The following is a 115,343-nucleotide window of genomic DNA, read 5'->3' as shown; positions in this document are numbered from 1 at the left end:
GGGTGTTACTGGCGATGATTCAATTGCCTGCAACGTGGCTGACCTTAGGCGTACTGGGGAAAAAATTTGCGATGGAAGCCAGACGCCACAATGCGGTAACCCTCAATGATATTTTATTTGCCCGTTTTCAGAACCGTACCGTCGTCATTATTGCTTCACTGACACTGCTGCTCGCCTTCTTCGGTACAATGGTGGTGCAGTTTGTCGGAGGGGCAAGATTACTGCAAACCGTCACCGGGCTGTCTTATCATCAGGGGCTATTGTTGTTCGCCTGCACGGTCGGCCTCTATACCACGATCGGCGGCTTCCGGGCGGTGGTCCTGACCGATACCGTTCAGGGAATTATGATGCTGATCGGAACCTTTGTGTTACTTTGGGGCGTCATCCATGCCGGTCACGGTGTTGGTGAACTGGTCACCCGGCTGCATCAGATCGATCCCGCGTTAGTCACCCCATACGGGCCGGATCATTTTCTCAGCCAGCCGTTTATTCTGAGTTTCTGGGTGTTAGTCTGTTTCGGAGTGATCGGCCTGCCTCATGCAGCGGTTCGCTGTATGTCCTATAAAGACAGTGCTTCGTTACATAAAGGGATTGTTATCAGCACAGTGATGATGGCTTTACTGATGTTCGGTACCCATCTGGCCGGTGCGCTTGGCCGGGGAATTATTCCGGAAGTTGCCAGCCCGGATCTGATTATGCCGACATTGATGATGACAGTGTTACCTCCGATGGTAGCGGGTATCTTTCTCGCCGGCCCAATGGCGGCGATCATGTCCACTATCGATTCGCAACTGATTCAGGCTTCGGCAACCCTGCTCAAAGACCTCTATCTCAACTATATCAATCCCCGGATGCTGCAAGAAGATCAGGGTGAACGTAAGCTGAGCCGTCTTTCTGTTTGGGTCACAGGTATTTTTGCCCTGCTGGTCTTTTTAGCAGCCACTCATCCGCCGGATATGATTATCTGGCTCAATCTGATGGCTTTAGGTGGTTTACAGGCAGTCTTCCTCTGGCCGCTGGTGTTGGGTTTGTACTGGTCCAAAGCCTCGGCAACCGGAGCATTGAGCAGTATGGTGGTTGGTTTGAGCAGCTATATTTCGCTGGTAGCCTGCAAGCCTGATCTCGGTGGGATTCATCCGATTGTACCGACACTGGCACTCGGGTTGGTCGCCTTTATCATCGGCAGCTATCTCAGACCCGCAGCACCGACAGCTATAGCAGCTGAATGATGTTATTTACAGGTAGCTACGGCTACCTGTGGCCTACGTACTGTTGTATGATTTTTTACTGAACGTGATGGAACTTTGAGCCTGCTAATGTTTGGTATTTTTGCACGGTGTCACCACTTTCTTCTGCTGGCCTTTGGCAGAGGTGGATATCGACTTCATCTTCATAAAAATCGGGGTTATCAATGTCGCACAGCTCTAATGCCTGTTGGAGTCTAACGAGTTTTTCTTCTTTATTCAGATCTTTGATATATAGTATTGAAGCCGCTCTACACCAGACGATCCCTTCATTCACTAAATTTTTCATAAATATAAACAACATAAGATATCAAACACATTGACATTAATTGACTATATTATTATTCTTGACACTTCCATTAATCATTATAAATTATAAGGATATATATGAAAAAGTTACTCTCCGCGACTCTGTTATTATCTCTTTTCTCTTTTCAGGCTTTTGCTACGGATGATGTTTCATTTACAACACCAAAAGTAAACACACTATTCCAAAATGAAAATGTAAAAAGTTATTCTTATTCTGGTATCTATAGCGATTATGGAAGTGTAAATGGAAATGATATTATTTTCGTTACCAACGATGGCGAATTAAAGCTACTAGAAAAAGATGGTGAAACCTATAAGACACCTGTCACCCTTGTTTCTGGTGAATCAATTCGCAGTGCTAAAACCGTCAATATTGATGAAGTTAAATATATTGAATATATCACTGAAGATGGGCAAGTTAAATATATTCAAAGAAACGATAATAGACCCTCAGAGACAAATTCAGGCTTATGGGATTTGACATTTAATAGTGACAACTCTCAAATGAGAGTAAAGATAATCTATCAAGAATATAGATTAAATGATGGAACAACTGGTTACATATCTGACGACTTCGATATTAACTATGATAGCAGAACATATCGTGAATTCACTGGAAAATATAAAGGCAAAGAATTTATTGCAACCCGAGTTTATGAATAAAAATTTCAATATATCATAGAGTAAATCATGACATTTAATTTACTTTAGTAACAGTTGCAAATTAAATGCTCAAATCAAGAAACCTCTGAATATAACTTCAGAGGTTTTTATCTTTTATGATTTAAACAAAGATGAGATTGTTATGCGTATAACGACGATTCTATTGCAATCAAAGAAACTCACTGAATTTCATATTCCGTGGCCCACCGATAAAAACAAGGTTCTATTCGGTGATGACATAAGATCATTGATAGTATCCAGTAATGCTGTTATCAGATCATCGCCATCAGCAATCAATAGCCCAGGCCAGACAATCGATCACCAGACTGATAGACAACATTTAGATCGTATCAACCCGACCCGAGGTGTGAAAGTTCACATCTGTTTATCTTCATGTCACTGTTGGGAGTCAGCCATACACAACAGTGACCATGATTCAGAAAAATGAAACACCGTTTCTTAATTGATCGATCTTATTAATCAATCCAGATATTTTATCTATGAAACCAATAACACATGGATCAATTATGAAATTCAAAATCATTGCTTTATCGATGCTGATCACTGTCAGCCATATGGGGTTCGCGAAAAACCTATATATTGCCCCGAATGGTTCAGATAACAACGCAGGGACCCTCTCATCACCATTAAAAACCATGATGGCGGCTCAGTCAGCGGCTTCGGCCGGTGATACCGTCTATATCCGCGGGGGAACTTACTATCTCAATGATTCGAATATCACGCAGTATCAGGATATTCGCGCCATCGTCAACAATATCACCAAAGACAACATCAGCTATATTAACTATGGCACCGAGCGTCCCGTGTTTGATTTTTCGAATGTCAAACCAGCCAACTATCGCAACACCGCATTCATGGTACGGGCGGATAACTGCGTGTTTAAAGGCTTTGACGTGGTCGGCGTACAGGTCACCATCGCTGATCACCGCACACAATCTGAAGCGTTTATGATCAACAAAGGCAACGGCAACCTGTTCGAAAACTTAGCCATTCATGATGGTATGGGCATCGGCTGGTACTTAGTCGCCGGCAGTAACAACCATGTTCTCAATGTCGATGCTTACAACAACCGTGGTTTAAACCACTATTCAGACGGTAATGTCGATGGCTTTGGGGCTCATCCGACTTCAGCGTCTTACACCGGGAATGTCATCAGCCATTCACGCGCTTGGTTTAACAGTGACGACGGATTTGACTTAATCAACGCAGACGCTGCCGTCACCATCGAATATAGCTGGGCTTTTTACAATGGCTACGGTCAGGACTTCACGAAACTGGGCGATGGCAATGGTTTTAAAGCCGGTGGCTATGGTCGCAACGGCAGTGCAACGCCAAGTGTCATTCCGCGCCATACGGTGCGCTACAATTTGGCAGTCCGTAACCGCTCTGCCGGTTTCTACGCGAATCACCATATCGGCGGTCAGAACTGGATCAATAACACCGCCATCCGTAACCAAAGTGCGAACTACAACATGTTATCGACACTTGATGACAACCGCACCGATGTCAAAGGCTACGGTCATTATATGCGTAATAACTTAGGCTTCGACGGTCACAACGAAGTGATCAATCTGGGAAACAGCACCGAGAATGACATCAGCTATAACTATTTCAACTTGCCTGTCACCATCACCTCAAAAGACTTTCTCCGTCTTGATGAACGTGAGTTGATGTACCCTCGCCAAGCCGATGGTTCACTGCCAAAAATCAAATACGCGCGCCTGAAAAAAGGCAGTGATTTGATTGATGCAGGCACCTATGTCGGCGATGACTACCACGGCGTCGCCCCCGATTTAGGCGCCTTTGAATCAGATTATTAATGATTTTGCTGACCACGAAACATGCAGCCTGAGGGCTGCATTGTTTGGGTTCCTGCCACCATATTCTTACGAGGACACACACCACCATTGATAGGCAAATCCTATTGATTTAATTCATACAATGTAATTTATTTATTAAAATAAATTCTTGATAATCGCTCTCATCATCAGTCTATGGGGGAGAAATAGACATGTTATCAAGAATATCAATCGCCAGAGCGATGCAATGGGGCTTTGGCATCGCCATCACGATGGTCTTTGCTTTGGGGATCTACCTGATTGTCGTCATCAGTAATGTACGCGAGCACTTCAATACCCTTGTGACCCACAATTTACAAGTGCAATCCGTCCTTTCGGATTTGCGTTTCTATACGGTGACCTACCGTCGTTTTGCCTTGGATTACGGCCTGACCACCAGCGTCAGTGCCCATCAAGACATTCAGAAAACTATCGATGAAAACGACAAAAAAGTCGCAGCATCACTGCAACGTTTCCGTGGCGTAGCCGATACCGCAGAGATGAAAAGCTTTATGGAAACCGTGCAAACTCGGATTAATGCCTATCGTGATATGCAAAACCACTACCTCACCTTGATTGACCAAGGTGAAATCGATAAAGCACGCGTGGAGATGTTAGGGCCGATGCTCGCACCTTTTAATACCATCGTTGATTCTCTGAGTGACTTGCAAGAAACATTATTAAAGCAAGGTATCACCATGAAAAATCAAGAATCGAGCGCAATGGAGCGTGCCATGGTAATTGAAGCGATTGTTGGCGTAGTCTTACTGCTGTTTTTGATCATTTTCGGTGTCTTACTGACCCGCAAAGTCAACAAGCCCTTGAGTGTACTGATTGAGCAAATGAATGCGGTAGAAAAAGGAGACTTGCGCACTCGTTTAGCATTAACCCAGTTTGCTGACGATGAATTAGGACGCGCCGCACATTCATTTGATCAGATGCAACAAGGGATCTATCGCTTGGCCGAAGGCGTGCAGCGAAACACTCAGATTGTCGAGAATGCCAGTCAGACCATGTTGGAAAGAATGGCCAATACCACACAGCGCCTCGATCAGCAGAAAAGCGAAATCAGCACAGTGGCATCAGCGATGTCGCAATTGCAAGCGAGCTTTGCCGATGTCGCTCAGCATACGGTAACAGCCGCCCAAAGCGCAGCGGATGTCAAAGGCCATGCAACCAACAGCCAAAACGTTATCCAAGCATCGCTCAACCAGACTGAATCACTTTCCGGGGCGATTGCTGAAGCCTCAACCGTGACTCAAGCGCTGAAAAATGACAGTGCGGGCATTGAAATGATTTCGCAGGTTATTCGCAACATCACAGAGCAGACTAATTTACTGGCGCTCAATGCTGCTATTGAGGCTGCCAGAGCCGGAGAAGCAGGCCGAGGTTTCGCAGTGGTTGCCAACGAAATTCGCTCCTTAGCACAAAAAACGCAAGACTCTATTGATGAAATCAATCAGACCATCAATGTCATTCAAAATCATGCAGCACAAGCCGTAAACACCATGGCTAACAGCCAGACGCAGATGCAATCAGGCCTCGAAAAAGCCCGCAGCAGCCAAGAAAGTATCGGGCATGTCATGACCTCGGCGACAACCATTGATGGCATGAGTCACATGATTGCCGCAGCAACCGAGCAACAACTGGATGTGGCGAAAGAGCTGGCGCACAGTATCCATGAAATTCACCAAATGTCTCAGGATATTCACCGCAGTGTACACGACACAGAAAAACTCAGTGAGGAACTCAAATCCACGAGCCGAAGCCTAAGCGAGGTGTCTGCACGCTTTCAGCTTGCATAAAGGCGTTCAATGCCGAGCTTATCGGGACACACACCCTAAATCCATCGCGACACCACTTTGAATCACACTCTGATGACGCTTGCATCTCTGCAAGCGTCTCTTCTATTGATGCGTCACAAACGCGCAGAGCCCCCAATAGTCAGTCGCTATTGAAAGATATGGTTAAAAAATAGTTACAAAATTATAAAAAGAGTATGTTATTTAGTGAATTCAGTTTATAAAACAAAAGACTCTCTCTTGATTGGAGCGCTATATGCCCAGTGATCATTTTATCGACCTGCTTAAACTGCTGATTCGTGCCCCAAGCGTTGTGGGTGCAGAGCATTCTTTTTTTCGTGTTCTACAACGTGAGCTGGAAGAGCGCGGCGCAAAAGTGACTTGGTATGAGGGGCTATTGGTCGCTCAGGGCAGTGACCCGTTCAGCACCATGTTTTCTGCCCATATTGACCGGCATGGTTTGGTCTGTACCGGCCCCAATGAGTTCCAGTACGCCGCGTTTGTATCGGCGAACCGCACAGATTTGCTGAACAACTCGGTGTCGGAAGAACTCATGACAAAGGTGACAGAGCGCTTCAACCATGAAGAAGTCTACGCCTACGAACCTTGGTCAGGCATGTACTGTGGCAAAGGCATCATCAATAGCGCTTACGTGTGTGAATTCCGTAACAACTTAATTTTTGAGACCAAAGGATTAGAGAGCGTCGTGGCCGGTACCCCGATTGCATTCAATGACCAATTACATCAGGTCGATAATCGCTTAGAAGGCCAGCTCGATAATGTCATTTCAGCCGCAGCGCTGGTCCACCTTTTTGAGCATGGCTTTAAAGGCACCGCCTTCTTCACCGCCCAAGAGGAATCCGGTAAAAGCTGGCGCTACTTACTGGAGTGGTTCCGGCGTTTTGGCGGCTCCACGAACCGCTTATTTGTGGTCGATACCAGCCCATTCCCGAACATTGAAGCCGCCAATCAGCAACTACTGGTTTTAAGAGAAAAAGACGCCAACGCAACATTTAATCAAGAAAGTACCCAGCTGCTTGAAAGCCTATGTGTGGAAAACAAGATTAGCTACCAGTATAAAAACCGCTATGTCGCAGAAGAAAATGCCAAGCGCGCCGAACAAGGATTACCACCGACATCATTAGGCAGTACCGAGCTTGGCCGGATTATTGCCGCATCCAATGGCTTGGTGGACGGCACCACGATCCAGATACCGACGATTGGTTACCACACCATGCATGAGTCTGCCTCCGTAGCGTCCGTCGATGCTTTTATCCGTATGCTAAAAGTAGTCGCCAATATTGAAGCAATGACGACATGAAACAATAAGAAATGGATTCGCATCCTATTCAAGTTTTTTGTTAGGGAATCGCTGATTGTGCGGCATATTTGGGAGCCGGAGGCTAAGAAGATAAAATTATAATGCGGGTGTTTGGTGCGCAATGACTTCCCTGATCACATTACCATCTCCGCCTGCGCCCCAGGTACTTTTTCACAGCAGAAAAAGTACCCCAAAATGCTTAGGGTTTGAGTTTAGTGCACATAATCAGGGTCGGATTGATTCGCATCCTGCTCAAGCAATCCTGAAAATTCGTCCTGAATTTTCCCCCTGAGATCATCGGTCAATTTGGCTTCGCTTTTAAAATGTTTCACTCCATTCAAATCAACCGCCAAACGAGGAAAACCATTCACGGATGAATGGTTAGGCTTTTCCGGGCAGGACGCCCGTAAAAGCCAGTTCTGGAAAACACACGCCCAAGCCAAACAAAAAAGATTTTCTGGTTCGTCTTTCATCTCTGAAAGATGAACTGGCGCACTGAGCACCGATGTCACTGAAATTGAACAACGCAATTGTGCGTCAAATCTGGAAGCCGGAGGCTAAGAAGAGAAAACTTGTAATGCAAGTGTTTAGGGGGAGAAATGGGGGCTCTGTGGTTTGGTGCGCAATGACTTCTCCGATCTCATTGCCATCTCCGCCTGCGCCCCAGGTACTTTTTCACAGCAGAAAAAGTACCCCAAAATGCTTAGGGTTTGAGTTTAGTGCACATAATCAGGGTCGGATTGATTCGCATCCTGCTCAGGCAATCCTGAAAATTCGTCCTGAATTTTCCCCCTGAGATCATCGGTCAATTTGGCTTCGCTTTTAAAATGTTTCACTCCATTCAAATCAACCGCCAAACGAGGAAAACCATTCACGGATGAATGGTTAGGCTTTTCCGGGCAGGACGCCCGTAAAAGCCGGTTCTGGACAACATGCACCCAAGCCAAACAAAAAAGATTTTCTGGTTACGCTTGCATCTCTGCAAGAGTAACTGGCGCACAGAGCACCGATGCCTCTGAAATAGAACAACGCAATTGTGCGTCAAATCTGGGAGCCTGAGGCTGGAAAGATAAAATTGTAATGCAGGTGTTTAGGACGCAATGACTTCTCCGATCTCATTGCCATCTCCGCCTGCGCCCCAGGTACTTTTTCACAGCAGAAAAAGTACCCCAAAATGCTTAGGGTTTGAGTTTAGTGCATATAATCAGGGTCGGATTGATTCGCATCCTGCTCAAGCAATCCTGAAAATTCGTCCTGAATTTTCCCCCTGAGATCATCGGTCAATTTGGCTTCGCTTTTAAAATGTTTCACTCCATTCAAATCAACCGCCAAACGAGGAAAACCATTCACGGATGAATGGTTAGGCTTTTCCGGGCAGGACGCCCGTAAAAGCCGGTTCTGGACAACATGCACCCAAGCCAAACAAAAAAGATTTTCTGGTTCGTCTTTCATCTCTGAAAGATGAACTGGCGCACTGAGCACCGATGTTACTGAAATTGAACAACGCAATTGTGCGTCAAATCTGGAAGCCGGAGGCTGGGCGGTGAAATGTTGAGGTTGAGGTTTGGGAAGCAATCAATTTCTCAATTTCACAACCACTACACGTTCAAGTGCGAAAGTCCTATCGCGGCCAATCAGCACAAAATTGATACTAAAATCCTGCATGTTTTTTATAGACTACAATGATAAATGCAACCAGTTGCATTTCGTAATCAAATAAGGAAACGGAAAGAATGAAAAAACAATTACAACTCATGATGGCAGGTACAATTCTTAGCATGTCGATGAACACATTTGCAGGCGAGAGTCAGGAAGGTTATGAAGATTTCCCCAGTACAGTGGACTATTTTTCTTCTCCTTCTATCGACAGTAAATCTGGCCAAAAAACATCTTCATCTTGGAAACAAATGAATGGCAAAGGAACCGGTTGGTATGGGGTAAACGGTGGTATTAATGCCGTATACGGCGCTGGAGACACTGACCGGAGTATCGAAAAATTTCATTATGAAACACCAAGCTGGGGATGGGCAACGTATAAAACTACAACAAAACAAATGGATGGCAAAGGCTCAAAAGACTATTTTTGCCCCAACAATAGTATTATCACTGAATTATATTACGAAGATTCAGGTGATGACAGTATCGAGGCTTTTCGCTGCCTAGAAGTCGCTCAACATACCGTGGAAGGTGTTGGCTGGAAACATGTAAAATATACAGGGGAAACCTATTGTCCGAAAGGAAGCTACCTATCCGGGATGAGCTATAAAGATTATGGCGATGATTATGTAGAACAAATCTATTGCTCGAAACTGGTTAAAAAAAATGATAACTAGATTTTTAATAACCACCGCTAAAGTGCGGTGGTTTGAAGAAGGCGTTCAGAATTCTGTGTCAGCTAATTTTGGCTAAATATCTAAGTGTAATAAAGCATTAGGCAAGGCAAGGCAAGGCAAGTAAAAGTCTCTTTAACAAAATACAAAAGTTTACTTTTTAGAATTAGAATTGATCCGCTACCACTCTTATCTAAAGCCAGGAATCGCGATCCCACCATCAACTAAAATCGACTGGCCTGTAATAAACCGAGCATCGTCTGAACAAAGCCACAATACAGCATCAGCAATATCTTCTGGTTCTCCAAGTCGCTTTAATGCTGAGTGATTCGCTAACGCCGTTTGAAACTCTTGAGGAAGATCAGAAGACATTGGTGTTTTGATAACTCCAGGGGCAATGTTATTAACGCGGATATTTGAGCCTCCCACTTCAAGTGCTACTGCTTGGATCATTGCATCTAAAGCAGCTTTACTTGCAGCATAGACGGAACCGCCAGCGTTAGGAGCACGAGCAACAAAGGAAGAAGTATTCACAATCACTCCTGATGTTTTCGTTTTTAGCATTGCCTGTAATTCCGCTCTAATACAAAGCCAAACTCCTTTTGTATTTACCGCCATAGTTTTGTCAAAGTCTGAAGATTCTAATTCAGTGATCGGCTTCATCTCCCCAAGCATACCAGCGTTATTAAATGCCACGTCTAAACGACCCCATTTATCAACGACTTGTTGGATTGATTTTTCTACATCTGACTCAATTGAAACATCTGCTTGAATGGCGAGCGCTTCCGACCCATTTTTTTCAATTTCATTGACGACAATATTTAATTCTTCTTCACGTCTTCCCAAAATAGCAACATGGGCACCTTCTCTTGCAAATTTGAGTGCTGTTGCTTTTCCTAAACCTGTTCCACCACCAGTAATAACTACTACTTTATTTTTAAATTTCATATTAACCTCTCTTGTTTTTGCCTTTACAATTTATCATTTTTTGTTAAAATGTAAAGAACAAGTTTAAACTAAGGCAAAAGGTGTCCCTTGAAAACAAATAAAGAAGTAATCATTGAAGAAGCTGAAAGTTTATTTATTAAATTTGGTTTCAAGAAAGTCACTATGGGAGATATTGCCAAATCGAGTCAAATTTCTCGGCCTACGCTGTATTCTGTGTTTTCAGATAAACAGACTGTATTTTCCGCATGTGTATTAGAAGTAGTTAAAGAGTTTCAATTAGAAGCTCAGTCGAAATTAAATATTGAAAATAGCATTGAAGATAAATTATGGGCACTACTTTCCATTTTCGTCATTGAACCATTTAACCAATTCTCTAAGTCTGAGGAAAGTTACGACATTCTATTAAATGCAGAGACTTATGCTCCCGAAGAGATGAAAACATACTGGAGGACATTTGAAAAACTTGTGCAAAAAGTTTTAGAAACTGCATCTAATGAAAAAGCGATTGCGCCAAAAGATGCTGCAAAGGTTATTGTCTGTTTTAGCCGTGATGCTCGTAAAAGCTGCAAAAGCCTCCTCGAAATTAAAAAGTTAACCAGAGGGATCATTCAAATGGCCGTGAAAAATGTTTGATGTGGCACATACTACCTTGGAAGTAATCTAGTAAAAAAATGCGCTTATCAGGACACACACCTTAAAGTGCTCGGTATCATCGCTGTTGTGTGTCCTCGATACTCACCTTCAAAAACTGACCTGCCCCGCGAATTTCATCGCATTCAAATATGTACAGTGACACACACTTTATGCATTTCTTGCTACATATATGCAACATCTTTGCTATGTTTGCCTTAGCTGTTGTACATTTTTTAACCAAAGGTATTTTCATACCTGTGTCAATAGCGTGAAAAATGACTCTTTTAAAAAAGTCAAAACTCAGTTGGTTTACCAAAAAATTGTTTACTTGGAATAAGAAACAATAAGGAGACACCATGAAAGACAATCATAAAATCAAAGTCACCTCCATCATGTATATGATAGTACTGATGCTAATGACTTTCGTTGTCAAAGGGGCCTTTGCTGAAAATGCTATTATCAACGGCACGTATTCTTTGATCGTTACCCAAAGTGGCAAGGCGCTGGACACCTCGCAGTGGGGCACCATAGACGGTACGAACATTACTCTGAATGACTATTGGGGCGGTGAATCCCAGAAATTCATCATTACTCCCGTCGACGGAATCTGGCACCGGATCACACCAGTTATCGCGCCAGACCAAGCGTTCGACGTATCCAAATGCAGTCCGAATGTTGGTGCCAATATCCAGACATGGCGCTATGAGGGTGGCGCCTGTCAACAGTTCCGATTTGCTGAAACTGGAAACGGCAATTATCAGATTATTACCCGCGGCACAGACATGAGCCTGAATGTTAATAATTTATCCGAAGAAAACGATACCAACGTCATGCAATCGACCAGCACTGGCAATGAAAATCAGATATTTACACTGCGCCGTCACGCCGAGAACCACATTAGTGGCAGTTGTCCGGATGGAGCCATCTGTCGTGATGAAGAAGCCCCCGGCCTATACGACGAAAAAGGCCCCTATGATGTCAGCTCATACGAGCTTCCCGGTGCCTATGTCAACTTACCGGCAAGAGCCAGGGTATATTATCCCGCCAATGCAGAACCACCATATTCAGGCATTGTGTTCTGCCCACCGTTTATGTCCAAACAGATCGCTTTTGCAGCCTGGGGGCCTTGGTTTGCATCTCACGGTATAGTTCTTGTCACGATGGATACCACCACCATTTTTGACCAAGTGACAGCCCGAGACAATCAGCAATGGCGAGTCGTTAAGGCCCTTAGAAGCGAAAACACCCGTTTGGGCAGCCCTCTCAGAGGTAAGCTGGATACAGACAAAGTCGGAATCATGGGATGGTCTATGGGCGGAGGAGCCTCTTGGATTAATGCGGGCAAACACAGAGACGAACTCGCAACAGTTCTAAGTCTTGCTGGCCACAACATGACCGCCTGGTATAACACTGACATCTATTCCTGGTATTCACCGAAGGAGCTTCTTGATGCCGCTTATGCCAGTGGCCGGTTAATCAAAATTCCAGCCTTGTTACTTAACGGTGCTCTGGATACCACCGTTCTCGGCGGCCTCGGTCAATCAGATGGCGTTTACCGATCAATTTCAAACACCCCCAAAATTCTAGCCGTATTAGGTCTTGGTGGTCATTTTGACTGGGCTTATCCTACTCAGGCAGGTCGAGGTGTGGCAGCGCTCGTGCTCGCGTTTGAAAAAACCTTTTTGGACGGTGATACACGGTGGGCACCTTATATACAAAAACCCTCAGCCCTCATGGCAAAATGGCAAACATCGGATCTGCCATAATGTCTACTGTTAAACCAAAGCATAACAATCAAGACTATCAGGCCATCATGCCAAATGGTGGCTCTGTTGTTTGGGACGCAATGACTTCTCCGATCTCATTACCACCTCCGCCTGCGCCCCAGATACTTTTTCAAGGCCGAAAAAGTACCCCAAAATGCTTAGGGTTTGAGTTCAGTGCACTGAATCAGGGTCACTTTTATTCGCTCCTGCTCACAAAAAGCTTAAAATTCATCCATGAATTTTACCCTGAGATCATCGATCAATTTGGCTTCATTGATTCAATGTTTCACCCAACTAGAATCAACCACTCAACAAAGAAAACCATTCAAGGATGAATGGTTAGGCTTTTCCGGGCAGGATGCCCGTAAAAGTCGGTTCTGGAAAGCACACGGCCACGCCAACAAAAAAGATCTTCTGGTTCGTCTTTCATCTTTGAAAGATGAACTGGCGCACGGAGCACTGATGCCTCTGAAACCGAAAAACGCAATTGTGCGTCAAATCTGGGAGCCGGAGGCCAAGAAGATAAAATTGTAATGCGGGTGTTTGGTGCGCAATGACTTCTCCGAGCTCATTGCCATCTCCGAATGCGCCCCAGATACTTTTTCAAGGCCGAAAAAGTACCCCAAAAGGCCTAAAGTTTAAGTTCAGCGCACTGAATCAGGGTCACTTTTATTCGCTCCTGCTCACAAAAAGCTTAAAATTCATCCATGAATTTTACCCTGAGATCATCGATCAATTTGGCTTCATTGATTCAATGTTTCACCCAACTAGAATCAACCACTCAACAAAGAAAACCATTCAAGGATGAATGGTTAGGCTTTTCCGGGCAGGACGCCCGTAAAAGCCGGTTCTGGAAAGCACACGCCCAAGCCAACAAAAAAGATTTTCTGGTTCGTCTTTCATCTTTGAAAGATGAACTGGCGCACGGAGCACTGATGCCTCTGAAACCGAAAAACGCAATTGTGCGTCAAATCTGGGAGCCGGAGGCCAAGAAGATAAAATTGTAATGCGGGTGTTTGGTGCGCAATGACTTCTCCGATCTCATTACCACCTCCGCCTGCGCCCCAGGTACTTTTTCACAGCAGAAAAAGTACCCCAAAATGCTTAGGGTTTGAGTTCAGTGCACATAATCAGGGTCACTTTTATTCGCTCCTGCTCACAAAAAGCTTAAAATTCATCCATGAATTTTACCCTGAGATCATCGATCAATTTGGCTTCGTTGATTCAATGTTTCACCCAACTAGAATCAACCACTCAACAAAGAAAACCATTCAAGGATGAATGGTTAGGCTTTTCCGGGCAGGACGCCCGTAAAAGTCGTTTCTGGACAACGTGCGACACCGCCAAACAAAAAAGATTTTCTGGTTCGTCTTTCATCTTTGAAAGATGAACTGGCGCACGGAGCACTGATGCCTCTGAAACCGAAAAACGCAATTGTGCGTCAAATCTGGGAGCCGGAGGCTACAATAAGACAAATCAATAAAACCGAACCCCGTCGCATTTCCCTAGACAACACCACTAAAACCATGACAAACAGTGTTTTTTGCCGCTCGCTTCTTTTATCCTATGAACCATTCAATCCACACCGACCAAATATCGCTTTATGAAAACATCTCTCGACCATTTGCCCGAATCCAAACAGCAGGAGCTTGCCACCATATCGACCATTCTGCGCGATACGCTGGAAGACTATCTTCAAGGCAAAACAGCGAGTAAAAGCGAGTTTCGGATTGTGAAAATCATCCTGTTCGGCAGCCATGCCAAAGGCACATGGGTCAACGATCCGGTCAATGGCTATATCAGTGATTATGATATTCTGGTGATTGTGAATAAAGCCGCGCTGGTTGAAGAAGATGTCGTCTGGCAACGCGCCAAAGAGCAGATCGACCGTAAAGTCACTTCGGCACCGCTGGGATTGATTGTCCATGATTTGCAGGAAGTCAACGAGCGGCTACAACAGGGGCATTATTTCTTCAAAGATATCCGCGAAGAAGGGATTGAACTGTTTGCCGCCACCCCAAAACCGCTGGCAGAGCCGGGGGATCTAACCGAAGCAGAAAAGCAGGAAATTGCCCGTAAGCATTATGAACAGTGGTTTGAAAGTGCAGTTCAGTTTATTGCTTTACACCAAGTAACGATGCAAAACCATTGGTTGAAAAAAGCTGCGTTTTTACTCCATCAAGCAAGTGAACATTTATTCGCCTGCACGCTACTCACCTGCACCAATTATTTACCTAAATCCCACAATATCGAAAAACTGGGGAAACTATGCGCCCAAATCGATGCTGAATTTGCAACGATTTTCCCGCTCGACAACAAGTTCCACCGCCGCTGCTTCCGCCGTCTGCAACGGGCATATATCGAGGCCCGATATTCGGAGCATTATGAAATTACGGTTGAGGAGTTGGAATTTCTGGAAAGTGAAGTGCAGCGGTTGAAAAGATTGGTGGAACGGGTTTGTTTGGAGCGGACGCAGAGCTGAAGGCTGGCCCTATCTGGATTTATAAACATGGGTGAGGTACAGAATAATGAACAGTCTCCAGAATGGCTGTTTGTTAAATTCATCATCTCTATCTCTGGTTTATTTTTCTCTCTAAGGAATTAAGCATCATTCTAGTAACATGGCTATCTAACACATCGACTCCGTCAATCACATCTTTCAGCCCATCAAGATCACTATCACTTATATAGTCAAATAGGGAATTTATTGAATCCAGAGCAGCAATCTTCACTTCTAGATTATCATTAATGGCGATTTTCATAAGGATGTTAAATGCTATGGAACTCTCGTTTTCACCTAAAACCTCTGCACATTTAACTAACCATTTTGAGTCACGAAAACCCACAGAATCTTTAAGCATATCCCAGTCCGTATTAGAAAATTTCGACAACATATTTTCTGCGATACTGATCCCTTCATCTGCCCAATAATCAGATGAGAAAAGGGAATTCAAATAATTATCAAACTCTTGAAACATTATATCTCCTTAAAACGTGGAAACATCTGTACAGTTATTTCCACATGGATAACCAGCAGTTACTTTATTACCAACTTTAATAACTTCAATTTTAACCCCATTAACTTCAGACTGATATAAAGTAGCGCCATCTGAAGCTCTTGTAGCTAAAGGTTGACTACGACCCGTTTGCTGCACAGCCGACAATATTTCCCCATCACTCCAGCTTTCAGGAAATAGTGTACTGTTTTTAATTTTTGAAACATTTCCATCATCAAATTGAGTGATAAGTTTCACATTCCTTGTTCCATCACTATTTATCGAAATAGTTTCCACTGCAAAGTTAGGGGTTTCATCACTAATATTCCCACTATGAGCACCAATTAAACGATTTGTTGGATTACCCTTGCTGTTTGTAGCTCGTTGTCCATAAAGGATTTTAGACTCCATTTCAGGAGAAATAACTGTATCCAGCTTACCACTCGCCTGCGCATACTCCTGATACAACCCATCCATTTCTTGCTTCGACGCTTGAGTGATATCCACATCCCAAGCTTTTGCCGTGGCAATAAACTCATCTTTGCTTAATAGTGCGACGCCTTTCTTACCCAACAACTGGGCGATATCCGCTCCTAAACTTGCAAGCCCAATACCAGCTGAAGGGACTCCTGCCGCTGTAAATGCATTATCCCAGACTGCCTGAATTGCCCGCACTCGTTCACTGGTTGACGGATCCCGAATCATATCTGCCACGCCCATTGTCGTGACATTGATCAATGCTCTCCCTAACGCATGATATTGTTCACGATCTGGACCGATGATATCTGACATTCTGGATGTATTATCTTTCAGGAATTGAATCACTTTCGGATCCGTTCCCTGCTGTTTCAGCTTCTCAAGGACATAAGCCATTTTCTCAGAAGCCGCTGCTGGTGAGTTGGCAACACCATCACCGTAAGTCATCAGATAAGTGACATTATCAAGCAATGCATTCATCTGCCCTAATGTCATCTCATTCAAGCGAGGCTCGGACTGCACTAACTGAGAGAAATTTTTGTAGCCGCCATCTCTGACAATCTCAAAATCTAACTGACTCACCGGAACATCTTTAATGGTATTCCAGTTGTTCTGTGTCAGAACCGTACCATTGCCAATATGGTTGTTCACATCTCCCGTATTCAGGTCACCCAACCCAGCATGCTCCAGCGCAAAAGCAAAGTTATCCTCAGCATAGCCACCAATCAGATCGGAATATTCCTCATTCAGTGCCGAGCTTCCTTTGTCAGAGACGGCACCCTGTGCAGTCAACCCATGTGTCACCTCATGGGCTAGAGTTCGCATATAAGCCTGAGCATTTTTCATAGCTGCATCGTTAATCACGATATTGCTGCCGTTTTGCCCCATGTAATGCGCACCACCCATCGATTTATCGACTGCAATCACAAGTGCACTTTCTATACTGATACCGAAGACCTGTGCGTACGCCACCGCGTAATCATTAATGGCCTGCTGTTTCTGGGCTGCCGTTGCCATATTCAGATTGTTCAGACTGACTGTAGATTTACCATTACGGCTGGCAACCAGCATCTCAACATCCAGCTCTTTCTGCACAACGTCAACATGCTCAAGTGCATTACTTAGGCTAACCGAATCTTCCAGTGCGATATCAACCAGAGATTTTCCTGCCAGTTTGTTTCTTTGTATATCCTCAGCAATCTCCTTCCACCCGGCCTCACTCAGCAACCGGTGGTCAACCGTGACATCAAAGTTGCCCTGCTGACGATCCACTGAGTACAGGTCTTTGGTCGTGCTGGTGATATCCCGGTTCAGACGCTCGGTATCATCGCTGTTGTGTGTGTCCTCGATACGCAGCTCGCCCTGTCCGACCGTCGCCAGCGTTTTACTCTTGTGATAACCACTTTGATTGGTGTACTGATATCTCGATGAATTACGGGACGCGTCTATTTGAGTCGCACCATCCTTATCCGGGCCGATACTGACACTCGAGCTGACACCTGCATTGCGGCTGCTGGTATCACGCGTGTTACTCAGGTCGGTATAACTCAGCGTGCCGGTTTCGAGGTGAAGCCGACCGGCGTCGCTGCCGTCTTCGTTAACCGTCGCAATCGTCGCGCCTTTGATATCGGTATTGCCACCCACGGTGATATTGGCATCACTACCGGAAGTGATACGGGTCAGCATGGTTTCCCGGCTATGTGAACGCCCGTTTGAGAAGTTCACTCCGCTATTCACGCCCTGTAAGTTCCCGGCATGGTCAAAACCGCTCACAGCACCACCTTTGCCGACATCCCCACCGGAGAGGCCCACCCCGCCACTGACAGAGCCACCGTGATTGGTGCTGCTGTAACGGTTCTGTACCGAAGCCACATTCAGGTCACCGCCAACGGATATATCCAGTTGCTCATTCGCCGCAACGTCGGCACCGTTCACATCGGCTTATCAGGACACACACCTTAAAGTACGTCATATTTCGGTGCCGGAGGCTACAATAAGACAAATCAATAAAACCGAACCCCGTCGCATTTCCCTAGACAACACCACTAAAACCATGACAAACAGTGTTTTTTGCTGCCCGCTTCTTTTATCCTATGAGCCATTCAATCCACACCGACCGAATATCGCTTTATGAAAACATCTCTCGACCATTTGCCCGAATCCAAACAGCAGGAGCTTGCCACCATATCGATCATTCTGCGCGATACGCTGGAAGACTATCTTCAGGGTAAAACGGCGAGTAAAAGCGAGTTTCGGATTGTGAAAATCATCCTGTTCGGCAGCCATGCCAAAGGCACTTGGGTCAACGATCCGGTCAATGGCTATATCAGCGATTACGATATTCTGGTGATTGTAAATAAAGCTGCGCTGGTTGAAGAAGATGTGGTCTGGCAACGTGCCAAAGAGCAGATCGACCGTAAAGTTACTTCGGCACCGCTGGGATTGATTGTCCATGATTTGCAGGAAGTCAACGAGCGGCTACAACAGGGGCATTATTTCTTCAAAGATATCCGCGAAGAAGGGATTGAACTGTTTGCCGCCACCCCAAAACCGCTGGCAGAGCCGGGAGATCTAACCGAAGCAGAAAAGCAGGAAATTGCCCGTAAGCATTATGAACAGTGGTTCAAAAGTGCCAATGGTTTCTTTGATCATTTCCAGTTCAGTTTAGAAAAAGGGGATGAGAAAATTTCTGCATTCATGCTTCATCAAGTCACAGAAAGGCTCTTTGCCTGTACCCTACTCACCTGCACCAACTACTTACCTAAATCCCACAATATTGAAAAACTGGGGAAACTATGCGCCCAAATCGATGCTGAATTTGCAACCATTTTCCCGCTCGACAACAAATTCCACCGCCGCTGCTTCCGCCGCCTACAACGCGCCTATATCGAGGCCCGATATTCGGAGCATTATGAGATTACAGTTGAGGAGTTGGAATTTCTGGAAAGTGAAGTGCAACGGTTGAAAAGATTGGTGGAAAGGGTTTGTTTGGGGTAGCCTGGAACCGAAGTTCCAGATTACCCAGTAATTACTCACTTGAAAAAAATTCAGGTTCCCACTCTAAAATTAAATTTCTTATCGCATCAATATTCCATTGTTTATTTAGATCATCATCGGATTGTTTATCCAGATACAAAAAACATTTTTTTAAAGTCGGTAGATATTCTTTCCACCCTTCATGACTAACCAACTGTATAAAGAATGTCACATCCAACGTTACTTCACAAAGCAGTAACAATATTTTTGTCGTCAGTGGAAATATTCTTTTTCTCGCATACTCTCCTTGGCTGAAAGAAGTATCAGCACATCTTGCATAATAATGACGAACACTAGATATAAAACCCTCATATGTCGTATCGTAAAATGCATGCAGGCGATGTGGTTCTAAATTACCTAATTTATCAATACGATAATCAACACAATATTCATAATAGTCAATAGCTCGTTCACTTCCCCAAGCCGCGAGAAATCTACATGCTTCAAGAGGGATTAATGAGTCTTTCGGGTCATGGATCGGCTTTAGTAAAGCCTCTAACTTCGGAATGCGCTCTTGAGGGATCTCTTCATTCTCACAATAGAAAATATCATCCATGTCATCAACTAGACAGCCATCTCTATCATAGTGAGTGTATAAAAGATCATAAATCTCTTGTCCCATTAATTCTTGCAAACTACTCATCTACTACGCCTTTTTTAATGTAATCACGAGGAACACAGCCAGAAATTAAACACTCATTATCCCTCACAGCGTTAGACAAATCCCTCTTCGCGTTATCAAGCCTATCAAAATTTGCTTGACTAGGATTAGCATCATAGCGCTCTTGTGCCTTCTCAATCTTTTGTTGAAGTGCGGCTTGTACCTGCTGAGGGGTAATAATTTTAACATGTTCAATTTTACCTGAATCAATATCCTGCTGTAAGCGAGCGGTATAAATTTCTATTTCTTCAGAACCATAATTTTTCTTAGTTTTGGCAGTGTTACCATCGACTGCGGTTGCCGAGATATACTGACTATTACTTTTTGCTGGATCAGAACCACGGATATGTTGTTGAATAGTAACATTTCCATCTGGGTTAGCTGGGATCAAATTGCCATTCTCATCTATATACGCTTTTTTCTGATTTCTATAATTGGTTGTTGCATAAAAATCACTGTCTCGTCGAATGACAGAAGTAGGGACACCACTACTAGAGCTATAAGTCGTAGACAATTTCCCTTCAACTGACTCTGAACTAACCGAATTAGCTTTCTCCCCTATCCCCTTGAGTGCCTTATATGCTGCCGCATCCTCCGCAGTCGCTGCGCCAACATATTTGCCTCCTTTCGCCGCACCGAATCCAGCGGCAAGACCACTCAAGAAACCAACCCCTGACTCAAACTGCTCTTTAGTGATATTGGTTCCGTAGGCCTCATTGAATGCTTTCAGACTATTCTCAGTCCCTTGATCCATACCCGCTTGATACCGATCCGTCCGCACATCGCTGTCGGTGTAGCCAAATAATTTGTCCACCACCGTTGCCATATTCATATTGTCGGCAACTTTCAGGAAGCTATATTTCAACAACACTTCCTGTGCTTCCGGATTGCTGGCCCCTGCCTCTTCAAGGGCTTTCATTTCATTATATTTTTCTGTGCCGACTGCATATTCCGCAGAGCAATGCGTCAAGGCACAGGCGGCCTCTTTCAGCTCTTGCTGACGGCGCTTATCATTCCCGGCAAGTGCCAGAATCGCAGTTCGCTCATCAGCGTTCGGCTGACGATAATCAATCGTCGGGTCTCGTAATAATGGTGCTGCCGTTTGTGTATTTTCTCGAACTAAATCACTGTGATTTGTGCCTCGCTGTAAATTCCAGCCACCGAAATCGCCACGCCCTGTATTGGCGAAGTTGAAACCAACATAATCTTCAGTTGCTTCACCCATCGTGTCGGCATACTCTTCCCGGTTCGCCTTATAGGCATCATTATGTGTACCGGTACTTTGAGCATCATCCAGATAATGTTGGGTTTCATGGCCGATGGTGTTGACAATATCTTCAAGACGGTAATGTGCAGCATCATTAATGAGCACCTTCCCTGCCGCATATGCGCCTTTCGCGGGCTGATCATTCGCTGTGTTGACCAGCGCTGTCATCACTTGTGCAGGGTTCAAACCAAACTGCTCAGCAACGGATGCTGACAGTGCCTGATAAGCCGCCTCCTTTTGCGCCGGAGTTGCAGTCGGGTTATTGAGTGTCTCGACATACGCCTGATTGTCATCGCTTGTCACAAATGTTTTTGCTGCGGTAAAGAACCCTTGCTTCTGTCCCACATGCTCCCGCAGGCTGCTGACACCACTGTCGTCATCACTCAATAAGCCTACGCTCTTTTTCGTTACCGCATCGGCAATCGCAGTGCCAGTGATTGCATTGCGTTTAAAGTCTTCCTTGATTTGTCCACGCCCGGTCTCACTCAACCACCGATGGTCCACCGTGACATCAAAGTTGCCCTGCTGACGATCCACTGAGTACAGGTCTTTAGTCGTGCTGGTGACATCCCGGTTCAGACGCTCGGTATCATCACTGTTGCGTGTGTCCTCGATACGCAGCACGCCCTGTCCGACCGTCGCCAGCGTTTTACTCTTGTGATAACCACTTTGATTGGTGTACTGATATCTCGATGAATTACGGGACGCATCTATTTGAGTCGCACCATCCTTATCCGGGCCGATACTGACACTCGAGCTGACACCTGCATTGCGGCTGCTGGTATCACGCGTGTTACTCAGGTCGGTATAACTCAGCGTGCCGGTTTCGAGGTGAAGCCGACCGGTGTCGCTGCCGTCTTCGTTAACCGTCGCAATCGTCGCGCCTTTGATATCGGTATTGCCACCCACGGTGATATTGGCATCACCACCGGAAGTGATACGGGTCAGCATGGTTTCCCGGCTATGTGAACGCCCGTTTGAGAGGTTCACTCCGCTATTCACGCCCTGTAAGTTCCCGGCATGGTCAAAACCGCTCACAGCACCACCTTTGCCGACATCCCCACCGGAGAGACCCACCCCGCCACTGACAGAGCCACCGTGGTTGGTGCTGCTGTAACGGTTCTGTACCGAAGCCACATTCAGGTCACCGCCAACGGACATATCCAGTTGCTCATTCGCCGCAACGTCGGCACCGTTCACATCGGTATCCCCGTCTGAGGTGATTCGGATATGATCGGCACTCAGCACACTGTTGGTATGAGTCTGGCTTTGGGAGACGCTTTCATTACGGCTATAGCTGGCATCGAGATTGACCCCGCTGTTCGCCCCGAATAACGTCACCGAAGCACCGACATGCGCGGACTCGCTGCCATTGGTGTTGCTGCTTTGCTCATCCGACGCCAGCAGGTTTACCTGATTGCCACTCACAGCAAGGGTGTCATCCGCATGAATGACTGAGCCCTGAACCGTCGCTGACTGGCCGGTTTGATGGCCTGCCTCAATGGTGACGTTCTGCCCCGACAATTGGGAGCCGACCGACGTCACCCGCTGTGACTGACTGTTTTGTTTATCGGCATCAATATCCAGATGCAGCCCGGCATCAAAACCAAACGCACCGGAAGTGATACTGTTTACCGCAGCATCACTTTGTTTTGCCAACAACGTGGTTTTTGAGGTGACATTCTCCGCAGCCAGCGCAATGCCAGCGGCATACCACGCTTCATCCCCCTTGAGGTCTGAGACGAGGTCTTGTAACTCCTCGATATCCTCAAACATGACGCCCGGCTTTTTCGCTGCATAGTCTGCTTGCAACGTCTCCAGCGTACCCTTCAGTGACGCCAGTTGTTTTTTGTACTGTTGATAATCCTGCTTGGCCTGTTTCAGGGCTTGGGTTGCCTGTTGCAATCCTTTCACGGCTTTTGCCACTTCCACGGCTTGGTGCTGAACCACCAGACTCGCTTCAGCTTTACCGTGAACTTCCTGACTCTGCGTCTGCTCGGTCTCTTTGGCTTCCTGAATCAGGATATTCTCTGCCGCCAGACTCAAATCACCCGCACCGCTGCCATCTTGGTCTGCCGCGATCCGGCTGCCCGTCACCGTCAGATCGCCGGTGGCACTGAGTGAAACATCATTGTTGGCGAGAATCGTCGAACCGGTCTGCGTCGTGGCAGTCGTCTGATTCTCCACCTGATCATACGTCGCTTTACCAATGCGGAAGCGTACTTGACCATCGGTAATTTGCAGTGCTGATTCAGGGTGGCTTAACAGCTCAAACGTCGGAAAATCCACGCTCACTTGCTTGTGCTGTGACGTTTTACGGAGGCTGTTTTGTGCCGAGCGGATATCCAGATGACCGGTATCGGCTTTGAGCACCGTGTTTTCACCGGCCCCCACATCGGAGCCGACCAGTGCCACACTGCCGCCCTGAATGTTGACATTGCCGTGTGAGGCAATTTGGCTGCCCTGCGCGGTACTGCTTTGCATTCCTTCGCGGTCTGATGACATCTCCATCAGATGTCCGCCACTGAGGAAGCTGCTCTTTTCATCCCACTGCTGAGTTTGGCGCAGGATGTTATCTGCGGTTACCAGCACTTCATCCAGCGCCTGCATATTGACATCACCACCGGCACTGACGGTACTGGCAATCACGCCAATATTTTTGCCGGAGTTGATATTGATATGGCTGGCCGCGATGGTATTGGCACCTTCGAGCAACGTCGCGTCGTCCAGATTACCGCGGTTACTGCCACTCAGGCCGCCGAAGCCTTTTTTGATGGTCTGGTTGTATTGATACTCGCGGTACTGCTGCGCTGACAGAATCACATCCCCGTCAGCGCTGAGGTTGATTGCATCACCGGCATTGAGGTTCGAGCCGACCACCTGAATATCGCTATGCCCGTTGGCTAACTTGGCGTTGCTATACTTTTGCGCCTTGATGGTGATGTCACCACCGGCTGCAATCGAGCTACCACGGACGGTTTCTTTCAGGCTTTCATGAATGGTGGTTTTCGAACGGCCGAACGATTTTTTGTGGGTTGATTTACTGTATTCATAGCGGCTGTCATTAGCGGCCAGAATATTGACATCACCTTTGGCATTCAGGGCAACATTACCAGATGCCTGAATTCCACCATTAACCAGTGTGGTATCGTTGCCGGATTGCAGCAAGACATCACGACCCGACAGGTTGCTGCCTTGGTTGGTCGTGGTGCTCAGTTGACGCGTATGCCCGCCGCCGTCACTGTAACGGTAAGCCGTATCAACTGCGGTATCCAACGTAATATCATGACCTGCGGCCAATATCAGAGTGCCCTGCGCCGAGAGATCGGAAGCGGTGGCATGGAAGTTGTTACCAGCCTGAATGGTTAAATCTCCGCCGGAACTCACCGTTGAGCCTAAATGAACAATGTCTTTGATGACCTGACGAGTCCCTCCATCAAGAAATGACTGTTGGGTTTCACGCTCAACCGCGCCAAAAGTCACATCACCACCGGCAAGCAGAACGGTCCCTTCACCCGCCCGAATTGTTGCCCCTTTACTGACGATGTCTTTACCAGCAGAAACTCCTAATGTTGTCCGGGATTGAATTAAACTCTCCGGGCCCACCTCTGTGTGAACAAAACCATTACCATAATCCGTTTTATTGACGAGAGTCTCGTTGACCACGTTACCGGAAGTCGTTTTGAGCTGGACATTCCCCCCTGAAATCACCCCACTCCGGTTGACAATATCCCCGGTGGCGATCAGCGCCAGATCATCATTGGCACTGAGCGTGCCGTGGGTGTTGCTGATCCCATTGCGGCTGGCAATACTCAAATCTTCCCGGGCGGCCACCGCACCGCTATTGGCGAAGTCACCCGTCGTGACATTGACGTTGCGGCCGGCAAGTAATGCACCGTTTGAAATATTGTCTTGCGAGGCAGAAGACAGGTACAGTTTCGGTGCCATCACCGTCTGACCATTCACTTCAATCGGTTCATACCAAATGATGTCGTGACTCAGACGGGCAATTTGCTCATCGGTTAACGCCACACCATTTTTCAGGTTTAAGGCGGTTTTTTCCTGTGCTGCCGAATCAATCAGCTGCTTCATCTGCGCAAGATCGCTGCCGATATCCTCATTCAGGTAGCGTTTACCGGTCTGCTCAAAAATTTCCTGCGAGATAGTTCTGGTATCGTAATACGCATCACCGAGGAACTTCTCCTTCCGCTCCGGATCGTAATTTAACTGGTCTTTGAAATAATCCGAACCGAGGAAATCATTCAGATTGGTCACCGCAGGATTGGTGGCAATCAGATAATCACTTTGCGGCCCGTCAGAGAAAACAAACAAGCCATGCGGACTGGTCGGCAACCGATAATCGGGGAACGGAATACGATTCTGATTGGGTAAGTTGACCGTCGGTGCCGTGACAGTGCTGCTGTTACTGAGCGTTACCGTCGTAGCCGATTTCCCTTGAGGGGTAGTCCGGGCGACCGAGGTTAGATTCGGTGCCGACTGCGCGGCCAAACCTGAACCGGTCGACGTCTGCCCGGCCTGAACGGCCGCGCCCGAATCACTGCCCTGCGAGGTCAGCTCGATGCTGTGTGTTGTCGCTGACTGCGCTGAATCAGATGCATTTTGTATGGATGCACTCCCCTGACCTGCATCCGGTATATTTTGGGTTACGTGAACACCCGCTTGTGTCCCTGACGGCCCTTGTGTAGCACGGGCAGTACGGGCTGACTGGGTTGGCTGCGCGCCAGCCGCGTTAATCCCAATCACCGAGTTATTGGTGCGATTTTGGACGTTGAGGGTTAGATTATCGCGGGCGGTGATAGAAGATTGTAAGGTACCTATAATACCTGAATCAACTCGACGAACTTGGCGCAAATCATAGGGATAAATATCTCTAATATGAAGGTTACGTATTTGATAATCAAAGTAAGTGACATAACTTTGAAACTCGTAGCCTTTATTTGTTAGTGTATCAGCAGTAATAAATATATTCTTACCAGATATTTGGCTGGTATTATTTTGTAAACTGTTTGTATCAATTACAATATCCGATGCAGACAAAATACGAGAGACATTACTTGCATTTTGTAATATTTGTTGATCTCGATATGCTTCGAATGTCCAATTCGTACCACCTACTATGCGATAGAAGGTCCAATTTGTGCGATCATTATGAGATGAGTGAATCTCAACAATTGGAGCATATTTACTGCCCTCTCTAATATAAATTGTTTGTCCACCACCGCCAGGAATCGCCCCTCTCAAATCCTGAGTCTGGTTAACAATATTCAACACGGTCCGCTTATTCAGTACGGTATCCGCGTAAATACCAATATTCCCGCCCAGTGACTCGATACTCCCTGAACTATTCGTCAGGTCACGGCTGCGGGTTTTATTGCTATCTCTGGCAATCAGCAGATCGTTACCCACCACAATATCGCTGTAGTTGGTCAAGCTATCAGAGAACAGATTGCCGTCATGGCCGGCGTAGAACAAACTGTGGTTATCAACATGCCCCGTCGCATTGAGCGTCATATCATGCAGCGCAACCAATGAACCGCTGTTGGTCAGAGAGCCGGTGGTCAGGTTCAAATCATTGAGTGCCTGCAACTGCCCCTGATTGGTGGTCGCTCCGGCACGCAGCACGGTATTCTGACCGGAAATAATCCCGGCGGTATGATTGGTGAGTGTCCCGTCAACGCCGATAGTGGTTATGCCTTGTGAAGACAGTTCACCGTCATTGGTCAGTGCGTCTGCCACAAGAGTCAGGTCTTTCCCGGCAGAGAGATGCTGCCCGGCACCAACCGTGAAATCACCGTGAGTCGCAATCGAAATACTGCCGTGTTTGGCATCAATCTGACCGCTGTTGGTCAGTGAGCTGCTTCGGGTTTGCGTGCTGTCTTTGGCGATCAGCACACTGTTTCTGGCATAAATTTTATTCTGGTTATTCACCTGATCGGCCAACAGACTGGCATTATTACCAGCCGAAATATTGCCGTTACTGGTCAGCGTGTGAATGATATTGAACACTGCATTATTCCCGGCACCCAGAGTCCCTGAGTTTGCTAACACATCAGCGTTCAATCCCAAATCAGTGAGCGCCTGCATCTGACCAGTATTATTCACAGACTGCGCTGTCACCGTCGTCCCCTGACCGGAGACTAATCCGTGGTTGGTCAGGGTGTTGTCGAGTATCAGCGCGGTCTTGCCTTGTGCAGATACTTCCGCGTCATTGGTCAGGCTGCTGGCTTGCAGAGTTACATTCTGTCCGGCAGTCAGATGCTGCCCGGTACTGACAACCACATCACCATGGGTTGCAATGGTAAGATGACCCGCTTTCGCCGTGAGGCTGCCGTCGGTATTGTTGAACGTGGTGGTGCGAGTCTGCTCGCTATCTTTGGCAATCAGCAGGTTATTCCCGGCAAACACCTTGCCGGTATTGGTCAGATTGTCGGTCAACAGACTGACATCATGGTCAGCTGACACTGCTCCAGTGTTACTCAGCTGGTGCGCGACATTCAGCGTCATATCGCTGAGTGCCGCCAGTGTGCCGCTGTTATTCAGTGCATCTGCGGTTAAACCGAGATCGGTCAGGGACTGAAGCTGACCGGCATTGGTCACCACAGGAGCATTGACGGTGGTGATTTGACCGGAAATCAAGCCGTCCGTTTGGTTAGTCAGCTGCGTATTCAGCGTCAATTGATTACTGCCTTGAGCCAGCAATTCACCGCTGTTGGTCAGTGTGATCGCGGATACGCTGAGACTGGCATCCGTCCGACCGGCGGCTTGCTGATCCGCTGTCATCAAGGCCTGATCACCTGCCGAAACACGGCCTCGGTTCTCCATCTTCGTGGCATTCAGATGAATGTTGCTGCCAGCGAGAACCGCTCCGGTGTTGCTCAGTTGGTGTGCGACGTTCAGCGTCATATCGCTGAGTGCCGCCAGTGTGCCGCTGTTATCCAGTGCATCTGCGGTTAAACCGAGATCGGTCAGCGACTGAAGCTGACCAGTGTTGGTGACCGACTGCGCTGCAAGTGTCGTCTGCTGACCGGAGACTAAACCGTGGTTGGTCAGGGCGTTGTCGAGTGTCAGCGCGGTCTTGCCTTGTGCAGATACTTCTCCGTCATTGGTCAGGCTGCTGGCTTGCAGAGTTACATTCTGCCCGGCAGTCAGATGCTGCCCGGCACTGACAACCACATCACCATGCGTCGCAATCGTAAGATGACCCGCTTTCGCCGTGAGGCTGCCGTCGGTATTGTTGAACGTGGTGGTGCGAGTCTGCCCACTATCTTTAGCGATCAGCAGGTTATTGCCGGCAAACACCTTCCCAGAATTGGTCAGATTGTCGGTCAACAGGCTGACATCATGACTGGCTGACACCGCTCCGCTGTTACTCAGCTGGTGTGCGACTTTCAGCGTCATATCGCTGAGTGCGGCCAGTGTGCCGCTGTTTGCCAGTGCATCTGCGGTTAAGCCGAGATCAGTCAGAGACTGAAGCTGACCGTGATTGGTCACTGACTGCGCGTTAACGGTAGTGGTTTGACCGGAAATCAAACCATCCGTTTGGTTGGTCAGCTGCATATTCAGCGTCAGCTGGTTGCGACCTCGTGCCAGCAGTTCACCGCTGTTGGTCAGTGTATCTGCGGTCACGATCAGACTGTCATCTTGTCCGGTTGCCGGTGTTGCAATCGCAGCATCTCCGGCCGAGATACGTCCCCGGTTATCAAGCTGCTCAGCATTCAATACGATCTGATGACCCGCGAGAATCGAACCGCTGCTGGTCAGATCGTGGCTAATATGGAGCGAAGTGTTATCCAGCGCGGCCAGTACCCCACTGTTGCCGAAAGACTCAGCGGTTAGACCGAGATCGCTCAGAGACTGAAGCTGTCCTTGGTTATTCACCGACTGAGCCGTAATGGCCGTCACCTGACCGGAAATGAGACCAGATTGCTGATTCAACAGTTGCTGATGTAGCAGGAGATCGGTCTTACCGGTTGCCGCCAGTTCCCCGCCATTGTCCAGTTGATTGCCATCGAGCCGGAAATCATGTCCGGCAATCATATGACCGCTTGATTGTTGGGTCATGGCATCGGTAACAATCTCAATATCACCATTGCGGGTTTCAACCCGACCGGCATTATTCAGGCTGTCGCTGCGCTTGTTGTCCTGATCGGCGGCGATCAACAAATGAGTACCGGCAGAGACCCGGCCCTGATTATCTACCTGATCGGCCAGCAAGCTGATATTCTCGACAGCGGAGACGGTTCCCGTATTCAAGAGATGATCGTGGACGGCCAACGTGGTGTTCAGCGCGGTTAAGGTGCCGCTGTTCGCCAGCGATGTTGCCGTCAGCCCTAAATCGCCCAGTGCCTGAAGTTGCCCGTGGTTAGCAACCGACTGTGCGTCAATGCTGGTGCTCTGACCGGAAATCAGCCCGCCCGTTTGATTGGTCAGTACAGGCTGGCCGGTTGTGACACCGTCCAGAGTCAGGCGGGTCTTGTTCTGAGCAGCGATTTCCCCACTATTGTTCAGCGTTGCGGCAGTAACGGTGAGATCCTTACCGGCAAAGAGATGCTGACCGGCACTGACCTGTAGATCGCCTTGGGTTGCGATCGTCAGACTGCCGGATCCGGCATCCAGACTCCCACCGGTATTATTCAATGACGTGTTCCGGGTCTGATTGAGATCTTTGGCAATCAACAGATTATCGTTGGCAATCACTTGACCGCTGTTGGTCAGGTTATCCGTCAGTAAACGGACATCATGCCCTGCCGAAACCGCGCCGCGATTGGTTAAATCATGGGTAACATTCAGCGTTGTATCACTGAGTGCCGCGAGTGTCCCGCTATTATTCAGCGCATCTGCGGTCAGCCCTAAATCTGTCAGCGACTGTAACTGCCCGGCATTATTCACCGAGCCTGCCTGTACGGTGGTCACCTGTCCGGAGATCAGACCGTTGGTTTGATTATCCAGTTGACCGGCAACAGTCATGGCAACCTTCTGCTGAGCCGACAACTCACCGCTGCTGGTCACCGCACCGGCATTCGTGGTGAGCTGCTGCCCGGATGTCACGGTGCCACGGTTGGTCAATTGTGCCTGTGCCGTCAGATGAGTATTGCCGACTGCTGAAACGAGCCCCTCGTTCTTGAGCGTGTGTCCCGTTAACGTGACATCCTCACCGGACTGCATCTTGCCACGCTGAGTCAGCGTCCCGACCGTCGCCTGTAATGAGCCTTGCGTGACCAACTGACTTTGCTCACGGGTCTGCATGTCGTTGACGACGGTCAGATGGGTATCCCCACCGGACTGGAGTGTCCCGTTCAGGGTCAATTGCCCGGCATCAATCCCGACACTGTTTTTACCGGCACTGCCACCCGACAGCGTCACCGTATCACCGGTGATATGCAGCGTCTGTCCTGCTTGTAACGTGCCGCTTTCCTGAGTCAGATGTTGTGCTTTTACTTGTATATCTTGTGCAGCCACGTCCCCTTTTAAGATTGCATCCGCAGCATTGATATCCATGTCTCCGCGGGTTGTCAGCTGACCTTGCTGGTTGAGCGTCCCGGCCGTCACCGTCAGTTTATCGGTGGCGCTCACCTCACTCTGCTCACCGGTGGTCAGATTCTGACTCGCCTGTACCGCCAGTGTTTGAGCGGTAATGTGGGTATCCAGAGTCAGACGGTCACTATCCATCGTAATCTCTGAGGCGGTCATATTGCCATGACCGACCAGACTCGCGTCTGTCCCCTTTACGCTCAGTTGATCTTTGGCCGCAACCGTACCGCTGTTATCAAGTTTGCTGAGCTGATTGAGCGCCATCTTCTGACCGTAGATCAGGCTGTTTTGATCTGCGGTGATATGATCCACTGCTGTCGTCAGTTGCTGACCGGCAATCAGGTTACCGGCATTCAGGGTCAGGTTATTCGCCTGCACATCGACAACCCCGCCCGCCTGTTGCTTGCCGTCGGCATCCACACCGGCTTCAACCAGACTCTGGTTGAGTGTCACCGTATCGGTGGCAGTCAGTGAGACGTTTTGACCGGCAGCAAGCGTATTGCTATCGGCATGGATACGATGTCCTGATAGCGAAGCCGTCTGTCCCGCATACTGACTCCCCTTGAGAGTCACGCCGGACTGGCTGCTGACCGTCAGGTTGTTCTGCGCACTGGATTTACCCAGTGTGATCTGTCCGTCTGCGCTGATGCGGATGTCACCCTGACTCGCCGACAGGTTACCGACATTGACTCCCACTCCGGCATCGGTTGCCACCAAGGCAATCCGCCCGGCATACATGCCGCCTAAATTGGAAGAATCAATCGCCAGCTCCGGGGCGGCTTCTTTATCGTCGGCAGTGGTGGCCGTGACTTGATTACTCTGATAACTGACCCGGTTTTTCCCCGTCACGATGCTGAGGTCATTGGCATGAATATCGGCATTGAGCTGCGCGGTGCGGGTGATGATGTCAAAATAGCTCTGATGCGTGGCATCAAGCCCGAGCCCTTCAATGCTGACACTGCCCTGAGACACATCAAACCCGGTGACATTGCCATTTTCAATCAATGGGTTACCGGTCGATAAGGTCACCCGTGGCGTGTTGATAAAACCACAGCCATTACAGGTAATCCCGTACGGGTTGGTCAGGATCACCGGAGCCCCCTGACCGAAGACTTCGGTATACCCCTGTAACTGACTGCGGCTCGCTCCCGTGACTTCGTTGAGGATCACCGTTGCGGCCTGACCATGCAGGTTGGGGTTATTTTGCAAGTAGCCGCCCAGTTGTGACTGAGCCACCTGCGCGGTCGAGTTGTTGAGAATTAAGCCTGACGGGTCAACATTAAACTGTTGGTACTGGTTATGAGATAAACCATTGGCGTTGGGTGTGGCGATATTGACCACTTCAACCCCGTTCCCGGCACGGTTCACCGAAGTGTTGTGCTGGCTGTTGTCCACAATCACATTGGCCAGCAACGGCTGAATATTGAATGTCCAGCAGATAAAGTAGACCAACGCACGCTGCCAGAAAGTCACGGGTTTTATCATGTTTTCATCCCTTCACTGCTGATTAAATTGCAATATTCACACGGTAATTGACGATGTAGTGATCCGCATCCAGCGCACCGGGAGAATCCAGTGGTACACCGATGGCAAGACTGCTGCTGACCCGGCGGCTGCGGGTCTGGATCCCGAGACTGCTACCCATCAGCGATCCGCGCTCCAGCTCATCATTTTTATCCCGGACAATTGACCCGGTATCCACGGCCCACTGGGCACTGATCTGACCGATATACGGAAGTGTGCCGAGCGGATAACTGAGATCATTGCGCCAGTAGTACCCTTGATCACCGCTGATCGAGACATCTTTAAACCCGCGCACCGAATACTCACCACCGATACTGACGCGCTGGCTACCGTAGAGCGTGTCATTACTCCACTGGGCAAACAGGGTACTGGTGAACATCAGGCCGGACTGAAACGGCTGGGTATAACTGGCGGTGAGTGTCCCTTTACGGAACTGCGCTTTGGGAAACCCCGCTTGATTGCGCTCCCCGCCGAACAGGTCTGAGCCCAGAGTCAGCCGTGGTGACACGCTCATAAAACCCGAGCCTAGCCGGGCGCTGTAATCCAGCCCGACATAAGCCGAGGACAGATTGCGTGAGCTGGAAATGATGAGGCTGTCCATCAGATAATTTTTTTCGCGGCGGTGACTGAGCCCGACCGTGACAAAAGACTTACTTTCAGCATCGCGTGCCAGCAGCCGTTTCAGCGTTACATCATGGCTGTTGGTTTTGCCCGAAGTGCCGAACACAAACCCATTACTGACAAAGCCACTTTCATAATGGCTGTAGGTGGTGCGGTAATTGGTATTCCAGCGTCCGTAGGGAACGTCCAGACTCAGGCTCAGACTTTCCGAAGCATGACCGGTCGGCGGATCAAGGCTCCGGCTGCCGGATAAAGACCACTGATCGAGTGCATCAATTATATTTTCAGCATTGAGAGCGTAACGAAATTGGGTTTCACCCGTTGATTTCTGACCGGAGTTTTCAACACCGACAGAGGTATTCCCCCAAAATCGCGTCTCACTCTGAATATCAACAATACTGTATCCCTGTTTGGTACCCGGTCTGATTTTAATTTGGGCATTATAGCGGGACAGGCGGTTTATTTGGTCGAGACCCTGCTCGATTTCACGCAGGTTAAATAAATGATCAATTAACCCCGGAAAAGCATTATTCAGAAACCCTTCCACCCGACCATTAAATTTCAGTGCTTCCAGTTTACCTTCAAGAATAACAATCTTTAATTGACCGCTGCTGAGATCCTGAGGGACTAAATAAGCCCGCGAGGTGACATATCCGGCCCCGATATATTGATTGGTAATCACACGCAGGTATTCATTGATTTGTGGCAGTCCCTGACAGCTTGGTTTGAAATCAATCCACGCCAAGATTTGCTGATCAGAAAAGACTGTATTACCAGAAAAAACAACCTGTTGCACAGGGAAACACTGCTGAGTCTGGCTGGCTTCAGGTGCCGGTAACGTCGGCAACACATTGAGTTGCTGTACGGATTGTTTGGCTCGTTCTATCTCTTGTAAACGCTCCCGCTGCTCCTGCTCAATACTCGCCTGCGTCGCAGGAGAAATAGCAACATTGCCATTATTGCTATAGGCAGCAAAAGAAACAAAATAAATACAACAGGCAAGGAATAAATATTGAGACAGCACGAATTGCTGAAAATTACGTCTTCGCATTCAGGGAACAACCTAGCATGAATATAATCCCGACAAGGGAGATTTTTATTATTTTTTATTGGGAGCAGATTTTAGGTTACAAAAAAATCAATAGCAATATTGTTCTCAATATTGATACATTATTTTTGATAAAAAAATTTGTTTTTTATCCGCGATCAATATTTAGCAATACAAACATATCAACCAATTTCATATTGATAACCAATAAAGCATTGGCGAACAATCAAGGCGACATAAATAAAACATCACTCGCTTCACTCTATTTTCTGATGAACGGTTCTTATACACGTTGATTCACCGCTCCCTTTCTGCTTTCTCATCTTTTATTTCGAGCCCTGTTTATTCACCAAAGTTGATGCCATATGTTTGATCAAACATAGTGAGACGTACCTCACTCAAATCATGTACCATGACCCACATGTGATGCTCTCATCAATATGTATAACCGAGTGGTAAAGGATAATTCTGTGAAGAAAAAACAAAGCACATTTATGGCATGGGTGACGCGCATGCCGCTGATCAAACGTTGGGCACTGATGCATTGCTTTCAGGAAGAGAATGTCTCGGAACACTCACATCAAGTCGCTGTGATCGCCCACTTGCTGACCGTGATTAAAAATAAACGCTTCGGCGGCACTCTGAACCCGGAAAGAGCGGCAGTGATTGCAATTTATCATGAAATATCAGAAACCAAACTGCAGGATATCAACTCTAAAACCAAGTACCACAGCCCGGAATTTACCGCGGCTTTTAAAAAATTAGAGGATATTGCCGAGCAGGAATGTCTGGATACCCTGCCGGAAGATCTGCGTGACGAGTTCACCGGTCTGCTGGTGCAGAAACATGTCGATGCCGAGTATAAAACCATTGTTAAAGCCGCGGATATTCTGGCTGCCTATATCAAGACCTTGAATGAGTTACGCTTTCACAATGATGAGTTTGTGCATGTTAAAGAAGGGCTCGATGAAACGATTGAAAAACTGACCGCGACCATGCCCGAGGTCGCGGTGTTTATGGATGTGTTCTGCGAGAGCTGTACCACCACTTTTGATAAGATTTCCGGCTGAATTGTCACACCGGCACCGATGCCCCCGACGATCACCAAGCGCTGCAATTGCAGCGCTGATTGTTAACAGTGAGCCTGTCGTCGGTAAATAGGCGCATCTCAGCGCAGGCTATGATTGTTCCGGCTGTTATTTCACGACCGCATTCAACAGCGCGTCATCGGCCTGCTCCGGCAGGGTTACTTTGAGCCGTGGCTCAAGCGCCATCGCCCGTTGAATCGCAAACATCGCCCCTTCATTTCTGGCCCAGCAGCGCCGCGAAATCCCATTATTCACATCCCAGTGGAGCATCGATTTCAATCGGGTATCACATGCCTCAGAACCGTCTAAGACCATGCCGAAACCACCATTGATCACTTCCCCCCAACCGACGCCACCACCATTATGGATGCTGACCCACGTTGCACCACGGAACGCATCACCGATAACATTGTGAATCGCCATATCGGCAGTAAAGCGTGACCCGTCATAAATATTGGCCGTTTCCCGATACGGTGAGTCGGTGCCGGACACATCGTGATGATCGCGTCCGAGAATTACCGGCGCAGAGATTTTGCCGCTGTTAACCGCCTGATTAAAAGCCGCTGCAATACGCATCCGCCCTTCGGCATCGGCATATAAAATCCGCGCTTGTGAGCCGACAACGAGATTGTTCTGTTCTGCCTGCCGAATCCATGACAGGTTATCGGCAATCTGCTGACGAATCTCTGCCGGCGCCTGTTGATGCATGTCTTCCAGAATCTCTGCGGCAATCTGGTCGGTGACCGCCAAGTCGTGCGGATCCGATGATGAACACACCCAGCGGAAAGGCCCGAAACCGTAATCAAAGCACATCGGCCCCATAATATCTTCCACATAAGAGGGGTACTTAAATGAGCCATCGGCCTTGAGAATATCAGCCCCTGCCCGGCTTGCTTCCAACAGAAACGCATTGCCGTAATCAAAGAAATACATCCCTTTGGCGGTCAATTGATTAATCGCTGCCACATGGCGCTTCAAGGTTGCCTGTACCGCCGCACGGAACTGTTCCGGCTCGTTGGCCATCATGGCATTGGATTGTTCAAAGCTATAACCGACCGGATAATAGCCCCCCGCCCATGGATTGTGCAGTGAGGTCTGGTCTGAACCTAAATCGATGTGAAGATCTTCTGCGGCCAGTCGTTCCCACAGGTCAACAATATTGCCCAGATAGGCCAGAGAAACCGGTCGATTATCGATTTGCGCCTGCTTGATCCGTGCGATCAGTGCGTCGAGCTCAGGGTGAACTTCATCGACCCATCCCTGTTCGTGACGTTTATAGGCGGCTTTGGGATTAATTTCAGCCACCACGCCGATGGTTTGCGCAATCACCGCCGCCTTGGGTTGCGCGCCACTCATGCCACCCAGCCCGGAGGTAACAAACAGCGGTAACTTACTTGGGTCCCGATCGCGCTTCATCCGCACCGCATTCATCACCGTAATCGTCGTGCCATGCACAATACCTTGCGGGCCGATATACATGAACGAGCCAGCCGTCATCTGACCGTATTGGGTCACCCCTAATGCATTAAATTTTTCCCAGTCATCCGGTTTTGAGTAGTTGGGAATCATCATGCCGTTGGTCACCACCACCCGCGGCGCATCGGGATGTGACGGATACAGCCCCATCGGATGACCGGAATAGAGCACCAGTGTCTGTTCATCGGTCATTTCTGCCAGATATTTCATGGTGAGACGATACTGTGCCCAGTTGGAGAACACCGCGCCATTACCACCATAGGTAATCAGTTCCTGCGGGTGCTGCGCCACCGCTGCGTCAAGGTTATTACTGAGCATCAGCATAATCGCGGCAGCCTGCTTTGACTGATGCGGAAATGCATCAATCGAGCGCGCCGTGATGGGATAATCCGGCATCAGACGATACATATAAATCCGGCCATAGGTTTCCAGCTCTTCGTAAAATTCCGGTGCTAATTCCGCATGATGCCGTTGCTCGAAATAGCGCAGCGCATTTCTGACCGCGAGGATTTTCTCTTCCCGGCTCAGAATTGCCTTTCGCTTCGGTGCATGACTAAGATTTTCATTACGCTCACGCTTGGGCGGCAGGATATCCGGGATCCCGGCTAAGATCTTGGCTTTGAATGTCATATCATTGTCCTTCATGTTTCCCCTGCTTCAATCCTTATTGTGCTTCATCCGAGGGATGACCATGTGCCAACAGTGATTGAATCAACTGTTGCAGAACGGGCCGAACCCGTTGCAGTTTCGCCGGATCCAGTTGATAGTCTGATGCAGTTGTCTGAGTCTCATCGGCGAGGTAAGTGGCTTGAGAAAGCTCCAGTTGCAGCGCATGAATTTGCGCCGAGGGCTGGCCGTAATGGCGGGTGATGTATCCCCCTTTGAACCGCCCGTTGCATACATGGCTATACGGACTTTGCTCAACCCGTTGAGCCATCTGATGCAGTAAGGTCGGAGAGCAAGCAAGCCCGGCATTGTTCCCGAGATTAAAATCCGGCAGCGTACCGTCAAACAACATCGGCACCCGGGCGGCAATACTGTGCGCGTCAAACAGGATCGCGTAACCATGTTGCTCCCGAATCTGTGCGAGTGTTGCTGCGATTTTTTGATGATAAGGCTGCCAGACTTCTGCTTTGATCCGGGCTTGAGTCACGTCATCAAAGCCGCCGCCATCAACAAATACTGGCTCACCAGAGAATAAGATCTCAGGGAACAGGCCTGTGGTTTTACTGGTATATAGTGGCTGGTCATCAATCGGACGATTGAGATCGACCACATAACGAGAATAGTGAGCTTGAATGACACTGACATCCATCGCTGCTAAAAAATCATACAGTTCCGGTAAGTACCAGTCGGTATCCGGCAGCGCCTGAGCCTCAGGGGTCAGTTGATTTGCCATCCCCGGCAGCAGCGCTGTCCCACAGTGCGGCATACTGACCAACAGCGGGCTCTGCCCCTGACGAAAATGAAATGGTTGCTCAATGGGTATCGACATGACTGCTCTCTCCCTTTTTAACGCGTGTTTTCAACAGGTCGCCGCCCAGCCAGTAACTCAGTTCTCCGGGGCTTGCCACATCCCAGCACACAAAATCGGCGACCTTGCCCACGCTCAGTTGCCCGTGAGTTTCGGCTAACCCCAGTGCGCGTGCCGCATGAATCGTGGTTGCGGCTAACGCCTCTTCCGGGGTCAGGCCGAACAGCGTACACGCCATATTCATCATCAGACGTAAAGAAAGCACCGGAGATGTGCCGGGATTGATATCCGTGGCCACCGCCATCGGCACCTGATAGCGACGCAGCAAATCGACGGGCGGACGCTGAGTCTCTTTCAAGGTGAAATAAGCCCCCGGTAACAACACTGCCACCGTGCCGGACTCACGCATCGCAGCGACATCATTTTCGGTAATGAATTCCAGATGATCCGCAGACAGCGCTTGAAAACGGGCCGCCAGTGTCGTCCCCCCCAACGACGATAATTGCTCCGCATGGAGCTTCACTGGCATCCCGAAAGCTTGGGCTGCGCGAAAATAGCGTTCAACCTGCTCCGGGCTGAAGGCGATGGTTTCACAAAAAGCATCGACGGCATCGGCCAGCCCTCGCTGAGCGATTGTCGGTAACACTTCCTCACACAGATAATCGATATAGGCATCGGTGCGGCCCTGATATTCCGGTGGTACAGCATGGGCTGCCAGACAGGTGGTACAAATATCAACCGGATGTTGTTCGGCCAGACGCTGCGCCACTGTCAGCATTTTTGCTTCATGTTCGGTCGAAAGACCATAACCGGATTTGATTTCCACAGTCGTCACGCCATCGCGCATCAGCGAGATCAGCCGCCGGGAGGCTGAAGACAGCAGCTGCTCGGGGGTCTCTTGGCGAGTCGCGTTGACCGATGCAGCAATCCCGCCGCCGCTCTGAGCGATCGCCTGATAGCTGACCCCATTGAGTCGCTGTTCGAACTCATGCGCCCGGTTGCCCCCGAAAACTAAATGGGTGTGGCAATCAATCAAGCCGGGGGTCACCCAACCGCCATGCAGGTGGTGTTCTTGCCCGGCATGATAGGCAGGTAATTGATCTTGAGCACCAATCCAGACGATTTGTCCGTCCCGCACACCAATCGCAGCGTGTTCAATCGGACTGTATTGACCATTCACCATGGTCGCAGCATGAAAGCCGTACCAAAGCGAATCAAATTTCAGCGGATTACTCATCATGTGCTCCCGAGAAACTGGGCAATAATCCTGCGGGCATCAATTCATTGTGTATTGCCTCTGCGAGTAACCCGTTGGCTTTCTCGATATCCGCTGCGAAATAGCGGTCTTTATCGTAAAACGGCACGCGGGCACGGAGATCGGCGCGGGCTTGCTCCAGTCGTTCTGTTGATTTCAACGGTGCGCGGAAATCCAGCCCCTGCACCGCCGCCAGTATTTCAACAGCCAGAATACCGCGGGTATTCTCTGCCATATCTTTGAGCCGCCGTGCAGCAAAAGTAGCCATAGAGACATGATCTTCTTGATTGGCCGACGTCGGCAGACTATCGACCGATGCCGGGTGGGCAAAGGTTTTATTTTCACTGGCAAGTGCCGCCGAAGTGACCTGCGCAATCATAAAGCCGGAATTGACTCCGCCGTTCTCGACCAAAAATGGCGGCAGCTTACTCAGATGGCTATCGATAAGCAGCGCCATCCGCCGTTCAGACAGGCTGCCGATTTCAGCAATGGCAAGCGCCAGATTATCCGCCGCAAATGCCACCGGTTCGGCATGAAAATTTCCCCCGGAGACAATATCCCCTTGTTCAGCAAAGACCAGCGGGTTATCTGACACCGCGTTGGCCTCCACCAGCAGCGTATTCGCAGCATGGCGAATTTGGCTGAGACAGGCCCCCATCACTTGGGGCTGACAACGCAGTGAATACGGATCTTGCACTTTTTCACAATTGGCATGTGATTCACCCAGTTCACTTTGCTCCGTCAGCAGATGCCGGTAGGCCGCAGCCGCATCCATCTGCCCCTGATGGCCACGCACAGCATGAATCCGGGCATCGAACGGTCGCCGGCTCCCCAGAGCCGCTTCGACGGACAACGCCCCACAGACAATCGCGGAAGCATAAAGATCTTCTGCGGCAAACAGCCCTTCGAGCGCAAATGCAGTGGATGCCTGAGTACCATTGAGCAAGGCAAGCCCTTCTTTCGGGGCTAATTTGATCGGTTCCATCCCTGCAATCGCCAATGCAGCCCGGCCGGAAATAATCTCGCCTTTATAACGCGCCTGTCCTTCACCGAGCAGCACCGCACTCATATGAGCCAACGGCGCTAAATCACCCGATGCACCGACCGAGCCTTTTTGCGGGACACACGGATAAATTTCTTTGTTAATCAGCGTGATCATCGCTTCAATCACACTCAGGCGGATGCCGGAATAGCCGCGGGCAAGACTGTTAACTTTCAGTACCATCATCAACCGGACGGTCGCATCCTCCATGAATGTCCCGATCCCGGCGGCATGAGACACCACAATACTGCGCTGCAATTCATCTAAATCTTCGGTGGCAATTCGAGTATTGGCTAATAACCCAAATCCGGTATTGATGCCGTACACGGCCTGGTCTTCGGCAATCACCCGATTGACAACTTCCGTGCTGGCATGAATCGCCGTAATGGCCTGTTTGTCGAGTGATATTTTAACGGGGTTCCGGCTGATTTGACGTAGCTCACTGAGTGTGAGCTTGCCGGGATGTAAGGTTAATTCTGGCATGAGCTGCTGTTCTCCATCACGTACGCTTCAGATTGACACTGACCAACGTCATCATGACATTACATGTCTATACAAGTTAACCAAACAATAAAAGTAAACACTCGCAAGCGCAAGTGTTTGATCACCGAAGTCATCACAAAAAAGGCATAAAAAAAGCAAGGAGGAATTCCCTTGCTTCAATCAGTCAGACAATCATTACCCGCTTTTTAAATCCTGTTCATGTGTCAAAACCCGCTCGGTATGCTCATTGCTCGAAGTGACCGAATAACTGGAACCTTGACCCCGGCGAAATCAGACGAGCGTTTGTGACAAGCTGCTCACGGCACCAGGTACGACGTTTGATCTGCAAGCATGGTTCCGCAGCATCAATTTGCAGTAAAGCACATTCTGCCGGCGAGGCCTGCACCGCTTCGACCAGATGTTCTCCTTCGGTCATCGGTGCGACTTTCATCAGATAATGGTAGGCACCGTTGTGCTGAAAATCCTGCTGATCATAATCCGGGGCCAGCTCGGCATTGACCACGCGATACTCGATTTGAATCGGCAGATCATTCTCAAAATGCAAAATGGTGGCCCGGAAAATCCGGTGATTAGTCCGCACACCAAGGTTCATCGCTTCTTCCATCGTCGCCTTCGCCAGCGTAATTTCAATCAGCTTTGCGTGGTGGCGATGCCCCCGGCTGGCGATCTCATCGGCAATGTTATGCACTTCAAACAGGGCTGAATGGGCTTTTTTTCTTGCGACAAAAGTGCCGACCCCCTGCTGGCGAATCAGAACCCCTTCATCGGTCAGCTCCCGCAGTGCACGGTTAACCGTCATCCGGCTGACATTTAAGACTTTCACCATCTCTGACTCAGACGGGACTCTTTGATCCGGTTGCCATTCTCCGGTATCAATCTGACGACAAATCGCCTGCTTAACTTTGGCATAGATCGGACCGGGCGCATCATCGATCAATTGAGACAAGTGGTACATCATCTGGGTGGTTGAATTTTCCATCTATCTACAGCAATCCACTGGCATCATAAAAACCGGATTATAGCGGAAAAATGAATCGCTTAACAGGACAGGCATAGACAAGAACACAACTTGTATAGACAAGAAGAATTCTGCTAGACTCCCGAACATCGGTAACGAGGACACACACGCTCAGTCACACACAATCCGTCAGTAGTCAGTGATCATGAATGAACATCAATCAGTAACGAGGACACACGCGATGGCGAACCAGCAAGGTATCGTGAAGGACACACCCACAACCCTGTCTGACAGCACCTTCCTTTTTGCCGAACAGGCATGGCTCCCGAACGGCTGGCAGCGTGATGTGCTGTTTGAGATTGTTGAAGGCCACTTTGCTCAAATCACGGCCAATACCACACCAGTCGATGGCGCGCAGCACCTGCAAGGCCCGGTACTGCCGACTCTGGCCAATGTTCATTCCCACGCCTTTCAGCGTGTCATGGCCGGGATGGCAGAAGTCAGTCTCAATCCGGATGACAGCTTCTGGAGCTGGCGTGATTTAATGTACAAAGTCGTCGGACGACTCTCCCCGCAACAAGTTCACGTCATCGCGACTCAGTTATATATTGATATGCTCAAAGCCGGTTATACTCAGGTTGGTGAATTCCACTATCTTCATCATGATCCGTCCGGCAAACCCTACCGCAATCCGGCTGAAATAGCGCATCAACTGCTGCATGCCGCCGACCGCACTGGGATCGGCATGACCCTGCTACCGGCGCTGTACAGCTATGCCGGTTTTGGAGGACAGGCACCCCATCAAGGACAGGCGCGCTTTATCCATTCATCAGACAGCTATCTGCAACTACAACAGCAGCTCGCCCGTGAGCTGAAAGGGGCAGCGCTTACGGGGACACACACCCATAACCGTCATCGGCTGGGGATCTGCTTTCATTCGCTGCGGGCCGTCAGTCAAATACAAATCCAAGAGGTGCTCGCCGCGCTTGACCACGGGCAGCCTATCCATATCCACATTGCAGAGCAGCAGAAAGAAGTGACGGATTGCCTGAACCGGAGCCAGCAGCGGCCAGTCGAGTGGCTGCATAATCACATTGGTCTGAACGAACATTGGTGCCTGATTCATGCTACCCATCTCAACCATAACGAAGTTCAGATGATCGCTGACAGCGGTGCCGTGGTTGGCTTGTGTCCGACCACAGAAGCTAATCTGGGGGATGGCATCTTCCCCGGGGTAGCATTGACTCAGGCTGGCGGCCGCTGGGGGATCGGCTCCGACAGTCATGTCTGCTTATCTGCCACCGAGGAATTACGTCAGCTGGAATATAGTCAGCGATTACGTGACCAGCAACGCAACCGCCTCTATAGTCAGTCACAGAATTACGTCGGTGATTATCTCTACACACAGGCATTAAACGGTGGCAATCAGGCTTGCGGTATTCAGTTAGGGCTCGCGGTCGGTTGTCGGGCCGACTTGATGGTGCTGAACACAACCCATCCCCTGTTAATGGCAAGTCAAACTCCCGATCTGATCAACCGCTGGCTCTTTGCCTGTCATGAGAATCAAATCAAAGATGTATTTGTTGCCGGCAAACAGTGTATTCAAGATGGACACCACGCTTTAGAAGCGCACAGTTGCCGCCAGTTTGCTGACGTACTCAAGCAGGTGACGGGTTAAAAATTACGGGGACACACGCCTTAAGATAAATAAAAAGATAAAGGACACACACCTAAATTAGGAGGACAGACACCGTTCTATTTTGTATTCAATCGCTGGCACTGATGAGAAAAATACTGATGAGGACACACGCGAAAATGAGTGGTGAAAATTAATGAGACAGGCACCTGTATCGGGGCTTTATTCAATAAACGTGGGTGCCTAAAGAATAAATAAAGGAATAGGTAAAAGGAATAGATAAAGGGGACACACGCCCTGACAGGCACACCAAAGTCCCCTGAGACCACACGTGTTCTCTTGGATGAAATTGCATAAACAGCTGAAATTATTTCTCAAAAAATAGCGTAATGCGCCCGACTTCCAGACCGAACTTTCGAATGCTGGTGACATTAAACAGACGTTTTTCATCCTGACGGAATAGCCAATCATCGAAGGATACTGTGATTTCACTGTCGTCCGTCTTCAGCAAAAAGTCATATTGCCACTGTAATGCGTTGCCGACCTCCTGCCCTGTTGCGACGCCAATGATATCGTCGGCCCGCCCCTGATAGTGTCCGTCGGCACTGCGGGTGATAGTCCAGATACGCTGATTTTTTTCACCATCATGAAAAACAAAATCTTCCGCCAACGTCAGTGTATTACCGGTGACTGTCCCTTTAATGTGGACTTTAAAGCGGCGCGTTTGTTTCCCGCTATAATCTTGCACCATCCCCCATGCATGGGTTTCTCCCTGAAAGTAACCGAACAAATCAAAAGTCGGCTGGCTGGCCTGATATTCCTTTAAATCCGCAGAGCAACCGGTAATCAATATCAACATCACCAGTGACACCACTGTCAGCATATGTTTCATGGTTTCATTCCTATCAATTGACGACGAAGTTTCGGATACTCAGCCCGGGGTGACAGCCAAATCGACAAAAAGGCATCATTCATCTGCTGATTGTCGAATTTGCCGAGCAGACGAGGTTGCTCTTGCCGGGAAAAATAATACAACTGTCCTGTACGACCATCGGAAACATAGGCCAGACGTTCCCCGGTTTTAACACTGGGCATCACCCCGGCCAGCACCGTCAGCCATGCATCTGTCTGAGTCGTGTCATAGCCCAGCCTGTTCCACTGTGCCTGAGTTTCTTCAAGTAACTCTTTACTGCTGATATTGCGTAAGTAACGGATCTCTAAGGCTAAAGGATGTGGTGAAACATCATCTTTTACCTGATGATAGTCACCATCGGGTGTACGTAACTGTGATGAATAAATATCAAACCACAGCCAAGATAAGGTTGCCTGACCGACAACCGGCCAGTCAGTCCACGGTTTAGATGACGGCTCCTGAATATCCGCCCCGTTAGCAGTCGCGGTCCAGAGAGTTACGCTCAGAAAGAGTATCGCGCTGAAACGTGGCATGAGCATGCCTCCATACCTTCATCAGTAATAGTGATAATCCGAACCATTCCACAAACAGGACACACACCGTTCCCGGAACAGACCATTCAAAATGCACGGCCCCAAAACGATAGCCAGCCCAATAACTCAGCGCACCGCCGAACGCGGTCCCACAGCAAATCAATAAGAACGGCAAATGGCTGAAAAACGGTATGGCAAAGCTGGCAAACCATGCAAACACAAACCACAACCCGATCAGCCAGATCGGCAGTTCGGGGGTAGGAAAGGTCAACAGCCCAACCTGTAGATTGATGTAATCCAATGTCATACCGAGGGCTGCCACACCAATGATACGTCCGAGTCCCAAGGGATAACGGAATGCGGTGTACGCCATAGTAACCGTTACCAGGCCAATTGTGACCCACTGCAAACGCGCCTGTCCCAATACGGCAATCAGCCAAATAGCTTCAAACCATAATGAAATCAGCAGGAAGCGATGCATCATTGTCCCCGTTGTAATGTCATGTGAATCGTGCTGATGGTACGCGCTTTGAATCCCCCTTCGCAGTAGCACAGGTAATAACGCCACATGCGGACAAATCGTTCGTCGTAACCCAATGACCGAACTTTGTCTAACGACACTTCAAAGCGCTGACGCCAGTCAGCCAGTGTCTGGGCGTAATCAAACCCCAAATCGAAGATATCGCGCACAATCAAATCGCTATGGCGCGTTGCCGTTTGGGTCAGAACCGTGATCGAGGGTAAAAATCCACCGGGGAAAATATATTTCTGAATAAAATCAACGTTATTGCTGTATTCATCAAAACGTTGATCGGCAATCGTAATGGCCTGAATCGCCATCAGCCCACCGGGTTTGAGCAGTGACTGACATTTGGCGATGTAAGACGGCAGATAGGATTTGCCCACCGCTTCAATCATCTCAATCGAGACCAGTTTATCAAACCGGCCCTCAAGTAAACGGTAGTCTTGCTTGAGCAAGGTAATCTGCTCAGTGAGTCCCAAACGCTCAATTTCGGCCTGCGCATAGGCATGTTGCTGCTCCGAAATGGTGGTGGTCGTGACATGGCATCCATAATGCTGTGCCATATAAATCGCCATCGCGCCCCATCCTGTCCCGATTTCAATCACATGGTCACCGGCGGTCAGTTGCAATTGCTGGCACAACCGCTCCATCTTCTGAATTTGCGCCTGTTCCAATGAATCATTGGTATTGAGATAGAGTGCGCTGGAGTACAGCATCCGTTGGTCGAGGAACGTCTGATACAGATCATTTCCCAGATCATAGTGCGCTTCAATATTTTGCTTGGCACGCCCGATCGAGTTACGTTTGAGCCAGTGGCCGACTTTGTGTATTGCCCGGACAACCGCGCTACTCTGGGCTTCTAACTGATCCAAAGCACTTAGATTACGAGCCATCAGTTCGGTCACTGCGGTCAGATTCGGGCTGTCCCACCAACCATCCATATAAGCTTCCGCAGCAGCAATACTACCGCCTTTCAGGACCCGGGCATAAAAATCAGGGTGCGTCACCCGAATATGGGCCTGTGGCTGGTCATCATGCGCAAACCCAAATTGTTCTGCGGTACTCTGCTGAGAAACTTCGTCAGAAATACGCGCCTGTCCTGCAAAATTCTCTTCTAATGTCAGGCTACCCACTTTGATGAGGTGCAGTGACTTTAACACCATGGCACGCGATCCTTTCTGCCACGATGTCAACGCATAAGGCATTTCTAATGAAGGCGAATTGAACATTGTGCATTCTCCTAACTATTTTTATGGGTCTCATGTCAGCGGGACTTGGGATGAGAGTAAAACGGTGCACCTTTGAGCCAGAGCTTCAACGCATGCCAATAAATCCCAGTCAATACCTTCACCGTCATGATTGGTGTCCGAATCAACAACTTAAGCAATTTTCTTGAGGTAAACGGCTGTGCCTTTAATGCCAGTGTGGCATCAAATTCTTTGGTTTCCCGGTGACATGCCAGATGCACCATCAGAGCATCTGTCAACGGTTTCAGCCGCCATTGATACTGCTGCTCAACGGGATTGAAGGGCGAAACATGAAAGGCTTTGTCGTGTGTCCAGTTTTCGCTCTGTTCACCTCGTTCAGCCGGCACTGCGTAGTAGTGCCGCTCATTCCAGGGAGTATTACTGACCTCGGCCAGCAAATAACGCCACTCACCCTGCTGATCATAAAGATAGTAGAAATTCACCGGGCTGAAATAGAGACCGAAATAACGTAGGTGTACCAGCGCGAAAACTTTGCCGCGCACTTGCTCACCGGTGAGCTGTAGCACTTTATCCTGCACAGCTGTTTTCAAGTCTCCTTCCCCCAGATAATCAGCCCGGTGAAAACGTGCCCAGTGCCACCAGCGCTCCCCCAGCCCCCATACTTGTTGCCGGAGGATCGGCCACTCATCCAGATCGATACAGGGCATAAATAACGAGGCATGAATTGAATGAGTCACCGGCGTAAAACGACGGTGACGTATATGGCCGACCATTAATGTACTGCGTGTCACGTGCGCTTGATCGGTCATCATGCAACGCCCTTGTCGGTATTGACCGCTTGCGATTGCAATTGCGTAATGACATCAAGCGCACTTTTTACGCCGTCTTCATGGAAACCGTTGTGCCAGTATGCCCCACAAAACCAAGTATGATTGACACCACTGATTTCTGATTTACGCTGCTGCGCGCGCACCGAAGATTCGGTAAAGACCGGATGATGATAGACAAACCGTCGGAGAATTTTATTCGGGTCAATATGCTCCGTGCTGTTGAGCGTGACACAAAACGTTACGTCACTCTCAATGTGCTGCAAGATGTTCATGTTGTAGGTCAGCGACGGCAGTTTACTCTCTTCGCCATCGTGACCATGTAACCAGTAATTCCACGATGCCCAGGCCGATTGACGCTTGGGAAGCAGACTCGTGTCCGTATGCAGAACCACTTCATTCGCTTGATAAGTCATTGCCGATAATATATCGGTTTCGCTTTGACTGGCATCTGCGAGCATGGCAAACGCCTGATCGCTGTGACAGGCAAAAATCACCTCATCAAATGTTTCAACACCGCCTTCAGTTTCAACGTCAACGCCAAACGAGCTGCGTTTCACCCGCTTGACCGGAGTGTTGAGATGAATTCGGTCCGCATACCCCTGAGTTAACGGGTCAATATACGCCCGCGATCCTCCTTCAATCACATACCACTGCGGTCTGTCCGTCACATCCAATAAGCCGTGATTGAGGAAAAAACGCAGAAAGAACATCAGCGGAAATGCGCGCATGTCCGCTAAAGTCGATGACCAAATGGCAGCGCCCATCGGTAAGATGTAGTTTTGACAAAAGTAATCAGAAAAACGGTGATGGGCCAGAAACTGCCCGAGGGTTTGCAACGGCTGATCAGGGTCGTCTGCTGCCGCTTTAGCGAGCTTATTAAAACGTAGGATTTCAGCGATGAAACGATAAAAACGGGGTTTCAACAGATTGCGTTTCTGTGCAAATAAGGTCGCTAATGTATGACCGTTATACTCAAGTCCGTTGGCGTCATTGCGTACACTAAAACTCATCTGCGTGGGAATGCCCTTGCTGCCGATGTCATTCATCATGCGCATAAAATGGGGATAGGTTCGGTCGTTATAGACGATAAATCCGGTATCGACAACATAATCCTGACCGGCCACCTGTACATCCACCGTTGCGGTGTGTCCCCCAATATAATCATTCGCCTCAAATAACGTGATGTCATGCTGCTCATGCAAATAATAACCACACGTCAGCCCTGAAACGCCGGTGCCTATAATCGCAATCTTCATGATTTAGTCCTTTTTGGTGCGAAAAAACGGCTCATCAGCCGATATTGCCAACCATATGGCAACATACCCAATAATCGGATGATCCAAGTAAAACGAGTCGGAAAATAAAGATTTGCGACACCTTTCTCTAATCCCTTACGAATAGACTGAGAAGCACGTTCTACCGAAATCATCATGGGCATATCAAAGGTATTTTTATCGGTCAGTGGTGTGGCAACAAATCCCGGGAAAATACAAGTGACCTCAATACCTTTGCTCGTCCAAGCCAACCGTAATGCTCTCGCCAGATACCCGACCGCCGCTTTAGATGCACCGTAGGCTTCTGCACGAGGAAGTGCTAACTCACTGGCAATCGAACCAACCAGCGCAACGCGATGACCCGACTGGAGATGTGGCTGAATCGCTTCAATGGCATTGGTCATCCCAATCACGTTAATTTGCATCACCCGCGCCATCAGTTTGGTATCCATCACACCATCATCAATGTATTCACAACTGCCGGCATTTAAAATCCACAAGCTGGGTGTAAATGGCAGTTCACGTAACATCACAAGTGTGTGCTCAAAATCCGTCAAATCAAACTGCAATGGTGTAATCGAAGCATGCTTGTTCTGCAGTTCATTGAGTACATCTTCATTCCTGCCGCAAGCGATCACTTGCCACCCCTGCCGTGCATAATCTTGGGCTAACTGTTTGCCGATCCCGGACGTCGCACCCGTGATCAAGACACCACTCATTGTCCTAACCCCCGCTTAATCCAACGGATGACACGACCAAGGAGCGGCAATTGTTCATAAAGCATTTCACCCAAATCAAAGTAGTCACGCTGGTAAATGACTTTATTATCTTGAAAGCGCAGATGGCTTATCCCCTGTACATTCACTAACTGACCGCGGTCAAGCTTCGGATGTTGCAGATGCATCGTCCAAGTCAGGAATCCACCGTTGTCCGTCGGATGCTGCTCATGAATCGTGAAATTACAACGTTCAACGTTTTGATAGAGATTCGTGAAATAGTCAGACAGGGCTGACAGGCCCTTCATACGATGAGCTGCATCTTCAAATACAATTTCGTCATGATAGATATCGTGCAGTGTATTTAGGTTATGTTTGTTGAGCTGAGCATAGAACAGCGCAACGGTTTGGACATCCATGAGCTGACCTCATTTTGTTGTACAAGAAAAATTTCCGTATAACTTATTAATTTAAGATAGTGCAATTTAAAAAGTTGTACAAATTTTTTTTTGTACAACTTTTGTAAGAAATGTTTGCATATGGGAACTACCGGGGATCGGGCTTACCGGGGGGCTTACAGGGACACACGCCTACCGAGGCTGAAGAGCTCAAGCTTACAAGGTGCTCTTAAGAGATACTGAGGATAAAAGATACTGAGGAGGACAGACGCTTTAAGCTGACGGAAATCGAATTGATGAGGGATTGATGAGGACACACACCCAAATCCATATCTCCATTTTTGTGAAATGTTTCATACCGAATCAGAAATAAATTTGTATTCACTCGAAATCGCTCGAATCACGGCTTTGCTTTACTGATTCATTCCGACACGATGAGTCCATCAACCATCATTTAGATTGAGTTCATGACAACTGCCCGTTCACAACTGATCTGTCCTGAAGTGACACCTTATTACCATTGCGTCTCTCGCTGTGTCCGTCGCTCATTTTTATGTGGATACGATAGCTATAGCGGTCAATCATATGAACATCGTCGTGAATTGGTTGAATCCCGCATTCTGGCACTGGCTTCCATCTATTGCATTCGTATCTGTGCCTATGCTGTGATGAGTAATCACTATCATCTAGTCGCTTTTATTGATAAAAAAGCAGCGCTGTCTCTTTCTCCGTGTCAAGTGATTGAACGATGGTGTTCATCACACCAGATGCCATTGTTGATCCAGCGTTTTCTTTCCGGTCATTTGACTTCGAAAGCAGAACACGAAGCGTGCAATAAAATCATAGAAACTTGGCGACAACGCCTCTATTCACTGAGTTGGTTTATGAAAGAAATCAATTACGAGATTGCATTGCTCGCCAATCAGGAAGATCTGTGTACCGGACGATTTTGGGAGGGACGATTCAAATCTCAGGCTTTGCTTGATGATAAAGCTTTGCTGGCTGCAATGGCTTATGTTGACCTCAATCCGGTTCGGGCTGGCATCGCTGAAACCCCAGAACAATCAGAGTACACATCGATTAGAAAACGTCTCACGGCACTAGAGCGAGGACAAACTCAAACGCCGGAATTGGCTGACTTTACAGCAGATATACCTCAGGAAAAGAGACACACAATCCCGTTTCGACTCATCGATTATCTCGAATTAGTAGATTGGCTCGGACGGCAAATCAGTACAAATAAATACGGTTATATTTCACCTCAATTGCCCAATATTTTAACGCGGTTATCACTGTCTCGAAAAACATGTCTCACCTTGTGTACTGCGCTGGAAAAGAAACCGAGACTCTGGATCGGTTCATCTGAGCGGTTGCGCTTCGCTAAACATTACCTCAAACGAAAACGCATGATCGGCATTCATATTTCTTAATCGATATGAAACGCTCAGTTTCCGGTCCCTCTTTTATTCTCAAATTTTCTCCATACTCCAAAATCGCAACTTCACAGAGCATTTTCCCAGTCCTTTATCTGAGCCGCATTCTGCCTGAATCTATTTAAAAACTTAGAATAATGATGAGATGAAGAACAACATTCTCTCATTTATTGACTGAGGTGTGTGTCCTGTTCATCCTGAATTTACGGGGACACACGCCGAGTCTCACTTCCCAAAGTACTATCTTCTACTTATCCTGTGTGTCCCGTATCCATCCCGTATCCACCTATCCATAAGAAGTTATGGTGTGTGTCCTGAAAAAATGCATGGGTGTGTGTCCCTCATAAAAAACACGTCAAACAATCAATACCGTCCCCTGACGTCAGGGGGCATCTGTGCGAGCTGGAACTGAATCATCTGTTCGAAACTCTGTAATAGCGGGCTAAAGTCCTGATGCGGTTGCCAGTTCGACAACAAATGATATCCGGCTTCAACGGTCGAGAGGCAATTATCTCGCGGGGCTTTGCGTATCCGGTAGCGACTCTGAAGAGATTCAGGCAGGTGTAATCTGGGAAGGTTATGTAGATTTGTCGATAATTGCCACATTTTATACGCTTTCTTCCACGTGCCGTCGAGCAGAATAACGCGATAGCGCTGTGGCGGCGAAGGCGGCTGGATCTCATTGACACACGTAGAACCACCACCGGGGAACAGCACAAAATGAGTAACATCCGCGTCATTCAATAAGGCATTCAATGTTTCATCTTGGGTAAAGTTTTCTCCGACCAGACACAGAGCACGGTCTAATGATAACGTCAGAATGCTTGCCGTACCGGTCGGCTTGCGCACTTCTGTCGGATGCTGAAGAATGATAAGCTCAATCGCTGATGACAACGGGACAATCGTGGAGCACAGACAGGCCCTATGCGCTTTTTGACATTGAATACAATAACGCGATCCCATCTCTATCTCACTCTTAGTCTGATTAGTATCATGTGTGTCCTCGCCCAATGGCCTCCGCTGGCCGATCTGTTGGTCTGGGACAGACAGGCTATCATGCAGGGTCAATGGTGGCGAATCGTAACAGGAAACTTCACCCATACCAATATTGCCCACTTATCGATGAATTTGATTGCTCTTTGGCTCATCAGCTTGATTTTTCGTCCCGCAGCCCGTGGGCTCTGGCAACAGCTACTGCTATTGAGTCTGTTGATTGGCATCGGGCTTTTCTGGAGCGACCTTTATTTCTATGTCGGACTGTCCGGTATATTACATGGCCTGTTTGCCAGCTTCGCACTGGGGGAAGCCTTACAAGGCAGAAAGAGCAGTTGGCTACTCGTTGTGGGTGTATGTGGCAAAGTCATCTGGGAGCAATGTTTCGGCGCTTCCGAGGCAACTCAGGCGCTGATTGAAGCGCCGGTTGCGATTCAGGCGCATTTGCTCGGTCTGGCGGGAGGATTGTTCCTCGGATGCAGCACTCGAATCAAGACTTATTGGTTGGATTCTGTCGGATAATTCAGGATGTGGTCCTCCCAGTCAACCACATCAATTTCGTAAACGACTTTGTTGCGGACACTCTCTCCGGCAGCATGCATGGCTGATTTAGAACCCGTGATTAACGGATGCCATTCGGGGAGTGGCTGATGCTGCGCTAACAAGCGATAAGCGCAGGTTTCCGGTAGCCAGTGGAACTCGTCGATATTCTCACGAGTCAGTTTGAGGCACTCCTCGCCGGATTGAAAACGGTTGGGATAATCCTTGCAGGCACATGTTTTGCTGTTCAGCCAACTACAAGCTACATTCGTGTAGTAAACCGCTTCTGTGTCTTCGTCCATCAGCTTATGTAAGCAACATTTGCCACAGCCGTCACACAGCGATTCCCACTCGCTTTCGCTCATTTCATCTAATGCTTTGGTTTGCCAGAATGGTTTCGTCATGCTTGTACTACTGTGGTTATGGATCCGGATACGGGTTATACCTGCCCTCAAACAAGAGTTCAAGTATAAACGTCTATCAATTAAGATTCAGTCTGCTATGATCCGCAGCTTTGAATCATGATGACGCCAGAGGATTTATGGAATGTCGTTTAGGCTGTGGCGCCTGCTGCATCGCACCGAGTATTTCGTCTCCCATTCCGGGTATGCCGGAGGGCAAACCCGCGGGTGTTCGCTGTATCCAGCTAGATGAAAACAATCTCTGTAAACTGTTCGGCTCGGATGATCGCCCGCAAGTATGCAGTGATTTTAAAAGTGACGAGGCGGTTTGTGGTACCAGCGTTCAAGAAGCACTGACAATTATCAATGAGCTGGAAGACACCACTTTTTCATCATTCAAGCAGATGCGCTGATCTGAATACAGCGCATAAAATGCAACATGCGAGATATTCTTAATCTGAACACCTCGCATGATAAATAATGGTTGAAAACACACGATATCATCAGGAGAGTCGCTGACGTCCCATAATCGAGTGAGACAGTGTCGTCCCATCAACCAGCTCCAGTTCTCCGCCAACCGGTACGCCATGTGCGATACGACTTGCCGAAACCTGATGAGCCAGACACAAGTCGGCAATGTAGTGTGCTGTTGCCTCACCTTCGACCGTTGGATTGGTCGCCAGAATCACTTCGGTGATATCGCCTTGTTGCAAGCGAAAATCGAGCAAATCCAAACCGATATCGGCTGGGCCGATACCATCCAGCGGGGATAAATGCCCCATCAGCACAAAGTAACGGCCTGAAAATTGCCCCGTTGCTTCAACGGCAGCAATGTCTGCCGGGCTTTCCACCACGCAAAGTTGACCATTTTCCTGCCGTTTGGGATTTTTGCAAATATGACAAACATCCTCTTCGGTAAAAGTCCGGCACGACTGGCAATGACCAATTTCTGTCATAGCCTGACTCAGCGCATCCGCTAAGCGGAGCCCCCCCTGACGATCACGCTGTAACAAATGAAAAGCCATGCGTTGTGCAGATTTGGGGCCGACCCCGGGCAGACAACGCAAGGCTTCCATCAGGTGTTCCAGCATTTGACTGGTACGCATGAATTTACTGAACCATTAAAATGGCATCTTCATACCAGGAGGAAGTTGCATTCCACCCGTTACGGATGACATTTTCTCTTTTTGGGTTTCTTCAACACGGCGGGCAGCATCATTAAAAGCAGCAGCAACCAGATCTTCAACCATCTCTTTGTCGTCTTCCATCAGACTTTCATCAATTTCGACACGACGGACACTGTGGCTGCCAGTCATAGTCACTTTCACCAGACCAGCCCCCGCTTCACCGGTAACTTCCATATTTGCAATTTCTTCTTGAAGCTTCTGCATCCGCTCTTGCATTTGCTGGGCTTGCTTCATCAGGTTGCCCATTCCGCCTTTACCACCAAACATGTTTATCTCTCTGTCATTGATATATTACACATACTGTGGGGGTTCCCTGATAGGAATTCAACCCCCGCTCTTAGACCTACGTTTTATACCCGATTTTGACGCTCATTTTTACGTCAACACAGAAGCAAAGTGAACCGAATTAAACCGGGCGAACACTCTCTTGATCTAACTGTGCCTGAAAACGTTGTTGAATGAATTGAACATTGGGATCATCGTGTAAACTGACGAACGCCTGTTCTAATTTTGCCTGATAACGCAGCTCGCGACCTTCCAAAGGCGTTACACCATCATCGCCAATCCGAATCTCTAAGGCACAAGTCATGCCCAGCACATATTCTAACGCTTCTTTCAAAATAGCTTGCGCTTTGTCAGTATTCAAATGCGCTTGATGCTCACGCAATGACAAATGCACTGTATTGCCTTCCAATTGATAGGATGCATTCAAAGCCAGCTGCTCGATCAGTTTCGGTAAATTCAATTGTGGAATAATAGCCGCCCACTCATCCTCCTGAATGACTTCCTCGGTCAGCCGAGCAGTCATTTCCGGCGTTTTTTCGTGGGCGAGTGCCTGTTTCAGTGCTGCCGGCGTGACAGTTTTATCCACCGGTTGTTCCGGCACATCCATGGTAGGCCGCCATTGATAAGGCTCATCTGTATCAACGCTGTCCTCAGCATCTAACAGAGAATCCACGGCCGACGGCATCAGCAGATCATCATTACGCTTTTGCATGAGTCGATCAAAGACCGAATCTGATTGCGTGGATGCCGTTTCAGACTTTTTTGTCGAAGGCCCTTTTGTAGACGGCCCTGAAGATTGGACAGATTGCCGTTGAGAACGAAGCTGATGTCTCAGACCCACACGCGGCGCAGCGGGCGCATCGTGATGTACAGGCTGATCCGCAGATGTGTCACTCGCCACTGCCGTAGATGAATCGGTGTCAGCATGCGGCTGAGCAACATCATGGGCCACCGAATGTGGTGCAACCGGGTTCGTGGTCGCCGACTCAGGCTGAGACGTCGGCGCTACAGCTGGTGGTACAGCGGCAGTTTCAACGGCTGGCGGCGTCGGACGATTGGGCGTCGGGGCGGTGTTTTGCACCGATACCGCAACATCGGTCTGCGTCTCAGCACGGGAAACGTCGGTACTGATGCCATGTACAGGAGAAACTGCCACCGGCCGGAAGGCCAGCATGCGCAGAAGGATCATCTCCAGCCCAATCCGCGGTGTCGGTGAAAGTGGTAAATCTTCCCGCCCTTTCAATGCAATTTGATAAAACAGCTGGACATCTTCTGCACTCAGTTCCTGCGCCAGTTGTTTAATTTTCTCGGCGTCCGGCTGCAACGGATCAAGCGTCGATGGCAACATCTGATACATCGCCACACGGTGAATTTGCGTTGCAAGCGACTGCAACAATGCATCCCATGCAATTCCGTTGGCGGCAATCTGTTCAACATAAGCCATCACTGTCTGAGGTTGCTTATGACTTAATGCTTGTAAAAGATGGAGCGCTTGATCGGTATCAATGGTGCCCAGCATGTGAGACACCAAATTAGCCTGAATCGAACCATCTCCCAGTGCAATGGCCTGATCCGTCAGACTCAGCGCATCCCGCATACTGCCATCGGCTGCATGAGCAATCATACCCAACGCACGCGCCTCAGCGGTCACTTGCTCTTGATTGAGAATCAATGCGAGCTGCTGCTCGATATGATCAATACCGATGGGTTTTAAGTGAAACTGTAAACAGCGGGACAGAATCGTCACCGGTAATTTCTGAGGATCCGTCGTTGCCAGTAAGAATTTGACGTACTCTGGCGGTTCTTCCAGTGTTTTCAACAGTGCATTGAAACTGTGACGGGACAACATATGGACTTCATCGATGAGATAGACCTTAAACCGTCCCCGCGCTGGCTTATACTGCACATTATCCAGCAGCTCACGCGTGTCTTCGACTTTCGTGCGCGATGCAGCATCAATTTCCAGCAGGTCGACAAACCGGCCCTGTTCAATTTCCTGACAAGCGGCACACTGTCCGCAAGGGTGAGCGGTTATACCGGTTTCGCAGTTCAGTCCTTTGGCAAATAACCGTCCGATTGTGGTTTTCCCTACCCCCCTTGTACCGCTAAAAAGGTAGGCATGATGCAGTCGGTTCTGTGCCAATGCATTTTCCAAAGCAGTCAATACATGTGCCTGCCCGACAACTTCAGAAAACTGCGTTGGTCGCCACTTTCTTGCTAATGCTAGATAACTCATCGATTATTCCGTTTACACTTTCTGTTCATCATTCAGACCTGTGCTGATCGTGAATGACCGTCACCCTTAGTGACCTTCGAAATCACAGATACTGAAAACCTCTAAGCCTAACGCAGCCAAGCGCTGATCCCCGCCCAATTCCGGCAAGTTAATCACAAAACCCGCATGCTCGGCCTGACCACCTAACTGTCGAATCAGTTTGGTGGTCGCTTCAATCGTGCCACCGGTAGCCAGCAAATCATCAATGATCAACACCTGATCATTATCCTGAATTGCGTCGGCATGAATCTCAAGCGTATCGACACCGTACTCCAGTTCATAAGACTCAGCCAGTGTCTTTCTCGGGAGTTTTCCCGGTTTACGGACGGGCACAAATCCGATCCCCAGCTCAATCGCTAACGGTGCACCAAAAAGAAACCCTCGCGCTTCCGTTCCGACGACTTTGGTAAATCCCATATCTTTATATCGTTCGACCAGCAGTTGGATCGTTGCCCGATATGCTTGTGCATCTTCCATCAGGCTGGTGACATCACGAAACAAAATACCTGGTTTCGGATAATCTGGGATACTCTTAATGCTGGATTTAATCAGTGAAATTGTGTCTGTAGTCATCATCTATGTCTATTTGTCTGGATACCCGCTTCAAACTGGCTTGTTGATTGAAGTTCGCGCGGTTTCAGTAAAAAACAAGCATACCACCTCAAAATGGGTGGTGCCTAAAAAACAAACGCCCACTCGAAGGGTGGGCACACTTCCCGCTCATGCTAGTGATTTTCTTCGAACTTCGCAACAGGGTCTTCAACCGGAATGCAGCGAAAAGTGCATCATGCAATGATGAGAAACAACATTAATGTTGTTTATGATTCGGTTTTTTGGCTGATATTCAGTGAGAATGAACTCACTCCAAGACGGCTGACTGAGATCTCCGAACTCTCGCGCAATGGTAAATTCTGTGTGATGAAGTTTTTCCGGCAGTTGTCGCCCAAAGAAACACCACCGGCAATATGCTGACTATTTTGGCCGTTATTCCAGAAGCAATCCATGCCCGCTGGCAAAACCGATAAGGTTCCATCACTGAGATCTGCAATCCCAATCATGGCTGAAATCGAACAGGCGCACTCAGTACAGTTGATACCCTTCTCTAAAATATCAGCGAGATCTTTCAAATCTGCGCCCATCGATTTCAGGCCTCGCAGATAATCATGGAATAAAGCACGGATCAATAACGTCGTCGCAATGCCATCACACGACTGAGACCCTGAATCGACAATATAGAACGCATATTGACCATTCATGAGCCAGGCATGATCGAATACTAAAGGCATGGTTTCGGCAGACTGAAGTAAACGATAACTACATCGCCATATACCTTGACTGGTATCGTTTTCCGGCAATAATGCATTGAGCAGTTCTCGGGCCGCACTCAAATTCTGCTGTAAATACTCCAGATGCCAATATAATTCTTGTTCTTCCGGAATATCCCCACCATCTTCGACTTGAAACCACTGACTGGAAAAATCACGTTGATCTGAAACATGACTATGTGTGTCACTCAAGGCGTTGGCAATCGCTTGCCCTAAATGAGAATAATCATTGATCGGTTTAGAAAGGAAATCTTTAATACCATGCTTCAACGCACGGGCAACATCGGACATATCATCCGTTGCGGAGATGACAATTAAGGGTAAACAGGGATAAGCCAGACTCACTTCTTCAACAAATTCCAAGCCATCCAAAACCGGCATCGAAATATCACAGATCACCAGATCAGGACGTTGCTCTCTCAACTGCCTTAACCCGACCAAACCGTCTTCAGCTTCATGAACGGTACATCCTTGAGACTGGAGATAGCCGCTGGCAATCCGCCGGAACACAGGGTCGTCATCAACAATGAGGATCGCTTTATTACTTAACGGTGTTTGCCCAGAACATGTCTCTGAGTCAGGAAATTCGGGTTTAAACATACTAACCGCCTCACAAACGCAAAATGTGGAGAAAGTGAGTTCAAAAGCTTCGCTCGGTCAAACACCTCATCACGAATTTATTATTGAGAATTATAATAGCTTTTACTAAAAGTAGCCTCTTCGGGCTATTAGTACAAACGTTTCACTTTCGTTTTGCATCTTATACTATACATTAAAACACCGGTTCAAATAGTTATGCACCACAACAATATTATTTTTAAACGCAAAAATGAGCTTCAAATTCTATGTTTCACTGTCATTCTTACGGATATACACTATGTTTGGAAAATGAGTTTTCGATAAACATGTTGATATGCCTCAAACTTTGACAATTCAGTTCCGTGTATATAGGTGAAACCCGTTAATTAACCGTTATGTCAGGAAACTATGAAACTAGACGATTTAAACCTATTCCGCTTGGTAGTCGAGAATGGGAGTTACACAGCGACATCACGGAGAACCCTGATACCGGTGGCAACCATCACCCGACGTATTCAGGCACTTGAAGATTCGCTGAATTTAAGACTACTCAATCGCCATGCCCGCAAATTATCGCTGACTGAAGCGGGTGAACGTTTCTTCAAAGAGTGTTCTCCTCTTTTACAACGCTTATCAATGGCCGCTGAAGAGATCAGTGACGAATGCCGGGGCGCATCAGGTAAGATAAGAATATCGGCCCCCTCAAACCTGACGAAACGAATGATGATGCCGATGTTTACGGCGTTCATGCAAAACTACCCAGAGATCAATCTTGAGCTCACGATGAGTAATCATGCTGACCAGCTTGATCCCACCGAATGGGATGTGATTTTTCGGGTCGGCCCGCAACGTGATTCTTCGCTCATTGCCCGCAAGATCAATGAAGTCAAAGATATTCTGGTTGCCAGTCCGGCCTATCTGGCGAAGCATCCTGCACCACATCACGCAGAAGAACTCTCTCACCATTCACTGCTGAAAGGCAATCCGCTGTTGAAATGGCAACTCACGAATACCAAAGGCGAGCATGTCACGAATAATGATCGGGGGCGGTTTCAGGCGAACACACTGGATGTCGTCCGTATGGCCTGTTCTGAAGGGTTAGGCATTACGCTGATGCCGGATGTGATGATCAAAGAATATCTTGAGCTCGGTGAATTGGTTCAGATTCTGGAAGACTGGAGCGCTAACTCCCGGGATATCTACATGCTTTATAATCACAAAGATCATCTGCCTGAGAAAGTCAGACTCTTTATTGATTTCATCATGTCATACCATATAGATTAGCAACGACATCTGGTCAGTACAGAAATCGGTGAATCACCCCGACATACAACTCTCAGGATGATTCACGCTCGTCAAGACGTTTGGTCAATCAATGATATATAGCTGCGGACTGAACTTATCTTGCAAGTATTCAACTCTTACAAGTATTCCACAAAATGGGACAAATTTCGTTCAGGAACTTTCATTGGTGCAATCAACGGCGTGCCCAAATAAAGAAAGCCGACAATCTCATCATCGCCTTCCAGACCAAAAGCCTGACGAACCAGTGAATGAAACATCCATTTACCGGAACGCCACACCCCTTGAAATCCCTGAGCCTGCGCGGCCATCTGCATCGCCTGAACAGCACATCCGGCCGATAGGTGCTGCTCGAGTGCCGGGACTTTCTCATGAGGTGTGACTTTAGCGATCACAGTAATCACCATCGGGGCCCGGAATGGCGCATGTTTAACTTTATCAAGCTGCGCTTCATCGCCATTATCGGCAAGCACTGCTTGCACTAAAATATCCGACAATTTCTTTAATCCGTGCTCTTGGGCAATCACAAAGCGCCAAGGCGTTAAACCGCCATGATCCGGTGCCCGAAGCCCCGCACGGATAATATTCTCCAGAACTTTCCCTTCTGGCGCCGGTGCGCCTAATTTTGCAACGGAACGGCGATTCAGTAGTAACTCTAGTGCATCCATTTTTCGTCCTTTTGGCCGACAGTTTGACAGTCCGAATTAGCATACACTAGCTTTATCGAGTCTCCAATGATTCTCCGGCCAAGCCGCATTTTCACCCGAATCGCGTCTCATTGATCAGTCAAGCGGTGATGTTTGATCGGGACGTCCCTCTGAATCACTGTCATTTGAATCACTGCTATTTGAATCCATGTCTTCTGAATAAAATGACTGCTGATTCTCCAAGCGTGCCATTAACGCCGGACACGGTTGGCAGAGATCGCCAGACAGGCGCTGCATCTGCTCAACAATCTGCTTGAGTCCGACCTGATCCATATACCGGAAAGGCCCGCCTAAAAACGGAGGGAAACCGATCCCGAATATGGCACCAATATCCCCGTCACGAGCCTGACGAATCACCCCTTGGTCAAGACACATCACCGCTTCATTCAAAAGTGGTAAGACACAACGCAATGCAATATCGTGATGACTCAGTGACACTTGTTCCCGGATTTTTAGCTGACGGTAGATTGAACGGTCCGGCTGTTTTTTCTTGCCTTTGTAGCGATAGAATCCCAATCCGGACTTCCGCCCTTTCCTGCGGCCATCACTGATGAGCTGTTGCAATGCTGACGGGATGAGGAAGCGCTCACCAAGCGCCTGAACAAGTATCGGTGAGATCTTAAAGGCGACATCAAACCCAACTTCATCCAGTAACGTCATCGGACCGACCGGAAAGCCGAAATCGACCAACGCCTGATCAATTTTCTCAATCGGCTCACCATCAAGCAAACATTGTACGGCACCATTAATATAGAGGGCGAGAATACGATTGACATAAAATCCGGCACTGTCCTGAACAATAATCGGGGTTTTCCCTTGTTGGTAAGCTAAGCGGACAACCGTTGCAACGGTTTCAGGCGAAGTCCCCTGATGAGGAATCACTTCAACCAACGGCATTTTTTCGACCGGACTGAAATAGTGTAAACCGACGATATTTTCCGGCCGGGCAGCGTGAGCCGCAATGTCATGAATCGGCAGAGACGAGGTATTGGACGCAAAAATCGTGTGCTCCCCGGTATGTGATTCGATCGAAGCCACCATTTCTTGTTTCAGTTTTAAATCTTCAAACACCGCTTCAATCACCACATCGGTTTCACCGAAGCCGGAAAAATCGATGCCACCGGACACCATCGCCATTGCTGCCCGCACATCGGCTTCAGAGATATATTTCCGCTGACATTTTTTATTCAAACGCTGATAAATATACTGAAATGCATGCAGCACGCCCTGATGACTGACATCCTTGATTCTGAGTCTTTTGTTCGCTTTCTCGACCGTGACATAGCCGATACCGGCCCCCATCAATCCGCCGCCTAAGACCGAAACATGTTGAACTGCTTTGCCCCGGTCATCCGTTTTCATTTCCCGTTTGAGCGCCGTTGTAGCGAGGAAAATAGAGCGTAATGCCTGAGATTCGCGGGTCATCGCCAGACGACCGAACGCCTGAGACTCTTTGCTCAACCCGATACTGATACCGTCATCGAGCCCTTGTTGAATCACATCCAAAATAGCATCGATCGCTGGATAATGATGCTTCGCCTTAGCCTGTGCTTTCTTACGCGCTTGTTCGATCACCCAGTGACGAACTGTTTTTAACGCCAGCACACTGCTCGTCAGTCGCTTTTTCCAGCTCGAACGACGCTTAAAGTCCGTTGGTTTTTCGATGATCATTCGCGCCGCATTCAAGAGTCCGTCTTTCGCCACACAAGCGTTAACCAGACCCAGTTTCAATGCTTTTTTACTCCGGACTTTTTTACCCGTCAGAATCAGATCCAGTGCTGGCATTAATCCGATCAAACGCGGCAGCCGTTGTGTACCGCCTGAGCCGGGTAATAGTCCTAACTGGACTTCTGGTAACCCCAAAACTGTCGCAGGGTCATCACTACAGACCCGGTAATCACACGCTAATGCCAGCTCAAGCCCGCCACCCAGACACGTGCCATGGATTGCAGCAACCACCGGAAAGGGTAATGCTTCAATTTTGTGAAAAATATCCTGTCCCATTTTTGCCAGACTGGCAGCATCCTCAGCTGATTGACACTGCCCGAACATGGTGATGTCTGCACCGGCAATAAAATTATCCGGTTTACGGGAATAAATCACCAAACCTTTCACTCGTTGCTTCGCCTGTGATAACTCAGTAAGAATCGCGTCAATCTCATCACTAAATGATGCCTTCAGCGTATTCATGCTTTCCGCTGGCACATCCAGCGCCAGCCAGGCAAAATCGTCTTCAATCGTCAGATGAAAACTGCCCTGCTCAGAATGATGCAACTCAGTCATGATCAACCTCCAGTACCAACGCAGACCCTAAACCACCTGCAGCACATGCCGTCACCAAACCAAAACCACCATGTCTACGCTTCAGCTCATGCAGTAATTGTGTCACCAGTCTGGCACCTGTTGCCGCAAATGGATGACCATACGCAATCGAGCCGCCAGAAACATTAAACCGGGTCATATCGACTTCTCCGAGAGGATGACTACGGCCAATCTGCTTGGCAAAACCGGGGCTGGCAAACATTTTCAGATTTGCCAGCACCTGAGATGCAAACGCCTCATGCATTTCGACCAATGATATATCCGCTAATGTCAATCCTGCCCGTTCTAAGGCAAGCGGTGTCGCATATGCCGGCCCCATCAGCATATCCTGTTTGACCGGGATGGCTTGATAAGCATAAGACCGTAAGAAGCCTAAAATTGGCAGACCTAATTCTTTCGCACGCTGCTCACGCATAATCAACAGCGCTGCAGCACCATCGGTTAAAGGGGTGCTGTTGGCTGCAGTCACCGTGCCGAACCGGCGATCAAATGCTGGTCGTAATTTGCGGTATGCATCCCGGGCGGTATCCGCCCGCAAGTTATTATCCCGCTCCAGCACCGTCTGATAAGGCTTCGGATATGCAGTCATCACTTCAGCACTCAATTGGCCGGATTCCCAGGCTGCGGCAGCTTTCTGATGCGACTGAAAAGCCAGTTCATCCTGATCCTCCCGGCTGATCTGATAGGTCTTCGCCATTTGCTCAGCCGTATCGCCCATCGACAACCCCGTAGAATATTCAGCAATCGCAGGAGGAACCGGTAATAAATCACGGAATTTCACGCGCTTAAAAGCCTGCATTTTTTTCGTCAGGGTTTTCGCTTTCGAACTGGCCAGCAATGCAGACGCCAATGTTTTAGACACTCCGATTGGCAGGACAGACGAGGAATCCGCACCACCGACAATGGCAATATCCGTGTGGCCACACAGAATGCTTTCTGATGCAGCAGTCAATGCTTGTAAGCTGGTCGCACAGGCGCGTGTTACGCTGTAAGCATCGGTATGAACATCCAGCCCGGCATTCAGCACAATCTCCCGGGCAATATTGGGCGCTTCCGGCATTTGGATGACTTGCCCGAAGACCACTTGATCGATGAGCTGCTTATCAATCCCCGTGCGTTGTAGTAACTCATTCACCACCATGGTGCCTAACTCAATCGCGGTGACCTGACGGAACTCGGTCCACTGACGGGCAAAAGGGGTGCGAATACCGCTCACTATCGCGACCCTCTCCCCTGCGTGTGTCCGGCATAATTTTGTCGCCATATGATGTCCTTCTAGAGTAGAGGTCTGACCTGTTGAGATTGTAGCTAAATTGTTAACGGATGCCAAACTGCTACTTTATTTTCTTTTGTAAAAAGAGCGACTAAGCACATTTTAAACAGGGTTTGCTGCTGAAGTGAAATTGGGGGATGCATGACATCACGCATAAAAGCAGCTCAACGAATAGAAAAAGGAATGAATGGCGCTCAAGCAGAAGCAGATATAGCAACCAAAAAAAAACCACACAAAACTTGTGTGGTTGGAATGTATAAAGCAATTAACTTACGCCAATTGAAAAATCAGTTTCCTGATTAGGAGAAAGTAAAGTCAGCCTTCAAAAGGAAGTGTCATCTTGCTCAACATGTTAACCTGACGGCTAACCAGATGACATGAGTTACTATAATGACTTTCTATGATTAATTTTTGAAATAGATCAATTTTGTTTTGATTTACAGAAAAATAGCCCAAGTTCTTTCCGAAGCACGCAAAAACCCCAGAAAATGTATGAAAGTTTACCACATATTCAAATGACTCAAGGTCTTGGTTCGGTATGATATATCTATCAGTATAACCTTATCATTCGACACTAGAAATATGACAAATTGATGATTCAATTCCTTGAATTTGATAGAGCATATACTCTAAAAAATGACATTTTTGCCCAAAATCATGCTATATAGCTACCAGATCAGTAATTTTACATCATGAATTTAAACTGGTCGGATTTCTATGCCCTACACTAGTCACTAGTATCAGCCGCCAACTAAGTAAATACTCTAATAATAATAGGGATATTTACTGGACAAGGTCCATTTAGAGACCGTTAAAAAAGGAAATTTATCTATGAACAACACGCGCCTGTTTCAGAAAACCCTGATCGCAGTGGCAATCTCAGTGACCGCTCAGCAGTCCTTTGCCGCAGGTTTCCAACTCAATGCACAGTCAGCTACCGGACTTGGTCGTGCCTTTGCCGGTGATGCCGTGATTGCAGACAATGCTTCTGTCATCGCGAAAAACCCGGCAGCCATGGCTCTGTTTGATGACGTTTCCCTTTCACTTGGTGTTGAAAGTATCACCACGCTGATTGATGTGGACGATGCAACCTATACCAATAAGCTCGCCAAAACACAAACGAGTGCCAACGCCTCAAATGCAGGCGACACATCACTCGTCCCGAATATCTACCTTATTGTTCCGGTCAATGAAAAATTTGCCTGGGGACTCAACGCCTATTCTAACTTCGGGACCAAAACTGAATTTGATAACGGCTATGCCGGCTATGAATTCGGTGGTAAAACCGACGTGAAAAGTTTCAACTTCGGTGTCGTCGGCTCTTACCGAATCAATCAACAATGGAGTCTTGGTGCCGGTTTGGATCTGATCTACGGGCAAGGGAAATTCAAACGCCCGTTAAGCCCTCAGGCACAAGCTGTGGTGAAAGCACGAAAATTGAGCACAGGTGTCGGCACTGACCTTGATGCGGACGGCTGGGCTGTCGGCTATAACTTGGGTGCAGTATACGAATATAATGAGGACAACCGTTTCGGTGTCGATTATCACTACAGCCCCGACATCAAGGCGGATGGCGATGTTGAATCGGCAACTTACGCCAAAGCCAGTGGCAGTATCTCAGATACAGTCGTGATGCCATTGCCTGATTTTGCTGAATTCTCCGGTTATCATCGTCTGAATAACGATTACGCAGTTCACTATAGTATTCAGTGGATTAAATGGTCTGAATTCGATGTGCTTGCAGCCGATACCAGTGGCACAATTAACCAATATCAGTGGAAAGATGGCTGGCATTATTCACTGGGGGGAACTTACTTCCTGAATCAGACTTGGACGCTACGTGCAGGTTATATGTACGACACCAGCGCTCAAGACAATGTCCGCTCGATCTCTGTACCTGACTCAGATCGTCAGTGGCTTTCTGCTGGTTTCACTTATCATCTGGACGAAAAATCGAACATCGATTTTGGCTTCACCTACTTAATCGGTGAAGATGTGTCCGTTACTGAAGATAAAACATTTGGTAAGATCACCGGAACCACGCACGCAGATGCGGTGCTGCTCGGGCTTCAATACAGCCGAAGCTTCTAAGGCCGACGGCCCGGATATGAGCTCCAACGTAAAAATCCGCCTACGGGCGGATTTTTTAGTCAAGGACGACTCATAATTTTTTTAACACTGCTTCGGCTGACTCTTCCAATAAATCTAACACACGTTCAAAACCATCAGCTCCCCCGTAATAAGGGTCTGGAATTTCGGCTTCGGCTGACTGACCATGACTGAGAAACAACGACAATTTATGCTGATACTCGGCCGGACATCTGGCCTGTAAATCAGCGAGATTGTCACGGTCGGCTGCGAGAATCAGGTCAAAATGTGCAAAGTCACGACTTGTCACAGGCCGGGCGGCCATCCCGGCAAAACTGTAGCCGCGTTTTTCACCGGCCATTCTGGCCCGTCTATCCGGAGGATTCCCCTGATGATAGGCAATGGTACCGGCAGAATCGACTTCGACATCGATCCCCATTTGCGCCGCTTTTGCTTTGAGCACCGCTTCTCCGGTCGGAGAACGACAAATGTTCCCCATACAGACCACCAGAATCGAGGGTTGACGTTGACTCATAGACTGTCCTTATTCTGTATTGCTTGTGATGATTGAATCGTATTTGGGCTGAATGGTACTTTTATTGAATGGTCCTGTTATTGAATAGTATTGCCATCCAGTCCACAGGATTTAAATTAACAGGTTTTAAACCCATTCCCAAATTTGCGAGTGATTCATCGGTTCGCACTGACCATACTGAACCTATGGTTTTTGCAACCGCATCATTACGCTATGATACCGTCATTGCGCCCATGAAATAGGAATCTGACACCATGTCAAATGAAGATAACCCATCTGATCGTTATCAGGCTCGCCAACAAAGAATCAAAGAAAAAGTGGATGCGAAAATTGCATCAGCTACCGAAGAACGCGGGATTGTGATCGTCATTACCGGTAATGGCAAAGGCAAATCAACCTCAGGGTTCGGCACGGTTGCCAGAGCCGTCGGACATGGGCTGAAGTGCGGCGTTGCGCAGTTTATTAAAGGCACATGGGATAACGGAGAACGCAACCTACTGGAAAAACTGGGGGTGACATTCCATGTGATGGCCACCGGGTTTACGTGGGAGACGCAGAATAAAGCTACCGATACCGCTGCTGCACAGGCCGTGTGGCAGAAGTGCCAGCAGATGTTACAAGATGAGACGCTCAACGTCGTCCTGTTCGATGAACTCACATATATGGTCAGTTATGGCTACGTGGCATTGGAAGAGGTTCTCACTGCGCTGCAACAACGTCCGCCGATGCAAACCGTTATTATCACGGGCCGTGGTGCCCATCGGGAACTGCTTGACTTGGCGGATACCGTTTCAGAAGTTAAAAATGTCAAACATGCTTTTCAGGCTGGCGTGAAAGCGCAACAAGGGATCGACTGGTAAATCACCGAACATCCCCTTCAAGAACAACGCAAGAGGGACAGGCTTTCACCTGTCCCTCTTTTCAATCATCCAACGGTCATCATCGTGCCGGACCTATACTAGAAAAGCCCCTTGAGCAGCTTGTTCAGTGCTTTCTTCGTCCGTTCATCTTTGATCTTGTCATCCAGTTTGTCCAAACCTCTATCAAGTTCTTTCTGGACTTTCTGTTTCGCAACATCATCGAATACCAGCTTATATTTAGGCTGTGTCCAGTTTCCCTTCACCTGGATTGGAATCGTGACATCTTTCAGCTCATTGATATCTTTGCCGCCCTGTCCTTTCAACGTTCCGACAATCGAAGCCCGCACGACCACATCCACAGTTTGTGCTATATAATTCACATCGCCCTTGGTATGGACACGTAATAGCGGTGACTGCAAGGAACTCTCTTTAATCGTTGCCACACCTTGATTTAAGTGCAATGTCGCACTGGCAGCACTAAAGTCGGTTTTCTGCACCCCTTCGGTGTCATCCAACGGTTTTCCTTTTAATTTTGCATAGCCCTGGCGGATCATCTGGGCAATATTGATACCGTTGATCGCCCCATCCTGCAACTGAACGTTCACCGTCCCGCCGATGTTCTCTTTAAGACGTTTTTCACTCAACCCTTGCCCGCGCAGGTCTAGTTCGACAGATCCTTTCCCTTCGAGGCGATCATTATCAGCCAGCGCTTTGAGCACAGGTTGAATCTGAATCCCTTGCAGGGATTGCTGCATCTGATAAGTCGCCGGTGTCACGCTGGCGTTGAGCACCCCTTTACCTTGCAAATGACCTTGATATAAATCGGCTTGTAGCTCAGACAGTGTCAGAACACCACGCCGTAGACTGACTTTGATCCCTAAGTTATTGAGCATTAGTTTCTGTGCTTTCAGCCCGGCAATATTTAATGTGCCATCGAGATCAAATCCTTTCAGCGCGGTCAGATCGGGCTCTTGAGCCGATGCACTTGGTGCTGACGAGGTTGAGTTATCAGCCATGACTGGCGCTTGAGCTGCCGTTGCCGCAGGGGTTGAATTGGCAGCGTCTGGGGCCGGTGGTAAAAATGGGCTAAGGTCAATCTGATCGCCTTTCAGCCGGAAACGAATCGCAGGCCGGGCCCCCAAATGAAGCGATGTTTTACCTTGTAGCGCAACATCGGCCACTTTGAATGTTAAATCGTTGAGGTCCAACTGACTGGCGGGAAGGTTCATCTCAACATTCCCCTGTAAAGTAACCGGTAGCGGACTTATCGGCAGTTGTGCTCCGGTCAACTTCAATTGAGTATCCAACCCGCTGACCCGGATATGCTGATATTGTTCATCCAGATTCAATGTACCTTTCCCGGTGAAATCAACCTCATTCTCGGCAAGTTTACCGGCAACAGCCACCTCAAACGGCGCATCCTGACCGATGTCGAACTTCGGCAAAGAGAGTGTCAGAGAACGCACATCGTTAGTTTTATCCTGATAACTGCCCTTCACAGTAATCTGGCGTAGCGCATAGTGGCGATAATCATCGGATAAGCGAAATTCTCCTTCTCCCGCAACCGAGAAATGTTGCACCGCCCGTTTCCCCTGAATCGACCAAGAAAACGTTGTCCACTGATTCGGCGCAAAAGCACTGATGGTCAGATTCACATCATTCAGCGTCAGTTGATTTTCAGGCTGGGCCTCATTGAGCACAGAGACGCGAGCCGCACGAATATCCACACCAGCAACACGAACTTGCCATGATTGCTTTGCCGGAGCAGCATCAGTCTGCGCCTGTGTATCGGCGGTGGTGTCAACCGTCTGTGCAGCATCTGATGGCTGGTTGGCTGGTTGTTGACTCAATAAGCTATCTAAATTGGTGGTGCCGTCGCGCAATGTTTCAATCTGAATATCAGCGCCATCCAGATTGATACTCCCGATATCCAGTTCTTTATCCAGTAACGGCATGACTGCCACATCAATGGAAAGGTGTGACACATGCAGTAAGTTTTGTCGCTGAAAGCCTGCCGGATTCTTGAGAGATACATCATCGATCTGAAAACCAATCGCAGGAAAAAACTGCCAGCTGATATCACCGCCAATCACAACATCCATCCCCGTTGCTTTTTTTGTTTGCTCGACAATCAGCGGTTTGAACTGATTCGGATCAACGACCGTAACTAATGTGATGATGCCGGCAGCAATCACAGCAACAATTATCACAATCACAAGGAGTAATTTTTTCATTGGCGATTTTCCTGATCACTAAGTGAGAACTAAGACCATTGAGGACAAAGAATGTTTCTTAAAATAGGGATTTTATAATCAAATGACAACTATATGCACTTTGTGTCTCCCCGATCAACGTCAGCTTCATGTCAGAAAGTGACAATCCACTATGACGTATCACAATGAACTGTTTTACATCGGTGAGGGACATAATATAGCGGGGGAAAACGGCACACGATCCGGTGCCATTTATGATCCGATAAGGGATGAACCAATAAGGGACTATCCAATAGGGAAGTCCGTCGTAATTCTGGACTTAGGATTTAAGTAACTTAGCGATGTGTGCTTTCAACACGTCAATCGCAATTCGGTTTTTACCACCACGCGGGACAATGATGTCAGCGTATTGTTTCGAGGGCTCGATAAACTGTAAAAACATCGGTCTGACGGTTTCCTGATACTGTTTCAAGACCGAATCCAACGTTCTTCCACGCTCTTCCACATCGCGTTTTACACGCCGCAGCAGACAAATGTCTAAGGGGGTATCCATAAAAATAGTGGCGTGCATTAATTGTCTCAGACGTGGCTCGGTCAGCAACAGAATGCCTTCCAGAATAATCACCTTTTTAGGGTTCATATGATGGGTATTTTCGGTCCGGGTATGCTCAGTATAACTATATTCAGGCACATCAACGGACTCCCCCCGAACTAGCTGTTGCAAATGCTCACAGAGTAAATCATGGTCCAGCGCACTAGGATGGTCGTAGTTGGTTTTGACCCGTTGCTCCATACTCAGATGACTTTGATCCTTGTAGTAGCGATCCTCGGTAATCACCCCAATCTGGTGATCGCCGACTTTGGCTCGCAATTCACGATAGATGGTACTCGCGATAAGACTTTTCCCTGAAGCAGAAGCGCCAGCAATTCCTATAATGACGCATTGATTGTGATCAGACATGATTGTTCACTCGATACATTTGACAAAGAAACCAGATAAGCCGGCGTGATTATAGAGACAAGCTTTACCGGATACCAGATTGACAGGGGCAAAAAAGTATAATTTATCTTGTCTTTCATCAAAGTAGCATCCATCCCGGACAATCCTTGTCTGATCGATACAAAACTTATTTTATATGCGTGAAGGGGATCGCATCAGGAACCACTTGACCACGCCAATACAAATGGCTGGCAACCCGTTCAGCCATGGCCAGATAAAGCCGGGCATGCTCACTTTCTGGCCGGGCAACCATCGTCGGACATCCTGTATCAATATCCTCACGAACTTGGCGATGCAACGGGATTTGTGCCAATAGACTCAATCCATATTCCTGCGCCATTTTTTCAGCACCGCCGGTCCCGAACAGGTCTTCACGGTGGCCACACTGACTACAGATGTGATAACTCATGTTTTCCACCAGCCCGATCACCGGGACATTGACCTTTTCAAACATCGCAACACCTTTACGGGCATCCGCAAGCGCGAGATCTTGCGGCGTGGTCACCACCACGGCACCCGTCAGTGGCATCTGTTGGGACAAGGTCAGTTGAATGTCTCCGGTGCCCGGCGGCATGTCCACGACCAAATAATCCAGCGATGGCCATTCGGTCTCATTGAGCAACTGCTGGAACGCTTTAGAAGCCATCGGGCCACGCCAGACCGCCGCATCATCCTGACTCATCAGATAACCGATCGAATGCGAGTAAAGGCCGTGTGCCTGCACCGGTTGCATCCAGCGCTCATCCCGAACCGCCAGTTCAGCATGAACTGTCCCCAGCATCATCGGAACTGATGGTCCATAAATATCCGCATCCAGAATCCCCACGCGGGCATGGGAGGCCGCCAGCCCCAAAGCCAGATTCACCGCCGTGGTTGATTTACCGACCCCGCCTTTTCCGGAGGTCACTGCGATCATATTTTTGACCCCTTTCACGGGAGAAGCGACCTGAGTTTGCAAGGTTTTCGGCACCACATGTACCTCAATGTCACCTGCAACCGGTCGATCAGCTTGGGCTGTCATCCATTGTCGTAGCTCGTCTGCCAGGGTATTGGCCGCAAAAGGTAATTCAATATGATAGCGATCATCTTCATGGGTATAAACCAGTCCCGGTTGAGATGCCCAGTCGGCGCGTAGACAAGGGTGAGAAAATTGATTCAACCAGATACAAAGTGATTGGGGAGGTGTAAGCTGCCGCATAGATTACCTTCTTTACCGGATATGATTTCAATCGACGCGCTCACCAGTGATGACCCGTTCATCAGGCAGCGCCAAAAGCCTATGCTAACACCACAATAAAGCAGACAGAACCCCTGCAAGATAAAGGAATAACGCCTTGGCGTTATTCCTGTCATCAGGTAGTATTAGCAGTCACAAATTTTGATACACCACTCCGGCAACCTCAAAATCACATACCAAGCTTTCATCCGACGATATTTTGAGGCCATCCGAGTATAACAGACAGAGCGAAAGATAAGTTATGGCAACTGAACCAAGAAAAATTCTGGTAACTTGTGCCCTGCCGTATGCAAACGGTTCTATCCACTTGGGTCATATGCTGGAGCATATTCAAGCGGATATTTGGGTACGCTACCAACGCCTGCGCGGCAATGTCATCCACTTTATCTGTGCAGATGACGCACACGGTACACCGATCATGCTGAAAGCACAGCAGATGGGGATCACACCAGAAGAAATGATTGCTTCAGTCAGCCAAGAGCACCAGAAAGATTTTGCCGGTTTTGATATTAGCTTTGATAACTATCACAGCACGCACAGCGAAGAAAACCGTGAATTATCTTCGCTGATTTACCAACAACTCAAAGCCAACGGATTTATTTCAAGCCGGACGATTTCACAACTGTTCGATCCGGAGAAAGAAATGTTTTTGCCGGATCGTTTCGTGAAAGGCACCTGCCCGAAATGTCATTCCGAAGACCAATACGGCGACAACTGCGATGCTTGTGGCGAAACCTATAGCCCAACCGATCTGATCAATCCTAAATCTGCTGTGTCCGGCGCGACACCGGTAATGAAAGATTCAGAGCATTTCTTCTTTGATTTGCCCCAGTTTGAAGACATGTTGAAAGCATGGACCCGTTCCGGTTCTTTACAAACCGAAATGGCAAACAAAATGCAAGAATGGTTTGAGTCCGGCTTGCAACAGTGGGACATCTCACGCGATGCGCCTTATTTCGGATTCGAAATTCCGGGCGAAACCGGTAAGTATTTTTACGTCTGGCTCGATGCGCCGATCGGTTACATGGGTTCATTTAAGAATTTGTGTGATCGCCGTGATGATCTGGATTTCGACGAATACTGGCACCAAGACAGTCAGGCCGAGCTTTATCACTTTATCGGTAAAGACATTGTTTACTTCCACAGCCTGTTCTGGCCAGCGATGCTCGACGGCGCAGGTTTCCGCAAACCGAACAACGTCTATGTCCACGGTTATGTCACCGTCAATGGTGCCAAGATGTCTAAGTCTAAAGGAACATTCATCAAAGCCAGCACCTATCTGGATCACTTGGATCCAGAATGCCTGCGTTACTATTATGCAGCCAAACTCAATAGCCGGATTGATGACCTTGACTTGAATCTGGAAGATTTCACCCAACGCGTGAATTCAGATATCGTCAATAAAATCGTGAACCTTGCATCACGCAACGCCGGCTTTATCAACAAACGCTTTGCAGGCCGATTAGCCACAACGTGTGTTGAACCAGCGCTATATCAGACTTTTATTGATGCGGCTGAACAGATCGGCGCACTCTACGAAAGCCGGGAATATGGCCGGGCGATCCGCGAAATCACGGCACTGGCAGATAAAGCCAACCAATATGTAGATGAAAAAGCACCGTGGGTCATTGCCAAACAAGAAGGCAAAGAACAGGAACTGCAAGAAATCTGCTCCATGGGACTGAACCTGTTCCGTGTACTGATGACTTACCTTAAACCCGTCATGCCAGCGTTGGCAGCCCGAAGTGAAGCCTTTCTCAATCAAGAACTGAGCTGGGATACCATTCAGCAACCGTTGGTTGATCATGAGATTGCCACCTTCAAAGCTCTCTTCAGCCGAATCGACCCAAAACAGATTGAAGCAATGATCGAGGATTCGAAAGAAGCCGTTGAAGCCGAGAGAGCGATTATTCAGTCGGCCTCTCAGGAAGAGACGGAACTGAGCAAAGAGCCCATCGCCCCGGAAATCGAATTTGATGATTTTGCCAAAGTGGATTTACGCATTGCGAAAATCCTGTCTTGTGAAGCGGTGCCTAAAGCCGATAAGCTGCTTAAATTCCAGCTAGATATTGGTGGTGAAGTCCGTCAGGTCTTTTCCGGTATCAAAGCTGCCTACCAACCCGAAGAGCTGGTTGGGAAATATACAGTCATGGTTGCCAACCTGAAACCACGAAAAATGAAGTTTGGCATGTCTGAAGGCATGATTCTCGCGGCCGGACCGGGGGGGAAAGAGCTTTGGATCCTTGAACCGCATGAAGGTGCCCAGCCGGGTATGCGTGTCATGTAAATCTATATCATGATCAATTGGTTAGAGGCCTTAGCGAATATCGTTAAGGCCTCTTTTTTATCCATACGCATCGACACACTCAAAAAATCTCTCCCCAAGATCATCATTTGCGCACAATAACAGTGCAATACAATTGTGAATAAAAGGTTAAAGTGATGATTTTGAAGATAAAATAATCTGGCACCAATTCTGCTTATTTTTAACTATAAGGATACAAGGTACCTTGACCTTTGTGAGTTGGGCTTGTTTACTTTCAATTGTACTGGCGGATGTCTTTCGCACATACAACGCTATTCTGCATCAGGCTCAATAACCATAAAAATCAAGGCATCTCTACATAGACAAGGAGTTGGTTATGTTCGTCATTATTTCTATGCTGGTTTCCGTCGGCATACTCGGATTCATGTTTTATCTTGCCAAACAACGTGAATCGACCTTGCAACGTAAGTATGAACTGCTTGTTGATTTACGTCAGGTGCTTTATCTGTGTCGCCAACACCGAAGTGCGACGCATCATGTTCTCATGTTTGGTGAGCACCGAGATATTGAAATTGAGCATCTTGCCGAGCTGCTGACTGAAAAAACAACCCACCTGATTTCCATTGCTCATTTTGATAATAAGCCGATGTATCGTGTGCTGCAGCTCAAACTGAAAGCATTGATGCAGGACTGGTCAGAACGAACCATTTCTCGTAATCAAATGATCCACGGCAAAGCGATCCGTCACTGTATGTTTCTCATGGATGAAGTCATGCTGGCTTGGTTAGTGGAAGTGAACCGGGAAGATTTGAGTGATGAATATCATATGAACTGGCAGCAAGTGATTGATGCGATGGATGCTTTGACACAATTCAGAATCTGTATTGAAGAGATGAATACCCCCGAAGGACAAACACGTTTACAACACTGTGCAGATATACTTGCAAGAAAAGTGAATCAGTTAACCATGGTGAGCCCTTTATCCATCTCATCCCCGACGTGTACCAAAGCACTGGTGATTCTGGCTGATGTGAGTAAACATCCCGATTACAATATCAGTGCCGAAGCCATGTATCAGATGACCGCTGATATTTCGCTGAGTATTGCGCACGTTTACGATCATATGCTGGGAGAGCTCATTGAGACACTATACATGCCGCTCCCAAAGTTACTTACCGCCTAGACGAATAAATAAAGGCGTCATGAAACATAATCTCATGACGCCCAGAATGTTTAGGTGAGGATTAAGCCAGCAAAAGTGCTGCAGCTTTGACGACTACGCGGATGGATTTTGCTTCGACTTCTTTCACAACGGCATGATCCGGGATCTCTTTGAGTGTCCGGTTGATAATCACCCCGCCGACACAGCCTGCCTGTAAACCGGCACTGGCACACATGGTAAACAACGTGGCGGATTCCATCTCAAAGTTCAGCACGCCCATTGACTGCCACTCTTCAACAGAGCCTTGAAAACGACGCGTAACTCGTCCCGAATACGTATCATAACGCTCTTGCCCCGGATAGAAGGTGTCACTTGAAGCGGTAATCCCCGTATGAACCGGAATGCCTTCGTCATCGGCAGCCTGTTTCAGTGCTGTCATTGCGGCAAAATCAGACACCGCCGGAAATTCCATGGGTGCAAAATGCAAGCTTGCCCCATCTAACCGGACCGCCGCAGTCGTCACGATGATATCTCCAATCTGAATATTGGGCTGAATGGCCCCGGTGGTTCCAACACGTAAGAAACTGCGAACCCCTAACTGAGCTAATTCCTCAACGGCAATTGACGTTGATGGACCGCCAATACCCGTTGAACAAACAATGACAGGCTTCCCATCAACTTTTGCCCGATATAACGTAAATTCGCGATGACTCGCCAAAAACTCTGGGGAGTCCATCTGATCAGCAATTTTCTTCACGCGTTCAGGGTCACCGGGCAATATCGCCAGTGTCGCACCATTCAGATCTGCTTGCGTGACACCGAGATGAAAAACTTGATCTGACATGATTGTCTCCTTCATTGTAATCTTGGTTGAAATACTCAAACTTCAGTATCATGAAATGCTACGAGCACTTTAACCAAGATTAAGCCCATAAGTGTCAACATAGATCACACATAGAGAATCTATATAACATCATATTTCATTAATATGTGACACACTTCATCAAAAGCCCCAAAAAAAGCCTGCGAAATGACATTTCGAGGCTTATGAAACGCAAGTGAGTGCTATCCGAACGACTAAATTCAGACCTGACGTTTAAAGCAACTATGTAGGTTTTTATTAATCGCTTTGAGCACTGCACGCCGGTTAATCACGCCGACTAACCGACCGTCTTCAACAACAGGATAAGTTGATCGGCCATCACGCATATAATCCGCTAATTCGATAATCGGCAAGTCTGGGCTGATGGTGTCGACGATTTGTGTCATACAGTCACCCACCGTATGCGAGTCTTGACAGAAATAGCTGACTTTCACCAGCTTATCGAGTAGATCATGCTCCGACAGAAAGCCAATCACTCTGCCATGATCATCGATCACCGGTCCACTAAAAAAATCATTAAACTCAATGACTCTTTCCAATGCGGCAGATAACGACATATCAGCTTTAAAAGTAATCGAATGCTGTGTCATATAATGTCTAACTTTGAGTGATTCCATCGTTCTCTCCTTCAAGCCTTTCATCTGGCCTTTAGGGTAAGTGTTGACTAATTTCAGCTAATTGCTAAATAGAATCACTCAATTTCATTCATCACTGTTAACAGTGAAACAAAAAATATCCAGAGACCGATAAAATGCCGTGTACCTGAGGAGAGTCACCAACATAATGAGACATTATTGCCATTTTTCAGCAGCCAATTGATCGGATTCCCGGCTATCAAGCCAGCGATCCCCATGTTCGGTTGTCTCTTTCTTCCAGAAAGGAGCCTGAGTCTTCAAGGTATCCATGATAAAAGCACAAGCAGCAAAGGCGGCATCCCGATGGTGACTACTCACTCCGACAAAAACAATCTGCGCACCAATCGCCAAATCACCGATGCGATGAATCACTCGGACGGCAAGCAAAGGCCAGCGTTGTAGTGCTTGCTCACAGATCGTATGCAATGCTTTTTCCGTCATTCCCGGATAGTGTTCGAGGTGTAGCCCGGTGACCTGACTACCCAGATTCATATCCCGGACTTTCCCGACAAAGGTCACCACCGCCCCGGCATCTTCTCCCTCAGACAGTGCCTGATATTCATCTTCAACACAAAAATCATCCTGTTGAACAGCTACGGCGTATTTCATATCAACGATCAACCTCCGGTTACCGGTGGAAAAAATGCAATTTCATCACCGTCATGAATCGCCGTATCCATCGACACGATAGTTTGATTCACCGCAGCCAACAAGCGATCCGCATCCATTGCCAACGCCCACTTTTCGGAGCGCTGCGCCAGATCGCGCCTCAGCGCATCAAGCGTTGCAAAGGCAGGAGATAATTCAAGTTCCGCCTGTCCGGTGAGTTCTCGTGTTTGAGCAAAAAATAGAACTTTAATCATGCTTGCACCTTAAAATGGCCAGACTTCCCGCCTGATTTCTCCAGTAATCGAACCGGGCCAATCACCATATCTTTCTGGACGGCTTTGCACATATCGTAAACCGTCAGTGCTGCCACAGATGCAGCCATCAATGCTTCCATTTCAACCCCGGTTTTCCCCCTCAACCGACATAAAGATTCGATTCTGACACACGATTCAGCCTCGATGGCTTCCAAACGAACTTCTACTTTCGATAACAACAAATGATGACACAGCGGGATCAGCTCCCAAGTACGTTTCGCGGCTTGAATCCCGGCAATCCGCGCTGTGGCAAACACATCCCCTTTATGATGCTGACCGGAAAGGATTAATTGCAATGTCTCTTCCGCCATGTAAACCAATGCTTCGGCCCGGGCTTCACGCACCGAATCCGCTTTTTCGGAAACATCCACCATATTGGCTTCACCGGCGGCATTAATATGGGTGAGTTGACTCATGTTTGGCTCCGATTCGACTTATAAATGCGGCATAAAATTACAAGGACGGTGCGATGCATCCAACTGCTGACAAATAATTTTTGTCCATGCAGTCTTACAGGCACCCGTTGATCCGGGCATGGCAAAAATGACCGTATGGTTGGCAAAACCGGCAATGGCCCGCGACTGAATCGTCGAAGTGCCAATCTCTTCATAAGAGACCATGCGGAATAATTCACCAAATCCTTCGACTTGTTTATCAAACAGAGGAATCAATGCTTCGGGGGTACTATCCCGTTCAGTAAAGCCGGTTCCCCCGGTAATCAAAACAACCTGCACCTCTTCATCAGCAATCCACTGTGAAACAATCGCCCGAATTTTATAGCGATCATCAATCACAATCCGTTTATCGACGAGCTGATGCCCGACTTGCTGAAGTTGTTCGGCTAGGTAACCGCCGGATGTATCATTTTCTTCTGTTCTCGTATCAGAAACAGTTAAAACCGCAATGTTTGCCGGTCTGAATTCAGTTTGTGCATGTCCCATAAAAATTTTACCTATTTTGATCATTGATTATCGACATGGTTCATTCTGATGCGCCATATTCGTCACTTTCATTACACGTGAGTTCAGGTGACATCCATGAAATATCTTGCTCTCTGCTCAATTCGCTTGGATGAATTGACGAGTGACTGAAAAAACGGGCTAACCACCAATCGATGCTAAGTGAGGTGTCATCCCCGGGTCTCCGTCATGCAGAAAATGGCTGACAGCCTTCTCACCCAAAGCTTGCTGAATCCGCTCTATTAGCGCTGCCTGCTGTTCATCTTGCTGGAGTAAATCACGCAATTCCACCCCGGATTCACCAAACAGACACAGGTGTAACTTCCCTTTCGCGGAGATACGCAGGCGATTGCAGCTCGCACAAAAGTTCTTTTCATAAGGCATGATGAATCCCAGTTCTCCCTGATAGTCGGGATGCGACAGCACTTTGGCGGGACCATCATGGCAAGCACGAACCTTTGGGATCCATCCTTCGCCGAGTAGTTGCTGATAAACAGCCTGTCCCGAAACATGATGCCGGTCGAAAAACGCATCCATGGTTCCGGTCTGCATCAACTCAATAAAGCGGAGCTGGATGGGCAAGTCACGGATCCAATTGAGGAACGCCGGTAACTGACGGTCATTCAATCCCTTCAGAAGAACCACATTGACCTTGATTTGCTTAAAACCAACGGCTAAAGCTTGTTCAATCCCATCCATCACTTGTCGATATTTATTCTCACCGGTGATCTGATGGAATATTCGCGGATCGAGGCTATCCACACTGACATTGATATTCGTCAGTCCGGCCTGACGCCACTCCGCGGCTGATTTGGCCAGACGAAACCCATTGGTGGTCATGGCGACTTGTTCAATGCCGGGGGTTGAGGAAACGAGATGGATAATATCGGAGAAATCCCGACGTAGCGTCGGCTCACCACCCGTTAGACGAACTTTAGAAGTCCCGCAACGGGCGAATGCAGTGACCACCCGCTGAATTTCCGGCAGCGATAAAAACTGAGGCCGCTGAGCCTCGGTCTGATATCCGTCCGGTAAACAGTAGGTACATTTAAAATTGCATACGTCCGTCAGCGACAGACGTAAATAGTAGAATTTACGCTGAAAGTTATCTTCAAATTGAGCCATGCAACACCTTTCCAAACACGGGAGGCAAGATCATTTCCAATCCCACCCTCGGGTCATCAACATCGACCACAGGTTTAACAAGCCTATTCCATCCGAAACTTAGCCCGTCAAACTCGGAGCTATGGCAACTATGAGACATGTGTCATCACAATTAACATGTTTTTCAGTTTACAAATTTTTTTGAATAGATCCTACTTTCTTATCAAAAAAATTGAGTATCCCAGCCAAATTTTCACAGAAGAAGTATTCTGGATCAAAAAATTCAACTACTCTTAACCGCGATTAATTTCTCAATAATGACCACCATGCATACTTATCAGAAAAAACTTTATCAAGAGAAAAAAATTGTTGCGATTGGCGGAGGACACGGACTCGGGCGAGTTTTGGCTGCCATTGGTGATTTTGGCCCCAATGCAACGGGTATTGTTGCGACCACGGACAATGGCGGGTCAACAGGTCGGATTCGTCACTGTCAGGGAGGTATCGCCTGGGGGGACATGCGTAATTGCATCAATCAGTTGATTACCGAACCCTCGACCGCCTCAATGATGTTCGAGTATCGGTTCCGGGGACAAGGTGAACTTGACGGGCATAATCTGGGGAATCTGATGTTAACTGCGTTGGGGAATCTGTCCGTCCGGCCACTTGAAGCGATTAATTTGATTCGCACCCTGCTGAATGTATCGATCAACATTCTGCCGATGTCAGAACATCCGGCCGATCTCACCGCTCATGCGATTGATGGTAACGTTGTCACTGGAGAAACCAATGTCGATGAAATGACCGAAGAACTCATCCGGCTAGAGCTTTCCCCGCAAGTACCGGCAACGCATGAAGCGATTGAAGCCATTACTCACGCCGATGCAATTTTGCTGGGGCCGGGGAGCTTTTTGACCAGTATTATGCCACCGCTGTTACTCCCTGAATTGGGGAAAGCCATCGCGAAAAATCAGCGGGCTGTGCTCATGTATATTGACAACCTCGCCCCGGAATATGGTCCGGCTCAGAAAATGGATCTCAATCGCAAACTGATTTGGTGTCAGCGAGCCTGTGGCGGACGACGGGTTGATTTGGTGTTATGTGAAACAGCGCCGGAAGTCCCGCCCAGCGATTGTCGAATCATTACCCGGAATATGGCTTCTCCGGATAAAGGCTGGCGTCACGAGCGGGAAAAACTCAGACAGGTGATTGAAGAGCAGCTCATCAACGAGCTGTATGAAAATGCATAAAATCAGGTGAACGCAATGATGAGGTATCTCCCCATCATTGCTCATGGTGATTTTATATCCTCGAGGTTGAAATCCACATAAGAGGTATAGGTTTCGCGGAGCTGTTTGATCAGGCTTTGTGTCTCCTGTTTGGTATTGAGCAGCAACCCTTGTTTCCCCCTCGTATCAATATCAATCGCCATGGCACATAAGCGATCCGCACCAAAACTCGCAGCACTGCTTTTGAGTGCATGGCTGATCTCTTTCAAAAGCTCATGCTGTGCAGAGCCTTCACTTTCCGATAACGTCGCCTGATAGTTTTCTAATTCACCGAGGAAAATATCCAGTAGCACAGGAATATTTTCCTCTCCTATTTCTTTTGATAGTGACGAAATCGTTTGTTGATTCATGATTTCACTCATATCTATGCGTTCTCTTCTGCATTCCAAGATTGTAATTTACGGTAAATGGTCGAAGGACTCACCTCGAGATAACCCGCGGCTTTCGGAATATTTCCTTCACAGGCATCAATCGCATTTTCGATTGCCATTTTTTCCGTCATCCATAAAGGAAATATTTCATGCACTGAAGGTTTCCTTTCTTCCATCATCGGCTGAACCAAACGCAGATAACTTTCTTTCGGTTGATTCAGTGGCGGTGGTAACATACTCAGTGTGATTTCTTTGCCTTGATTCAAGACCACGACATTGCGCAAAACATTCTGCAACTGGCGGACATTCCCCGGCCATTCGTACTGTCTGAACCGTTCTACGACTTCAGCAGCAAGGCGGACAAAATCTTTCTCTTCTTCTTTGGACATATAACCGAGCAAAGAGTAAGCAATTTCGATGACATCGTCACCACGTTCCCGCAGTGGCGGTAGGTGAAGTGGAATCACATATAAACGATAGTACAAATCTTCCCGAAAGCGACCTTCCTGAACTTCTTTCCACGGATCGCGGTTGGTCGCACACACAAAGCGGACATCCACACTTTTCATTTTCGATGAACCGACTTTCTGGAATGTGCCAGTTTGGATAAACCGCAACAATTTTGTCTGTAAATCCAAATCCATCTCACACAGCTCATCCAGAAATAGTGTCCCGCCATCGGCAAGCTCAGCAGCACCCTGCCGGTCTGTTGCTGCGCCGGTAAAAGCGCCTTTGACATGGCCGAACAATTCACTTTCAATCAGATCTTTCGGGATCGCAGCACAGTTAATAGCAATAAAAGGTTTGTCACCTCGCCGACTCGCTTCATGAATCGCTTCAGCACACACCTCTTTCCCGGTACCGCTTTCTCCGGTAATAAAGATACTGGCTTTACTTGCTGCCGCAGAGTCGATCGTTCGATAAACCGCCTGCATGGTTTGACTACTGCCGATGAATCCCTGATAGTTTTGGCTGCGCGGGTCATCGGAATCACTCTTAATCTTCGAAGCTTTACGAATCGCATTATTGACCGTAACTCGTAATCGGTCAGCTTCGCATGGTTTAATTAAAAAATCCTGAGCACCATAACGCATGGCTTCGACAGCGGTATCAATTGAACCATGAGCAGTCATGAAAATGACAGGAACATCCGGGTATTTCCGTTTCACCTCATGCAAAACATCCATCCCGGTCATATCTGGAAGACGTAAATCGAGCAGAATCAGATCAGGTTCTCTTTTTTCAAGACTCTCTAATGCCTCTCTCCCCGTACCAACAATGTTGATGTCAATATCGAGAGGTTCAAGGTAGGTCCGATACAACACGGCAACCGATGCTGTATCTTCAACCATCAGCAGATATCTACTTTTTTGGGGTAACTGTTCAGATTGCATAACTTAGCCAACTTAAATTGCATTTTGCACAATGTTCGCATTGAGAATTGCATATTGCAAATATTTTTTCAAAAAACTCTGAAACAACCTCTCAAAACGAGCATTTTGCCAGTTTATAGTTGGCACAGTATATGCTTTTAGTATGTTTGACCCTCATGGGTCACCTAGCCAACTGACGTTGTTAGTGAATAAAGTTATTCACATTCTGACGGCCAATAGAGTAGTTTCTATTGGCTATTTTTTTATCTCTACTGTCAGTTTAGCTGTTGATGATAAATTGTTCGCGAAGTTTCTCGATTTCATCCCGTTTTTGCGCTGCCTGTTCAAATTCAAGATTCTGCGCGTACTGATACATTTGTGATTCCAGCTTACTAATCTCTTTTTCAAGCTGTTGCGGGGTGAGCGAACCATATTCAGCATCCGGCTCAGCCACTTGAGACAATGCCCGCTGTGGTGCTTTACGTTTTTGTCTCGATTTAGTGATATCCCCGATTTCCAGAATATCTTTGACATCTTTCCGCAATGCCTGCGGCTCAACGCCCATCTCTTCGTTATAACGCTGCTGTTTTTCACGACGGCGATGAGTCTCATCGATCGCTCGCTGCATAGAACCGGTAACCCGATCAGCATACAGAATCGCTTTACCGCGCAGATTTCGGGCAGCACGCCCGATGGTTTGGATCAAAGAGCGTTCAGAACGTAAGAATCCTTCTTTATCTGCGTCGAGAATTGCCACCAGAGACACCTCTGGCATATCGAGCCCTTCCCGCAACAAGTTAATTCCCACCAGCACATCAAATTCACCCAAACGAAGGTCACGAATAATCTCGACCCGCTCCACCGTATCAATATCGGAATGCAGATAACGCACTCGGACGTGATGTTCCTGCAGATATTCGGTTAAATCTTCAGCCATCCGCTTGGTTAAAGTCGTGACCAGCACCCGTTCATTTTGAGCACTGCGCAGTCGTATTTCAGATAATAAATCATCCACCTGCGTGGCAACCGGGCGGATTTCCAGTTCCGGATCCAACAATCCGGTGGGGCGAACCACCTGTTCTGCAATCTCTCCGCCAGATTTATCCACTTCGTAAGCACTGGGCGTAGCAGAGACAAAAATCGTCTGTGGGGCTAACGCCTCAAACTCATCAAATTTCAACGGCCGGTTATCTAAAGCCGAAGGTAACCGAAAACCAAATTCAACCAACGTCTCTTTTCTGGATCGGTCTCCCTTATACATCGCACCGATTTGCGGCACCGTGACATGCGATTCATCAATAATAAGAATGCCATCGTGAGGTAAATAATCGAATAAGGTCGGCGGCGGCTCGCCTTCATTTCTGCCACTCAGATAGCGAGAGTAGTTTTCAATGCCTGAGCAGAACCCCAGCTCATTCATCATTTCGATATCAAATTGCGTACGTTGGGAAATGCGTTGTTCTTCCAGCAGTTTATTATGCTCAATAAAATAGGCCTGACGGGTTTTCAGCTCGGCTTTAATCTGTTCAATCGCATCAAGAATCCGCTCTCTTGGTGTGACATAGTGGGTTTTCGGATACACGGTATAACGGGGCAAATCCTTTTGGATAACAGCCCCGGTCAGTGGGTCAAACAAGCTGATTTGTTCAATTTCATCATCAAACATCTCTACTCGCACCGCTTCACTTTCCGATTCTGCCGGGAAAATATCGATCACTTCACCACGTACCCGGAACTGACCCCGCTCAAACCCAACGTCATTCCGTGAATACTGTAATTCAGCTAAGCGTCTGAGCATCGCCCGCTGATCCACCACGTCTCCCCGACGTAAATGAAGCATCATTTTTAAATAGGAGTCCGGATCACCCAGACCATAGATCGCTGAAACCGAAGCCACAATGATCGCATCTTTCCTTTCCAGTAATGCCTTGGTGGCGGATAGCCGCATTTGTTCAATATGGGCGTTTACAGATGCATCTTTCTCAATAAATGTGTCGGTTGTCGGTACATAGGCTTCCGGTTGGTAATAGTCATAATAAGAGACGAAATACTCGACCGCATTGTGAGGGAAAAACGCTTTCATCTCACCAAACAACTGAGCAGCCAGTGTTTTATTGGGTGCCAGAACAATCGTCGGACGCTGCGCCTGCGCAATCACATTCGCCAATGTGAATGTTTTTCCCGAGCCCGTCACACCAAGCAAGGTTTGATGCGCCAGACCGGCATCCAACCCTTCTAATAATTGCTGAATCGCTGCCGGCTGATCCCCGGAAGGTTGATACGCAGAAACCAGTTCAAATGCTTTACTCATCTTTCCCTCTGCATCATCTTATTGAGTCATGACCTGTACCTTCCACTGTAGATAATCGGTATGTGGAAAGAAATATGACTTATTGTCGCTGTCTTTTCGACGAAGTAGCAAGCAGTTATTTTACAAAACGAATCACACTATTCTAAAATGATCTGGCTATCCGAAAAATGTTTTGATATATTGCCTACCCTCGCACGAAATCCTATCTTTTTGCTAAAAAAATAATCCACTAGTTTTCCCCAATCTTGGCCCATAAATTAACATTTCATACATTTGATTATCATTCTCATTACATTTATAAATGCTGTGAATAAACCAAAAAATACATTAATTACAGTAAGATAAACTCAAAAACAACCTAAATTCTCACGAGAATTCACCCAATAAAAATACAGTTTTAGATTTAATCAAGTTTCATTAACACACTTATCCACAATTTTGGTGGATAAGTAAATAAAGCCTTAGAGCCGCAAGGGCTACAAAAAAGTAAAGTATTTTTTCTGCTGTTTTCTGAACTTTTTTTGCGGTACAGACATTGACACATTCAGTCAGGATAAGTACCATCCCACCCGTTTTTACAATTCCCCCTTAGTTCAGTTGGTAGAACGGCGGACTGTTAATCCGTATGTCGCAGGTTCGAGTCCCGCAGGGGGAGCCAAATTCATAAAAAAGACGCCTTATGGCGTCTTTTTTTGTCTCTGAATCTCGGACTGTCAAATCACCGGCAGCACATCCCTCTTGCCCGCTTTCTGATCATCTCTCATCTGGCTGGCTGATCTGAGTCACCACCTTGAGCACTTGTTTATTAAGATTAGATGCTTCCCAAGCGACAACGATCCGGCTAGTTAATTTTATATCCGCAATACTCGCAACCACGGCGGCGGCATTATCCAGATGCTCTGCCAGTGAATACGGCACGATCGCAATGCCCAGTCCGGCCTGCGCCATCGCAATCGTCGTACGCAGTTGCGGCGCAGCAAAATGGGGTTCAAGCCGGATCCCGGCATCCGAAAAAAGTGCATTCATACCATCAAACAAGGCCGGGCCGGTTTCCCGAGGAAACAGTAACACTTTTTGATCCCGGAGCTGCTTCATCTGGATCTGCTTAAACTTTGCTAATGCATGATGGGTCGGGATCACGGCCACAAACGGATCATCAAACAACAACCGGCGTTCAAACGACTCACTGGCGTAACAAGGTAAGCGCATAATCGCAATATCGAGCTGTTTGTTTGTCAACTGAGCCGCCAGCTCCGACATCGGGAGCTCGGCGGTCTTCAGATAAATCCCCTCACTCTGAAGGCGGCCCATTTTTTCCAGCACCGGAATGCAGGTTGATGTTGATGTGGCAAAACCAATTTTGACTTCTGTATTTTCACCCCGGGCAATCTGCCTGACTTTCGCTTTTGCCCGTTCCACATCAGAGAGAATATTCACCGCATCAGCGTAAAACACTTCCCCGGCCTGCGTCAGTTCCACCCCTCGGGATAAACGCTTAAACAGGTCGATGCCCAGTTCATGCTCCAGCTTTTTAATCTGCTGACTCAGTGGGGGCTGAGCAATCCCAAGCTGTTCAGCCGCCCTTGTAAAATGACGCGTCTGAGCAACAGCAACAAAATACTTGAGGTAACGGAATTCCATATTTTTTCCATATCAAAATAAATCTTTTTTATATTGGATTTAGTACGGTAAAGAAGTCAATCTAAATATACACTTGATTGCACAACTGGATTAACTCATGCGCGAATTCTATAACCCTCACTGTGACTGTTCACTCGATATCGCGAAAGAATTTGCTGAATATCATCACGTAACCAGTGATGGTGAAATTTTTCAGACTTCGTTGATGAGCGCCCTGATTGCCGGCGTTTACGAAGGCTCGACAACCGTAGAACAGTTACTGAAACATGGCGATTTTGGTTTGGGAACATTCAACCAACTGGATGGAGAACTCATTGCATTTGATAAAAACGTTTTCCAACTCAAGTCCGATGGTTCAGCCAATCCGGCTGATATGGCACAAAGAACGCCTTTTGCAGTAATGACATTTTTCAAAGCAAATATCGAGCTTCCCCTGACATCACGAATGTCCCGCGAAGCCGTTCATCAACTGATCGATGACCTGATTCCAAGTGACAATATATTCTGTGCAATACGCATGGATGGGGTCTTCGATTTTGTCCGCACCCGTACGGTGCCCAAACAAAACCGGCCTTACCGGCCAATGCTTGAGGTTGTCAAAGAGCAACCCACATTCCGTTTTACCCAAAAACATGGCGTCATCGCTGGATTTCGCAGCCCCAAATACACCACAGGTATCAATGTTCCCGGCTACCACGAACATTTCATTACCGATGACCGCCAAGGCGGCGGTCACATTCAGGATTACCGGATTTCATCCGGATTCCTCCAGATTGGCAAAGTATCACGCCTAGTCATCGATACACCGGTGTCTGCGGAGTTCCTCGACGCCAATCTGGCCCCGGAAGATATTCGTACCGCCATCGATAAGGCGGAAAAATAACAATGTCAGGCAAAATAATAAGGACAAAACCATGCAATCCAAACCTTCAAACAGAAACGGCGCACAGCTGATTGCTCAACAACTGGAATCCCTTGGTATCCGCTATATCTTCGGGATTCCCGGCGCCAAAATTGACCGATTATTTGATGCGATTGAAGACACCCGTATTCAGATGATTCCGGTTCGTCATGAAGCCAACGGTGCCTTTATGGCGGGTGTCGTCGGTCGACTCACCGGCAAGGCTGGTGTCACGCTGGCAACCTCCGGCCCCGGCTGTGGTAACTTAGTCACCGGTGTTGCCACCGCCAATTCAGAGGGCGACCCGTTGATTGCCATTGGCGGTGCCGTCAAACGCGCGGACCAACAGAAACAAACCCACCAAAGTATGGATACCGTCAGCATTTTTCGTTCGATTACGAAGTTCAGTGCTGAAGTCCAACATGTTGATGCGGCCAGTGAAATCCTGGCTAACGCATTTCGCATTGCCGAGTCAGGCCGCCCGGGAGCTTGTTTTCTCAGCCTGCCTCAGGATGTTTTGGCCGAACAGACTCAGACTGACATCATCGTTCCTGCCGGGCGCATTCAACCCGGTTGTGCAGACATCACGGCGATTGAAGAAGCCGTGAACAGAATCGGTGCCGCTCAGCGCGGTGTCGTTTTGCTCGGCTTGCATGCCAGCCGGAGTGAAAACGCAGCCGCGATTGCTCGTTTTCTGCAAAAAACGCATCTCCCGGTTGTCGGCACCTATCAGGCTGCGGGAACCGTTGATGTCAACTATTATCATAACTTTGCCGGTCGGGTCGGTTTGTTCAACAATCAGCCCGGTGACGTCCTGCTGCGCGATGCCGATTTGATCCTCACCATCGGGTTTAGTCCGATCGAATACGATCCTGAGTTATGGAACAGTCAACGCTGTCCGGTCATTCATCTTGACATTGAACCGGCCGAGTATCAGCTCAATTATCAGCCATGCGTAGAAATCATCGGCGACATTGCCCAGTCATTGGATCAGATGAGTCATCGTATCCCGGACTATTCCCGTCTCTCCCCGATGGCGATGTCCGTCTTAGAAGAGGTGTCTCATCAACGCCAGATCATCAGAACTTATCCCAATATATACAGTCAGCAGGGCTTCCACCCTCTGACACTGATCAAAGCCATGCAATCGATCATTGCGCCGGACACCACACTCTGTCTCGACATGGGCAGTTTCCACATCTGGATTGCCCGGTATCTGGGCTGTTTTCGCGCCCGTCAGATGCTGGTGTCCAACGGACAACAGACCATGGGCGTCGCACTGCCATGGGCAATTGGTGCCAGCCTGTTAAAACCCGGCAGTAAAGTCGTTTCCGTATCCGGAGACGGCGGCTTCATGCAGTCGAGCATGGAGCTGGAAACCGCAGTCAGACTAAAATGCAATATTATGCACATTGTATGGGTCGACAACGCCTACAATATGGTTGAAATGCAGGAAGTAAAAAAATATCAGCGCTTCTCTGGCGTGAAATTTGGTCCGATTGATTTCAAGGCCTATGCCGAATCATTCGGAGCCAAAGGGTTTGCGGTTACCAGCCAATATGAACTGGCGGATACCCTGAAAAAGGCGATGGACTTTGAAGGCCCGTCGGTCGTCGCCATCCCTGTCGATTACAGCGATAACTATAAACTGATGCTGCCACGCACAGCAAAAAATCAGGATCCCGTTTTTATTCAAAACCTTGAAGGAGAACTCGTATGAGAGGCTTAAACAATAAAGTTGCTTTGGTCACCGGTGCCGCCAATGGTATTGGTCTGGCTATCGCCAAAAGACTCTACGCAGAAGGGGTAAACATTGCTCTGGCGGACTGGAACGAAGAACAACTTGCAAAAGCGATTGAAGGCTTTGATAAACAGCGCGTTTCTGCGCATACCATTGATGTGTCCGACCCGGACAAAGTAGAAGCGTTGATTGCCAACGTCGTCGCCCGTTTCGGAAAATTGGATATTCTGGTGAACAATGCCGGTGTGCACGTGCCGGGGTCAGTGATTGAAGGCAGCGTTGATGACTGGAAAAAGATTTCTTCAGTCAATATTGACGGTGTGGTCTATTGTGCCAAATTTGCCTTGCCCGAATTGCTGAAAACCAAAGGCTGCATGGTGAATACCGCCTCTGTTTCCGGTTTAGGCGGTGACTGGGGTGCAGCATTTTACTGCGCCAGCAAAGGTGCCGTCGTGAATCTGACCCGGGCGATGGCACTGGATCATGGTGCTGACGGGGTGCGCATCAATGCAGTCTGCCCGAGTTTAGTGAAAACCAATATGACCAATGGCTGGGCACAGGATATTCGCGATAAATTCAATGAACGAATTGCGTTAGGCCGTGCTGCGGAACCGGAAGAAATTGCCTCGGTGGTTACTTTTCTGGCGAGCGACGACGCCTCATTTATTAATGGCGTGAATCTGCCGGTAGACGGCGGTGCCACCGCATCTGACGGTCAGCCCAAAATCGTATAACCCCCAAACGACAGTTCAGTGAGAGACATGACGTCTCAATCTGAACTGTCGTCATCTTGTCTTATCTCACGTTACCCGGCGCAGTATCACCCGGTAAATCGCCCTGATCTGGGCATGATTTCTCTCTATCAGACCAATCCCATCTGAACACCAGTTTCGGAAACAACCCCCTTCATGAACAGTACGACGTAATGACCAACAGGCCGGGTGCCGAAAAACCATAGACTTCCTTGGTTGTTATTCCCTATATAAAACTGGATAATAGGAGGATCATTAAAATCACAAGCGGCAAATTATGACCGAATACCTTTTGTTGCTCATCGGCACGGTTCTGGTAAATAACTTTGTATTGGTTAAGTTTTTGGGCCTATGCCCATTTATGGGCGTGTCGAAAAAACTGGAAACCGCAATCGGCATGGGCTTGGCAACGACCTTTGTGTTGACGCTGGCATCGGTTTGTTCTTATCTGGTCGAAAGTTATATTCTCACACCGCTGGGAATTGATTACCTGCGCACGATGAGTTTTATTCTGGTAATTGCTGTGGTCGTGCAGTTCACGGAGCTGGTTGTCCATAAAACCAGTCCGACACTTTATCGTCTGTTAGGTATCTTTTTACCCTTAATTACGACGAACTGTGCGGTACTGGGCGTTGCTTTACTCAACATCAACGAAAATCATAACTTTATCGAATCGGTCATTTATGGATTCGGTGCTGCGGTCGGCTTTTCTCTGGTCTTGATTCTGTTTGCCTCGATGCGTGAGCGAATCAATGTCTCTGATGTCCCGACACCATTTAAAGGAGCGTCCATCGCAATGATTACCGCAGGACTGATGTCGCTTGCTTTCATGGGCTTTACTGGACTGGTTAAACTGTAATGAATGTCATTCTTATTGCCATCATTGCACTGGCTATGCTTGCTGCAATTTTTGGTGCAATTCTCGGCTATGCATCGATTCGCTTTAAAGTGGAAAGCGATCCGATCGTTGATCAAATTGACTCGATTCTACCGCAAACCCAATGCGGTCAATGCGGATATCCGGGCTGTCGACCTTACGCAGAAGCGATCGCCAACGGCGATGAAATCAATAAATGTCCGCCGGGAGGACAAGCCACTATCGAAAAGCTGGCTGACTTGATGGGTGTGGATGTCCCTGAGCCGGCTCACGATTTGAGTGATGCAGTCAAGCGAGTGGCTTTTATTCATGAAGATATGTGTATCGGCTGTACCAAATGTATTCAGGCCTGTCCGGTAGATGCGATTGTCGGGGGGACCAAAGCACTCCACACCGTGATTAAAGACGAGTGCACCGGCTGCGATCTTTGTGTAGCCCCCTGCCCGACCGATTGTATTGAAATGATCCCGGTTCAGCCGACCCCTGAAACATGGAAATGGCAAATGAATGCAATTCCAGTCGTCAATGTGACCGAAACAAAGACACCTGAAAACGCTTCCTTATCTAACCATAATCACAACTAGAGACTGATATGCTGTCATTAATCGAACAAATTAAATCAGGCCGGTTATGGGATTTCCCGGGAGGTGTCCATCCGCCGGAAAATAAACATCAATCCAATCAAATGCCACCAGCCGCTGCAACACTTCCGGCAGAATTGGTCCTGCCACTGAAACAGCATATCGGTAAACCGGGCGATTTACTGGTGTCCGTCGGTGATTCTGTCTTAAAAGGGCAACCACTGACTCAGTCGACGTCCGTGTTTCATCTGCCCGTTCACGCGCCGACTTCCGGTACCATCACCGCGATTGAACCGCGAACAACCGCTCATCCTTCCGGTTTACCGGAACTGGCAGTTATCATCCAGCCGGATGGTCAAGACACATGGAACCAACACCCCGCCTGTCCTGATTACCATTTGCATGCCCCGGAAGCTTTGATCGATATGATTCGTCAGGCCGGTATCTCTGGAATGGGAGGCGCCGGTTTTCCGACGGCAAAAAAAATACTTTCCGGACTGGCCCGCACGGAAATATTGATCATTAATGCCGCGGAATGTGAACCCTATATCACCGCGGATGATGTGCTGATGCAGCATTATGCGCGGGAGATTATTCAGGGCATAGAGATCCTTGCGCACATTTTATCCCCGAAGCTGATTATTATTGGTATCGAAGACAATAAACCAGAAGCAATTCACGCCCTGGAAACCGCAGCAATCGGCAAAAGTATTGTGATTCGGGTCATCCCGACCAAATATCCTTCCGGGGGTGAAAAACAGCTCATTAAGATACTGACCAATCTTGAAGTCCCGGCAGATAAACTGCCAGCCGATATCGGGCTGATGGTACAAAATATTGGTTCGGTTTATGCGATTCAACGCGCCATTATTCACGGAGAGCCCCTGATTCAACGACTCGTGACGCTGACAGGAGCCACATTTGAACAACCCCGAAATGTTTGGGCATTGATAGGCACCCCCATCCGCCATCTGTTGGAAACCTATCATTATCATCCTGATAAGCGCCTGCCTCGTCTGATTATGGGCGGCCCCATGATGGGCTTTACGCTCCCGCATGCCGATGTACCGCTCACCAAAACCACCAACTGTATTCTTGCACCGACCCGCAAAGAAATTACACCGATTCAGCAAGAAATTGCCTGTATCCGCTGTGGTCAGTGTGCAGAGGTTTGTCCGGCATCTCTGCTGCCTCAGCAGCTCCAATGGCATGCAAAAGCCGAAGAATATGACAAGTGCGAAACGCTCAACCTAAAAGACTGCATCGAATGTGGCGCATGTGCTTATGTCTGCCCGAGTGAGATTCCACTCGTCCAGTATTATCGGCAGGCCAAGGCTGAGATCCGCACACGCAGACAAGAATCTGAGGCTGCCGAACGGGCCAGAATCCGCTTTGAAGAGAAAAAAGCCCGGATGGAGCGGGAGAAGCAAGAAAGAGAAAACCGCTTCAAACAAGCTGCGGATAACCGTCGTCAGGCAATGGTTCAGGAAAATGGCGGACAAGATGCAGTCGCTGCAGCCATTGAACGGGTGAAGGCTAAAAATACACCGACGCAATCCGAGGCTAAGCCAGCGGTTGCGGCAGCCATTGCCAGAGCAAAAGCGAAACAAGAAGCGGCTCGTCAATCCGGAGCCGATGAGCCGGATAATCGTGAAATGATGCAACTACGCGAGGCGCGCAAGCAGCAGGCCAGAGCCCGTAAAGCAGAAAAAGAAGCCAGCCTCACCCCGGATACGGATCAAGACAGCGGCGGCTCACAGAAGGCAGCCGTCGCTGCGGCAGTGGCCCGTGCCAAAGCCAGAAAAGCCCAGCAACAGGCCCAGTCGCAATCCGCACCGGACGCAGATGACACCTCGTCCGCTGCCGCTCAGCCCGCAGTTGAAGCGCCGGATACCGCGCCGCAGGATCCCCAAAAAGCCGCCGTCGCTGCCGCAGTGGCCCGCGCCAAAGCCAGAAAAGCCCAGCAACAGGCCCAGTCGCAATCCGCACCGGATGCAGATGACACCTCGTCCGCTGCCGCTCAGCCCGCAGTTGAAGCGCCGGATACCGCGCCGCAGGATCCCAAAAAGGCCGCGGTCGCTGCCGCAGTGGCCCGTGCCAAAGCCAGAAAAGCCCAGCAACAGGCCCAGTCGCAATCCGCACCGGACGCAGATGACACCTCGTCCGCTGCCGCTCAGTCCGCAGTTGAAGCGCCGGACACCGCGCCACAGGATCCCAAAAAGGCCGCGGTTGCTGCCGCAGTGGCCCGTGCCAAAGCCAGAAAAGCGCAGCAACAGGCCCAACAATCATCATCATCGTCGTCTGAGACGGAGGAAAAATAGTCGTGGCATTCTTTATTGCAAGTTCTCCGCATACGCATCAAAAACGCAGCACTTCAGACTTGATGAAGTGGGTTGCGATTGCCGCTTGTCCCGGTCTCATCGCCCAAATCTATTTCTTTGGCTGGGGCACACTCATTCAGCTCATTTTCGGTATCGCCGTCGCCGTCGGGCTGGAAAGTGTGATCATGAAAATCCGTCAGCGCTCCCCGGTTACAGCTCTCAGAGATTATAGTGCTGTCGTGACCGCTTGGTTGCTCGCCGTTGCGATTCCCCCGTTAGCACCATGGTGGATTACAGTCATCGGCTTAATTTTTGCCATTGTCATTGCCAAACAACTCTATGGAGGCCTCGGACAAAATCCATTTAATCCCGCAATGATTGGCTATGTGGTGCTATTAATCTCTTTTCCGGTCCAGATGACCAGTTGGCTTCCCCCACACTCGCTGGCAGCAGAAAACGCTTCATTCTCTGATGCACTGTCGGTCATTTTTAGCGGCTTTAATGACCATGGCCTATCCCTGCAACAGTTGCGGCTCAGTGTCGATGGCGTCACCATGGCAACCCCGCTCGATGCCATCAAAAACGGCTTTCGGACCGGTCATTCGGTGGCTGAAGTGTTAACCCATCAACAGTTCGGTACCATCGCCGGCATTGGTTGGGAATGGGTCAACGCCGCTTACCTGCTCGGGGGGCTGTTGCTGATTCGGGCCCGCGTGATTCAATGGCATATTCCGGTTGCTTATCTCACGGGCCTGATTGTAATCAGTAGTCTGTGTCAACTGTCCGGGGTCGCCACAACCACATCACCACTGATTCATCTGTTCTCCGGTGCCACCATGCTCGGAGCATTCTTCATCGCAACTGATCCGGTGACGGCTTCAACAACGGTCAGAGGCCGCTTGTTCTATGGCGCATTCATCGGGGTAATGATCTTTATTATTCGCAGCTGGGGGGGATATCCTGACGGAATTGCTTTCGCTGTCATTCTCGCCAATATGTGTGTACCGTTGATCGACTATTACACACAACCAAGAACCTACGGACACTGAGGGGCACGATGTTAACTGCAATACGAAAAAATGGCGTGATCCTCGCAGTTTTTGCCTGTGTATCAACAGGCGTGGTTGCGATCACCCATTACTTCACCCAAAACAGAATTGAACAGCAGGAGCAACAGCAACTCCTCACAATCTTGGCACAAGTTGTTCCACCCCAGACGCATGACAACGTCCTTTCCGGGGCATGTACCGTGGTGGATATTCCCTATTTAAACAAGCAACCGCCCCTTCATGCTTACATCGCCAAGCAAAATAATATTCCGACGGGGCTGGCCATTGAAACCATTGCACCTGATGGCTACAACGGTGCGATTAAACTGATTGTCGGGGTAAATAATCAGGGGGTCATTACCGGAACACGCGTTCTGGTTCACCATGAAACGCCCGGGCTCGGAGATAGAATTGATCGCCGTATCAGTGACTGGATTCTGTCATTCACCGGCCAACAAGTGACGGCTGAAAACGAAGGGCAGTGGAAAGTACGTAAAGATGGCGGGCAGTTCGATCAGTTCACCGGCGCAACTATCACGCCCAGAGCGGTGGTGAAAGCTGTCAAGAAAATCACCGAATTTGTTGATCAAAATCGAGAGCAGCTTTATCGTCAACCTTACAATTGTCATGGAGGCCAGTCATGAGTCAATCAAAGGTATTGATGAAAAATGGTTTGTGGAATAACAACCCAGCCTTAGTCCAGTTGCTCGGGCTATGCCCGCTGCTTGCGGTCTCTTCAACCATCACGAATGCCCTCGGTCTGGGTATTGCCACCCTCGTCGTGCTGGTCAGTTCCAATGTCACCGTTTCTCTGGTCAGAAACCATGTACCGAAAGAAGTCCGGATTCCGGTCTTCGTGATGATCATCGCCGCACTCGTCACCTGTGTACAACTGCTGATGAATGCATTTGCCTTTGGTTTGTACTTATCATTAGGCATTTTTATTCCGCTGATCGTCACTAACTGTATTATTATCGGCCGCGCTGAAGCATTCGCATCTAAAAATGATGTCCTACCTTCCGCATTAGATGGGTTCTGGATGGGAACGGGCATGACCAGCGTACTGGTGGTCTTAGGGGCCATTCGAGAGCTTCTTGGCAACGGGACACTGTTCGACGGTGCTGACCTTTTATTGGGCGAATGGGCCAAGGTGCTACGAATTGACGTATTACATCTGGACAATAGCTTTTTGCTCGCACTCCTCCCACCGGGCGCATTTATCTGTGTTGGTTTTTTGATTGCACTCAAAAGCTGTATAGATAAATATCTGGCGGCTCGTCAGCCCAAACAAACCAAACCACAGATTGAGAGAGCCCGGGTCACAAAAGTGACCCAATAACCACAGTTACGGCATAATAACCATGACTCCTCAGTCATACTGATTTCAACCGGAAGCAACAGCGTCATGAATAAGCAAAAGCGGATCGAGATTCTCGAACGATTACGGGAAAATAATCCTCACCCACAAACTGAACTGAATTGGAACACACCCTTTGAACTCCTGATTGCGGTGTTGCTTTCAGCGCAGGCGACCGATGTCAGCGTCAATAAAGCGACCGATAAGCTATATCCAGTCGCCAATACACCGCAAGCGATTCTGGCACTGGGCGTTGACGGACTGAAAGACTATATCAAAACCATTGGTCTGTTTAACTCCAAAGCTGAAAACGTGATTAAAACCTGCCGAATTTTGCTCGAAAAATATCAAGGAGAAGTACCGGAAGACCGAGATGCCCTCGAATCTCTGCCCGGTGTCGGACGAAAAACAGCGAATGTGGTCCTTAACACGGCTTTTGGCTGGCCAACCATTGCCGTTGATACCCATATCTTTCGTGTTTCCAACCGGACCAAATTTGCCCCGGGGAAAAATGTGGACGAAGTCGAGCAGAAGTTGCTGAAAGTTGTGCCGAAGGAATTCAAAATCGATGTGCACCATTGGCTGATTCTGCATGGTCGCTATACCTGCGTCGCCAGAAAACCACGCTGTGGCAGTTGTATGATTGAAGACCTGTGTGAGTTTAAAGATAAAGTAGAATAACGACGGTTTAAACGTATGATTTGTCAACGCGGTTCTCAATTGGATCCTACTGTTAACACTTTAGGATCCAATCATTAAACTAACGAGATAAATATATAGGCAGGTACGACAATATCGATTAAATACAATGACACTTTATTGACAACAACCATATTAAATGTATGATTCACCCGCCATACAATTTAATGACCCATTTTAATTCCTATGATTAATTTGTATGCAATAATTTTAATTATTAAATAAAGTGAATGTTGTATGAAAAAACTATTATTTGCAATGACGCTCTTATTACCAGCAACTGTTTGGGCTGAGGGAGCCGGAATATCGGTGGGTATCGATTATGCCGTCAGTCATAATACATTTAAACTTGAAAGCGATCACCTCAACACAGAGATCGACGACAATAGTTCATCAGTGGGTTTGAATCTGGGGATTCTGCAAGGCCAAGCAGGAAAGTGGTTCTTTTCTTATCAGCATGAATCATTTGATAAACCGACATATGATGCGACAAGTGATACATTAAATTATTTCAGCCTGGGCTACCAAAGAAATTTTTTCGTGAATAATCCTCTATCTCCTTATATTAAAGGTAGCTTAGGTTATGGAAATATAGATGTAAATGGTTATGATCGGAGTTCTGCGACTATCACTGGCTTCCGAATTGGCGGCGGAATATCTTACCCAATGAGACCTGATTTATTCTTATTAGTCGGTATCGATTATCAATATCGCTCTTGGGATTCTCTCTATTTAGGTCGAGGAAATGTATTAGACATTTCAGACACCGCCTTTATTGGTAATGTCGGTATAGAGTATCATTTTTGATAATCATGAATTCGGCATATCGTTCTAATTCAGGTAGTCAACAGACTGCCTGAATTTATTAAAGTCAGTTTGTTCATCAGCAGATTAAAACCGATATCGTGAATATATCGCCGGCAAACCCCGAGAGTTCAAAATCCCATCATCATTGCAACTCCCCATTTCAGAGAAACATACCGGGTCAATACATCATAACAATTGATAAAATGGGTTAACCACTCAATTGACCTATAAGATGTCAATGGTAGTATGTCTGACCACATCCCCCAGCAAGACAAACTTATGAACACTTCGATGACACCCCCGAAACGTCTTTATCAGGAAATCGGCCTGATTCTGCAACAACGGATCCTTTCCGGGGAATTTAATCTCGGTGATCGTTTGCCGCCGGAAAGAGACATTGCCGAAGAGATGCAGGTCAGTCGCTCCGTAGTCAGAGAAGCGATTATCATGCTTGAACTGCAAGGATTGGTAGAAGTACGCAAAGGCTCCGGGGTTTACGTGATTGCCCTATCGATTCAATCCCAACAACATCCATCGGCATCCCAACCCAAAACACGCTCGGATATCGGACCATTTGAGCTGTTACAAGCCCGCCAGATCATTGAGAGCGAGATTGCCAGTTTTGCAGCCACGAACCTGACCAAGAATGATTTTTCGAAACTTCGTGAAGCCTTAGATATAGAACGAAAGCAGCTGGAAACCGGCCATGGCGATTATGATGGTGATGAACAGTTTCATTTAGCTGTTGCACATGCCTCACAAAATAGCGTGTTATGCGATATCGTCCGGGATCTCTGGCAACGGCGAGATGAAAGCCCGATGTGGCGCCAACTGCATGTCCGTATTACCAATGAAAATTATCGAAGTGCCTGGCTGGAAGACCATGAGAAAATTCTGTTTGCCCTACAAAGACGTTCGCCAGAAGCCGCAAGAGAAGCAATGTGGCAACATCTTGAGCACGTCAAACAGACTTTATTTAATTTATCGGATGCCGACGATCCACAATTCGACGGTTTCCTCTTCCGGTAAGTCAATGTATTCACTTGTTCACCAGCATGCTGAGTGCTCATCATGACCGGCATAGCAATGCCATCAGTGCCATTTGCGCTTATCTGCCATGTTCTTTAAACTGATGCAACGACTTATCATCCGGTGAGTCATTCAAACATAATATCCAGTCATTTCAGGAGTAAGCAATGTCTAACAATCGAATTTTACACACCATGTTACGTGTCGGAGATTTAGAGCGCTCGATCAAATTTTATACCGACATCATGGGAATGAAATTGCTCCGTAAAAATGAAAATGCGGAATACAAGTACACACTCGCGTTTGTCGGCTACAGCGATGAATCAGAAGGAGCAGTCATCGAACTGACCTACAACTGGGGCGTTGAAGAATATGATTTAGGGAATGCCTACGGCCATATTGCTATCGGTGTTGATGATATCTATCAGACGTGTCAGGCCATCAAAGATGCTGGCGGAGATGTCACTCGAGAACCCGGTCCTGTGAAAGGCGGCACAACCCATATTGCATTTATCAAAGACCCGGATGGCTACATGGTGGAATTAATTCAGAATAAACAAGCTACAGCTGGTCTTCAGGGATAATTCCCCCGCAGGATATAGCTCACCCAGCCGAGCGAATCCAGCATTCAACGGGCAGCCAATTGGCTGCCTGTTTTTGTACAATTTATTTTTCATCTCGGCGGTAATATCAACCAAGAGATGCCGGGATACACAGAACTCACACTTGTGTCCGGCCTAAAGAAATCACAACACGTCGGTTCTTTTCTTTACCAATCGGAGTCATGTCATTGGCAATCGCCCGACGCTTCCCATAGCCTTCAACCTGAATCCGGTTTTCCGGGAGTCCCAGCGATTTGAAATAGTCACGCAATACTTCTGCACGTTTTTCAGACAAACTCTGACTTTCATTCTTCGAACGCGAGCCATCGGTATAAGTAGAAACTAACACCAAGTCAATATCCTGATTATAACGAATATATTCAGCAATCTGCGCCAAACGCTTCTGTGACGCTTTATTCACCTGCACACTATCTCGGTCATAATGCAAAATCGTAAACGAAATATCTTCAAAACTGTACGGCAGCAAGCGACTGAGACAGAGACTGAAATCATTGAACTTGCTGTGGAATAACACCGAAGACAATGAGACCTCAATTAAACGATCCCGATCTTGCCACTCCTCATAGCTGAAGGTCGGATTTCGCCCCTTTTCCAGCTCACTGAGTAAATTCCAGGCTAACTGACCACCGATATAGCCATCAAACTGTTTAAAAAACTTCAAATGCGAAACAGATTCTGCCCGGTCTCCCGGACGCCATGCCGGCGGCATCGACACCAAAGACACATTACGGGTTTCTCCCATCGGACGCAGCATCTTCAGTTCAAAATCGAGATTCAACTTTTTACTTGCCCGGGAAGAAAACTCAGCATTACCGTAAGATGGGATTGGATGGACAAGCCGGCACTCAAGCGGCGTATCGGACACCATTTCCCATTTTGACTGTTGAGGTGTTGCCACATAATGCTTTTGCATCGCATATCCGGCACTTCCCCAGAGACTCAGGATCGCCCCTAAACTGACAATCAACCCATACTTTATCGACATGCTATTCTCTCAAACATCTGGTTCCCGAACCAACAACCGCAGTGGCAACCTCTTGCCACTTCACGTTAGAACATGAAAGGAAATGCAAAAACCTAGCCACAGTTGCGTGGTTATCCATAACTCTCAACATTTTAATCAATATCTGCGGTTTTTATCAGGCGTATAATCTGCAATAATGCGAGCCCTGATATATAGGTTATGGTCAATATGACGGAAGTAAACAACATCCCACGTTTAAAAAATCGCTTTCGGGGCTATCTACCCGTTGTTATCGATGTCGAGACAGCCGGTTTTAATGCTGAGACAGATGCACTGCTTGAGATTTGTGCCATCACACTCAAAATGGATGCCGAAGGACAACTTCAGCCAGCAACCACGCTTCATTTTCACATCGAACCATTCGAAGGGGCCAATCTGGAAAAAGAAGCGCTGGAATTTAATGGTATTTATGACCCATTCAGCCCGCTGAGAGGAGCGGTCAGTGAAATGGAAGCCCTGAAAGAAATCTATCGGCAGGTTCGTAAAGAACAAAAGGAAGCCGAATGCAGCCGGGCCATCATTGTGGCACATAATGCAACATTCGATCATCGCTTTGTCATGGCAGCCAGTGAACGCTGCCACCTCAAACGGGTTCCTTTTCATCCCTTCGCAACGTTTGATACCGCAACTTTAAGCGGCCTGGCCTACGGACAAACCGTCCTTGCAAAAGCCTGCCGTGCTGCTGGGATTTCATTTGATAATAAAGAAGCACATTCAGCACTTTATGACACCCGGAAAACAGCGGATCTGTTCTGTGGGATTGTTAATCAATGGCAGGCATTAGGCGGCTGGCCGCTATCCGATGCCACATCAGAAGAAAACTAACCCTAATTCAAAATACTACAACACGAGAATTGTATGAACCCTGTCGTTATTTCAGTCTGTATCATGCTGATACTTGCACTGCTTCGTGTCAACGTTGTCGTCGCACTGACATTTAGTGCGATTGTTGGCGGGCTTGTTTCCGGCATGAGCCTGAATGAATCCGTCGCAGCATTTGAAAGTGGCCTTGGCGGCGGTGCGACGATCGCTCTCAGTTATGCCATGCTCGGTGCATTTGCTGTCGCTATCTCTAAATCCGGTCTCACCGATTTAGTTGCTCATCTGGTCATTCGCAAAATTCATGGCAAAGAGCAGCAGGAAACACAGACCGGTTTGAAATATGCGGTGTTAATCGCACTCATTCTGGTGACGATGTCGTCTCAGAATATTATTCCGGTCCATATTGCGTTTATTCCCATTTTGATTCCGCCACTGCTGGGTGTTTTTGCCAAACTCAAATTAGATCGGCGTCTGATTGCCTGTATTCTCACATTTGGCCTCATTACCCCTTACATGGTTCTGCCAATTGGTTTCGGTGGCATTTTCTTAAAAGATATTCTGCTGAAAAACCTTCAGGGAAATGGCTTAGTCAATGTCACAGCGAGCCAAATTCCAACTGCAATGTTGCTGCCAGGCGCCGGCATGGTGGTTGGGCTTTTGATTGCCGTGTTCTTTAGTTATCGCAAACCCAGAGAATACCGGAAAACGGAATTGACCGAAGTTCATCATAATCAGGGACATCACATTAATGGTCGATATATTCTGACGGCAGCGATCGGGATTGTTGCAGCCCTCAGCGTGCAGTTATTGACAGGTTCAATGATTATCGGTGCACTCACTGGATTTATGGTATTTACCTTTGGTGGGGTTATCGCTTGGAAAGAGACCCACGATGTCTTTACCAAAGGGGTACATATGATGGCGATGATCGGCTTTATTATGATTGCGGCCGCAGGCTTTGCTGCGGTGATGAAACAGACCGGCGGGGTCGAATCGCTGGTCACATCACTCTCTCATAGTATTGGGGACAATAAGCCATTGGCGGCTCTGCTCATGCTGGTTGTCGGCCTCTTAGTCACCATGGGAATCGGCTCTTCATTTTCGACGATTCCGATTATTGCAACTATTTACGTCCCGCTCGCGGCCGCTTTCGGTTTCTCACCAATGGCAACAATCGCATTGGTTGGTACCGCCGCAGCATTAGGTGATGCGGGCTCTCCGGCATCGGATTCAACACTCGGCCCCACTTCCGGGCTCAACGCAGACGGACAGCATGAACACGTCTGGGAAACCGTTGTGCCAACGTTTATTCACTATAATATCCCGTTGATTATCTTTGGCTGGATAGCGGCAATGGTTCTGTAGCGACTCCCCTGTCGCGTGCTGAAAACCGACCATAAAAAAGGCTTCCACATGGAAGCCTTATTCATATCAGTGAGTAACGATTGATTCCGAGTATTATTCAACCCGACACTCAGTTTTCTTCATTATAGAGTTCGAGACTCGCTAATTCTTGCTGAATCTCTTTCTGCTCTTTCGCATCATCGTTTCTCATCGCTTCCAGATAGTCCAGATAGTCCTGATCAATATCACCGGTCACGTACTCACCGTTAAAGACCGAGGTTTCAAAGCGACTGATACTCGGATTGCCGATACCCACGGCACTAACCAGATCTTCAATGGTCTGGAAGATCAAAGCATCGGCACCGATTTGACGGCAGATAGATTCATTGTCCCGCCCATGAGCAATCAGCTCATTCGCACTTGGCATATCGATCCCGTAAACATTGGGGAAACGAATCTCCGGTGCGGCAGAAACCATATAGACTTTTTTCGCCCCGGAATCGCGAGCCATTTCGATAATCTGCTCTGATGTGGTTCCCCGAACAATTGAATCATCCACCAGCAGAACATTTTTATCTTTAAACTCAGAACGAATCGCGTTGAGCTTTCTGCGTACAGACTTACGGCGCTGCTGCTGACCCGGCATAATGAAAGTCCGGCCAACATAGCGGTTTTTGACAAATCCCTGCCGATACGGTTTATCGAGCGCCTGTGCAATTTGCAGGGCAATATCACATGAAGTTTCAGGGATTGGGATCACGACGTCAATATCGAGGTCAGCATAATCCTGCTGAATGCGCTCTCCCAGCTTTTTACCCATTTCAACCCGGGCGCTATAGACAGAAATTTGATCGATGAAAGAGTCAGGACGCGCAAAATAAACAAACTCAAAAATACACGGATTCAGTTGAGGATTATCCGCACATTGATGTGTATAGAGCTCACCTTCAAAGGTGACATAAATTGCTTCACCCGGCGCAATATCACGCATCACTTCAAATCCGACAGCATCCAATGCAACGGACTCAGAAGCGACCATATACTCGGTTTTTCCATCAACACTGCGCTTACCCAAGCACAAAGGACGAATACCATTTGGATCCCGGAAGGCGATCATGCCATGACCGATAATCATCGCCACAACGGCATAAGCCCCCTTAATCGTGCGATGAACATTGGTTACAGCGCGAAATACATCTTCCGCAGTAACATTGCCTTTGACCGTATCAATTTCATGCGCCAGTACATTCAACAACACCTCAGAATCAGAAGTCGTATTGACATGACGGCGATCTTTTTCAAATAGTTTATCCCGAACATGCTGGGCATTGGTTAAATTACCATTATGAGCCAGTGTGATACCAAACGGTGAGTTAACATAAAAAGGTTGCGCCTCAGATGCGCTTGAACTCCCCGCTGTCGGATAACGGACATGTCCGATACCAACCGTTCCTTGTAGGCGTTGCATATGCTTTGCAGCAAATACATCTTTCACCAATCCATTTGCTTTACGCAGACGAAAACGATTGCTATCTATGGTACAAATACCCGCAGCATCTTGGCCGCGATGCTGTAACACAGTCAAAGCATCATAGATAGACTGGTTGACAAGCGTTGAACCAACAATTCCAACAATACCACACATGTCTTAATCCTCGATTTGCGACATTATACCGGTCGATTTATACCGCACCGGTCAGAAAACTAGATGATGTTTTCAAATGTTCGAAAAACTGCACAATGATCCACCGGAATTGTGGCACTAATTGTGAATTTTCCCACCATTTTGAACTTGGAAACGCAGTAAACGCATCCATAAAAAACAGAACCGCAGCAATGATCAGAACGCCCCGGAGTCCGCCAAATACGACGCCAAGAACCCGATCCGTACCTGAAAGCCCTGTTTTTTGTACCAGCTGGGCAATCACATAATTCACTAACGCACCAACAATTAATGTTGCAATAAACAACGTCGCAATCGCGGCACCGTTGCGGAACATGTCATCCTGAATATTTGTATAATAAACAGCCAGCTTTGGGTAATAATGACTTGCAATAAAAAATGCAAGTAGCCAAGTGCCCAGTGACAATGCCTCTTTCGCAAAACCACGAATCAGGCTGATCACTGCTGACAGGCCAATCACACTTAAAATGACAATATCTAACCAGTTCATACATTCTCTCATTCTAAGATGGCGCGCATTCTAACAGAAAAAATGGCGACGCAAACGTTTTCTTACGGATTTAACGGTTTAAATTTGAGCAATTGACCCTTTGCGCCGGTTATTTTTTCTAATTCAGCCAATTGTCTTTCCATTTTGCTTTTTGAAACATCGGGTCCGATAATCACACGCGTGTAGCCATTTTCCTGTTTGGTATGCGCCTGATAACCCCGCTTTTGCAAATCTGCGACCAATTTCTGCGCATTATCACTATTTTTGAGTGCCATCAATTGAATGATCCAACCACTACTCTGAAAATCATCCGCCTCCGACGACGTTTGTACCTGAACAGAAACAGCATCATCCGAGGCTTTCTCATCGGTATTTTCTTTAACTGTCACTGGGGAATCCGGGAGAGAGAGCTGATCGGTCTCAGGCTCTAATATTTGATATTGTTCCGTTTCTTGATCAACGTCGGGTTTCAGAGGAATACTGGCAACCTCTTCTTTGTAATGTGATTTTTGTCCGTCCAGAATATCCGGAAGAATAATGACACCCAGTGCAACCAATACAACGGTTCCAACTAAACGACTTTGGAATCGACTTGCCATCTCTGTTTACACTCCTCGTTTATTCCAAAAATCCAAAACTTCTCCAACCGTATGAAACGAACCCGCAACGATAATGGCATCATTTTCATTTGCTCGTGTCATCGCAGCTTTAAAAGCCTGAACCGGTGATTCATAGGTTTGACTAGGAACAGGAATATAACGATTCAACTCGCTGGCAAAAGCCGCACGAGGCCCGGTTAAAGACGCCGGATACCAGTGGTCAACCACCGCTGATAACGCAGAGATGGTTTCCTGAATATCTTTGTCATGTAACATGCCGATAACCAGATGGATCTTCTTATTTGAGAAACGCTGCTTTATTTGTGAGGCCAGATAAGAGGCTGAATGAGGATTGTGCGCCACATCAAGCAGAATCACCGGCTGCTGGCTGATCTGCTGCATTCTGCCGGGCAACATGGCACACTTTAAGCCCTCAACAATATTGATATCGCTGATATCTAAACCGGCACATCCAAGCGCCATCAAAGCAGTTGCGGCATTGGGTAACGGCAATTGCGGCTTCGGTAAATCACGGAGATCAAAAGCGCCATGCTGCCAATGCCACCCATCGTCTGCACCCTGATAATCAAATTGAATCCCAACCTGAAAGAATTCAGCGCCGATTTCATCAGCATAGGCAGCAACGGTTGCCGGTGGATGAGGTTCACCACATATAGCGGGGCGACCGGCACGGAAAATCCCCGCTTTTTCATACCCAATCTGTCCCAAGTCACTCCCCAGCCAATCAACATGGTCAATCGCCAGACTCGTGATGACTGATACATCGTGATCAACGACATTGGTCGCATCTAACCGACCACCTAAACCGACTTCAAGGATTGCGACATCAACTTGCTCTTCTTGCAATAACCGCAATGCAGCCAGCGTTCCGAACTCAAAAAAGCTCAGACTTGTCGTTCCGCGGTGTTTTTCAATCCAGTCAAATGCACGCGTGTGGTATTCGTCAGCTAATACTTTGCCATTGATCCGGACGCGTTCGTTGTAGCAAATAAGATGAGGGGAGCTGTAGACCCCCACGGAGTAGCCCGCAGCAAGCAGGATCGCTTCAAGAATCGCACAGGTAGAACCTTTACCATTTGTCCCGGCAACCGTAATAATGGTTGGTGCAGGTTTGGTAAGGTTGGCTCTCTGGGCCACAACCTGAACACGATCAAGACCTAAATCTATGGATGAATGATGGATACTGGATAAGTAATCAAGCCACATCGATAATGAGGATGTGGCTTGTGGTATAGCGTTCTGACTCATTAAACAAGCATACTATTAAAATATGGGAGAACTACTTTACTCTTTTTTTTCAGCTTCGGGTACCGTATAAGCGCTATCATTTCCGGATTCTGTCGCCGGAGCCGGGTAATTCATCATTTTACCCAACAGGCTTGCAATCTGAGCACGCATTTCGCGACGGTCAACAATCATATCAATCGCGCCATGCTCCAGAAGAAATTCACTACGCTGGAAACCTTCAGGAAGATCTTCACGGACGGTCTGTTCAATAACACGACGGCCAGCAAACCCAATCACGGCTTTTGGCTCACCAATGTTAATATCCCCGAGCATTGCCAAACTCGCAGAAACGCCCCCCATAGTCGGGTCAGTCATCACCGAGATAAACGGTAAGCCATTTTGCGATAAACGTTCCAGTGCGGCACTGGTTTTTGCCATTTGCATCAGTGACATGAGCGCTTCTTGCATCCGGGCACCGCCACTGGCAGAAAAACAGATCAAACCACACTTGGCTTCAATTGCAGCTTCAACCGCTTTTACAAAACGCGCGCCAACAACAGACCCCATCGAACCCGCCATAAAGGAGAACTCAAATGCACAAGCAACCAGTGGATAACCGAGAAGTTCTCCTTTCATGACGACGAGGGCATCTTTCTCGCCACTCGTTTTCTGTGCCGCAGCAAGCCGCTCTTTATAACGTTTTGAGTCTTTAAATTTTAACTTGTCCTGTGGCTCTAATGCCTCACCGATCTCGGTGCGGTTGCCTTCATCAAGAAATTTTTCCAGACGACGACGCGCACTCATCCGCATATGGTGATTACACTTTGGACAAACTTCTAAATTACGCTCAAGCTCAGCATAATAAAGGACTTGTTCACAAGACGTACATTTTGTCCAAACACCTTCAGGAATTGATGCTTTTCGCGAACTGACAATATTGCTTTTCTCTAAAATCTTTTCAAGCCAACTCATGTGGAAGACCCTTACTCCTCTCCCTTGCAACGGCAAGAGAAAATTATTCGACAATAAACACCCAGAGGATTAAATCACATAAACCTCGGTATGTTGATAAAAAACTGGTTGTACCTTCGTGAAACGAAGTTGCAACACGCTGAATCATCATTTGAACCAGACTAACGCAACTCGTTCAACGTATCAGGTAAAAATAACGGACCAACGGGTTGTTCCGGTAAATTAAATGTTTGCGGATACTCGACTTCAACCAAATAAAGCCCCTCGGCTTTTGCAGTTGCAGCCGCAAGCTTCCGATCTTTTGCGTCCAATAGCCATTGGATCCATTCAGGCTCTTGCTCACCTCTGCCGACAGCAATTAAGCTCCCGGCAATATTTCTGACCATATGGTGGACAAATGCATTTGCCTTAATATCAATCACAACATAACGATTGTGACGCGTCACTTGCAAATGCATGACATTCCGCCACGGACTACGTGACTGGCAATGCACGGCTCTGAACGAGGTAAAATCATTTTCCCCCAATAAGAACTGCCCGGCTTGGTGCATCCTTTCTACGCATAAATCACCATGATAATGACTGACCCCTGCGGATAAAATCGCAGGTCGCAAGTTATCATTATATATCACGTAGCGATAACGCCTCGCTGTTGCTGAAAAACGGGCGTGAAAGGTATCAGGAACTTCCTGTGCCCACCGAACAGCAATGTCTTGAGGTAAATTCGCATTCACACCCATGGTCCATGCTGCGGTTTTTCGCTGCACCTCGGTATCAAAATGAACCACTTGCCCCGTGCCGTGAACCCCCGCATCCGTTCGGCCAGCACACTGAACCTCTATCGGATGATTCGCAACTTGGCTTAACGCTTTCTCCAACGCTTCCTGAACACTCGGGACTTCCCGTTGTCGCTGCCAGCCATAATAATGAGCGCCATGATACTCAACACCTAAAGCGATTCTCATCATCTACATCTCTTATCAAACAGGCCCGGCAGTATAATCGCAAATTGAAAAAATTTCTAATGGACTACAAGCAATGTCCCTTGAGTCTCCATAGATAGCAGCGCTTTGTGGGTCATTCGAGTCTCTTCACCCGTTAATGTCTCCGGTTCAGCTCATCAATCAAACGTTTGGCAGCCTGACGAATCTCATCATTGCCATCAACAATCGCTTCTTCCAGCAATTTCACCGCACCGGCTTCATCATTCATTTCGATGTAAATCTTCGCCAAATCAAGCTTTCCTGCGGCTTCTGCATTGCTGTCAACGTCAACATTAGTGATATCCCCGATCACATCCGGGAACTCATTTAACCCGACATCTAACTTAAGATCGACTTCTTCAAATGGCTGGTCATGCCCTTCAACCTGAGACATCAGCTCATCAATGGTTAAATGACGTTTCTGTCCAGAATCGTTATCGAATAAGTCATCCTGAACTTCCCAGTCTTCCGAGTCGGCCTGAGGTTCATGTGTTTGGTTTTCAGTACGCCAGACATCCAGCTCTTCTTCCGGCACTTCATCAGGAATCGACGCTTGTTGTTCCGGAGAAAGCTTGAACCCATTCCAGTCTTCTCCTCCCATACTCAGCATCGAATCAAAATCCATCCCTGCACTGGCGATCCGTTCTTCATCTAAGTTGGGTTCAAAAACATACTGCTCTGGCTCAGCGTTTTCATCTAACAGCGCACCTAAAGTCTCTTCATCAAGAGAAGTTCTCGGGAAAGGTTCAGGAGCAGCTTCTTCATCCATAAAATCAGATAAATCATCGTGCTCTGGCTGATCATCAACCGCCGCCTCGGCCTGAGTCGCCTCCGGCGCGATGGCTTGCTCAGCAGACGGCTCATCATCGAGATCCGCCGGTTGTGGTTGTCCTTCGTCGGTATCTGTCGCAGCCGATTCATCCAGTGCCGCGGTTTCGTCAAATTCAGGCAGCGCGTCATCATCGATAAAGTCCGATAAATCATCATGCTCCGGCGGCTCATCAACCGCCGCCTCAGCCTGAGTCGCTTCCGGCGCTACAGTTTGCTCAGCAGACAGCTCATCATCGAGATCCGCCGGTTGTGGTTGTCCTTCGTCCGTATCTGTCGCAGCCGGTTCATTCAGTGCCGCGGTTTCGTCAAATTCAGGCAGCGCGTCATCATCAATAAAGTCCGATAAATCATCATGCTCCGGCGGCTCATCAACTGCCGCCTCGGCCTGAGTCGCTTCCGGCGCGATGGCTTGCTCATCAGACGGCTCATCATCGAGATCCGCCGGTTGCGTTTCGTCCGTATCTGCCGCAGCCGATTCATCCAGTGCCGCGGTTTCGTCGAATTCAGGCAGCGCGTCATCATCAATAAAGTCCGATAAATCATCATGCTCCGGCGGCTCATCAACTGCCGCCTCGGCCTGAGTGGCTTCCGGCGCTACAGTTTGCTCAGCAGACAGCTCATCATCGAGATCCGCCGGTTGTGGTTGTCCTTCGTCCGTATCTGTCGCAGTCGGTTCATTCAGTGCCGCGGTTTCGTCGAATTCAGGCAGCGCGTCATCATCAATAAAGTCCGATAAATCATCATGCTCCGGCGACTCATCAACTGCCGCCCCGGCCTGAGTGGCTTCCGGCGCTACAGCTTCCTCAGCAGACGGCTCATCATCGACATCCGCCGGTTGCGGTTGTTCTTCGTCCGTATCTGCCGCGGCCGATTCATCCAGTGCCGCGGTTTCATCAAATTCAGGCAGCGCGTCATCATCGATAAAATCCGATAAATCGTCATGCTCCAGCGACTCCTCATCAACTGTCGCCCCGGCCTGAGTCGCTTCCGGCGCGATGGCTGGCTCAGCAGACGGCTCATCATCGATATCCGCCGGTTGTGGTTGTCCTTCGTCGGTATCTGCCGCGGCCGATTCATCCAGTGCCGCTGTTTCGTCGAATTCAGGCAGCGCGTCATCATCAATAAAGTCCGATAAGTCGTCATGCTCCGGCGACTCATCAACTGTCGCTTCGGCCTGAGTCGCTTCCGGCGCGATGGCTGGCTCGGCAGACGGCTCATCATCGAGATCCGCCGGTTGTGGTTGTCCTTCGTCCGTATCTGTCGCAGCCGGTTCATTCAGTGCCGCGGTTTCGTCAAATTCAGGCAGCGCGTCATCATCGATAAAGTCCGATAAATCGTCATGCTCCGGCGACTCATCAACCGCCGCCTCGGCCTGAGTGGCTTCCGGCGCGATGGCTGGCTCGGCAGACGGCTCATCATCGAGATCCGCCGGTTGTGGTTGTCCTTCGTCGGTATCTGCCGCGGCCGATTCATCCAGTGCCGCGGTTTCGTCGAATTCAGGCAGCGCGTCATCATCAATAAAGTCCGATAAGTCGTCATGCTCCGGCGACTCATCAACTGTCGCTTCGGCCTGAGTCGCTTCCGGCGTGATGGCTGGCTCAGCAGACGGCTCATCATCGAGATCCGCCGGTTGTGGTTGTCCTTCGTCCGTATCTGCCGCGGCCGATTCATCCAGTGCCGCGGTTTCATCAAATTCAGGCAGCGCGTCATCATCAATAAAGTCCGATAAATCGTCATGCTCCGGCGACTCATCAACTGCCGCCTCGGCCTGAGTCGCTTCCGGCGCGATAGCTTGCTCAGCAGACGGATCATCATCGATATCCGTCGGTTGTGGTTGTCCTTCGTCGGTATCTGCCGCGGCCGATTCATCCAGTGCTGCGGTTTCATCAAATTCAGGCAGCGCGTCATCATCGATAAAGTCCGATAAATCGTCATGCTCCGGCGACTCATCAACTGCCGCCTCGGCCTGAGTGGCTTCCGGCGCGATGGCTGGCTCGGCAGACCGCTCATCATCGATATCCGCCGGTTGCGTTTCGTCCGTCGCGTCAGATTCAGCTTCCGCTAATGACGAAGATGGTTCCAGTTCGTCCTCAAGATCCCAATCCGTATCTTGCGGAATCCCAAACTCATTGGCTGTAATAGACTCATCTTGCTCAGCCTGTCCACTTCCTTCAATTTCCGGGTTGAAATCAAAGTCATCGGCATCTTCTTGTGATGTATCTGCTGAATCAGATGTTTCAAAATCGACTTCATCTAATAACGGGTCTTTATCCGGCGCAGAACTAATCAGATCATCAATAAATCCTTCACGATTAAAATCGTCATCTTCCTCACGACTATGCTGTTCAATTTCGAGTAATTCATCGAATAACTCCGTGCCGTCATCGAGTGGGGGCGCCTCTTCATCAAGATCAGAATCCGTGTCCAAGTCTTCGTCAAAATCGAGCGTTTCAAAATCAAATGACTCATCATCGCTATCATCCGCTAACTCAAAACCGCCCAGATCTTCTAATTCTTTATCCCAATTAAGCTCATCGTCTGAGTCGTCCGATTCATCCAATAACTCATCCAGCAACGCGGTACTTTCATCGGTCACACTTTCTGGTTGATCTTCGTTATCAGGTGTATCGACCGTTTCACTGTCAAATGCTTCATCTAAGAATGAATCGTCCTGACTGTTTGCCTCTAGCTGCTCCAGATCCGCTTGTTGCTCAATACTGTCAAATAGAGCTTCCAGCTCGCTGTCAGAAGCAAGTCCGGCACCACCCAGATCAAATTCATCATCTTGTTCTTCTGCCAAAAGATCATCGAGCATGGATTGGTCGAGCTCTGTCTCATCCAAATCCTCATCAAGCGTATCACCATCGAGCAATGTCTCGATTTCGTTCTGAGACATACCGACTTGATCGTCACTGGAAAGATCAAAATCCTCACTGTCAGCCGGTTCTTCATCAGCCGCGAGAGATGCATCTTCAAGCGCACGTTCCATCTCTTCCAGACCGACCGCTTTATCTTCGCTGTTGACACTAATGCCATTCGCACTTGCAGAAAAATCACTATCGAGGTCAGGATCGACTAAGTCACCATCATCATCGATGCTGGCAAACAAATCTTCTTCGCTTTCATCCCCTAAATCCAAATCAAGATCGACATCGTCAAGCTCTGCAAATACATCATCGGTATCCGCTTCATCCTGGGTGTCATTTTCTTCAGATTCAGAGCCTGTCGTGCTAAAGAGGTCATCATCAAGTGACAGATCATCCAGTTCGTCATCGTTACCATCAATCTCTGCGGCATCCCCGATACTAACGGGTTTATCACTCACGTCCTTCGACTCAGTGGCCACATCGGATGGTGTTTCAGCCGATTTTCTCCGGCCCATCAGCCACATGATCAACAAAGCAATCAATAGCCCGGGAATGAGTGCAAGCGCTCCGACTGCCCACCCATTGGAGAGCAGTTTATCGAGAGAGGTCGGAGCCATTCGCTCGGCTTCAGCACGTTTGAGGCGTTCTTCTGCCAGCAGCTTTTCAACTTCGGTACGAACTTTGTTCTCATCCCCCAGTTCACTCTTCAGATCGCTCACTTCTGCCTGAACTTTTGACAGCATGAGTGTCAAACGATGGTTTTTTTCTTCAAGGGCCAGAATTTCTGAATCTGTTCCTGCCGGACTTGACGATGAGAATGACAGTACAGACTGTGGCGCTTCCGTCTGAGCTGGTTGCTCTGACGGAATGATTTTCTCTGCCGGAAGACTGACTTGCTGCGTCGCGGTCTGTTGCTGCGCTGGCTTCGTTGCAGACGGTACTGTTGATGGTGTTGTTGTATTGACCGATGCTGACTCGGCAGGTTGCACTGTCCGCGCGTTGGTTGCAGTGGATGAACCCGTTGACGCAACACGGCTTGTTTGATCCAAACGCTGCTGATGCGCCTGCATAACCCGTGTTGCTTCTGCTGTGGTAACACTACGGATCTGTACCAGCGATGGAATACGTAGTCGGCTCCCCGGAATTAAACTGTGGATATTCTGCTGTTCAAATGACTCGGGGTTTAACTGATAAAGCGCAAGTAACGTTTGCTGAACGGTCACCTGATTGGATGGTCTGAGTTTTGAGGCAATGGACCATAATGTTTCCGTTTCAGACGTCGGGCCATAAAATTTTGAAGGCTCATTATGAGAAGATACAGCCGAAGACCTTACCGCTTCACTGTATTGTGGTGATGACTGCACTTGCCCCGTCGGCCCAAGCAGACGAATCCCTTCTGCGTGAACAAGAAAAATCTGACTCACGGCTGCTATTGCAAGTGGGAACAACAGACGTTTTAACAATTGACGCATATAAAGCTCAGCTATGTGCTTAGAATAATAAATTCGATAATCTGTTAAATATATCGGATTACACCAGCAAAACTATAGGTTATCGGGAAAAAAACTGTTTTGCCTACAATAATTGCGCGCATCTCACACATTTTCCACTTTCCTGCGCGATCATTCGCCTCGTTAACCTATCTAAATTCCTCCGGTGAGACGTCGGATTTGTTTAAAAATCATCCGCTGAACAAGCAGACACCATAATAATCCTCACTGAGGACTGAGCATAAAATCGCAGCAAAATGGCCATAAAAAAAGCCAGCACACAGTGCTGGCTTTTCTCTCGTGACTGAACAAAGCAGACTAAGCTGCTTCAATTTTTGCCCACGTATCTCTTAAACCGACAGTGCGGTTAAACACTAATGATTCGGCTGAAGAATCACGATTATCGGCACAGAAATAACCTAAACGTTCAAACTGATAACCAAATTCTGGTTTTGCTTCAACTAAACTGGCTTCGACAAAACCCTGCTTACGAACCAGAGATTCAGGATTCAGAACTTGCGTAAAATCATCTTCTGTCGCTGGATTTGCGACCGAAAAGAGTCGGTCATAAAGCCGGAACTCTGCTGGAATGCCCTGACTGACCGAGACCCAGTGAATGACACCTTTGACTTTACGACCATCCGCAGGGTTTTTCCCCAAAGTATCAGCGTCATAAGTACAGTAAATGGTTGTGATTTCACCGTCGTCATCTTTTTCAATCCGCTCCGCTTTGATCACATAAGCACCACGTAAGCGGACTTCTTTACCCAATACAAGGCGTTTGTACTTCTTATTTGCTTCTTCACGGAAATCTTCACGTTCAATCCAGACTTCCCGGCTAAAGGCCACTTGACGGCTTCCCATCTCTGGTTTGTTCGGATGATTGGCGACATCC

Annotated in this window: 94 protein-coding genes, 1 tRNA gene and 1 riboswitch (2 of these 96 cut by a window edge); of the genes, 40 read left to right on the top strand and 55 right to left on the bottom strand. The window is 48.1% G+C overall.

What is annotated here, in order from left to right; all coding sequences use genetic code 11:
• Positions 1 to 1,229 carry the 3' portion of a sodium/pantothenate symporter gene (gene panF / locus OCV37_RS05445; protein WP_038178463.1) on the top strand. Its footprint begins 226 nt before the window's first position, so only the last 1,229 of its 1,455 coding nucleotides appear in the window; its start codon lies beyond the left edge, outside the window; the stop codon is at positions 1,227 to 1,229.
• Positions 1,230 to 1,284: 55 nt separating this feature from the next.
• Here the strand turns inward: panF and OCV37_RS05440 are convergent, their stop codons facing one another.
• Entirely contained in the window at positions 1,285 to 1,533 is a 249-nt protein-coding gene (locus OCV37_RS05440; RefSeq protein WP_157634870.1) for a hypothetical protein, read from the bottom strand.
• Between the two features lie 98 nt (positions 1,534 to 1,631).
• On the opposite strand from OCV37_RS05440, the gene OCV37_RS05435 reads away from it, so the two are divergent.
• The 4 genes from OCV37_RS05435 (at position 1,632) to OCV37_RS05420 (ending at position 7,198) form a co-directional block, all read left to right on the top strand.
• Positions 1,632 to 2,216: a hypothetical protein gene (locus OCV37_RS05435; protein ID WP_038178461.1), complete on the top strand. Its 585-nt coding sequence runs from the start codon at positions 1,632 to 1,634 to the stop codon at positions 2,214 to 2,216.
• A gap of 527 nt (positions 2,217 to 2,743) precedes the next feature.
• On the top strand, positions 2,744 to 4,057 hold the full coding sequence (locus tag OCV37_RS05430; protein ID WP_038178460.1) for a right-handed parallel beta-helix repeat-containing protein: 1,314 nt from the start codon (positions 2,744 to 2,746) through the stop codon (positions 4,055 to 4,057).
• Between the two features lie 191 nt (positions 4,058 to 4,248).
• A complete protein-coding gene (locus OCV37_RS05425; RefSeq protein WP_038178459.1) occupies positions 4,249 to 5,880 on the top strand; it encodes a methyl-accepting chemotaxis protein in 1,632 nt (543 codons plus the stop codon).
• 253 nt (positions 5,881 to 6,133) lie between these two features.
• Positions 6,134 to 7,198: a peptidase M42 gene (locus OCV37_RS05420; RefSeq protein WP_038178458.1), complete on the top strand. Its 1,065-nt coding sequence runs from the start codon at positions 6,134 to 6,136 to the stop codon at positions 7,196 to 7,198.
• A gap of 1,191 nt (positions 7,199 to 8,389) precedes the next feature.
• Here the strand turns inward: OCV37_RS05420 and OCV37_RS05415 are convergent.
• Positions 8,390 to 8,773: a hypothetical protein gene (locus tag OCV37_RS05415; RefSeq protein WP_261888130.1), complete on the bottom strand. Its 384-nt coding sequence runs from the start codon at positions 8,771 to 8,773 to the stop codon at positions 8,390 to 8,392.
• 158 nt (positions 8,774 to 8,931) lie between these two features.
• Here OCV37_RS05415 and OCV37_RS05410 point away from each other — a divergent pair, with 158 nt between their 5' ends.
• A complete protein-coding gene (locus OCV37_RS05410; protein ID WP_038181662.1) occupies positions 8,932 to 9,531 on the top strand; it encodes a hypothetical protein in 600 nt (199 codons plus the stop codon).
• Between the two features lie 186 nt (positions 9,532 to 9,717).
• On the opposite strand, the gene OCV37_RS05405 is transcribed toward OCV37_RS05410, so the two are convergent.
• Positions 9,718 to 10,476, bottom strand: a complete 759-nt coding sequence (locus OCV37_RS05405; RefSeq protein WP_038181665.1) for an SDR family NAD(P)-dependent oxidoreductase — start codon at positions 10,474 to 10,476, stop codon at positions 9,718 to 9,720.
• An 87-nt stretch (positions 10,477 to 10,563) separates the two neighbouring features.
• On the opposite strand from OCV37_RS05405, the gene OCV37_RS05400 reads away from it, so the two are divergent.
• The 5 genes from OCV37_RS05400 to OCV37_RS05380 all read left to right on the top strand — a co-directional run bounded on the left by OCV37_RS05400 (position 10,564) and on the right by OCV37_RS05380 (position 15,357).
• Positions 10,564 to 11,109, top strand: a complete 546-nt coding sequence (locus tag OCV37_RS05400) for a TetR/AcrR family transcriptional regulator (protein ID WP_038181668.1) — start codon at positions 10,564 to 10,566, stop codon at positions 11,107 to 11,109.
• Between the two features lie 356 nt (positions 11,110 to 11,465).
• The gene (locus tag OCV37_RS05395) at positions 11,466 to 12,875 is read left to right on the top strand and encodes a poly(ethylene terephthalate) hydrolase family protein (protein WP_051680565.1); all 1,410 of its coding nucleotides are present in this window, start codon (positions 11,466 to 11,468) and stop codon (positions 12,873 to 12,875) included.
• A gap of 234 nt (positions 12,876 to 13,109) precedes the next feature.
• Entirely contained in the window at positions 13,110 to 13,409 is a 300-nt protein-coding gene (locus tag OCV37_RS05390; RefSeq protein ID WP_261888129.1) for a hypothetical protein, read from the top strand.
• A 173-nt stretch (positions 13,410 to 13,582) separates the two neighbouring features.
• Positions 13,583 to 13,882, top strand: a complete 300-nt coding sequence (locus tag OCV37_RS05385) for a hypothetical protein (protein WP_261888128.1) — start codon at positions 13,583 to 13,585, stop codon at positions 13,880 to 13,882.
• A 596-nt stretch (positions 13,883 to 14,478) separates the two neighbouring features.
• Positions 14,479 to 15,357: a HEPN domain-containing protein gene (locus tag OCV37_RS05380; protein WP_261888127.1), complete on the top strand. Its 879-nt coding sequence runs from the start codon at positions 14,479 to 14,481 to the stop codon at positions 15,355 to 15,357.
• A gap of 88 nt (positions 15,358 to 15,445) precedes the next feature.
• Here the strand turns inward: OCV37_RS05380 and OCV37_RS05375 are convergent, their stop codons facing one another.
• The gene (locus OCV37_RS05375; protein WP_038181741.1) at positions 15,446 to 15,853 is read right to left on the bottom strand and encodes a hypothetical protein; all 408 of its coding nucleotides are present in this window, start codon (positions 15,851 to 15,853) and stop codon (positions 15,446 to 15,448) included.
• 9 nt (positions 15,854 to 15,862) lie between these two features.
• Positions 15,863 to 18,283: an EndoU domain-containing protein gene (locus tag OCV37_RS05370; RefSeq protein ID WP_261888126.1), complete on the bottom strand. Its 2,421-nt coding sequence runs from the start codon at positions 18,281 to 18,283 to the stop codon at positions 15,863 to 15,865.
• Between the two features lie 195 nt (positions 18,284 to 18,478).
• Here OCV37_RS05370 and OCV37_RS05365 point away from each other — a divergent pair, with 195 nt between their 5' ends.
• Positions 18,479 to 19,345 carry a HEPN domain-containing protein gene (locus tag OCV37_RS05365; RefSeq protein WP_038181733.1) on the top strand — a complete coding sequence of 289 codons (867 nt, stop codon included), beginning with the start codon at positions 18,479 to 18,481 and terminating at the stop codon, positions 19,343 to 19,345.
• Positions 19,346 to 19,376: 31 nt separating this feature from the next.
• Here the strand turns inward: OCV37_RS05365 and OCV37_RS05360 are convergent, their stop codons facing one another.
• From OCV37_RS05360 to OCV37_RS05350, 3 genes are read right to left on the bottom strand one after another with little or no spacing between them, the layout of a single operon-like run.
• Positions 19,377 to 20,027, bottom strand: coding sequence for a hypothetical protein (locus OCV37_RS05360; protein ID WP_157634984.1), 651 nt, complete (start codon positions 20,025 to 20,027; stop codon positions 19,377 to 19,379).
• Positions 20,020 to 32,349 (bottom strand): two-partner secretion domain-containing protein, encoded by a 12,330-nt coding sequence (locus OCV37_RS05355; RefSeq protein ID WP_261888125.1) that lies wholly within the window; start codon positions 32,347 to 32,349, stop codon positions 20,020 to 20,022. Before OCV37_RS05355 ends, OCV37_RS05360 begins: the two co-directional genes overlap by 8 nt.
• A gap of 22 nt (positions 32,350 to 32,371) precedes the next feature.
• On the bottom strand, positions 32,372 to 34,060 hold the full coding sequence (locus OCV37_RS05350; RefSeq protein ID WP_038181743.1) for a ShlB/FhaC/HecB family hemolysin secretion/activation protein: 1,689 nt from the start codon (positions 34,058 to 34,060) through the stop codon (positions 32,372 to 32,374).
• Between the two features lie 467 nt (positions 34,061 to 34,527).
• Between OCV37_RS05350 and yfbR the strand changes: the two genes are divergently transcribed.
• Complete coding sequence (gene yfbR / locus OCV37_RS05345; protein WP_038181747.1) at positions 34,528 to 35,127, top strand: 5'-deoxynucleotidase; 600 nt, start codon at positions 34,528 to 34,530, stop codon at positions 35,125 to 35,127.
• A 126-nt stretch (positions 35,128 to 35,253) separates the two neighbouring features.
• Here the strand turns inward: yfbR and OCV37_RS05340 are convergent, their stop codons facing one another.
• The 5 genes from OCV37_RS05340 to hutC all read right to left on the bottom strand — a co-directional run bounded on the left by OCV37_RS05340 (position 35,254) and on the right by hutC (position 41,875).
• On the bottom strand, positions 35,254 to 37,266 hold the full coding sequence (locus OCV37_RS05340; RefSeq protein ID WP_211252064.1) for a urocanate hydratase: 2,013 nt from the start codon (positions 37,264 to 37,266) through the stop codon (positions 35,254 to 35,256).
• Positions 37,267 to 37,285: 19 nt separating this feature from the next.
• The gene (gene hutG, locus OCV37_RS05335; RefSeq protein ID WP_051680570.1) at positions 37,286 to 38,116 is read right to left on the bottom strand and encodes an N-formylglutamate deformylase; all 831 of its coding nucleotides are present in this window, start codon (positions 38,114 to 38,116) and stop codon (positions 37,286 to 37,288) included.
• Positions 38,100 to 39,332 carry an imidazolonepropionase gene (gene hutI, locus OCV37_RS05330; protein WP_038181750.1) on the bottom strand — a complete coding sequence of 411 codons (1,233 nt, stop codon included), beginning with the start codon at positions 39,330 to 39,332 and terminating at the stop codon, positions 38,100 to 38,102. The genes hutG and hutI overlap by 17 nt, the downstream gene beginning before the upstream one ends.
• Positions 39,325 to 40,875: a histidine ammonia-lyase gene (gene hutH / locus OCV37_RS05325; RefSeq protein ID WP_038181753.1), complete on the bottom strand. Its 1,551-nt coding sequence runs from the start codon at positions 40,873 to 40,875 to the stop codon at positions 39,325 to 39,327. The genes hutI and hutH overlap by 8 nt, the downstream gene beginning before the upstream one ends.
• A gap of 244 nt (positions 40,876 to 41,119) precedes the next feature.
• Entirely contained in the window at positions 41,120 to 41,875 is a 756-nt protein-coding gene (gene hutC, locus OCV37_RS05320) for a histidine utilization repressor (protein ID WP_038181756.1), read from the bottom strand.
• 220 nt (positions 41,876 to 42,095) lie between these two features.
• Between hutC and OCV37_RS05315 the strand changes: the two genes are divergently transcribed.
• Complete coding sequence (locus tag OCV37_RS05315) at positions 42,096 to 43,532, top strand: formimidoylglutamate deiminase (RefSeq protein WP_084717470.1); 1,437 nt, start codon at positions 42,096 to 42,098, stop codon at positions 43,530 to 43,532.
• Positions 43,533 to 43,857: 325 nt separating this feature from the next.
• Here the strand turns inward: OCV37_RS05315 and OCV37_RS05310 are convergent, their stop codons facing one another.
• From OCV37_RS05310 to OCV37_RS05275, 8 genes are read right to left on the bottom strand one after another with little or no spacing between them, the layout of a single operon-like run.
• The gene (locus tag OCV37_RS05310; protein ID WP_157634986.1) at positions 43,858 to 44,382 is read right to left on the bottom strand and encodes a DUF3833 domain-containing protein; all 525 of its coding nucleotides are present in this window, start codon (positions 44,380 to 44,382) and stop codon (positions 43,858 to 43,860) included.
• On the bottom strand, positions 44,379 to 44,936 hold the full coding sequence (locus tag OCV37_RS05305; RefSeq protein WP_245609127.1) for a hypothetical protein: 558 nt from the start codon (positions 44,934 to 44,936) through the stop codon (positions 44,379 to 44,381). The genes OCV37_RS05310 and OCV37_RS05305 overlap by 4 nt, the downstream gene beginning before the upstream one ends.
• On the bottom strand, positions 44,878 to 45,420 hold the full coding sequence (locus OCV37_RS05300) for a DUF2878 domain-containing protein (RefSeq protein ID WP_245609128.1): 543 nt from the start codon (positions 45,418 to 45,420) through the stop codon (positions 44,878 to 44,880). The genes OCV37_RS05305 and OCV37_RS05300 overlap by 59 nt, the downstream gene beginning before the upstream one ends.
• Entirely contained in the window at positions 45,417 to 46,688 is a 1,272-nt protein-coding gene (locus OCV37_RS05295; RefSeq protein WP_038181761.1) for an SAM-dependent methyltransferase, read from the bottom strand. The genes OCV37_RS05300 and OCV37_RS05295 overlap by 4 nt, the downstream gene beginning before the upstream one ends.
• A gap of 35 nt (positions 46,689 to 46,723) precedes the next feature.
• The gene (locus OCV37_RS05290; RefSeq protein WP_038181763.1) at positions 46,724 to 47,479 is read right to left on the bottom strand and encodes a DUF1365 domain-containing protein; all 756 of its coding nucleotides are present in this window, start codon (positions 47,477 to 47,479) and stop codon (positions 46,724 to 46,726) included.
• Positions 47,476 to 48,753, bottom strand: a complete 1,278-nt coding sequence (locus OCV37_RS05285) for an NAD(P)/FAD-dependent oxidoreductase (protein ID WP_038181766.1) — start codon at positions 48,751 to 48,753, stop codon at positions 47,476 to 47,478. The genes OCV37_RS05290 and OCV37_RS05285 overlap by 4 nt, the downstream gene beginning before the upstream one ends.
• Positions 48,750 to 49,490, bottom strand: a complete 741-nt coding sequence (locus tag OCV37_RS05280) for an SDR family oxidoreductase (protein ID WP_038181769.1) — start codon at positions 49,488 to 49,490, stop codon at positions 48,750 to 48,752. Before OCV37_RS05280 ends, OCV37_RS05285 begins: the two co-directional genes overlap by 4 nt.
• Positions 49,487 to 49,906 carry a nuclear transport factor 2 family protein gene (locus tag OCV37_RS05275; protein WP_038181772.1) on the bottom strand — a complete coding sequence of 140 codons (420 nt, stop codon included), beginning with the start codon at positions 49,904 to 49,906 and terminating at the stop codon, positions 49,487 to 49,489. The genes OCV37_RS05280 and OCV37_RS05275 overlap by 4 nt, the downstream gene beginning before the upstream one ends.
• Before the next feature lie 446 nt (positions 49,907 to 50,352).
• Between OCV37_RS05275 and OCV37_RS05270 the strand changes: the two genes are divergently transcribed.
• A complete protein-coding gene (locus OCV37_RS05270) occupies positions 50,353 to 51,315 on the top strand; it encodes a hypothetical protein (protein ID WP_038181774.1) in 963 nt (320 codons plus the stop codon).
• A gap of 366 nt (positions 51,316 to 51,681) precedes the next feature.
• On the opposite strand, the gene OCV37_RS05265 is transcribed toward OCV37_RS05270, so the two are convergent.
• Positions 51,682 to 52,281, bottom strand: a complete 600-nt coding sequence (locus OCV37_RS05265; RefSeq protein ID WP_038181778.1) for a tRNA-uridine aminocarboxypropyltransferase — start codon at positions 52,279 to 52,281, stop codon at positions 51,682 to 51,684.
• Here OCV37_RS05265 and rrtA point away from each other — a divergent pair.
• Positions 52,243 to 52,833, top strand: a complete 591-nt coding sequence (rrtA, locus tag OCV37_RS05260) for a rhombosortase (protein WP_051680637.1) — start codon at positions 52,243 to 52,245, stop codon at positions 52,831 to 52,833. The genes OCV37_RS05265 and rrtA overlap by 39 nt on opposite strands.
• Here the strand turns inward: rrtA and OCV37_RS05255 are convergent.
• Positions 52,809 to 53,255: a YcgN family cysteine cluster protein gene (locus tag OCV37_RS05255; protein ID WP_038181781.1), complete on the bottom strand. Its 447-nt coding sequence runs from the start codon at positions 53,253 to 53,255 to the stop codon at positions 52,809 to 52,811. The genes rrtA and OCV37_RS05255 overlap by 25 nt on opposite strands.
• 137 nt (positions 53,256 to 53,392) lie before the next feature.
• On the opposite strand from OCV37_RS05255, the gene OCV37_RS05250 reads away from it, so the two are divergent.
• On the top strand, positions 53,393 to 53,665 hold the full coding sequence (locus OCV37_RS05250; RefSeq protein WP_038181784.1) for a YkgJ family cysteine cluster protein: 273 nt from the start codon (positions 53,393 to 53,395) through the stop codon (positions 53,663 to 53,665).
• Positions 53,666 to 53,755: 90 nt separating this feature from the next.
• On the opposite strand, the gene recR is transcribed toward OCV37_RS05250, so the two are convergent.
• The 5 genes from recR to OCV37_RS05225 form a co-directional block, all read right to left on the bottom strand.
• A complete protein-coding gene (gene recR / locus OCV37_RS05245) occupies positions 53,756 to 54,358 on the bottom strand; it encodes a recombination mediator RecR (protein WP_038181786.1) in 603 nt (200 codons plus the stop codon).
• Between the two features lie 15 nt (positions 54,359 to 54,373).
• On the bottom strand, positions 54,374 to 54,706 hold the full coding sequence (locus tag OCV37_RS05240) for a YbaB/EbfC family nucleoid-associated protein (protein ID WP_038181789.1): 333 nt from the start codon (positions 54,704 to 54,706) through the stop codon (positions 54,374 to 54,376).
• 139 nt (positions 54,707 to 54,845) lie between these two features.
• Positions 54,846 to 56,960 (bottom strand): DNA polymerase III subunit gamma/tau, encoded by a 2,115-nt coding sequence (gene dnaX / locus OCV37_RS05235; protein ID WP_038181793.1) that lies wholly within the window; start codon positions 56,958 to 56,960, stop codon positions 54,846 to 54,848.
• Positions 56,961 to 57,026: 66 nt separating this feature from the next.
• A complete protein-coding gene (gene apt / locus OCV37_RS05230) occupies positions 57,027 to 57,572 on the bottom strand; it encodes an adenine phosphoribosyltransferase (protein ID WP_038182676.1) in 546 nt (181 codons plus the stop codon).
• Between the two features lie 245 nt (positions 57,573 to 57,817).
• Complete coding sequence (locus OCV37_RS05225; protein WP_038181796.1) at positions 57,818 to 58,924, bottom strand: response regulator; 1,107 nt, start codon at positions 58,922 to 58,924, stop codon at positions 57,818 to 57,820.
• 387 nt (positions 58,925 to 59,311) lie between these two features.
• Here OCV37_RS05225 and OCV37_RS05220 point away from each other — a divergent pair, with 387 nt between their 5' ends.
• Positions 59,312 to 60,187 carry a LysR family transcriptional regulator gene (locus OCV37_RS05220; RefSeq protein ID WP_038181797.1) on the top strand — a complete coding sequence of 292 codons (876 nt, stop codon included), beginning with the start codon at positions 59,312 to 59,314 and terminating at the stop codon, positions 60,185 to 60,187.
• Positions 60,188 to 60,324: 137 nt separating this feature from the next.
• Here the strand turns inward: OCV37_RS05220 and OCV37_RS05215 are convergent, their stop codons facing one another.
• The 3 genes from OCV37_RS05215 to fadI form a co-directional block, all read right to left on the bottom strand.
• Positions 60,325 to 60,873, bottom strand: a complete 549-nt coding sequence (locus OCV37_RS05215) for an NAD(P)H nitroreductase (RefSeq protein ID WP_038181802.1) — start codon at positions 60,871 to 60,873, stop codon at positions 60,325 to 60,327.
• Between the two features lie 114 nt (positions 60,874 to 60,987).
• Positions 60,988 to 63,195: a fatty acid oxidation complex subunit alpha FadJ gene (gene fadJ / locus OCV37_RS05210; protein ID WP_084717471.1), complete on the bottom strand. Its 2,208-nt coding sequence runs from the start codon at positions 63,193 to 63,195 to the stop codon at positions 60,988 to 60,990.
• Entirely contained in the window at positions 63,188 to 64,498 is a 1,311-nt protein-coding gene (fadI, locus tag OCV37_RS05205) for an acetyl-CoA C-acyltransferase FadI (RefSeq protein WP_038181805.1), read from the bottom strand. Before fadI ends, fadJ begins: the two co-directional genes overlap by 8 nt.
• Positions 64,499 to 64,648: 150 nt before the next feature.
• Here fadI and OCV37_RS05200 point away from each other — a divergent pair, with 150 nt between their 5' ends.
• On the top strand, positions 64,649 to 64,810 hold the full coding sequence (locus OCV37_RS05200; protein WP_157634988.1) for a hypothetical protein: 162 nt from the start codon (positions 64,649 to 64,651) through the stop codon (positions 64,808 to 64,810).
• A 528-nt stretch (positions 64,811 to 65,338) separates the two neighbouring features.
• The gene (locus OCV37_RS05195; RefSeq protein ID WP_038181809.1) at positions 65,339 to 66,598 is read left to right on the top strand and encodes an outer membrane protein transport protein; all 1,260 of its coding nucleotides are present in this window, start codon (positions 65,339 to 65,341) and stop codon (positions 66,596 to 66,598) included.
• 70 nt (positions 66,599 to 66,668) lie between these two features.
• Here the strand turns inward: OCV37_RS05195 and OCV37_RS05190 are convergent, their stop codons facing one another.
• On the bottom strand, positions 66,669 to 67,130 hold the full coding sequence (locus tag OCV37_RS05190; RefSeq protein WP_245609129.1) for a low molecular weight protein-tyrosine-phosphatase: 462 nt from the start codon (positions 67,128 to 67,130) through the stop codon (positions 66,669 to 66,671).
• 254 nt (positions 67,131 to 67,384) lie between these two features.
• Here OCV37_RS05190 and cobO point away from each other — a divergent pair, with 254 nt between their 5' ends.
• Complete coding sequence (gene cobO / locus OCV37_RS05185) at positions 67,385 to 67,990, top strand: cob(I)yrinic acid a,c-diamide adenosyltransferase (protein WP_038181811.1); 606 nt, start codon at positions 67,385 to 67,387, stop codon at positions 67,988 to 67,990.
• A gap of 98 nt (positions 67,991 to 68,088) precedes the next feature.
• Here cobO and OCV37_RS05180 read toward each other — a convergent pair whose 3' ends face one another.
• The 3 genes from OCV37_RS05180 to apbC form a co-directional block, all read right to left on the bottom strand.
• Positions 68,089 to 70,224, bottom strand: a complete 2,136-nt coding sequence (locus OCV37_RS05180) for an AsmA family protein (RefSeq protein ID WP_038181814.1) — start codon at positions 70,222 to 70,224, stop codon at positions 68,089 to 68,091.
• Between the two features lie 298 nt (positions 70,225 to 70,522).
• The gene (gene udk, locus OCV37_RS05175; protein WP_038181816.1) at positions 70,523 to 71,164 is read right to left on the bottom strand and encodes a uridine kinase; all 642 of its coding nucleotides are present in this window, start codon (positions 71,162 to 71,164) and stop codon (positions 70,523 to 70,525) included.
• Between the two features lie 166 nt (positions 71,165 to 71,330).
• Positions 71,331 to 72,401, bottom strand: a complete 1,071-nt coding sequence (apbC, locus tag OCV37_RS05170; protein WP_038181819.1) for an iron-sulfur cluster carrier protein ApbC — start codon at positions 72,399 to 72,401, stop codon at positions 71,331 to 71,333.
• A 280-nt stretch (positions 72,402 to 72,681) separates the two neighbouring features.
• Here apbC and metG point away from each other — a divergent pair, with 280 nt between their 5' ends.
• Positions 72,682 to 74,727: a methionine--tRNA ligase gene (gene metG / locus OCV37_RS05165; protein ID WP_038181822.1), complete on the top strand. Its 2,046-nt coding sequence runs from the start codon at positions 72,682 to 72,684 to the stop codon at positions 74,725 to 74,727.
• A gap of 355 nt (positions 74,728 to 75,082) precedes the next feature.
• Positions 75,083 to 75,889: a hypothetical protein gene (locus OCV37_RS05160; RefSeq protein WP_038181825.1), complete on the top strand. Its 807-nt coding sequence runs from the start codon at positions 75,083 to 75,085 to the stop codon at positions 75,887 to 75,889.
• Positions 75,890 to 75,950: 61 nt separating this feature from the next.
• Here OCV37_RS05160 and udp read toward each other — a convergent pair whose 3' ends face one another.
• From udp to moaA, 7 genes are all read right to left on the bottom strand, one after another.
• Complete coding sequence (udp, locus tag OCV37_RS05155) at positions 75,951 to 76,712, bottom strand: uridine phosphorylase (protein ID WP_038181828.1); 762 nt, start codon at positions 76,710 to 76,712, stop codon at positions 75,951 to 75,953.
• 239 nt (positions 76,713 to 76,951) lie between these two features.
• A complete protein-coding gene (locus tag OCV37_RS05150; protein ID WP_038181831.1) occupies positions 76,952 to 77,368 on the bottom strand; it encodes a CBS domain-containing protein in 417 nt (138 codons plus the stop codon).
• Positions 77,369 to 77,542: 174 nt separating this feature from the next.
• On the bottom strand, positions 77,543 to 77,995 hold the full coding sequence (gene moaE / locus OCV37_RS05145; protein ID WP_038181834.1) for a molybdopterin synthase catalytic subunit MoaE: 453 nt from the start codon (positions 77,993 to 77,995) through the stop codon (positions 77,543 to 77,545).
• An 8-nt stretch (positions 77,996 to 78,003) separates the two neighbouring features.
• Complete coding sequence (gene moaD / locus OCV37_RS05140; RefSeq protein WP_038181835.1) at positions 78,004 to 78,249, bottom strand: molybdopterin synthase sulfur carrier subunit; 246 nt, start codon at positions 78,247 to 78,249, stop codon at positions 78,004 to 78,006.
• Entirely contained in the window at positions 78,246 to 78,725 is a 480-nt protein-coding gene (gene moaC, locus OCV37_RS05135) for a cyclic pyranopterin monophosphate synthase MoaC (RefSeq protein ID WP_038181838.1), read from the bottom strand. Before moaC ends, moaD begins: the two co-directional genes overlap by 4 nt.
• 18 nt (positions 78,726 to 78,743) lie before the next feature.
• On the bottom strand, positions 78,744 to 79,250 hold the full coding sequence (moaB, locus tag OCV37_RS05130; RefSeq protein ID WP_038182693.1) for a molybdenum cofactor biosynthesis protein B: 507 nt from the start codon (positions 79,248 to 79,250) through the stop codon (positions 78,744 to 78,746).
• 159 nt (positions 79,251 to 79,409) lie between these two features.
• Positions 79,410 to 80,393, bottom strand: a complete 984-nt coding sequence (moaA, locus tag OCV37_RS05125) for a GTP 3',8-cyclase MoaA (RefSeq protein WP_038181841.1) — start codon at positions 80,391 to 80,393, stop codon at positions 79,410 to 79,412.
• A riboswitch (molybdenum cofactor riboswitch) is annotated at positions 80,382 to 80,524 on the bottom strand. Its footprint overlaps the gene before it by 12 nt.
• A 174-nt stretch (positions 80,525 to 80,698) precedes the next feature.
• On the opposite strand from moaA, the gene yvcK reads away from it, so the two are divergent.
• Positions 80,699 to 81,622 carry a uridine diphosphate-N-acetylglucosamine-binding protein YvcK gene (gene yvcK, locus OCV37_RS05120; protein ID WP_038181843.1) on the top strand — a complete coding sequence of 308 codons (924 nt, stop codon included), beginning with the start codon at positions 80,699 to 80,701 and terminating at the stop codon, positions 81,620 to 81,622.
• Positions 81,623 to 81,663: 41 nt separating this feature from the next.
• On the opposite strand, the gene luxU is transcribed toward yvcK, so the two are convergent.
• The 3 genes from luxU to uvrB all read right to left on the bottom strand — a co-directional run bounded on the left by luxU (position 81,664) and on the right by uvrB (position 85,716).
• A complete protein-coding gene (gene luxU / locus OCV37_RS05115; RefSeq protein ID WP_038181846.1) occupies positions 81,664 to 82,023 on the bottom strand; it encodes a quorum-sensing phosphorelay protein LuxU in 360 nt (119 codons plus the stop codon).
• A 2-nt stretch (positions 82,024 to 82,025) separates the two neighbouring features.
• On the bottom strand, positions 82,026 to 83,426 hold the full coding sequence (gene luxO / locus OCV37_RS05110; protein WP_261888124.1) for a quorum-sensing sigma-54 dependent transcriptional regulator LuxO: 1,401 nt from the start codon (positions 83,424 to 83,426) through the stop codon (positions 82,026 to 82,028).
• Between the two features lie 259 nt (positions 83,427 to 83,685).
• A complete protein-coding gene (gene uvrB, locus OCV37_RS05105) occupies positions 83,686 to 85,716 on the bottom strand; it encodes an excinuclease ABC subunit UvrB (RefSeq protein WP_038181854.1) in 2,031 nt (676 codons plus the stop codon).
• 582 nt (positions 85,717 to 86,298) lie between these two features.
• On the opposite strand from uvrB, the gene OCV37_RS05100 reads away from it, so the two are divergent.
• Positions 86,299 to 86,374, top strand: a tRNA-Asn gene (locus OCV37_RS05100).
• Between the two features lie 95 nt (positions 86,375 to 86,469).
• Here OCV37_RS05100 and OCV37_RS05095 read toward each other — a convergent pair.
• The gene (locus OCV37_RS05095) at positions 86,470 to 87,357 is read right to left on the bottom strand and encodes a LysR family transcriptional regulator (RefSeq protein WP_038181856.1); all 888 of its coding nucleotides are present in this window, start codon (positions 87,355 to 87,357) and stop codon (positions 86,470 to 86,472) included.
• Between the two features lie 97 nt (positions 87,358 to 87,454).
• On the opposite strand from OCV37_RS05095, the gene budA reads away from it, so the two are divergent.
• The 13 genes from budA to gloA all read left to right on the top strand — a co-directional run bounded on the left by budA (position 87,455) and on the right by gloA (position 100,055).
• A complete protein-coding gene (gene budA / locus OCV37_RS05090) occupies positions 87,455 to 88,240 on the top strand; it encodes an acetolactate decarboxylase (protein WP_038181858.1) in 786 nt (261 codons plus the stop codon).
• 31 nt (positions 88,241 to 88,271) lie between these two features.
• Positions 88,272 to 89,978: an acetolactate synthase AlsS gene (gene alsS / locus OCV37_RS05085; protein WP_038181860.1), complete on the top strand. Its 1,707-nt coding sequence runs from the start codon at positions 88,272 to 88,274 to the stop codon at positions 89,976 to 89,978.
• Positions 89,975 to 90,733, top strand: coding sequence for an SDR family NAD(P)-dependent oxidoreductase (locus tag OCV37_RS05080; RefSeq protein WP_038181863.1), 759 nt, complete (start codon positions 89,975 to 89,977; stop codon positions 90,731 to 90,733). Before alsS ends, OCV37_RS05080 begins: the two co-directional genes overlap by 4 nt.
• Positions 90,734 to 91,028: 295 nt before the next feature.
• Complete coding sequence (rsxA, locus tag OCV37_RS05075; protein ID WP_038181867.1) at positions 91,029 to 91,610, top strand: electron transport complex subunit RsxA; 582 nt, start codon at positions 91,029 to 91,031, stop codon at positions 91,608 to 91,610.
• The gene (gene rsxB / locus OCV37_RS05070; RefSeq protein WP_038181870.1) at positions 91,610 to 92,212 is read left to right on the top strand and encodes an electron transport complex subunit RsxB; all 603 of its coding nucleotides are present in this window, start codon (positions 91,610 to 91,612) and stop codon (positions 92,210 to 92,212) included. The genes rsxA and rsxB overlap by 1 nt, the downstream gene beginning before the upstream one ends.
• A gap of 8 nt (positions 92,213 to 92,220) precedes the next feature.
• A complete protein-coding gene (gene rsxC, locus OCV37_RS05065; protein WP_261888123.1) occupies positions 92,221 to 94,530 on the top strand; it encodes an electron transport complex subunit RsxC in 2,310 nt (769 codons plus the stop codon).
• A gap of 2 nt (positions 94,531 to 94,532) precedes the next feature.
• Positions 94,533 to 95,579: an electron transport complex subunit RsxD gene (rsxD, locus tag OCV37_RS05060; RefSeq protein WP_038181876.1), complete on the top strand. Its 1,047-nt coding sequence runs from the start codon at positions 94,533 to 94,535 to the stop codon at positions 95,577 to 95,579.
• Between the two features lie 8 nt (positions 95,580 to 95,587).
• The gene (gene rsxG, locus OCV37_RS05055; protein WP_038181879.1) at positions 95,588 to 96,223 is read left to right on the top strand and encodes an electron transport complex subunit RsxG; all 636 of its coding nucleotides are present in this window, start codon (positions 95,588 to 95,590) and stop codon (positions 96,221 to 96,223) included.
• On the top strand, positions 96,220 to 96,918 hold the full coding sequence (locus OCV37_RS05050; protein WP_038181881.1) for an electron transport complex subunit E: 699 nt from the start codon (positions 96,220 to 96,222) through the stop codon (positions 96,916 to 96,918). The genes rsxG and OCV37_RS05050 overlap by 4 nt, the downstream gene beginning before the upstream one ends.
• A 66-nt stretch (positions 96,919 to 96,984) precedes the next feature.
• A complete protein-coding gene (gene nth, locus OCV37_RS05045) occupies positions 96,985 to 97,617 on the top strand; it encodes an endonuclease III (protein WP_038181885.1) in 633 nt (210 codons plus the stop codon).
• A 255-nt stretch (positions 97,618 to 97,872) separates the two neighbouring features.
• Complete coding sequence (locus tag OCV37_RS05040; RefSeq protein WP_038181886.1) at positions 97,873 to 98,442, top strand: outer membrane protein; 570 nt, start codon at positions 97,873 to 97,875, stop codon at positions 98,440 to 98,442.
• A 279-nt stretch (positions 98,443 to 98,721) separates the two neighbouring features.
• Positions 98,722 to 99,471, top strand: coding sequence for an FCD domain-containing protein (locus tag OCV37_RS05035; RefSeq protein ID WP_038181888.1), 750 nt, complete (start codon positions 98,722 to 98,724; stop codon positions 99,469 to 99,471).
• Between the two features lie 167 nt (positions 99,472 to 99,638).
• The gene (gloA, locus tag OCV37_RS05030; RefSeq protein WP_038181891.1) at positions 99,639 to 100,055 is read left to right on the top strand and encodes a lactoylglutathione lyase; all 417 of its coding nucleotides are present in this window, start codon (positions 99,639 to 99,641) and stop codon (positions 100,053 to 100,055) included.
• A 136-nt stretch (positions 100,056 to 100,191) separates the two neighbouring features.
• Here gloA and motY read toward each other — a convergent pair whose 3' ends face one another.
• Positions 100,192 to 101,079 carry a flagellar protein MotY gene (gene motY, locus OCV37_RS05025; protein WP_038181894.1) on the bottom strand — a complete coding sequence of 296 codons (888 nt, stop codon included), beginning with the start codon at positions 101,077 to 101,079 and terminating at the stop codon, positions 100,192 to 100,194.
• Between the two features lie 207 nt (positions 101,080 to 101,286).
• Between motY and rnt the strand changes: the two genes are divergently transcribed.
• Together rnt and OCV37_RS05015 are read left to right on the top strand one after the other, a co-directional pair.
• Entirely contained in the window at positions 101,287 to 101,943 is a 657-nt protein-coding gene (rnt, locus tag OCV37_RS05020; protein ID WP_038182697.1) for a ribonuclease T, read from the top strand.
• Between the two features lie 33 nt (positions 101,944 to 101,976).
• Positions 101,977 to 103,305 carry a Na+/H+ antiporter family protein gene (locus OCV37_RS05015; protein WP_038181898.1) on the top strand — a complete coding sequence of 443 codons (1,329 nt, stop codon included), beginning with the start codon at positions 101,977 to 101,979 and terminating at the stop codon, positions 103,303 to 103,305.
• A 109-nt stretch (positions 103,306 to 103,414) separates the two neighbouring features.
• Here the strand turns inward: OCV37_RS05015 and purF are convergent, their stop codons facing one another.
• From purF to glnS, 8 genes are all read right to left on the bottom strand, one after another.
• Positions 103,415 to 104,929 carry an amidophosphoribosyltransferase gene (gene purF / locus OCV37_RS05010; protein WP_038181901.1) on the bottom strand — a complete coding sequence of 505 codons (1,515 nt, stop codon included), beginning with the start codon at positions 104,927 to 104,929 and terminating at the stop codon, positions 103,415 to 103,417.
• Between the two features lie 37 nt (positions 104,930 to 104,966).
• Positions 104,967 to 105,458, bottom strand: coding sequence for a CvpA family protein (locus tag OCV37_RS05005; protein ID WP_038181903.1), 492 nt, complete (start codon positions 105,456 to 105,458; stop codon positions 104,967 to 104,969).
• Between the two features lie 62 nt (positions 105,459 to 105,520).
• A complete protein-coding gene (locus tag OCV37_RS05000; protein ID WP_038181906.1) occupies positions 105,521 to 106,057 on the bottom strand; it encodes an SPOR domain-containing protein in 537 nt (178 codons plus the stop codon).
• Between the two features lie 6 nt (positions 106,058 to 106,063).
• Entirely contained in the window at positions 106,064 to 107,326 is a 1,263-nt protein-coding gene (folC, locus tag OCV37_RS04995; protein WP_038181908.1) for a bifunctional tetrahydrofolate synthase/dihydrofolate synthase, read from the bottom strand.
• 36 nt (positions 107,327 to 107,362) lie between these two features.
• Entirely contained in the window at positions 107,363 to 108,277 is a 915-nt protein-coding gene (gene accD / locus OCV37_RS04990) for an acetyl-CoA carboxylase, carboxyltransferase subunit beta (RefSeq protein WP_038181911.1), read from the bottom strand.
• A 161-nt stretch (positions 108,278 to 108,438) separates the two neighbouring features.
• The gene (truA, locus tag OCV37_RS04985) at positions 108,439 to 109,242 is read right to left on the bottom strand and encodes a tRNA pseudouridine(38-40) synthase TruA (RefSeq protein ID WP_038182699.1); all 804 of its coding nucleotides are present in this window, start codon (positions 109,240 to 109,242) and stop codon (positions 108,439 to 108,441) included.
• A gap of 133 nt (positions 109,243 to 109,375) precedes the next feature.
• On the bottom strand, positions 109,376 to 114,430 hold the full coding sequence (locus tag OCV37_RS04980) for a FimV/HubP family polar landmark protein (RefSeq protein ID WP_261888121.1): 5,055 nt from the start codon (positions 114,428 to 114,430) through the stop codon (positions 109,376 to 109,378).
• A gap of 336 nt (positions 114,431 to 114,766) precedes the next feature.
• Positions 114,767 to 115,343, bottom strand: the final stretch of a protein-coding gene (gene glnS / locus OCV37_RS04975; RefSeq protein WP_038181914.1) for a glutamine--tRNA ligase. The gene runs 1,094 nt beyond the window's last position; 577 of the gene's 1,671 nt are visible here — the last part of the coding sequence; the start codon falls outside the window, past its right edge; it ends in the stop codon at positions 114,767 to 114,769.

This window comes from Vibrio rhizosphaerae, from assembly GCF_024347095.1.
Taxonomy (GTDB): Bacteria; Pseudomonadota; Gammaproteobacteria; order Enterobacterales; family Vibrionaceae; genus Vibrio; species Vibrio rhizosphaerae.
Note: the sequence above shows the minus strand (reverse complement) of the source record. Positions and strands in the feature narration are given on the sequence as shown.

Coding starts and splice junctions, on each gene's coding strand:
- OCV37_RS05440 (WP_157634870.1), bottom strand. CDS start 1,533: ATGAAAAATTTAGTGAATGAAGGGATCGTCTGGTGTAGAGCGGCTTCA.
- OCV37_RS05435 (WP_038178461.1), top strand. CDS start 1,632: ATGAAAAAGTTACTCTCCGCGACTCTGTTATTATCTCTTTTCTCTTTT.
- OCV37_RS05430 (WP_038178460.1), top strand. CDS start 2,744: ATGAAATTCAAAATCATTGCTTTATCGATGCTGATCACTGTCAGCCAT.
- OCV37_RS05425 (WP_038178459.1), top strand. CDS start 4,249: ATGTTATCAAGAATATCAATCGCCAGAGCGATGCAATGGGGCTTTGGC.
- OCV37_RS05420 (WP_038178458.1), top strand. CDS start 6,134: ATGCCCAGTGATCATTTTATCGACCTGCTTAAACTGCTGATTCGTGCC.
- OCV37_RS05410 (WP_038181662.1), top strand. CDS start 8,932: ATGAAAAAACAATTACAACTCATGATGGCAGGTACAATTCTTAGCATG.
- OCV37_RS05405 (WP_038181665.1), bottom strand. CDS start 10,476: ATGAAATTTAAAAATAAAGTAGTAGTTATTACTGGTGGTGGAACAGGT.
- OCV37_RS05395 (WP_051680565.1), top strand. CDS start 11,466: ATGAAAGACAATCATAAAATCAAAGTCACCTCCATCATGTATATGATA.
- OCV37_RS05390 (WP_261888129.1), top strand. CDS start 13,110: ATGAATTTTACCCTGAGATCATCGATCAATTTGGCTTCATTGATTCAA.
- OCV37_RS05385 (WP_261888128.1), top strand. CDS start 13,583: ATGAATTTTACCCTGAGATCATCGATCAATTTGGCTTCATTGATTCAA.
- OCV37_RS05380 (WP_261888127.1), top strand. CDS start 14,479: ATGAAAACATCTCTCGACCATTTGCCCGAATCCAAACAGCAGGAGCTT.
- OCV37_RS05375 (WP_038181741.1), bottom strand. CDS start 15,853: ATGTTTCAAGAGTTTGATAATTATTTGAATTCCCTTTTCTCATCTGAT.
- OCV37_RS05365 (WP_038181733.1), top strand. CDS start 18,479: ATGAAAACATCTCTCGACCATTTGCCCGAATCCAAACAGCAGGAGCTT.
- OCV37_RS05360 (WP_157634984.1), bottom strand. CDS start 20,027: ATGAGTAGTTTGCAAGAATTAATGGGACAAGAGATTTATGATCTTTTA.
- OCV37_RS05355 (WP_261888125.1), bottom strand. CDS start 32,349: ATGATAAAACCCGTGACTTTCTGGCAGCGTGCGTTGGTCTACTTTATC.
- OCV37_RS05350 (WP_038181743.1), bottom strand. CDS start 34,060: ATGCGAAGACGTAATTTTCAGCAATTCGTGCTGTCTCAATATTTATTC.
- OCV37_RS05340 (WP_211252064.1), bottom strand. CDS start 37,266: ATGAAGGACAATGATATGACATTCAAAGCCAAGATCTTAGCCGGGATC.
- hutG (WP_051680570.1), bottom strand. CDS start 38,116: ATGTCGATACCCATTGAGCAACCATTTCATTTTCGTCAGGGGCAGAGC.
- hutI (WP_038181750.1), bottom strand. CDS start 39,332: ATGAGTAATCCGCTGAAATTTGATTCGCTTTGGTACGGCTTTCATGCT.
- hutH (WP_038181753.1), bottom strand. CDS start 40,875: ATGCCAGAATTAACCTTACATCCCGGCAAGCTCACACTCAGTGAGCTA.
- hutC (WP_038181756.1), bottom strand. CDS start 41,875: ATGGAAAATTCAACCACCCAGATGATGTACCACTTGTCTCAATTGATC.
- OCV37_RS05315 (WP_084717470.1), top strand. CDS start 42,096: ATGGCGAACCAGCAAGGTATCGTGAAGGACACACCCACAACCCTGTCT.
- OCV37_RS05310 (WP_157634986.1), bottom strand. CDS start 44,382: ATGAAACATATGCTGACAGTGGTGTCACTGGTGATGTTGATATTGATT.
- OCV37_RS05305 (WP_245609127.1), bottom strand. CDS start 44,936: ATGCCACGTTTCAGCGCGATACTCTTTCTGAGCGTAACTCTCTGGACC.
- OCV37_RS05300 (WP_245609128.1), bottom strand. CDS start 45,420: ATGATGCATCGCTTCCTGCTGATTTCATTATGGTTTGAAGCTATTTGG.
- OCV37_RS05295 (WP_038181761.1), bottom strand. CDS start 46,688: ATGTTCAATTCGCCTTCATTAGAAATGCCTTATGCGTTGACATCGTGG.
- OCV37_RS05290 (WP_038181763.1), bottom strand. CDS start 47,479: ATGATGACCGATCAAGCGCACGTGACACGCAGTACATTAATGGTCGGC.
- OCV37_RS05285 (WP_038181766.1), bottom strand. CDS start 48,753: ATGAAGATTGCGATTATAGGCACCGGCGTTTCAGGGCTGACGTGTGGT.
- OCV37_RS05280 (WP_038181769.1), bottom strand. CDS start 49,490: ATGAGTGGTGTCTTGATCACGGGTGCGACGTCCGGGATCGGCAAACAG.
- OCV37_RS05275 (WP_038181772.1), bottom strand. CDS start 49,906: ATGGATGTCCAAACCGTTGCGCTGTTCTATGCTCAGCTCAACAAACAT.
- OCV37_RS05270 (WP_038181774.1), top strand. CDS start 50,353: ATGACAACTGCCCGTTCACAACTGATCTGTCCTGAAGTGACACCTTAT.
- rrtA (WP_051680637.1), top strand. CDS start 52,243: ATGCGCTTTTTGACATTGAATACAATAACGCGATCCCATCTCTATCTC.
- OCV37_RS05265 (WP_038181778.1), bottom strand. CDS start 52,281: ATGGGATCGCGTTATTGTATTCAATGTCAAAAAGCGCATAGGGCCTGT.
- OCV37_RS05255 (WP_038181781.1), bottom strand. CDS start 53,255: ATGACGAAACCATTCTGGCAAACCAAAGCATTAGATGAAATGAGCGAA.
- OCV37_RS05250 (WP_038181784.1), top strand. CDS start 53,393: ATGGAATGTCGTTTAGGCTGTGGCGCCTGCTGCATCGCACCGAGTATT.
- recR (WP_038181786.1), bottom strand. CDS start 54,358: ATGCGTACCAGTCAAATGCTGGAACACCTGATGGAAGCCTTGCGTTGT.
- OCV37_RS05240 (WP_038181789.1), bottom strand. CDS start 54,706: ATGTTTGGTGGTAAAGGCGGAATGGGCAACCTGATGAAGCAAGCCCAG.
- dnaX (WP_038181793.1), bottom strand. CDS start 56,960: ATGAGTTATCTAGCATTAGCAAGAAAGTGGCGACCAACGCAGTTTTCT.
- apt (WP_038182676.1), bottom strand. CDS start 57,572: ATGACTACAGACACAATTTCACTGATTAAATCCAGCATTAAGAGTATC.
- OCV37_RS05225 (WP_038181796.1), bottom strand. CDS start 58,924: ATGTTTAAACCCGAATTTCCTGACTCAGAGACATGTTCTGGGCAAACA.
- OCV37_RS05220 (WP_038181797.1), top strand. CDS start 59,312: ATGAAACTAGACGATTTAAACCTATTCCGCTTGGTAGTCGAGAATGGG.
- OCV37_RS05215 (WP_038181802.1), bottom strand. CDS start 60,873: ATGGATGCACTAGAGTTACTACTGAATCGCCGTTCCGTTGCAAAATTA.
- fadJ (WP_084717471.1), bottom strand. CDS start 63,195: ATGACTGAGTTGCATCATTCTGAGCAGGGCAGTTTTCATCTGACGATT.
- fadI (WP_038181805.1), bottom strand. CDS start 64,498: ATGGCGACAAAATTATGCCGGACACACGCAGGGGAGAGGGTCGCGATA.
- OCV37_RS05200 (WP_157634988.1), top strand. CDS start 64,649: ATGACATCACGCATAAAAGCAGCTCAACGAATAGAAAAAGGAATGAAT.
- OCV37_RS05195 (WP_038181809.1), top strand. CDS start 65,339: ATGAACAACACGCGCCTGTTTCAGAAAACCCTGATCGCAGTGGCAATC.
- OCV37_RS05190 (WP_245609129.1), bottom strand. CDS start 67,130: ATGAGTCAACGTCAACCCTCGATTCTGGTGGTCTGTATGGGGAACATT.
- cobO (WP_038181811.1), top strand. CDS start 67,385: ATGTCAAATGAAGATAACCCATCTGATCGTTATCAGGCTCGCCAACAA.
- OCV37_RS05180 (WP_038181814.1), bottom strand. CDS start 70,224: ATGAAAAAATTACTCCTTGTGATTGTGATAATTGTTGCTGTGATTGCT.
- udk (WP_038181816.1), bottom strand. CDS start 71,164: ATGTCTGATCACAATCAATGCGTCATTATAGGAATTGCTGGCGCTTCT.
- apbC (WP_038181819.1), bottom strand. CDS start 72,401: ATGCGGCAGCTTACACCTCCCCAATCACTTTGTATCTGGTTGAATCAA.
- metG (WP_038181822.1), top strand. CDS start 72,682: ATGGCAACTGAACCAAGAAAAATTCTGGTAACTTGTGCCCTGCCGTAT.
- OCV37_RS05160 (WP_038181825.1), top strand. CDS start 75,083: ATGTTCGTCATTATTTCTATGCTGGTTTCCGTCGGCATACTCGGATTC.
- udp (WP_038181828.1), bottom strand. CDS start 76,712: ATGTCAGATCAAGTTTTTCATCTCGGTGTCACGCAAGCAGATCTGAAT.
- OCV37_RS05150 (WP_038181831.1), bottom strand. CDS start 77,368: ATGGAATCACTCAAAGTTAGACATTATATGACACAGCATTCGATTACT.
- moaE (WP_038181834.1), bottom strand. CDS start 77,995: ATGAAATACGCCGTAGCTGTTCAACAGGATGATTTTTGTGTTGAAGAT.
- moaD (WP_038181835.1), bottom strand. CDS start 78,249: ATGATTAAAGTTCTATTTTTTGCTCAAACACGAGAACTCACCGGACAG.
- moaC (WP_038181838.1), bottom strand. CDS start 78,725: ATGAGTCAACTCACCCATATTAATGCCGCCGGTGAAGCCAATATGGTG.
- moaB (WP_038182693.1), bottom strand. CDS start 79,250: ATGGGACATGCACAAACTGAATTCAGACCGGCAAACATTGCGGTTTTA.
- moaA (WP_038181841.1), bottom strand. CDS start 80,393: ATGGCTCAATTTGAAGATAACTTTCAGCGTAAATTCTACTATTTACGT.
- yvcK (WP_038181843.1), top strand. CDS start 80,699: ATGCATACTTATCAGAAAAAACTTTATCAAGAGAAAAAAATTGTTGCG.
- luxU (WP_038181846.1), bottom strand. CDS start 82,023: ATGAGTGAAATCATGAATCAACAAACGATTTCGTCACTATCAAAAGAA.
- luxO (WP_261888124.1), bottom strand. CDS start 83,426: ATGCAATCTGAACAGTTACCCCAAAAAAGTAGATATCTGCTGATGGTT.
- uvrB (WP_038181854.1), bottom strand. CDS start 85,716: ATGAGTAAAGCATTTGAACTGGTTTCTGCGTATCAACCTTCCGGGGAT.
- OCV37_RS05095 (WP_038181856.1), bottom strand. CDS start 87,357: ATGGAATTCCGTTACCTCAAGTATTTTGTTGCTGTTGCTCAGACGCGT.
- budA (WP_038181858.1), top strand. CDS start 87,455: ATGCGCGAATTCTATAACCCTCACTGTGACTGTTCACTCGATATCGCG.
- alsS (WP_038181860.1), top strand. CDS start 88,272: ATGCAATCCAAACCTTCAAACAGAAACGGCGCACAGCTGATTGCTCAA.
- OCV37_RS05080 (WP_038181863.1), top strand. CDS start 89,975: ATGAGAGGCTTAAACAATAAAGTTGCTTTGGTCACCGGTGCCGCCAAT.
- rsxA (WP_038181867.1), top strand. CDS start 91,029: ATGACCGAATACCTTTTGTTGCTCATCGGCACGGTTCTGGTAAATAAC.
- rsxB (WP_038181870.1), top strand. CDS start 91,610: ATGAATGTCATTCTTATTGCCATCATTGCACTGGCTATGCTTGCTGCA.
- rsxC (WP_261888123.1), top strand. CDS start 92,221: ATGCTGTCATTAATCGAACAAATTAAATCAGGCCGGTTATGGGATTTC.
- rsxG (WP_038181879.1), top strand. CDS start 95,588: ATGTTAACTGCAATACGAAAAAATGGCGTGATCCTCGCAGTTTTTGCC.
- OCV37_RS05050 (WP_038181881.1), top strand. CDS start 96,220: ATGAGTCAATCAAAGGTATTGATGAAAAATGGTTTGTGGAATAACAAC.
- nth (WP_038181885.1), top strand. CDS start 96,985: ATGAATAAGCAAAAGCGGATCGAGATTCTCGAACGATTACGGGAAAAT.
- OCV37_RS05040 (WP_038181886.1), top strand. CDS start 97,873: ATGAAAAAACTATTATTTGCAATGACGCTCTTATTACCAGCAACTGTT.
- OCV37_RS05035 (WP_038181888.1), top strand. CDS start 98,722: ATGAACACTTCGATGACACCCCCGAAACGTCTTTATCAGGAAATCGGC.
- gloA (WP_038181891.1), top strand. CDS start 99,639: ATGTCTAACAATCGAATTTTACACACCATGTTACGTGTCGGAGATTTA.
- motY (WP_038181894.1), bottom strand. CDS start 101,079: ATGTCGATAAAGTATGGGTTGATTGTCAGTTTAGGGGCGATCCTGAGT.
- rnt (WP_038182697.1), top strand. CDS start 101,287: ATGACGGAAGTAAACAACATCCCACGTTTAAAAAATCGCTTTCGGGGC.
- OCV37_RS05015 (WP_038181898.1), top strand. CDS start 101,977: ATGAACCCTGTCGTTATTTCAGTCTGTATCATGCTGATACTTGCACTG.
- purF (WP_038181901.1), bottom strand. CDS start 104,929: ATGTGTGGTATTGTTGGAATTGTTGGTTCAACGCTTGTCAACCAGTCT.
- OCV37_RS05005 (WP_038181903.1), bottom strand. CDS start 105,458: ATGAACTGGTTAGATATTGTCATTTTAAGTGTGATTGGCCTGTCAGCA.
- OCV37_RS05000 (WP_038181906.1), bottom strand. CDS start 106,057: ATGGCAAGTCGATTCCAAAGTCGTTTAGTTGGAACCGTTGTATTGGTT.
- folC (WP_038181908.1), bottom strand. CDS start 107,326: ATGAGTCAGAACGCTATACCACAAGCCACATCCTCATTATCGATGTGG.
- accD (WP_038181911.1), bottom strand. CDS start 108,277: ATGAGTTGGCTTGAAAAGATTTTAGAGAAAAGCAATATTGTCAGTTCG.
- truA (WP_038182699.1), bottom strand. CDS start 109,242: ATGAGAATCGCTTTAGGTGTTGAGTATCATGGCGCTCATTATTATGGC.
- OCV37_RS04980 (WP_261888121.1), bottom strand. CDS start 114,430: ATGCGTCAATTGTTAAAACGTCTGTTGTTCCCACTTGCAATAGCAGCC.